Origin of the sequence: Pseudomonas capeferrum (genome assembly GCF_013523055.1) — a bacterium.
In the GTDB taxonomy this organism is placed as follows: domain Bacteria; phylum Pseudomonadota; class Gammaproteobacteria; order Pseudomonadales; family Pseudomonadaceae; genus Aquipseudomonas; species Aquipseudomonas capeferrum_A.
In genome coordinates this window covers 115,343-228,069 of record NZ_JAAMQM010000004.1, presented here as the reverse complement: position 1 = coordinate 228,069, position 112,727 = coordinate 115,343, and the positions used below count along the sequence as shown (strand labels likewise).

Sequence of the window (112,727 nt, the reverse complement as noted above, 5' to 3'; positions counted from 1 at the left end):
ATTGGGCAGCTCGATACCGAGCCGCGCCACCAGTTCGGTGCCGTCCTGCTGATCGAGGCGCCCGGGCGGAACCAGCTGATCACCCCGGAACAGCGCCCAGTGGGGAGTCATACGGCTCTCGAAGGCATCGCTGACGCGCGCTTTCTGGTCAAGCTGGACACGGTAGCTGAGGCTGGTCTTGCCAGGGCCTGGATGCCAGAGACCACGCGCGCCCCGTGCCTGCAATTGCCACTGGCCATCGGTCTGGAAGTCGCTGTAGAGACCTGCCTTGCCAAGGTCGAAATCCAGGCTGCGTACGACGCTGCCATCGGCCAGGCTCAGGCGTACTTCAGCCTGACCCGTGGCCGGTAGCAGACGCACCTGGTAGTCCAGGTCGACTTTTTTCGCCCAGGCCGGCGAGCTGGCCAGCAGCATCGTCAGCCAGAAAAGATGTAGACGCATGCACGAACTCCTTTCCCCTGAGCGAGCGGCCGAGGGACCGGGCTGGCTCAGCCGGCGCGAAATATAAGATGATCTTCCCAGTCTTCCTCGGCCACGGCCGTCTCACTGAGCATGCGTCCGGACCGGGAGATACGTTGCTTGTGCACCTGTTGGCGGTCCCCGCTGACCAAGGGGTGCCAGCTCGGCAGGTCGCTACCCTCGCTGACCAGACGATAGCCGCAGGTGGTGGGCAACCACCTGAACTGGTCGGCCTTGCCGGGAGTCAGCTGGATGCAATCGGGCACGTGCGTGAAACGGTTGGGATAATCGCTGCACTGGCAGGTGTCCATGTCCAGCAGCTTGCAGGCGATGCGCGTGTAGTAGACGCTGTTGTCGTCCTCATCCTCGAGCTTCTGCAGGCAGCACAGGCCACAGCCGTCACACAGCGATTCCCATTCCTGCGGGTCGAGTTGGTCGAGGGTCTTGCGCCGCCAGAACGGCATGGGATCGGCAATCATCAAACGGTCTTCCTGCGTATCATCGGGTCCGCTGGGCGCGGCGGCGCCAGTCTAGAGCCTGTCCTTCACCAATGCCAGACCGCTTGTCAGTCCCGGTGCAAAGCAGTAGCGTGATCCGCGACTTCCATTTTTCTCGATTGCAGGAGCAGCCATGAGCGCCAACCCACGCGTTGCCGAGTACGCCATCAACGAACAATTCATCAACCGCTGGTCGCCACGCGCCTTCAGTGCGGAGCCGATCAGCGAGCAGACCGTGTTGACCTTCCTCGAAGCGGCGCGCTGGGCGCCCTCGGCCTATAACTCCCAGCCTTGGCGATTTCTGTATGCCCGCCGCGACACGCCGAACTGGGAGCGTTACCTGGGCCTGCTCAACGAATTCAACCGCAGCTGGGTCCGGCAGGCATCAGCATTGGTGGTGATCCTCTCCAAGACCACCTTCACCGCTCCGGGTGCCAGTGAGGAGTCTCCCGCGCTGTGGCACACCTTCGATACCGGTTCGGCCTGGGGGCATCTGGCACTGCAGGCCAGCCTCAGCGGTTGGCATACCCATGGGATGGCGGGTTTCGACCAGGCCTTGGCACGCCGGGAGCTGAAGATTCCCGAGGGTTATGACCTGCATGCGATGATCGCGATTGGCAAGCTGGGCGACAAGGCGAGCCTGGCCGAGGGGCTGCAGGCGCGTGAGTTGCCTAGTTCGCGGCGGCCACTGAGCGAATTGGCGGCGGAGGGTGATTTCACGTTGTAAACCCTGAGCCGGGTCGGGAGGCGGTTGGGGGTTGCGATGTTTCGTGGAGTTCGAATTCTGCGTAGCCTCGAACCTGTGGATTGTTTGGTCGATTGTATTGCCAGGCGAGCCCTTCGGCCTCGATCGCGGGACGAGCCCGCTCGCCACCGGGGCCTGCGTTAGTCAGGCGAATCTGCGTAGGTCAGGCGAATCTGCGTAGGTCAGAGGCGTCACGGTTCGTTCACACTCGTGACTTGCAAAAGCCGGTGGCGAGCGGGCTCGTCCCGCGATCGAGGCCGAAGGACTCGCCTGGCAATGCAATGGTGCGATCAACGCGGTTGCAGCGGTTACCCGTCAGGAGCAGCGAAACCGCCGCTCCCTTGCCTCAATACCCCCGCAGAAAATCCACCAACCCCCGCAACGTCTCCCCTGCCCTATACGCCCGCAGGTTCTCGACGAACAGGCGCACCATCGCCGTCGGCGTGGTAGGAGCGGCACTATGGCCGGTGAGCAGTAGCCCCCGGGCCGTCCAGAACGGATGCTGCCGGGGCAGAGGCTCCTGCCGGCAGACATCGATCACGGCTCCGGCCAGATGCCCCTGCTTCAAGGCCTCCACCAGGTCAAGATCGACCACGGCCACGCCCCGCCCGGCATTGATGAACAATGCCTCGGGTTTGAAACGCTTGAACAGCGCCGCGTCGTAGAGATCATGAGTAGCCGGAGTATCGGGCAACAGGTTGAGCACATAGTCGGCCTGAGACACCAACCTTGGCAGATCTGCAAGCCCTGCCACTTCGACGAAAGGCGCCTGTTCACGCGGCTGGCTGGCGACGCCGTAGAGAACCACGCCAAACGGCAGGAGGAATTCGGCGACCCGCTGGCCGATATCGCCCGTGCCGACGATCAAGACTCGCCGCCCTTCCAGGCTGCGCCCCGGACGCTCATCCCAGCGACACTCCGTCTGACTGACCAGTCGCGTCAACACCTCCCGCTCGTGGCTCAGCATGTAGGTCAGCATGTACTCGGCCATCACCTGGCCGAAGATGCCCACGGCGCGTGTCAGGCGATAGTCGCGCGACAGGCCGTCGGCAAGCAGGGGGGTGATACCTGCCCAGGTAGACTGCATCCAATCGGGCCGATGTCCTTGCCGAAGCAGGCCGGCCAACAAATCGGGTTGCCCCAGCCACACCTCGCACTCCGGCGCATGACGGGCGAGCTCGGTGGTGTCGCCACTGGTCAGGATGGTCAGATCCGATGCAGCCTCACTCAACAGACGGCTATAGAGGGCATGATCCTTTTCGGCGAGCAACACACGCATGGCGATGACAACCTTGACGGGTGAAGACAGCCCGCGCGCGGGCTGCCGAGCTGTGGTGGGGTTCCGCGACGTCAGACCGGGTCGTTGCGGCGCAGCAATTCTTCCGGCAGGTGCTCGATGTATTCCTCGTCAGGCGGCGGCATCTGCAAGTGATAGCCCTGGGTGTCGAGGTTCTCCAGCACTTTGACGATGTCTTCGCGGGCCAGCTTGCGCTCGGGGCCAAGTACCAGGTCGAAGGCATGCACCGGCGTACCGAAGAACGGCAGGAGGCCTTCAGGCACGCGCTCCAGGCCATCGGCCTTGAGCACATACAGGTACATTTCGTTCTTGCGAGGGCTCTTGTAGATCGAACAGATACGTTTCATCAGGCTTCTCCGGCACCCGCCAGGTTATCGAGCAGGGCCTGCCCCATGCGCTCGCGGCGCCAGCCACGCAGCGAATCGGGCAATTGATAGGGACCATTGGGGTAGCCGCTCTTGAGCAGGGCTTCCAGGGTTTTCTTGCGCAGCATCAGCTCCGGGGCGATGCCCAGGCGTTCGCCCTCGGCCTGTCCGATGGTGCGCAACTGCTTGAGGATACCGGCAGCGTCTATCGGCAACGGCTCGGGCAGCGCCGGCGGCCATTGCTCGGCGGGCAAGCTGGCCGCGCGCTTGATCAGGTCGAGCAGGAACTCGCCGTCCTGGCGGATGGTGCGCGGATGCATGTCGTCGATCCTGGCCAGCGCCGACAGGTTGTCGGGCTGGGTCTTGGCCATGGGCCACAGGGCATGCTCGCGCAACACGCGGTTGCGGGGCAGATCCCGTGCCCGCGCTTCACGCTCGCGCCAGGCACAGAGCTCGCGCAGTACCGCCAGTTGCTGCCGGGACAGTTTCCAGGCCAGCTTCACTTCACGATACAACGACAGCGGATCGATCTCGCGGCGCAGCTGGGCGACCAGCTCGGCGCCGTCTTCGAGCACCCACGCATACTTCTCATCGGAGAGACGCTGGCGCAGGCTGCCGAACAACTCGGCCAGATGCACGGCATCCTCCGCGGCATAACTGACCTGGGTGTCCGACAGTGGACGCTGCAGCCAATCGGACCGAGTCTCGCCCTTGGGCAGTTCGATACCGAGCACGTCCTGGACCAGCCGCGAGTATCCCATGGAGAACCCGATATTGAGGTAGCCGGCGGCCAGTTGGGTGTCGAACAGCGGCTGCGGCAGCTTGCCGGTCAGGCGCGAGAGCACTTCAAGGTCTTCGCTGCAGGCATGCACCACCTTGACCACGGCGGTGTCTTCGAGCAAGGCGGCAAGTGGTTGCCAATCGGTGATCAGCAACGGATCGATCAAAAAGGCCCGGCTGCCGTCGCCGACCTGCACCAGGCCGGCTTTGGGATAGAAGGTGTCGACCCGCATGAATTCGGTGTCGAGCGCCACATAGGGCAGTGCACGCCAGTCCTGGCAATGTTCGGCCAGGCTCCGGTCGTCGCGGATCCAGTGTATTTCGATAGCCACAAGGCTCTCCCACAGACAATGGCGCGCAGTATATACGCCATGGGCCGGGGCCGGGAAACCATGCGTCCGTCACGAGCGCCCGCGCCCGCCCTGCTCAGCCTGGCAGGTGTTGCTTGGCATAGGACCCACGGTCCATGTCCTGCACTTCGACGCTGAGCTGGATATGCACACCGGCCTTGCTCGGTACGGCCTCGCGCAACACGGCCAACAGGCTGTTCGACAGTCGCTGCTTGACCTCCGGCGAGCGGCCGCTGAGCAGCGCCAGGCGGACATGGGCGAAACTGCGCTCGCCGGGAGCGGTGCCGACGCGGTACTGGCTGACGGGTTGGGCGCGGCTCTTGATATCGAGTTCATCGGCGAACTGCCCGCTGCCGACCAAGGCGTGGTTCAAGCGCATCAACAGCACATCCACGTTTACGTCAGGCAGGTTGTCGCTGTATTCAAGGTTCAGATGAGGCATGCCAGGTATCCAGGCCAGGTAAGAAGTCGTACAGCTTAGCGCAGGCGCGGAACCTGGCGCAGCGACTATCCTCAAAGTTCAGGACCGCTCACCAACTCACCGAGGTGAAGAAATGCCAGTCCCACACGATCTGCTCGCTGACCTGAAATTGCCAAGCGAGACCTACGAAGCGCTCCGCAAGGACGACCAGCAACTCAGCGATTTGCACAAGGAATACCTGGCCAAGGACAAGGAGGTACTCGTTGCCGAGAAAAATGGCACCAGCGACGACACCGTGAATCGGTTTCGAAAGGAGCGCGCTCTGATCAAGGAGAAGATCGTCCGCAAGATCGAGCAGCACAACAAGGACTGAGACGAATATACCGGCACCGGTAGCCTGCCAAGGGGTAGCGCCGGTGCCGATCAGCTGCGACCGCCTCCATCAGGTGTCAGCGGTCGCCGCCTCCAGAGCACTTTCGAGGTCCGCGATGAGGTCGCGGTGATCCTCGATCCCCACCGACAGACGCAACAGATTCTCGCCGATGCCCATGGCCTCCTTCTGCGCCGGGCTCAACGAGTTGTGCGACATGCTCCAGGAATGATTGATCATGCTTTCGACGCCGCCCAGCGAATCGGCCAGGACGAAGATCGACAATGCCTCGACCAACCGATTGACAGTGGCGCGGTCGCCTTTGACCCGCATCGACACCACTGCCCCGCCGCTACGCATCTGCCGCTGACACAAGGCATGTTGCGCATGGCTTTCAAGCCCTGGGTAGTAGACCCGCTCGACCTGGGGATGGCTTTCGAGAAAACGCGCGATGTGCATGGCATTGGCACATTGACGCTCCATGCGGATGTCCAGGGTCTTCAGCCCACGCAGGGCCAGGTAGCAGTCGAACGGCCCCTGAATCGCGCCCACGGCCATGCTGATCTTGCGCAAACGCTTGAACAGCGCTTCGGTGGCCGCGACGACCACGCCACCGATGAGGTCGGAGTGCCCGCCGATGTACTTGCTCGCCGAATGCATCACCAGATCCACACCCAGGGTGATCGGTCGCTGGTTCCAGGGCGAACAGAAGGTGTTGTCCAGGCAAGTGAGGATGCCGCGCTCACGGGCCAGTTCGCACAGCGCCTTGATATCGACCAGATGCAGCAGTGGATTGGTCGGGGTCTCGATCCAGATCAGCCGCGTTTCCGGGCGGATGGCGGCCGATACTGCCTGCAGGTCATTGAGATCGACATAGGTGGTGGTCAGCCCGGCGCTGTGGCTGCGGTAGTCCTCCAACAAGCGGAAAGTGCCGCCGTAGACGCCGCTCATGACCACGACATGGGCGTCCTTGGGCAACAGTTCCAGAACGGTCGCGGTAGCGCCTACGCCGGAAGCGCAGGCCACGGCGCCGACACCTTCCTCCAGGGCAGCGACGCAGCTTTCGTAAGCGTGTCGCGTAGGATTACTCACCCGGCTGTAAGCATACTCCGGATGATCATCCAAGCCGCGTTTGGTGAACGAACTGGCGGTCACGATGGCTGGGAAGATCGCATTGTCGGCCACGCCGAACTGCTCGCCTGCATGAATGGTTCGGGTAGCGAAGTGACGCGGTTTGTCGGACATGGTCGGGTCCAAGGTCAGAAATAGGCAAACACAATTATCAATGCCAGTCAGGTTAATGCTGGTCAGTTAAGGCAAAGCACTCGGTTCAAATGCTAGCGTTCAGCCTTCGGCTCCGGAATTTTCGAGTGACCGGCCTGGCCTATCGCGGGACAAGCCCGCTCGCCACTGGACATACGCACACCCGTGGCGAGCGGGCTTGTCCCGCGATGAGGCCAGCAGCATCACTGAAGTCCCGAAGCCGCAAGATACGATCTAGCATGGAAATCGAATTTCTCTCATTGACTGACTGGATTGAGCACAACTATGGCATATCCACGCCCGCCGGGTTGATCAGGGATGAAACTCGCCGTCTGGGCTTCCATTATTTCTTCAGGTTCGGGTCTTCGGATAATCTGGAGAAACTTTTTCTCCTCACGCAGTGTTTTCCCGCATGGACAGTTTCGACCAGCATATCCTCACCCTGCTTCAGCGCGACGCCTCGGTCTCCCTCAAGGACCTTGCCGAGGCGGTCAACCTCTCCACCACGCCATGCTGGAAGCGGGTCAAGCGCCTGGAGGAAGAAGGCTACATCCTGGGCCGGGTAGCACTGCTGGATCCGGAGCGTCTCGGCCTGGGACTGTCGGTATTCGTGCAGCTCAAGACCCAGCGTCATGACAGCGCCTGGCTCGAACATTTCGCCGAGACGGTGCGTGGCTTCGAGGAAGTCATGGAGTTCTACCGGATGTCCGGCGACTGGGACTACATGCTGCGCGTGGTAGTCAGTGACATCGGCGCCTATGATCGCTTCTACAAGAAGCTCATCACCAGCACCGATGGCCTGTCGAACATCACGTCCAGCTTTGCCATGGAACAGATCAAGTACACCACGGCGTTGCCGGTACGACGCTGAAAGGCGCGTGTAGTGAGGGTCTAGCCGAAGGAATGGCAATGCATGGCAGGGGCCGATAGACAGCGCTGATCGACCAGTCAGGCAAAGTGATTTGACGACTTGACCCGCAGGTTATAGTTTGAGCTTCACCGGCGATATTTCCCGCCCCGCCCCCAGACCCGAGCGCAAACGTGGACGTACAGCGGACCCTGACGGACAGCTTCAATCGGAAAGTCGACTACCTGCGGATGTCGGTCACAGACCGTTGCGATTTCCGTTGCGTCTACTGCATGGCCGAAGACATGCAATTCCTGCCCCGCCAACAGATCCTCTCTCTCGAGGAGCTCTATCAGGTGGCGGAGCGCTTCGTCTCCCTGGGCACCCGCAAGATCCGTCTGACCGGCGGCGAGCCGCTGGTGCGCCAGGGTATCGTCGATCTCTGTACACGGATCGCCACCCTGCCCGGCCTGCGCGAACTGTGCCTGACCAGCAACGGCTCACAGCTCGGCCGTCTGGCGCAGCCATTGTTCGATGCCGGCGTCTCGCGCCTCAATATCAGCCTGGACAGCCTCGATCCGGTGCTGTTCAAGGCGCTGACCCGTACCGGCGAGCTCGACCAGGTGATCGCTGGAATCGATGCCGCGCGTGCCGCGGGTTTTCGCCGCACCAAGCTCAACTGCGTGGTGCTCAAGGGCCGCAACGATAACGAAATCGTCGACCTCGTGCGTTTCGCGATCGATCGCGAACTGGATATCAGCTTCATCGAAGAGATGCCTCTCGGGCTGATCGACGAACACGAGCGCGGTGAATCCTATTGCTCCAGCGACGACGTCAAGGCACGCATCGCCGAGCACTTCACCCTGATCGATTCCGCCGAGTCATCCCAGGGCCCGGCGCGCTACTGGCGCCTTGCCGAAGCACCTCACACGCGGGTCGGTTTCATCTCCCCGCACAGCCACAATTTCTGCGCCACCTGCAACAGGGTTCGCCTGACCGTGGAGGGGCGTCTGCTGCTGTGCCTGGGCAACGAGCATTCGATGGACCTCAAGCAGGTCATGCGCGCCTATCCCGGCGACGCCGAGCGTCTGGAAACCGCCATCCGCGAGGCCATGCAGCTCAAGCCCTATCGTCACCATTTCGAGGTGGGCGGCGAGGTGCAGATCGTGCGATTCATGAACATGACCGGCGGCTGATCCGGCGCCTCCTGGATACCGATGATCGTCCATTCCCGTCCCGACGTGCTGCGCGTGCTCTTCACCCTCAAGGGCTCGATCGTCAAGCGCATCGCCCTGCGCTGCCTGATAGTCACCTTGCTGGCAGCGCTGATCGTATTGATCGAACACCGCTACCCGGCGTTCTTCTACCCGGTCAGCGCCACGCCTTTCACCTTGCTGGGCCTGTCGCTGTCGATCTTCATGAGCTTTCGCAACAACGCCTGCTACGACCGCTGGTGGGAGGGACGCAAGGCCTGGGGCAAACTGCTGATCGAAACACGTTCCTTCATCCGCGAGAGCGTGGCGATCGCCGATACGCAGGTACGCGCGGAGCTGCTGCGTGGCCTGTGTGGCTTCGCTCATGCGCTCAATGCGCGGTTGCGCAACGAAGATGACCTGCTTGCCGCCCGCCCCTGGCTGACCGATGCTCATGCCATCAGCCCGCACAATGTGTGCGATGGCATCCTGCGCGAGGTCGGCGCGCACTGCTCGCGGCTCGCCGAGCGTCAACGTATCAGCGAGTGGCATTACGCCACCCTGGAACAGCGCCTCGTTGGTTTGACGGAAGTCCAGGCGACTTGCGAACGGATAAAAGGCACCCCGCTGCCCTTCCCCTATACCCTGCTGCTGCATCGCACCATCTACATCTTCTGCCTGCTCCTGCCATTCGCCCTGGCCGAGCCGCTGGGCTGGCTAGCGCCGCTGTTCACCACCCTCGTCAGCTACACCTTCTTCGGCCTCGACGCCATCGGCAACGAACTGGAAGACCCGTTCGGCCGCGACGAGAACGACCTGCCGACCGATGCCCTGGTGCGCGCCGTGGAGCGCGACATCCTGGCGGCACTGGGGCACGAGCCGTTGCCGCCGGCGTTGGCGCCGGTGGATCACGTGCTCAGCTGAGCGCCGACAACGCGGTCGCTTGCGCCCCATGTCTGTTAATCAAGGAAACACCATTGACCTTTGGCTTCTGAATCTTCAGTGAAGCTGATGGCCTATCGCGGGACAAGCCCGCTCGCCACCCGTGCGCGGTGAGGCGAAGATGCGTTCCCTGTGGAGAGCAGGCTTGCCCCGCGATAGGCCATCAGCTTCACAGAAGATTCAGAAGCCGACGAAAAAGCCTCATCAAATGGTATTTCCTCGACTGACCGCCATTGCGTTCTGGCCCGTGCACGCCGCAGGGAACGCATCTTCGCCTCACCGCGCACGGGTGGCGAGCGGGCTCGTCCCGCGATAGGCCATCAGCTTCACAGAAGATTCAGAAGCCGACGAAAAGCCTCATCAAATGGTGTTTCCTCGACTGACCGCCATTGCGTTCTGGCCCGTGCACGCCGCAGGGAACGCATCTTCGCCTCACCGCGCACGGGTGGCGAGCGGGCTTGTCCCGCGATAGGCCATCAGCTTCACAGAAGATTCAGAAGCCGACGGAAAGGCCTCATCAAATGGTATTTCCTCGACTGACCGCCATTGCGTTCTGGCCCGTGCACGCCGCAGGAAACGCATCTTCGCCTCACCGCGCACGGGTGGCGAGCGGGCTCGTCCCGCGATAGGCCATCAGCTTCACAGAAGATTCAGAAGCCGACGGAAAAGCCTCATCAAATGGTGTTTCCTCGACTGACCGCCATTGCGTTCTGGCCCGTATACGCCGCAGGGAACGCATCTTCGCCTCACCGCGCACGGGTGGCGAGCGGGCTTGTCCCGCGATAGGCCATCAGCTTCACAGAAGATTCAGAAGCCGACGGAAAAGTCTCATCAAATGGTGTTTCCTCGACTGACCGCCATTGCGTTCTGGCCCGTGCACGCCGCAGGCCGACGCTGGAAACATTGGCCAGCCGGGGCAGACTTGGTTAAGGTCTGGGGACGCCCTTTCCCGCCAGGCCGCATCATGGATATCAAGCAGCTCAAGTTCCTTATCGCCCTCGACCAGACACGCCACTTCGGCCAGGCGGCGGAGCTGTGCCATATCACCCAGCCGACTCTGTCCATGCGCCTGCGCAACCTCGAGGAGGAGCTGGACCTGGTGCTGGTCAAGCGCGACCAACGCTTCGAAGGCTTCACCGAAGCGGGTGAACGGATCCTGGCCTGGGCTCGCACCCTGCTCGCCGCCCATGACGGCCTGCAGGCCGAGGCGGCCAGCTGTCGCGGCCAGGTGGTCGGCAGCCTGCGCCTGGGCACGGTGCCGCTGTCGAGCTTCAACCCCATGCGCCTGCTCATGCCTCTGCGCGAGCGCTACCCCGAGCTGGACTTCCAGCTCTCGTCGCTGAGCTCCGAACAGATCATCGACGGCCTGAGCCGCAACCAGCTCGACCTCGGCATCTGCTACCTGGACCAGGTCGATGCCAGCTTCTTCGATATCATCGAACTGGGCACCACGACCATGGGACTGCTCCATGACACCCGGCATTTTCGCTTCGAACAGCCCGAGTTGCGCTGGGAAGCCCTGGGCGACTTGCCGCTGGGGCTGTTGAGCAAAGGCATGCACTACCGCCAGGCGTTGGACCTGAGCTTCCGCAACCGCGGTCTCGAGCCGCTCGCGGTCCTGGAGAGCGACTCTACCTTCCAGCTGGTCCAGGCCATTACCGCCGGTATCTGCTGCGCCGTGATGCCTCTGCACTGCGGTCTTGAAGACCTGAGCGAGCATCTGCGCTTCATCCCGATCACCGACGCGAGCATTCGCAGCCCGGTTGGCTTGCTGCTGCGCCGCAGCGAGCCGCGCTCGGCGATTGCCGAGCAGTGTTTTGGCGAGGCGCGCGGGTTGTTCGCCAGTCAGTGACTAGATAACCGATACGTGCAGCAAGCGGCGAATCGTCCTCGCGCTTGGCATGAGCTGCGTGAAGCTCGTGCCGGTGATCGCGTCGAAGCTTGCGCGCATGGAGCGTGCGTGGATGCTGTATCGACAGTGGTAGAGGGGTACTCACCATTTCCGATATCGATTCCGACATCGGTGTTCAATGGTGGCTGTACGTGGGGCGCCTTCGGGTGCCTGACTTGCCGGTCTGCTAACCCACGTACAGCTGCCTCTCATTTAGCAGCGGGATCTGGTAGCTCAACTCTCGTCAGGACTCGCTACCATGCTCAAGATCGTTCCGGACCCACCGTTTCATACCTCACCGAAGTGGCTGCTTGCACATGTCTTACTTCTTGGCTTCCACGCCTGGCGTCTCGGACCGCTTCAGGAATGCCTGAGTGATCTCGGGAAGGTGTTCGAGCAGCCACTGCGCCATTGCCTTTTCTTGTGGAAGGATCTGCTCGCAAGCCGCCTTCGTCTGAGTATCGCCAGCCGCTTCGGCAGCGGCGATCAGAACGGTGTAGGTCGCGACCTCCACATTCTCGAAGACGTAACCAGCCATCGCGCCCTTGACCACTTCATCGCTCATCAGCGAGCCGCCAACGGCTTGTCCGAACGCCATGAGCTTGCCGGTCATGTCCTTGATGGTCGAGGAACTGCCGCCCAATCGCGTCAGGCATTCATGGATCAGTTTCTGCTGGCCGAGCGTCTCCTGGATATGCTGGTCGATGCGCGCCTTGAGGTCTGGATAGTGCTCGAGTCGCTCGGATTGCGCCTTCAGCATCTTCTCCGCCTGTTGCTCCATCGCATGAGCGTCACGAAGCCAGTCGAGCAGGTTTTCCTGTGAGGTTGCCATGTGCTTATCCTCTACGTTTACGTTAAAGGTAAGAAATAGGCGCCATCCACCCAGCCAAGTTCAGTACTAGTGACGACTGGTCATCCACGATCTGAGACCTTCGGTTTCAAAGAATCCGACCTCGATATCTGCCCAAGCCTTGAGCGACTTCGATCTCAGAAAGTCGTACCGTCTACCCCTATCCCACGAAGCAGCAGATCGGTGAGGAACTCACTGTAACGATTGGCCAGCTCATCCTCATCCTGCTCCAATTCGAACAATGCCTTGAACAACGGCTGTGCGGTTGCGAAGAACGTACAGGCACCGAGCAAGGCCACATGCAGAAAACGCGCGTCCACGCTTACCTCCTTCGCCGAGGTCGGCCGCGCCTGCAGCACCGCATTGCTGAGCGCTGCCCCGCGCCGAGCGGTGAGATCCAGCACATCCCACGTCGGATCGCCCGCTTCGCCACGCTCGCCCGCAGCATAGATCTCGCGCATCACCAGCTTGAGAAAGTGCGGATTCTCGCGGCCGGTATCGATGATCAACCTCACGCGGTTGCCGAGCATGGCGGCCACCGAGGGCTCGTCGGCCTGTTGCTCGGAAGCCTGCTGGACGCGCTCCATCAGGTTCAGGGTGGCCGCGCGCAGCAGTCCATCCTTGTTACCGAAGTAATAACGCACCAACGCCGGATCCACACCCACCGAATTCGCAATCTGCAGCAATGTCAGGGCTTCTGGTGGTGCATGCCGTAACAGCGCCAGGGTCGCCTCAATCAAGCCCTCGCGCCCGACGGCCTGGGTTTCCCGTGGGCGTCCGGCCTCACGCTTTTTCTTGATTCCCGCCATAAGTCCTCGCCGTTCATGCATCCGCATTGGTGGATATAAGTGCCACAAGAAGTGGCGAAAAGTAGCACAGGTTCCTCTTAAAGGTGCCCATTGGGACAATTGCCAGGCCAGTACACTTTTCACCCCTGAAACATCCATTCAAGTCATTAAATTTAAAGCAAAAATAAATTATTTCCTTATAAAAGGAATTAATGGCATTCGCCCTGCATGAATCGTCGCTCCACCCCACCAACAGAGATATGAATCATGAAAACGCTTTCCATCGGTATCCTCGGCGCCGGTATCGGCGGTCTGTGCGCCGCCATCGCATTGCAACGCGCTGGCCATCAGGTCACGTTATTCGAGCAGGCCAAAGCTTTCATGCGGGTCGGTGCCGATATCAATCTCACCCCGAACGCGGTGAAGGCACTGGATGGCCTGGGCGTTGGTGAAGGTATCCGCCGCTTCGCCGCCCGCCCTACCCATCGCATCAGCCGGATGTGGGACAGCGGCGAAGAAACTTCGCGCCTGGAAATGGCCGACGCTGCCGAGCGCCAGTACGGTGCACCTCAGTTGACCATTCACCGCGCCGACTTGCTCAGCGTGCTGGCCGCCGCCTTCCCGCTGGAAAGCGTGCAGTTTGGCAAACGTGCCGTAGCCGCCAGCAAGGAAGAGGATGGCGTAACGCTGCGATTCAGCGATGGCAGCCAGGCGAAAATGGACGTATTGATTGGCGCCGACGGCATTCATTCAGTGGTGCGCGCCGCGCTGTTTGGCCAGGAGCATCCGCGCTTTACCGGCGTCGTGGCGTTCCGCGCCGTGGTGCCCGCCAGCCGCGTCGCCCACGTCCCGAACATCCAGGCCTTTACTAAATGGTGGGGCCCTACGCCACAGAGCCAGATCGTGACCTTCCCACTCAACCGCGGGGAAGACATCTTTATCTTCGCCACCACCGCCCAGGACAGCTGGCATGAGGAAAGCTGGACCACGCCCGGCAGCGTCAGCGAGTTGCGCGACAGCTATGCCGACTTCCATCCGGACGCCCGCGCCCTGCTCGACGCCTGCGATGAGGTACTGAAGACCGCCCTCTATGAACGCGATCCACTGCCCTATTGGGCCCAGGACCACATGGTGCTGTTGGGCGATGCCTGCCATCCGATGATGCCATTCATGGCCCAAGGCGCTGGTCAGGCGATCGAGGACGCTGTGGTGCTGGCACGGGCGCTGGAACACGTGCAGACACTGGAAGAAGTGAACGAAGCGCTGCTGGGCTATCAGCACGCTCGACTGGAGCGCGCCAGCCAGATCCAGATCGGCTCGCGTGGCAACCAGTGGCTCAAGGCAGGTGGTAACGCCGATTGGGTATATGGATACGACGCCTGGAGAATCGAACCTACTTCAAGCGCGACATCCAAGCAGCATTAAAAAACACCGGCGCTGTTTCATATATAAAACGTTGTTTCAAAAAAGCACTTATTTTTTGCATGGCGCCGTAACAACGCCCAAGAAATGTGCAGCGCCGTATCACATAGAAAATATCGTTTCACATATAAAACAACCATGAATTCCGTTTAATAATATAAATAACTGATAAATAAGGTATTTATTAAATAAACAGCACGAAAGTCAAACTGGCATTGTTCATGCACTAACCGCTGTATCACTAGTAAAACAGACCAGAGACCTTTCCCAATGGCTGTGACAGAGATGTTTGCAATCGCCCCCCACAGGAACGAATCGCAGCGCAGGGCCAGCGAGCCGACCGAGATCGAGTTCCGTCACGTCGGCAAGTGCTTTCCGGCCAAAGGGAAAGCCGAGGCGCCCTTCGCTATTCGTGACGTCAACTTCAAGATCGCTCGTGGCGAAGTGGTGTCGATCATCGGCCCATCCGGCTGCGGCAAGAGCACCATTCTCAATATGGGCTCTGGCCTCTACCGCCCGAGCGAAGGCGAAGTCTTCGTCGGCGGTGAAGCGGTCAACGGTCCGGTGAAAAAGGTCGCGTTCATGTTGCAGAAGGATCTGCTGATGCCGTGGCGCAGCATCCGCCAGAACGTTGAGCTGGGCCTTGAAATCCAGGGCATGGCCGCCGCCGAACGCCGTGTGATCGCTGAAGATCTGCTCGATCGCTGCCACCTGCAAGGCTTTGCCGACCATTACCCATTCCAGCTGTCGGGCGGCATGCGCCAGCGCGCTGCGTTGGCGCGCACCCTGGCCATGGACCCGCAGGTCCTGTTCCTCGACGAACCGTTCTCGGCCCTCGATGCGCAGACCAAGATGATCCTGCAGCAAGACATGGCCCGCATGCTGTTCGAGGAAAAGAAGACGGCCTTGTTCATTACCCACGATCTGGTCGAGGCCATCGCCATGTCCGATCGCCTGCTGGTGATGAGCGCTCGCCCCGGCACGATCGTCGAAGAAATCATCGTTGACCTGCCCTACCGCGAAAACCCGCTGGAGCGTCGCAAGCTGCCCGAGATAGGCCCCTTGGCCGGCCGCCTGATGGAACTGCTCAAGGTCGGGGAAGACACCGAACTGCACTGATTCTGCCTCACCGGCCTTCAACGAATTCAGGAGTCACCATGTTCAAATCCGCACTCAAGACCGCTTCGGCCGTGCTCGGCCTGAGCGTGGCCATTGCTGCCCACGCCGCCACCGACGTGACCTACCTGCTACCGGCACCGCCCAATTCGCCGGCCTTCGCGCCGTGGATCATCGCCAAGGAAAAGGGCTATTACGCCAATAACGACTTGAATGTCACCTTTATCGCCGCCAAGGGCGGGGTCGACGTGGCCAAGCAGATTGGCGCCGGCAATGCCCTGATCGGCGGTGCCATCGGCGACACGCCGATCGTGGTCCGCGCCAATGGCATTCCAGTGCGCAACGTGGCGGTGCTGGGCGCTGGCGGAGTGACCATGATCGCCACCAACGCCGACGAGAACATCCATTCGGTGAAGGACCTCAAGGGCAAGACCCTGACGGTGATGTCCTATTCCGACACCACCTACTACGCCCTCCTCGCGACGCTGCGCAAGGCTGGCCTGGAGAAGACCGACGTCAACGTACAGGCCGCTGGCCCGGCGGGGGTATGGCAGCTGTTCGCGGCGAAGAAATCCGTGGCCATGGCGGGCGTCCCGGACTGGGTCACCGACTCCCAGGAAGCGGGCCTCGACGTCAAGCTGATCCCTCAGGACCAAGTCTTCGAAAGCATGGCGCAATCGATCATAGCCTCCGACGACGCCATCCAGAAGCATCCCGAGATCGTCCGCGGCGTGGTCCAGGCGACCTTGCAAGGCATGCGCGACATCGTCGCCGACCCCCATGCCGCCGCCGCTACGTTCGCCCAGGCGATTCCCAGTTATGCCGGCAAGGAAGCGCAGCTGGAAAAGACCTTCAAGCTCTACGTCGACCACGTCTACGCCCAGCAGGCAGTGCTTGGCAGCGTCGACCCGCAGCGCCTGGAGAAGGTCCGCCAGTTCTATGTGAGCGAAGGCATCGTCAGCAAGGAGCCGAAGCTTGAAGACCTCTATACCAACCAGTTCATCGGCACCACCACCGCTGCCAAGTAGCGGCCCGGGTCAGAAGCGCAAAGGTATGACTGTGATGAAAAGCCTCAATAACTCGATGTTCGGCAGCCTTGCCCTGCTGATCCTGTTTCTCGCCCTGTGGCAATGGGGTCCCGGCCTGCTCGGCATGCCCGAATTCGTCATGCCCAAGCTGAGCCGCGTGGCCCAGGAGGGCGTGCTGATGTGGAACAGCAGCGGCTTGTTGGAACACACCCTGATCACCGCCGTGGAGATCGTCGTCGGCTTTGCCCTCGGTGCCCTGCTGGGGATCGTGATCGGCACGTCCCTGGGCCTTTCGCCCAAGGCCGAGGCCATGCTCTCGCCCTACATCCTGGCCTTGCAGATCGCCCCGAAAGTAGCCTTCGCCCCGCTGTTCGTGATGTGGCTGGGCTACACCGTGTACCCGAAGATTCTGATCGCGGTGCTGATCGTGTTCTTCCCGGTGATGATCAACGTACTTTCGGCGATCCGCACCGTGGACCCGGACATGATCAACCTGGTGCGCACCATGAACGCCAGCCGCTGGCAGATCTTCCGCCTGGTGGAATTCCCCTCCGCCATGGCCGCGCTGTTCTCGGGCCTGCGCATCGCTTCCACCCTGGCGGTGATCGGCGTCACCGTCGGCGAACTGGTCGGCGGCAACCAAGGCCTGGGCTTCCTGCTCGTGGACGCTGAAGGCCAAGGCAATACCAGCGGGGTATTCGTCGCCATCGTGATGCTCACCTTGATCGGTGTGCTGGCTTACGGCGCGGTTGTCTGGGCCGAGAAGCGCGTCCTGCACTACATGCCTAAAGCCATGCTGAGTACTAATTGATGAATGCCTCTGCTCAACTCCTGCAAGGCCGTCGCGTGCTGGTCACCGGCGGTGCCCGCGGCCTGGGTTACGCCTTCGCGCAAGCGATTGCCGAAGCGGGCGGGCGCGTGGTCATCGCCGACATTCTCGACGAACGCGTGCAGCAATCGGCCTGCGACCTGCGGGCCATGGGCCTGGACGTCCATGGGCTGAGCGTCGATCTGGCCGATCCTGCATCGATCCAGCGCTGCGCCACCCAGACCGGCGAACTGCTGGGCGGCCTCGATGGCCTGGTCAACAACGCCTCGGTGACCAATTCCGGCGGCAAGACCTGCGAAGAACTAAGCATCGACACCTGGGACCAGGTCATGCAGGTCAACGTGCGTGGCACCTGGCTGATGACGACCGCCTGCCTGCCCGCCCTGCGCCTGAGCGGCCAGGGCGCGGTGGTCAACCTGGCGTCCGATACGCCGTTGTGGGGCGCGCCGAACCTGATGGCCTATGTCGCCAGCAAGGGCGCGATCATCGCCATGACTCGCAGCCTGGCCCGCGAACTGGGCAGTGACAACATTACCGTCAATGCCATCGCTCCCGGCCTAGTGCTGGTGGAAGCCACCGCCTACGTCCCCGAGGCCCGCCACCGCCTCTACACCGAACAGCGCGCCATTCAACGCGCGCAACTGCCCGAAGACGTCAGCGGGGCTGTGGTGTTCGCCTTGTCGAACCTGGCCCGTTTCATTACTGGACAAACCCTGCCGGTCAACGGCGGGTTTGTCATGCCCTGATCGATCGATGACCTTGAGAATGGAGACTGCCATGACCGACCTGTCCACCCCCAACGAAGCTCCGAAAAGCTGGGAACGGCCTGAAGGCGCCAGCCTGGAAGCCTGGATGCAGACCCGCGTGGCCCGCTACGAGACGCGCAAGTACGACTGGAACGCGCTCAAGTTCCAGGCCGACCACGACCCCAAGTTCCGCCGCGCGCAAATGCGCTACATCGGCACCGGCGGCACCGGCGTGAGCACCGACATGAACACCATCCCGTCGGAGCATTTCACCTTTTCCACCATGGTCATTCCGGCCGGCCATGAAGGCCCGCCGCACCTGCACACCGATGTCGAGGAAGTGTTCTTCGTGCTGCGCGGCAAACTCAAGGTGGTGATCGAGAAGGACGGCGAGCGCTACGAGACCATCCTCACCGACCGCGACGTGATTTCCGTGCCACCGGGCGTGTACCGCGAAGAGATCAACATCGGCGACGAAGACGCGCTGATGTGCGTGATGCTCGGTGCGAAGAAGCCCGTTACCCCAACCTATCCGCCAGAGCACCCTCTGGCGTCGATCAAGCGCGGATAAGTCCATGTTGCCAGCCACCCAATCGCCCAGCCCGATCGCTGAACTCGAGGCGCTGCTTGCCCAGCGCTTCGCCCAGCGCACCCTGATGCTCAACGACAGTCGTCAGGCCGTTCGCGAGATCGGCAGCGGCCCGGCCATCGTGCTCCTGCACGGTATCGGCTCGGGGGCTGGATCGTGGCTGGAAGTGGCATTGCAATTGGGCCGGCACGCACGCGTGGTGGCCTGGGACGCCCCCGGCTACGGCGATTCCACACCGCTGCGGCCGCTGGCCCCTCAGGCCGAGGATTATGCCGAGCGTCTGCTCAAGACCCTCGACGCACTCGACATTCATGACTGTGTACTGGTCGGCCACTCGCTGGGAGCCATCACTGCCGCCGCCTTTGCCCGCCTGCATCCGCAGCGTCTGCGCCGCCTGGTGCTGATCAGCCCGGCGCAGGGCTATGGCAACCCGGCCCGCGCGATCCAGTGCCAGCAAGTGCGCGGCAAGCGCCTGGCCGCGCTGGATCAACTGGGCATCGCTCGCATGGCCGACCAGCGCAGCGCCGCCATGCTCTCGGCGCACCCTAGCGCCAAGGCGCTGGAGTGGGTGCGCTGGAACATGTCGCGTCTCGACACCCACGGTTATCGCCAGGCCATCGAGCTGCTGTGCGGCGACGACCTACTACGCCATGCACCGCCGCCGGTGCCCTGCGAAGTGCATTGCGGCGAAGCCGATGGGATCACCACTCCCGAAGCCTGCCTGGCCCTGGCCAGGGCGCTGGGTGCGTCGTTCGCCCTGATCCCCGATGCCGGGCATGCCAGCCCCATCGAACAACCTCATCTGGTGGCGGGCCGCCTGGCTTTCGCCCTCAAGGAATCACTGACAGGTAGTGCTCAATGACTGACTCCGATCTGAAGGATTCGCAGGACAAGTACATCGTTCCCGGGCTGGAGCGCGGCCTGTTGCTGCTATGCGAGTTCACTCGCCAGAACCGCACCCTCACGGCCCCGGAACTGGCCAGGCGCCTGGAGCTGCCCCGCTCGACCATCTTTCGCCTGCTGACCACCCTGGAGACCATGGGCTTCGTGACCCGCAAGGGCAATGAATATCGCCTGGGCATGTCGGTGCTGCGCCTGGGCTTCGAGTACCTGGCTTCACTGGAGCTGACCGAGCTGGGCCAGCCGTTGCTGGCCCGCCTGTGCGACAAGCTCAACTACCCGAGCAACCTGGTGGTGCGCGACGGTCGCTCGATCGTCTACGTGGCCAAGGTGTCGCCGCCTTCGGTGTTCTCCAGCGCTGTCAACGTCGGTACCCGCCTGCCTGCCCATGCCACCGTGCTGGGGCGCATCCTGCTGGAAGACCTGTCGCTGGCCGAACTGCGCGAGTTGTACCCCGAAGAGCATCTGGAGCAGCACTCGCACTGCACGCCCAAGACCGTGCTGGAGCTGTTCGACCTGGTGCAGCACGACCGCGTGCGCGGCTTCGTCAGTGGCGAAGGCTTCTTCGAGTCGGCGATCTCCACCGTCGCCGCACCCGTGCGCGATCACTCCGGACGGATAGTCGCGGCGTTGGGCGTGACCATCCCGACTTCGCAGATCGGCCACGTCAATTTCGAAGAGCTGCTCGGCCAGGTGCGCCGTAGCGCCGACGAGCTCTCGCGCTTGCTCGACTACACCCCCAGCCATGGCAGCCGCGTCACCGCGCTGATGAGAGACTGAAATGAGCCTTTATCCACTCCAGGGCAGCACTGCCATCGTCACCGGCGGCTCGTCGGGCATAGGCCTGGCTTGCGTCGAACTGCTGCTCGAAGCGGGCGCCGCCGTGGCGTTCTGTGGCCGCAGCGAACACCGTCTGCGCGGCGCTGAACGCCACCTGCGCGAGCGCTTTCCCGAGGCTCGCCTGCTAGCGCAACCGTGCGATGTGCTCGACGCCGCCTCGGTCGAGGCCTTCGCCGCCGCCAGCCTGGAGGCCTTCGGCCCGGCCCAGGTACTGATCAACAATGCCGGACAAGGGCGCGTGTCGACCTTTGCCGATACCACCGACGAGGCTTGGAGCGAAGAGCTCAACCTCAAGTTCTTCTCGGTGATCTACCCCGTGCGCGCCTTCCTGCCGCAGCTTGAACAGTGTACGAATGCCGCGATCGTCTGCGTCAATTCGCTGCTGGCGAGCCAGCCGGAAGCGCACATGGTCGCCACTTCGGCAGCCCGCGCCGGGCTGAAGAACCTGGTGCGTTCGATGGCGTTCGAGTTCGCGCCGAAACAGATTCGCGTCAACGGCATCCTCATTGGCCTGGTGGAGTCCGGGCAATGGCGGCGGCGCTTCGAGGCCCGCGAAGAGCGCGAGTTGGACTGGGCGCAATGGACCGCACGGCTGGCCGCGCGCAAACAGATTCCCCTAGCCCGCCTGGGCCTACCGATCGAAGCGGCGCAGGCAATTCTTTTCCTGGCATCCCCCCTGTCGGCCTACACCACAGGCAGCCATATCGACGTTTCCGGAGGCCTGTCCCGCCATGCGTAATGACAACCAAGTGACTGTAGGCGCTGCCATCACCGCCTTTCTCGAACAATGCGACGTGAAGGCCGCATTCGGCGTGATCTCGATCCACAACATGCCGATCCTCGATGCCTTCGCGGTGCGCGGCAACATCCGTTTCGTCATGGCCCGCGGCGAAGCCGGCGCCACCAACATGGCCGACGCCTATGCCCGTACCAGCGGCGGCCTGGGTGTCTGCCTGACGTCCACCGGCACCGCAGCGGGCAATGCTGCCGGGGCCATGGTCGAAGCTTTGACGGCGGGGACGCCGCTGCTGCACATCACCGGGCAGATCGAAACCCCCTACCTGGATCAGGAGTTCGCCTACATCCATGAGGCGCGCGACCAACTGACCATGCTCAAGGCCGTGTCCAAGGCAGCGTTTCGCGTGCGCAGTGTCGAGACCGCTCTGAGCACCCTGAAACTTGCCGTGCAGACGGCGTTGACCGCACCTACCGGGCCAGTCAGCGTCGAGATTCCGATCGACATCCAGTCCACTTTCATCACCATGCCCACCGACCTCGCGCCGTTGCCGGTACCTGTTGCCGTGCCCGCTCCCGAGGCCCTCGACCAACTGGCCGAGCGCATGCTCCAGGCCAAGCGCCCGTTGTTGTGGCTGGGCGGCGGCGCACGCCACGCTGGCAAGGCGGTCAAGCGCCTGCTGGACATGGGCGTGGGCGTGATCACCTCGACCCAGGGCCGTGGCGTGGTCAACGAAGACGACGAGCGCTGCCTGGGTGCGTTCTCGCAGAACCGTCTGGTCGAAAGCTTCATGCAGAGCTGCGACGCACTGCTGATCGCCGGCTCTCGCCTGCGCAGCAACGAAACCTTCAAGTACGCCCTGAAACTGCCGGCCAACACCCTGCGTATCGATGCCAATCCGGCCATCGAAGGCCGCAGCTATTCCAGCGACCTGTTCGTGTGCGGTGACTCGGCACTGACCCTGGACGGTCTCGCCGATCGCTTGGAAGGCCGTCTGCAGGCAGACCCGCAGTTCTTGCTCGAACTCAAGAACGTGCGGGCCCAATCCCGCGCGGCGCTGGTCGCCGACCTGGGACCTTACGCGGCCATGGTCGAGCAGTTGCAAGGCATGACCGGACACAACTTCAGTTGGGTACGCGACGTCACCCTGTCCAACAGCATCTGGGGCAACCGCCTGCTCAATCTGTATCACCCCCAGGCCGGCGTGCACGCCCTGGGCGGCGGCATCGGCCAAGGCCTGGCCATGGGTATCGGTGCAGGTGTCGCAGCCGCCGAATACGACCCGCAACGCAAGGTCTTCGCGCTGGCGGGCGACGGCGGATTCATCCTCAACCTCGGTGAGCTGGCGACCCTGGTGCAGGAGAAGGTCAACGTGGTGATCCTGCTGATGAACGATCAGCGCTACGGCGTGATTCGCAACATCCAGGACGCCATCTACGGTGCCCGCCACGCCTACGTCGAACTGCACACGCCGGACTACAGCCAACTGGCCGAATCCATGGGTATTCGCCACGGCCTGGTCAGCGACCTCAAGGATTTCGGCGGCGTACTGGAGCGCGCGTTCAGCACCCCGGGACCGTTCCTGCTGGAAGTGGACATGCTCGCCGTCGGCAATTTCGCCACCCAGTTCGCCGGCCCGCCCAACAGCGAGACCAAGGCTCAGAAGGCCACTGCCTGAGGAACGCGTCATGCTTCATATCACCATGATCGGCTGTGGCGCCATCGGCGTCGGCGTGTTGGAACTGCTGGAGAAGGACCCGCAGCTGTGCGTCGACTACGTCATTGCCTCGGCGGGCTCCGAAGACCTGGTGCGCCAGCGCCTGGCCAGTTTCAAGCAGCCGCCACGCGTGCTGACCGCTCTGCCGGCTGACGCGCGCCCCGACCTGCTGGTCGAGTGCGCCGGCCACCGGGCCATCGAGGAGCATGTGTTGCCTGCCCTGGAGCGCGGTATCGCCTGCCTGATCGTCTCGGTGGGGGCCCTGTCGGAGGTCGGCCTGGTCGAGCGCCTGGAAGCCGCCGCGGAACGGGGCAACACCCGAATCGAACTGCTGCCAGGTGCCATCGGCGGTATCGATGCGCTGTCAGCGGCGAAAGTGGGCGGCCTCGACGCGGTCAGCTACACCGGCCGCAAGCCGGCCAAGGCCTGGAAGAACACCCCGGGTGAACTGGCCTGCGACCTGGACGCCATCACCGAAGCCACGGTGATCTTCCAGGGCAGCGCCCGTCAAGCCGCCCAGCTCTACCCGAAGAACGCCAACGTTGCCGCCACGCTGTCGCTGGCCGGGTTGGGCCTGGATCGCACCCAGGTAACGTTGATCGCCGATCCGCTGAGTGACGAGAACGTTCATCAGTTCGAAGCACGCGGCGCATTCGGTCGCTTCGAGCTGAGCCTGCGCGGCAAGCCGCTGCTGGCCAACCCGAAGACCTCGGCCCTGACCGTGTACAGCGTGGTGCGCGCCCTCGGCAACCACGCCCATGCGATTTCCATCTAAGGCGCCTCGCTTCAGGAGAATGCAATGACCACCGAACAAACTCTGCCCCTGTGCATCGCCGGTCAATGGCGCCTGGGTCGTGGCGAGCGTTATGCCAGCTACTACCCCGCCAACGGCGAGCCAGTGGCCTGGCTCAATGCCGCCAGCCTGGAGGACGTCGAAGAGGCCGTACAAGGCGCCCATCACGCATTTCTCCATAGCGGCTGGGCACAGCGCAAGCCTCACGAACGTGCCGCCGTGCTCTATCGCATCGCTCAACTGATCCGCGAACAAGGCGAAGAGCTCGCCCAGTTGCAGCGCCAGGACAACGGCAAGCCCATAGGCGAAACCCGCAACCTAGTGGCCAGCGCCGCCGCTACTTTCCAGTTCTTCGCGGCCGCCTGCGAAACCCTGGAAGAGACCATTACGCCGTCACGCGGTGATTTCGTCACCATGAGCGTCTACGAGCCGATGGGCGTGGTCGCGGCCATCACCCCATGGAACTCGCCGATCGCCAGCGAGGCGCAAAAGGTCGCGCCGGCACTGGCCGCCGGCAACGCGGTGGTGATCAAGCCCGCGGAAATAACTCCTCTGCTGGCGCTGCAACTGGCGCGCATCTGTGAAGAGGCCGGCCTGCCCAAGGGCTTGATCAGCGTACTGCCGGGCAAAGGCTCGGTGCTCGGCGATGCCCTGACTCGACATCCGCTGGTCAAGCGCGTGTCGTTCACCGGCGGCACGCGCACCGGCAAGCACATCGCCCATATCGCCGCCGACAAGATGATGCCGGTATCGCTGGAGCTGGGCGGCAAGTCGCCGACCATCGTGCTCGACGATGCCGATCTGGATCATGCGGTGGCCGGCGTGCTCTATGGCATCTTCAGCTCGTCGGGCGAGGCCTGCATCGCCGGCTCGCGGCTGTTTGTCGCGCGTGCCTTGTACGAACCCTTCATGCAGCGCCTGTGCGCGGCGGCGCGGCGAATCAAGGTGGGCAACCCGGCCGATGCAACCACGCAGATGGGCCCATTGATCAGCGCCGCCCACCGCGAATCCGTGGAGCGCTACGTGGCCTTGGGGCTGGCCGAAGGTGGCCGCCTGCGCTTGGGGGGCCAGCGCCTGAGCGGGGGAGATTTCGACAAAGGCTTCTTCTATCCGCCGACCATTCTCGAAGGCGTGAGCAACGATCAGCGCGTCTGTCAGGAAGAGATCTTCGGCCCGGTACTGGTGGCCCTGCCGTTCGATGACGAAGCCGATCTGATCGACCAGGCCAACGACAGCCTGTACGCCCTCGCTGCCGGGATCTGGAGCCGCGACTACAAACGCGCCTGGGCGCTAGGTCGAAAGATCCAGGCCGGGACAGTGTGGATCAACACCTACAAGCAGTTTTCCATTTCCACGCCCTTCGGTGGCTGGCGCGACAGTGGCTTGGGCCGCGAGAAAGGCCGCCTGGGCATCCTGCAATACATGGAACAGAAGAGCCTTTACTGGGGCATGAATGAACAGCCGCTGGTCTGGGCCAGCGAGCATCGTGAGGTAGCGCCATGAGCGTACTAGGCATTGATGAAATCACTTATGGCGTCGAAGACCTCGACACCTGCGTGCGCTTCTTCGCCGACTGGGGCCTGAACAAGGTCAGTGAAGCCAGCGACGAAGTGATCTTCGAAACCCTCAACGGCTGCCGTGTGGTGCTTGCCGCCCACGACAAGCCCGGCCTGCCGACGGCCATCGAAAGCGGCTCGACCCTTCGCGAAGTGGTCTGGGGCGTGGAAAGCGAAGCTGACCTGGCGCTGTACAGCCAGCGCATCGCCAAGGACCCAGGCTTCGTCGAAGGTAACGGGCGCATCGGCTGCACCGATCCCAATGGCTTGGCGATTCGCCTGCAAGTGACCTGCAAACGCGACCTGGACATCGAGTGCAGCGGCCACAACACCTGGCAGATCAAGGGCCGCATCAACAAGCCGGCACCGATATACGAGCGCGCCACGCCGATCGAGGTTGGCCACGTGGTGTTCTTCGTCACCGACGTCAATGCCTGCGAGGCGTTCTACCACGAACGCTTCGGTTTCCAGGCCTCGGACCGCTATCCCAACCGCGGCGCCTTCCTGCGCACCGCCGAGGAAGGCGGCCACCACGACCTGTTCATGCTGCAACTGCCCGCACCACGGGCCGGCCTCAACCATGTGGCCTTCACCGTACGCGACGTGCACGAAGTGTTCGGTGGCGGCATGCACATTGCCCGCAGTGGTTGGACCACGGAAATCGGCCCGGGTCGCCACCCGGTGTCTTCGGCCTTCTTCTGGTACTTCAAGAACCCTGCCGGGGCGCTTGTGGAGTATTACGCCGATGAAGACCAGTTGACCGGCGAATGGCAACCACGGACGTTCGAACCGGGACCGACCGTGTTCGCCGAATGGGCCATTGCCGGTGGCATCGACGGCAACACCCGCCGCCAGCAGCACGTTGAGGCGCCCCAGGGCAAGTTTCTCACGGACAAACCCAAGCCATGACCGACACGATGCTGTTGACCGTGCTGCTCAAGCATGACCAATCGAAGAACCTCGACGATATCCAGAGCCACATGAAGAAGGTCGACTGGTGGGAACGTTTTCCCGTCGAAGGCGTGGAGGTAGTGTCCTGGACCGTGGCCATGGGCCTGGGCCAGATCGTCACCCTGCGCCTGCCCCCGGCCCTGCTGCCCCGGCTCAACGTCGAACTGGAGCGCTCCGCCTGGGGCGTGTTCCGTACTGAATGCTACCCCACCTATGACTTTGTCCCAGTGCGCGAAACGATCCGCGAACGGGTCCGTAACGGAGGCCAATGAGATGAGCGAACCCTATAACGAAACTCACCAGACCCGCGCGCGCCCGAACACGCCGTTCGAGGATCTGCTGGGCGACTCCATCGAGCGCGCCTTCGGCGCCGGCAAGTACGACCTGCCCAGCCTGCTCGAACACCTGAACCTGGCCGGCCCGCCCTGCCCGCTCAACGAAGGCGAATGGACCGCCGACACTTACAGCACCCTGATGGCCAAGCTCGGCGCCTGAGCCTCGGAGGATAAGAAATGAACCCGCAACTGACCGTCGATCCTGTTGAAAACATTCTCGTCAAAGGCCTGAAGGACCTGTGGTTCCCGCTTCTGCCTTCGGCGCTGCTGGGCGACAAGCCCGTGTCGATTCGCCGCCTGGGCTACAAGATCGCCCTGTGGCGCGACAATGACGGCACCGCCCATGCCCTCGAAGACCACTGCCCGCACCGCGGCGCCCCGCTGTCCCAGGGTCCGGTGCTGGGTGATCGTCTGCAATGCCCTTACCACGGTGTCGAAGTACGCCAGGACGGTACCGTGACCAAGGTGCCCGGCAGCCCGGGATGCAAGCTCGAGGGCAGCCGTCCGACGCGCATGTTCCATACCCGCGAAGTGGCCGGCGCGATCTTCGTCTTCAACGCCACCGACCCACACCTGGCCGAGCCACCGGAACTGGTGCTGCCCGAGCAGTTGACGTCGCCCGAATGGAGTCACTTCCTGTGTTACACCGAATGGAAGGGTGACTACCGCTACGTCATCGACAACGTCATGGACCCGATGCATGGCACCTACCTGCACAAGATGTCGCACTCCATGAGCGAGGGTGAAGCCACCGCCAAGTTCGTCACCCGCGACACCGATCAGGGATTCTTCTTCGAGAAGGAAGGCCAGCGCGGCGTGAACTTCGACTGGACCGAATTCCTCGACAACGGTTGCCACTGGCTGCGTCTGGAAATCCCGTATCCGAAAACCGGCGGGCCAGGCGGAAACTTCACCATCATCGGCAGCTATACCCCCGGCAGCACTCAAATGTGTGGGGTATTCCACTGGCGCGCCCGGCCGTTGACCGGCTGGCAGCGTGACACCTGGCGATTCCTCTACAAGAACCGCCTGGAAGCCCGCCACTGGGCGGTGTTGGAACAGGATCGGGTACTGCTGGAAAACATGGAGTTCGACGCCAACCAGCGCGAAAACCTTTACCAGCATGACCTCGGCGTGGTGCGCATCCGTCGTTACCTCAAGAGCAAGGCCAAGGAGCAGATGGCGCTGATCGAGACGAAGGCTGTCTCATGAGCGACTTTTCCACGGCAACCGTGGCAGTGCAGCGCGTCCAGGCCACCCGCTTGAGCGAGCTGGCCACAGCCACCTGGTCCAATGCCCTGCTGATCGGCAACGACGTGGTGATGTCCGGCATGACCGCCCATCCCGCCACGCGCCAGGCCGTCGAAGCCGGCACGCCGCTTGGAGCCTACGAACAGACGCTGGTCGTCCTCGACAAAGCGAAGACACTGGTCGAGGCGGCCGGCGGCCACGTTGGCAACCTGTACCGGCTGACCGTCTACGTCACCGATATCGCCGACAAGGACGAGGTGGGCCGCGCCCGCAGGGATTTCTTTGCCGGCTTCGCGACCTACCCGACCTCGACCCTGGTGCAGGTCAGCGGCCTGGTGTTTCCCGAACTGGTGGTGGAAATCGAAGCCTGCGCGCGGCTCGACATCGATCTGCGCACGGTCGTTTCGCCAGCTGCAACCCCTATCGAGAAGGGCTGAACCATGTCCAATTCCTCTACCCTCACCGCCCTGGTCCACACCCTGCGCCATGAAGCCGAAGGCATCATGAGTGTCGAACTGCGCCCGTATGGCGACACCGTTTTCGCACCGTTCGAGGCCGGCTCGCACATCGACCTGCACCTGCCCAACGGCCTGGTGCGCAGCTACTCGTTGCTCAACTCGCCGGCCGATCAGGGCCGTTACGTGGTCGGCATCCTGCGTGATCGCAACAGTCGCGGCGGTTCGCACTGGATACACGGGCAACTGCGGGTCGGCACGACCTTGCAGATCTCTGGGCCGCGCAACAACTTCGAACTCGATACCCGCGCGTCCCATAGCGTGCTGGTGGCCGGCGGAATCGGCATTACGCCGATCTACTGCATGTTCCGCCAGTTGCTGGCGCTGGGCAGGTCCGCCGAGCTGATCTACTGTGCCCGCTCGCGCAAGGAGGCCGCGCTGGTCGAGGAGCTCAGCGGCATCGACGCCAAGGTGGTATTGCACTTCAATGACGAGAAGGACAGCGCGCCCGATCTGCGCCGTTATCTGGCGGGGCAACCGGCCGATACGCACTTCTACTGCTGCGGGCCGACGCCCATGCTGGATGCCTTCGAAAGCACCTGCGAAAGCCTTGGCTATCCCCATGCCCATATCGAGCGTTTCGCCGCCGCCGAACTGCCACCGTCCGAGGATGCCCAGGACAGCTATAGCGTCGAGCTCAAGAAGACCGGCAAGACGCTCTCCATCGAGCCAGGCCTGAACCTGCTCGATGTTCTGCTCGAAGCGGGATGCGATATCGACTACAGCTGCCGCGAAGGGGTCTGTGGTTCCTGTGAAACCAAGGTGCTGGAGGGCGATATCGACCACCGCGACGGTGTATTGAGCAAAGCCGAACGTGCGGCCAATGAATCGATGATGGTATGTGTATCCGGTTGCAAGAGCCGACGTCTGGTACTCGATATTTAGTTATTTGCGTTTGTGAAAACACTGGCCGACTTTCTGTCGGCTTTTTTTTGCCTTATATAAACAGACGCCTCGTGCTTTTCTCATCCGCGGAACCCTACAGCGCCCCAACAAGTTTCGATTCGCACCCCTCATGCGCCCTGAGTGTGCACATGGGTAACCGCGGCACAGACAAGTTTCGCCAGTGGCACACATTATTGCGTTCCACAGGTAATCCATTGAAAACAATGTAATTTATTAAAGCATCACACCATCAAGCAGATGGCACGCTTTCTGCTCTATTCCTCTCGAGCCCACCGGTAAGACGGTGTGCCACCCCTGAAACAACACTTAACTTCTAGTGCAACTTCTAGGCAGACTCATCCGTAGAGATGAGGGCCCTCCTGTTGCCAGTCAGATCATCCGCCGGATAATTGCAGGTGAGGTCGTAATGAACAAGTACATCATGGGAGTGGGGTTATTGCTGAGTGTGGGCTTATGTGCCGCCGAGCCAGGACCCGATGTCACCAATACGCAATCGGTGGCAGCACCGGTCGCGCCGAAACCTGCAGCGAATAAACCCTTTCCGCATATCTCCTGGCGCAGTGCCGATGGCGATGCCAGCTTCGACCTGGGTGGCGCGTTGCGTACCAACTGGCGCGATGAGCACTGGGATACCAGTGAAAACTCTACTCGCTGGTTGTTCGACACTTTGCGCTTCGATGCCAAGGGCACCTACAAGAAGGCTTTCTTCGATATCAACTATTGGTTCTACGATCTCAACAAGCGTTCCATCGACCGCGGCTATGTAGGCTACAACTTCACTGCGCAATCCAATCTGCAGGTGGGGCTGCCGTTCAAGCCGTTCGGCCTGGAACCTTATCCGCAGTTTGGCTGGAGCTACCATATTCCGTTCTTCATGGGCTACGGGGTAAGCGATGGCCTGGGCGCCAAGTACAGCTACAAGGACGCCGACTGGGACCTGCAACTGGGCTACTTCCCGCGCATGGCGCCCCACAGCACGCGTTATTCCGGCGAGATCTCCCGCTACGCCGACGTCAAGGACAACGCCATTGCCTTCACCCAGTCCCGCCAGGACAACGAGAAGCGCAACCAGGTCAACGCCCGCGTCGCCCGCACCTTCGCCAGCGGCAGCTGGAAGACCGAACTGGGCGTCTCGCTGGCAGCCTCGCAGCTGTACAACGATACGACTGACGACAACGGCAGCTATTGGGCCGGCGGCGTACACACCGTGATCAATAACGGTCCTTGGACAGCCACCGCTGAAGCCATCCGCTACGAGTACGACCCGAAAAATCCCAATGGTGTCAGCGAGGACTCGGTGCTGATGGGCGGCAACGGCCTCACCCCGGCATACCTGATCGCTTCCAAGGCTACCGTGGCAGCGCTGAACATCGGCTATGACATCGACACACCCCGCCTGGGCCAGCTGAAGAAGATCAAGATCTACAACGACTACAGCCGGATGATGAAAGACGAGAGTGGCTGGGACGACTCGCAGATGTACACCGTCGGCGTACAGTTGTTCGCCCTGCCGGTGATGGCCTGGATCGACCTGACCTGGGCGAAGAACGCCAACCCCTACGGCGGCTCGGAGAACGGTACTGGTTGGACCGATACCTCGTCGGTGGGCAGCAACGAGTGGTATTACCGCACCAATATCAACATCGGATATTACTTCTGATGTTCTCGGCCCACTTTGGTGGGTCGTTTGTCGTGCGAGACGGCATGAGCGTGGAGCCTGGAGTGCACCTCGAATGAGTACTGTACCGACATGGTCAACGTCATGGTCGGTAATCGATCATCCAAGAGGCTTTTTCCTCCTGGAGAGCCTTCAGATTTTCCTTATTCCCTGTAGTCCATTTCCCAAACATAATTCTTCGACTGTTAAGCCATTGCGGCGGTATTCCTTCACGTCTAGCCTCGCCCCGTCGTTGCTCACTAACGATCGGTTTTGACAGACCGCACTGGATACAGCCGCACCGCTTTCATGGCAGATGTGCGTGGGGCACGTTCGCGTGCGCCGGTTTCCTGTATCCACCGGTCTGTCAACCCGCGTACAGCTGCCACCCTTCTGTTTGACAGCGGGGAGGTGACAGCTCCATATGGATACAGGAGCTACTTATGTTGAAAATCGTCCCCGACCCTCCGCTTCATACTGAATACGCCCAGCCTCTTAAAGACTTGCTCGCTCAAGCTTCCGCGTACTTGGACTGTACCATGGCCGTTATCCGGCAAACGGCGCCGCATCATCCGTGCCTCACTAGCCAACGGCTGACCCGCGCCGCAACGCATGAAATCCACTGCGTCCGCCATCTGATTGGACTGGCCTTGGGCAAGGTGCGATCACTGCACTGAGCGAACGACTTGCTTGGAATCCATGGCGGGATACCCTGCCCGCAGGGTCTCTGCATGCGCTGTGTTCTGTTGGTTGGTGTCGGCGCCAGGCCCAGCGCGTGCCTGGGAGGTTGGGCATGAGAAGTGATGTACCTGGCAAACACACGAAGCAGCTGAAGACCTGTGGCGTCGGGACCTTTGGCGAGGAGGTGGGCGGATATGTGGACGAGCGCCTGTTCAAGGTCGTCGCGGGGCATGATGCCGAATACGCCCTGGAGCAGGCATCGATGCTGCTGAACTGCGTCTACCGGATCACTTCGCAAGGCGGGGCCGAGCAGGACACTACGCTGGTATGGGCAGCCCACTACCTGAGTGGCATGGCCAAAGCGCTGGTTGAAGACGTGACGCACGGGATGTTGACGGGGCCGGTGCGCTAGCAGATCTTCTACACACCTGCTGCCCTTGCTGACACAACACCGGTATTTCTGGATTACGCTGCCCGGAGTAGGAGCTGGCTTGCCTGCGATCGAGGCCGCAGGACTCGCCTGACAATAAACACCTTGAGTCCCCCGCCATGGTAGTGGAGACCTAGCATTCCCACAGCCACCGCATGGGCTGGATCATTTGCATTGCCAGGCGAGTCCTGCGGCCTCGATCGAAGGCGGTCCGGCATCCCGGCAAGCCAGCGCCTACCTGGCCTGCGTAAGCCAGGGAATGCTTGGGTGAACTCGGGGAAATATTCGAGCAATCACTGTGCCTTGCCTTTTCCTGTGGAAGGATCTGCTCACGGGCCGCCTTCGTCTGCTCATCGCCAACCACCCAATCGCGTCAGGTACTCATCGATCAACTTCTGCTGGCCGAGCGTCTCCTGGAGTGGGGCTGGCAACCGGTGAAACTGCAGCGACCGCCTCGATCTCGATCTGCATCCCAACCAGCGCAAGCCGCGGGACAGGAATCAGCGTACAGACCGGCTTCATTGCCCCGCGCCACGCCTGATCGAGTTCGTCGACCCAGATTCGCAATTTAACTTCGTCATGATCCACGATCAGCAGCGTCAGTTTGACGACATGCTGGACGTCCGTTCCCTTCGATTGCAACGCTGTACGCAGGTTGGCAAGTGCTTGCCTGGCCTGCGCTGCAAACGCCGAGGAGAGCCGACCCTCGGTGTCTTCACCCCCCTGCCCCGCTATGAACAGGAGTCGAGCTCCCGGTTCAAGCTCTGCGACATGGGAATAACCATTGACGCTTGGATCGTACAAACCCGGTGGATTGGATAATTGAAACGCAGGGGCAGGATGAGACTGGGGCATGGGTCTACTCCGAACGATGGAGCTGATAGTCTCCTGCCTCAACTTAGGTTCAGGTCAAGGATGCCCATGAGTACAGAACGACGATTGTTGAGCCCGGCGGAGATCGTGAGCGCAACCGGGGTAAGCGTCTCCGCGCTGCATTTCTATGAGCGCAAGGGGCTGATCGTGGCGCAGCGCAACGCCGGCAATCAGCGACGCTACTCCAGGAACGTGCTGCGCCGCATCGCCATCATCAAGATTGCCCAGCGGGTGGGCATTCCACTCAAGGTCATCCAGGAACGATTGAGCGAGCTGCCGTCGGACCGCGCGCCCAGCGCAGCGGATTGGGCACGGCTATCAAGCGATTGGCAGAGCGAGCTGGATAGCCGTATTGCGTCACTGGTCTTGTTGAGAGATCAGCTTGATGGCTGCATCGACTGCGGGTGCCTTTCGTTGGCAGCGTGTCCGCTGCGTCAATTGCCTGGTAACAGCGCTGGAAGCCCGTCGTAGCTCAGCCACGCGTTATGCGCTTCTGGGACACCAGTTATCTGTTGACAGGAAAGTTCAAGCGCAGCCGTACGTACGGAACCGAAAAGAAAAAGCCCCTGGCTCATCGAGCCAAGGGCTTTTCTATATATGGCGGAGAGATAGGGATTTGAACCCTAGGTACTGTCGCCAGTACAACGGATTTCGAATCCGTCCCGTTCGGCCACTCCGGCATCTCTCCAGTGGCGCGCATGATACCAGCAGTTTCCTCAAAGGCAAAGCCCTGGCGGAAAAAAATTCGCGTGGTATCAGGCGCTTGCGTGAACGCGGGCCTTTACAGCTCCACGCCCAGGCGCTTGGCGACTTCTTCGTAAGCTTCGATCACGTCACCCAGACCCTGGCGGAAGCGGTCCTTGTCCATCTTCTTGCGGGTTTCCTTGTCCCACAGGCGGCAGCCGTCCGGGCTGAATTCGTCGCCGAGGACGATCTGGCCGTGAAAGACGCCGAACTCGAGCTTGAAGTCGACCAGCAGCAGGCCCGCGTCGTCGAACAGCTTGGTCAGGACTTCGTTGACCTTCAGCGACAGGGTCTTCATGGTCGCGAGCTGGTCGGCGGTGCCCCAGCCGAAGGCGACGACGTGGGATTCATTGATGAAGGGGTCGCCCTTCTCGTCGTTCTTGAGGAACAGCTCGAATGTCGAAGGCTCGAGCTTGATGCCTTCCTCGACGCCCAGGCGCTTGACCAGGCTGCCGGCGGCATAGTTGCGCACCACGCACTCGACCGGGATCATGTCCAGCTTCTTGACCAGGCACTCGTTGTCGCCCAACAGGGCGTCGAACTGGGTCGGGACGCCGGCTTCTTCGAGTTTCTGCATGATGAAGGCGTTGAACTTGTTGTTCACCATGCCTTTGCGGTCCAGCTGCTCGATACGCTTGCCGTCGAACGCCGAGGTGTCGTTGCGGAACAGCAGGATCAAGCGGTCGGCGTCGTCGGTCTTGTAAACCGATTTGGCCTTGCCGCGGTAAAGTTCTTCGCGTTTTTCCATGATGGGCTCCGCTTGCTGGTATAGGTGGGCTAGGCGATTTCGCGCCAGTCGAGCCCATGGTCCTGATTCGCCACCTGAAGCCAGTCCGGGTCGCACCCCAAGGTATCGACGAAGCACTGGCGGGCCAGATGTGGCAGGTTGTTCTTGCTGCTGAGGTGGGCCAGCACCAGGTGCTGCAGGTTCTGCCAGCCCAACTCGGACACCAGGCGCGCGGCCTGATGGTTGTTCAGATGTCCTTGGTCCCCGCCGACCCGCTGCTTGAGAAAGTACGGGTAATGCCCGCGTGCCAGCAGATCGCGGCAATGGTTGGCTTCGATCACCAGCGCATCCAGGCCTTGATAACTGTCGAGCAGGTGCGTGTCATAGCAACCAAGGTCGGTGAGCATGCCGAAGCGCCGTTGGCCATCGCTGATCACGTATTGCAGCGGTTCGAGCGCATCGTGCTCGACCCGCGCCGCGCTGACCTCCAGGTCGCCGATACGCAGGCTGCCCCTGGCGGCGAGAAAACCGGTCGCCTCCACGGGTTTGCGCATGCCGCGCAAGGTCCCCTGGCTGAGATAGACGGGTACATTGTAGCGCCGCGCCAGCAACCCGACGCCATGCACGTGGTCGGCATGCTCGTGGGTGACCAGCACGGCGCTCAGCTGAGTGGGCGACACACCGAGCAGCGCAAGGCGTCGCTCGGTCTCGCGCAGGGAAAAGCCGCAGTCGACCAGGATGTAGGTATCACCACTGGCGATCAGCGTGCCATTTCCCTGGCTACCGCTTCCTAATACCGCGAAGCGCACTTAACCCAGACGATCCTGGATGGCGCTCAGCACGCGGCGGGAAATATCGGCGGGGGCCACTGTGTTGATGTCCTTCTCGACCGTGACCTGCACGTTCTCGCCGACCTTGCTCAGGCGAACCTGATAGCGCTCGGCGCGGGCTTCACGCTCTTCCTCGCTCGGCGCGCTGCCGAACAGGCGGCTGAAGAAGCCCGGCTCGTCCTGCTTGTCCTCGGGCTTCTCGGACAGGTTGATGTAGTACAGGCCGACGCTGCGGTTGATGTCCTCGACGCGCCACTCGCCCTGCTCCAGGGCGCGGCCCACGCTGGACCAGGCGCGGTCCAGATCGGCGCCCAGATACAGTACAGGATTGCCGCTGCCGTCCTCGGTAAGGCTGACACGGCTGGGCGCGTCGAAATCGCGCGCGGCCAGCAGCGATACCGAACCGCCCTTTTCGGCGCTACGATTCATGCTCGCGAGCATTTCATCGACCAGCAGGGCATCGGCACCGGTATTGTTGGAGCTGGACGGGAAGTTCACCTCGGCGGTGCTGCCGGCCGGGCGCTCGACGCTGACGATGTAGATTTCACTGGTGTTGCGCTGCACGCCAGGCTCCATGCGCACGCGTACACGCACTTCGCTGTCGGCGCTGCTGGCGGTGGTAGACAGACGCTGGCCCAGCGAGGCGGACAGTTCGTCGAAGCGCTGCCAGGTGGTATTGAATTCGCCGGTCTGCGGACGCTCTTCGGCAATACGGAAACCATTGTCCTCGAAGAACTGGCGAGCTACCGGCCATACTTCAGCAGGCGCGCGCTGAGCCAGGATCCAGCGGCTGCCGCCACTGCGCTGCAGGCTGAAATCGCTGATATCGGCGGTTGCCGACAGTGGCTGCGGACGCGGCACTTCGTACTCGCCCGTGGCGTTGTCCTCGGCCACGTTGCGCGGGATCGGCAGGAGCGGATCCATGCGCTTGACGTTACCGGCGTCCGGCGGCAGCTGCATGGGCGCAGTCTGGTGTGCCTGCAGGTAGTCGCTGCCACGGTCGCGGAAATAACCCTCTTCGCCCCACAGCCAGCCGCAGCCGCTGGTGCTGGAAATGATCAGGGCAAGGGCGGAAAGACCAGCCAGTCGCTTCATGCGGTGTACGTCCTCAATTAAGCCTTCAGGCCGCACTGGCGCAAGGCCTGGCGTACCGTATCGTGACAGGAGTCGCTCAGCCAGGTCAGCGGCAAGCGGATGCCTTGCTGCATCAGGCCCATTTCCACCAGCGCCCACTTCACCGGGATCGGGTTGGCTTCGATGAACAGGTGCTTGTGCAGCGGCATGAGTTTTTCGTTGATCGCGCGGGCCTTTTCGGCCTCGCCCTTCAGTGCGGCTTCGCACAGGTCGGCCATGTCGCGTGGGGCGACGTTGGCAGTGACCGAGATGTTGCCCTTGCCACCCAGCAGGATCAGCTCGACGGCGGTCGGATCGTCGCCGGACATGACGATGAAGTCCTCGCTCACGCCGTCGAGGATCGCCTTGGCGCGTTGCAGGTCGCCGGTGGCTTCCTTGATGCCGATGATGTTGGGCACGGTCGACAGACGGATCACGGTCTCGGCCTGCATGTCGCAGGAGGTGCGGCCGGGTACGTTGTAGAGGATCTGCGGAATGTCGACGGATTCGGCGATGTGCTTGAAGTGCTGGTACAGGCCTTCCTGGGTCGGCTTGTTGTAATACGGCACCACCAGCAGGCAGGCGTCGGCACCGGCTGCCTTGGCGTTGCGGGTCAGCTCGACGGCTTCGCGGGTGGAGTTGGCGCCCGTGCCGGCGATGACCGGGATACGCCCGGCGACCTGCTTGACGACGAATTCGATGACCTTGATGTGCTCTTCGACATCGAGGGTCGCCGACTCGCCGGTGGTGCCGACCGCGACAATTGCGTGGGTGCCGTTTTCCAGGTGGAAGTCTACAAGTTTGCTGAGGCTGTCCCAGTCAAGACGCCCTTGTGCATCCATGGGAGTGACCAGTGCCACCATACTGCCCGCAATCATGTAACTGCTCCTGCCGGAAAAAGAGAGCGGTAATGGTACTGGCGCCATCGGCCTTGTACAAGCGAAGCTGGTAGGCGGAGCATTCCCCTCGGCGCCGGTTTTCGCTACCCTTCCCTCTTTGATCGTGACAACGTGGCCCGCCGGGCCGCCGACGAGGCTTCCTGCCAGCGTCCTGGCCCTGTTTTCGGGCATGGATCCTGCCACGTAGCGGCTTGCCCGCCGTCCCGTACCGACCGCTCATCGCTTTAGGAATGTTGCATGTCCACCCCCACCGTTCGCGAACAATTCCTTGTCATCAGTGCCCTGGGCGCCGACCCCATGGAGCTGGCCAATGTCCTCAGCCGTGCCGCCTTCGAGAACCGCTGCGCGGTCGTCACCTCGCGCCTGACCCGCCATGGCGAGACCAGCGCCCTGGTGTTGCAGGTCGGTGGCAGCTGGGACGCACTGGCTCGCCTGGAGGCCGGCCTGCCGGGCCTGGGCAAGAAACACGCCTTTACCCTCAACGTGGTGCGCAGCGCGGACCTCGAGGTTCGCCCCCAGTCGCTGCCTTATGTAGCCTACGTCAGCGCCGCCTATCGGCCGGACATCGTCAACGAGCTGTGCCAGTTCTTCCAGGACAACCACATCGAGCTCGAGGCCATGACCTGCGATACCTACCTCGCACCGCAGACCGGCAGCAGCATGCTCAACGCCCAGTTCACCGTGATCCTGCCGGCCGGCACCCAGATCAGCTGGCTGCGCGATCAGTTCCTGGACTTCGCCGATGCCCTCAACCTGGACGCCCTGATCGAACCCTGGCGCCCACAGAATCCCATGTAAGGAAGCCCCATGGCCGTAGAGCTAGACCAACCCGTAGCCGATTTCCAGGCTCAGGCCACCAGCGGCCAGACCGTCGCCCTGGCCGACCTCAAGGGTCGCCAGGTGGTGCTGTATTTCTACCCCAAGGACAACACTCCGGGCTGTACCACCCAGGGCCAAGGCTTCCGTGACCAGCTGGCTGCCTTCCAGGCGGCCAATACCGTGGTGTACGGCGTGTCACGCGATGGCCTCAAGTCCCATGAAAACTTCAAGGCCAAGCAGGGCTTCGGCTTCGAGCTGATCAGCGACAAGGACGAAAGCCTCTGCCAGCTGTTCGATGTGATCAAGCTGAAGAAGCTCTACGGCAAGGAATACCTGGGCGTCGACCGCAGCACCTTCCTGATCGACAAGGATGGCGTCCTGCGCCAGCAGTGGCGTGGCCTCAAGGTACCCGGTCACGTGGATGCCGTGCTGGCGGCGGCGCAGGCCTTGAACAAGGGCTGACGCCGGACGCGTGGCAGCGGGTCGGCCTCATTCGGCAACGAAGGTCCGGCCCGGGGGCCTCAGAGCAGCGGCGCGACCGACGGTTCCTGCCGCGGCCAGGCGTCGAGGACCGCCTTGCACAGCGTTGCCAACGGAATCGCGAAGAAAATCCCCCAGAACCCCCACAGCCCGCCGAACAGCAGCACCGCGCAGATGATCGCCACCGGATGCAGGCTCACCGCTTCGGAGAACAGCAACGGCACCAGCACGTTGCCATCCAGGGCCTGAATGATCGCGTAGACCGCCATCAGGTAGATAAACTGGTCGCCCCAGCCCCACTGGAACAGGGCAATCAGCGTCACCGGCACCGTCACCACCACCGCGCCGACGTACGGCACCACCACTGACAATCCGACCAGTAGCGCCAGCAGGGCCGCGTAGTTGAGGCCCAGGCTGATGAACGCGATATAGGTCGCGATGCCGCAGATCAGGATCTCGATCCCCTTGCCGCGAATATAGTTGGCGATCTGGCGGTTCATTTCGTCGCCCACCCGGTTCAGCAAGGTGCGTTGCCGAGGCAGATAGCCACTGACCCAGCGACCGATCAGCTCGCGATCCTTGAGGAAGAAGAACACCAGGATCGGCACGAGCACCAGATAGATCATGATATTCATCAGCAGCGGCAGGCTCGACAGCGAAAACGTCAATGCCCACTGGCCAAACTTGCCGACCTCGCCGCGTACCGCTTCGATGGCTTGCAGCACCTGGTCGTCGGAGACCAGGTGCGGATAGCGCTCGGGCAGCAGCAACAGCAGCGACTGCCACTTGGCGAGCATGCCAGGCAGCTCGTTCAACAGGGTGATCAACTGATGCCAGAGCAGGGGCACCAAGACCAGCAGGAAGACCCCGAGCGCCCCCATGAACAGGGTGAAAACGACGCCGACAGCCACCCCGGAAGGGACGCGCAGACGTTCCAAGGCATTGACCAACCCTTGCATCAGGAACGCCAGGACCATGCCTGCCAGCACCGGCGCCAACATGCCACCCAAGGTGAGAACGAAGGCGAAGGCCAGGAACAGCAAAACCGCCAGCACCACCGCTTCTTCATCGGAGAAGTAGCGTTGCATCCAGTCACGAAGCACTTTGAACATTGACGATCCTTGGGAAGAAGACTCAGGCCTTGCGCAGCCAGTAGGTATAGATCCCGGACTCGGCCATCTCGCGAAGCAGCGTGTGACCGGCCAATTGGGCGAAAGTGCGGAAGTCGCGCTGAGACCCTGCGTCGGTGGCAATCACTTTCAGCACCGCGCCACTGGCCAGGCGATTGAGTTCCATCTTGGCCTTGAGCAATGGTAGCGGGCAGCTCAGGCCACTGGCATCGAGTTCGGCATCGCAGGTCAGGGCATCGCTCATGGTCACTCCGGTATGTCAGACAGGTCCGCTAGGATAGCGCCACTGGTCGCAGACGTGCGAGCCCGCTACAGTAAGGCTCTTTGCCCGACGCGAGCTTCATGCATGAATCTACTGCGCCCTGCCCTGCTGACGCTGGCCTGCCTGATGGCCGTCCCTGGCCATGCCGACGACCTGCCGTCGCTGGGTGATGCCAGTTCCGCGATCGTCTCGCCGCAGCAGGAGCATCAGCTCGGTCGTGCCTGGCTCAGCATGCTGCGCGGCAACGTCAATCAATTGAACGACCCGCAGCTCAAGGACTATGTGGAAACCAGCGTCTATCGCCTGGCCGAAACCAGCCAGCTGCAGGATCGGCGCCTGGAGTTCATCCTCATCGACAGCCGCGAGCTCAATGCCTTCGCCGCGCCCGGTGGGATCGTCGGGGTGAATGGCGGACTTTTCCTCAACGCACAGACCGAAGGCGAGTACGCTTCGGTGCTTGCCCACGAGCTGGCGCACTTGTCCCAGCGCCACTTCGCCCGTGGCGTCGAGGCCCAGCAGCGCATGCAGCTGCCGATGATGGCCGCGCTGCTGGCCGGTATCGTCTTGGCTGCCTCGGGGGGCGGTGACGCCGGTATTGCCGCGATCGCAGGCACTCAGGCGGCAGCGATCCAGGAGCAGCGGCGCTTCTCCCGGCAGAACGAGCAGGAAGCCGACCGCATCGGTATCCAGAACCTGGAAAAGGCCGGCTTCGATCCACGCAACATGCCGACCATGTTCGAACGCCTGATGCGCCAGTACCGCTACGACGCCAAGCCTCCCGAGTTCCTGTTGACTCACCCGGTCACCGAGTCGCGTATCGCCGACACCCGTAACCGCGCCGAGCAGGTTCCCAAGGGAGGCGTGGAAGACAGCCTTCGCTACCAACTGATCCGTGCCCGTGTAGCACTGACCTATGAAGGCACACCGGGTTTGGCCGGCAAACGCTTTCGCGCCCAGCTCGACGAAAACCCGAAACTGGACGCCGCCCGCTATGGCCTTGCGCTCGCCCAGATCAAGGGTGGCCAGCTCAACGACGCTCGGGAAAGCCTCAAGCCATTGCTGGCCAAGGCGCCCAACGACCTTACCTATAACCTGGCGCAGATCGACCTGGACATCACCAACAACCGTCTGGCCGATGCTCAACAACGCGTCGAGCGCATGCGCGGATCGTACCCGAGCAGTTACCCCCTGCGCCAGGTGCGCGCGGACCTGCTGATCAAGCAGAACCAGCCCGCCGAGGCGGAAAAGGCGCTGGACGAACTGTTGAAGAGTCGGCCGTACGATCCGGATGTGTGGTACGACATCGCCGAAGTACGCGGACTGTCCGGCAACACCATCGGCCTGCACCAGGCACGTGCCGAGTACTTTGCCCTGGTAGGCGATTACGACCAGGCCATTCAGCAGTTGGACTACGCCAAGCGCCGTGCCGGCGGCAACTTCCAGCTGGCCTCGCGTATCGATGCCCGGCAGCGGGACATCATGGAGCAGCAGCGGATGGTCAAGGAGATGATGCGCTGACGCAGAGCATCCGTGGCGTGCGTGTTACTCGATCCGCAAGCGTTGAGACTTGGATTCTGGCCTTTGAATCTTCTTCGATGCGGGCGGCCTATCGCGGGGCAAGCCCGCTCACCACCGGGATTGCAGCGCCTCAGTACTTGGTGGTGAGCGGGCTTGTCCCGCGATAGGCCACTCGCATCAAAGAAAATTCGAATGCCGAACGATAAGCTTCAGCATCGAAACTCGAATGCTTTTCCTGTTTGATCGCACCAAGACAGCCGTGCACGCCTGTCGCGATCAGGCGTTGCCCGACAGCTTCATGCGCGCCGCCTGGGTGAAGTCGAGCATCCGTTTCAGCGGCTTGATGGCCCGCGGGATCAGCGCTGGCTCGACGAAGATCTCGTTGCTGCCCTTGCGCAGGCAATCCAGGGTACGCTCGAGCGTGTTCATGGCCATCCATGGGCAATGCGCGCAGCTGCGGCATGCCGCGCCGTTACCGGCGGTAGGCGCTTCGACGAAGACCTTGTCCGGGCACAGCTGCTGCATCTTGTAGAAGATGCCGCGGTCGGTCGCAACGATGAAGGTCTTGTTCGGCATGGTCTGCGCAGCGGCGATCAACTGGCTGGTGGAGCCCACCGCATCGGCCAGCTCGATGACCGACTCGGGGGACTCGGGATGGACCAGGATCGCCGCGTCAGGGTACAACGCCTTCATGTCGGCCAACTGCCGCGACTTGAATTCTTCGTGAACGATACAGGCACCGTCCCACATCAGCATGTCGGCACCGGTACGCTTCTGGATGTAGCGTCCCAGATGCTGGTCCGGTCCCCAGATGATGGTCTCGCCGTTGTCCATCAGGCTCTCGACGATCTCGAGGGCGCAGCTGGAGGTCACGACCCAATCGGCGCGCGCCTTGACCGCAGCGGAGGTGTTGGCATACACCACCACGGTCCGCTCGGGGTGCTTGTCGCAGAACGCCGAGAACTCCTCGACCGGGCAGCCCAGGTCGAGCGAGCAGGTCGCCTCCAGGGTCGGCATCAGGATGCGTTTTTCAGGAGTGAGAATCTTCGCCGTCTCGCCCATGAAGCGCACACCGGCCACCAGCACCGTGCTGGCCGGATGGTTCTTGCCGAAGCGGGCCATCTCGAGGGAGTCGGATACGCAACCGCCCGTCTCCTCGGCCAGGGCCTGGATGACCGGATCACAATAGAAATGGGCGACCAGAACAGCGTTCTGGGCCTTGAGCTCCGCAGCGATGGCCGCACAGTATTCGGCCTCCTGCTCGACTGTCAGCGGATTGGGCTGCTTGGCGTCAAGGTGTGCTTGAACCAACAGGCGTTCGGAAATCTGGGTCATGATCGCTGGACCTGCGGGCGCGCATGCGCGTCGAATCGAGTGTATCACCGAACCCTGGCAAATCGGCTAGAGGCACCGGATGGCAAGGGCTGAACGGGCACCAGCCTTGCAATCGCGGTCCCATTGCGGGCACGGATTATTGTCGGACGCCGAAGGCTACAGACAATCGCTTCAATTCAAAAGCGTTTTTTGCGCCGCAGGGCCCGCGCCGACTGGGTATCGGCCGGGCCTGCGAAAGGTATCAGCCGCGCGGAACCACGCCAGCCATCTGGGTGTTGAGGAACAGTGCGAATTCTTCGACCGACATCTTTTTGCCGTTGAAGTCGACCTGGCCGTCGGCATAGTGCAGATCGGCCTTCACATCATCGCCCTCTACTCTCGCCATTCCGCTCTGCACGGCCATCATGCCGACCATCTCGCCCGCCTGGCCGGATTGCCGGGCGATCGCCTGGGCGTCGGTTTGGCCTTGCAGGAAAGCCTGCAAAGTGGCGAGATCGCCGATCATGGGCTTGGACAACGAAAGCTTCGCCTGCAATCGAGCGATGATCTGGCGGGTCAATTGATCGGCTGGCAGATCCAGGGAAGCCGGGTTGCCGAGGTCGACGATCAGGTTGAAACGGCTGGTGCCCTTGGCCGTCTTGAACGAGAGATCCTCAAGAGCGACCTGTGGCTTGGCCGCGAGCATTTTCTGCAGGTCGGCCTGGACCTTGGCCCTTTCCTCGGGACCCATGTCGATGTTCGGCAACACCTGGCCCGCAGCGGCGGCTTCGCGGAACTCAGGCAGGCGCGTCTGGTACCAGTCGTTGAGCGACTGCAGGGCCGTCATGTCCACGTCCTTGAAGGTGAAGAGCATGTGGCCGGAACCGACCGGGCGGTTGTCGTAGGTGATGTCGCCAATCTTGTATTCCAGGCGGCCATGCATCTTGTCGCCGTCGGCACCGTAAAGATTGTTTTGTTCCAGGCCCTTGATCAGCAGCAGCTTCTGCTGGTGGCCCTGCGTGATCCGAGCTTCGGCCAGGCCCAGGTCGAGCGAGCCCACATAGAGACTGTCATGGTCGGTGCGTGACAGGTCGCCACCGATAGTCAGGCCGTTGAACTGCAGCGTCACAGGCAGCTGCATCTGATCGATCAGGGTCAAGTCCAGCCTTCCGGCTTCGCCCTCGATCTTCACCGCCTTGCCGTCGCGGTCACCGTTCACTCGCAGACGTAGACCGGTGAAATCCACCTTGTTGCCATTAGCCTCGTCCACTTTCAATGGCAGCAGCTCGAGTTCGCTCGTCACCCCACCGTCATACCCTAGACTCGAATGCACCCGCAGCGGCGACTGTTCGTTGGCGGCGGCGAACCAGGAAGCGGTCGCCTCTGTCCTCTCTAACCGGGCATTGCCGGCTGCCATGACCGGCATCAGCTTGAGCGACTTGACCCGGGACCATGGAAACGGGCCGTGCTCGATCTTGTCGACCGCAGCCAACTCGAAACTCACCGGCAACTCACCCGCCTGCACATCCTTGACCTTGATGCGGTAGTGGGCGGTGCTGGTGAACAGGTGCCGATCAAGGGAGGTCAGTTCGATCGTTGCGCTGCCGCCCACGCCTGCCAGGGCCTTGACGAGTTCCTGGTTGGCCCGGGCGATCGAATTGTCGAGTTCGCGAGGCAACTGCTTGCCGGTGTACCAGGCACCCGCGGTGGTAACCACGGCGATGGCGATGGCCAGGCCGCAGAGAATGCCGACTGATTTCTTCATGAATAAACCGATTGCTGTCCATAGAAGGTGAAGCGCAGCCGCCACAGCGAATCCGCGCGGGACGTCAAGGGTACCACTGTCGGGCGCTACCTGCGCGTCTTGAGGTAGGCGACGAAACCTTTCAGGTCGCAACTGCACAGCTGCCTGGAAACCGCTTTGACCTCCTCGATCAACCAGTCCCACCAAGCGGCCTCGAGCAGCAGTTCGCGCACCTCCTCTTCGAAGCGCCAGCGAATGAACTTGCAGGGGTTGCCGCGGTAACGCGTCACGCACACCGGCAACTCGTGGATCTGGTAGCCCTGGTTGGCGATACGCAGCGTCATCGGAAAATCCTGCACCTTGATTGCAGGATCGTACAAGCCGGCCGCGCGCAGGGCTTCCTGCGGTACAGTGCGCCTGGCGCACCGATCACTACACCGCCGGCAAGAATCTCATCGAAGGTGTGAGTGTGGATTTCACTGCGCCGCTGCGTCTTGACATCGCGGCCTCGTAATCCATGTAGGTGATCAGGCGCCGACACAACCCACTCGCGGGTGCTCATCAAGGTAACGCGCCCTGACACTGATGGAGTGGGGCAGCATGATGTCGTCCAGATCGTGCGTCGCCACGTAAACACCCTTGGCATATTACAGTCCAGTATTGAGCGCAGCGCTGACACCTTGATTCGCCTGGGTCAGCAGCTGTAAATCGTGGGTTTTCTGCAGCGCCCCGAGCATTTCCACGCTGCGGTCGGTCGAGCCGTCATCGACGATGATGACCTCATAATTCGGGTAGTCCTGGGCAAAAATACTTTGCAAGGCAGCTCCGAGATATTTCTCGGCGTTGTAGCAAGGCGCGATTATTGACACCAAGAGTGACAGTTCGGCTAGCGTGGGCTGCGGCTGAATGGCTCCTTTAGTCATCGCGACTGGATGCCTTTCTCTGTGCTTTGAAGCAGGAGCCTGCATCGGAATGGTCAGTGATTGCTGCAGGAAAACGGCTTAAATTTACGCGAAAATTCGGATTTAAAAATGCTTTTCATAGCAACGAAGCACAGGTGTAGGCCTTACCCCGGTGATTCAGAAAAACTACGAGACCAAGCCCAAAGCCCTGCACCAGTGACTACCTGAGTACTACCTAACTCCTTGTCGGGTGAATTTAACAACGAAATTTGGGGATGATTGCAGACACAGGTTTGTTTGCACTGCCTTTGATCATCGTCGCCCGGGAATGGTCAGGTCCGTGGGAGGCGCTGACGAGGGCAACAACGGTGTTCTGTCGTTGGCACGCATCGAGACTCATATCTACGTGGTTACGTCGTCATAGCGCTCTGTGGAGTACCTGCAGTAAACGTGAGCTTCGACACCCTCCAACTCGACCAGACCAAGGCACAGCAGTGCCCGTACCAATTGCCGGCGCCGGCCGACACAGAGGGGAATACTTCATTCACATCCCTGGCTGGCAAAAGTGCCCAGATGCCTGTGTGGTGGTCCTTCCAACTTTCGAGACATCTTGAAGTCTGCGACCTGATCAGGCTGGCCATTCAGAACCGCACATCGAGGATGCCTTGAGCGCGAGCCACAGGACGGACACATCCTCGGTATCACTTAGCGAGCGCCCTGTCAGTTCTTCTATTTTCTTGATTCGGTACACCAGTGTCTGCTTATGAATATGCAGCAACTTGGCGGATTTGAGCCAGGACCGGTTGTTGCTCAGGAATACGTTCAAGGTGTGTAACAACACCCGTCCTTGCTGTTCATCGTACGCGCAGACCTTGCCCAGTACCTGCTGATAGGTCCTGGTAGCGCTTTCCACGCTCTGAGGCAACCATGGCGAGCCGCCTGAGATCAGTCCGTAGCTGACGATGGGGCGCTCGCCATCGGTGTGTGCAAGCGCCAATCTTGACTCCCTTAACGCTTCTGCTGCCCTGCCTGGCGTATGAATGATGCCGCTTACACCGAGCGCAGAGCCGAGGCAGGTCTGAATTTTACAGGCGTGGTCGAGGTTCAAGAGCAGTAACAGCTCCTCGCCTATGGTGACACTTGCGACAGGCACAACCTGCCGTCGCACCGTAGAGTGGAACAGGGCCAGCGATGCATGCTCAAGTCGAGTCACCGCCAACACTGCGTTGTCGAGCCGCATCGCCAGTGCTTCAAGCGCCTCTTCGAGTCGGGACGCCGTCAGCTCCTGTCGGAGCAAGCCTTCGAGCAACTCCCTGCCAACCTTCATCCTTCGCTCATGAGCGACGTGCAGCCTTGATATTTCGAGCCCGAGCACCGCAACGATATGCTGCAGTACGAGGTAGTCGCACGGCGAAGAGGTGCGGCAGACCAGTATGCAGTCGTCATGCTCAGGGATACCTGCGACCCAGAAGGTATCGTCAACCACTCGCACTTTGTGGACAGTGTCCGTACCGCAGTGGGGCCTGGGCGGCAATCTCGCCACGGAAGGTTGGCAGGAGAGCGGCAGAGACGGCAACCCTTTGACCCACGGCTCAACCGTCATGGAGTCGACCACCCATAAAGAGGCATCCACGTCTTGCTCCAGGCGCTCGAGCAACTGAGGCAGAGCGAGCCCCAGCAGGTTGGCCCGAGCGCTCTCGTAGATCCTGGCCATGCGTTGACGACGCTCGAAATCGCGATGCTGGCCCTCTTGCGCTATCGCCTTGGCAATCGCTGTAAAGGGCACTCCATACGCAGTCATCAAGACCGGGAAGCCGAATCGCTCCGAACTATCGAAGACACCACTCAGTTCCGTCGGCGCATGCGGGTTTTCGCCAATCACGATTCCGGCCAAACCCGCATCTGAAAGGCGCTGCACGTATTCAAACTGTGCTTGGTAGTCCAAAGGGATGCCGATCCCGATGGTCATCAACAGATCCCTTGCGCTTAACCACTTTGCCGGGTCCGCGAGTTCGCAGACGTGCGCCCAGCCGATGACGTTATCGCAGCCTGCCCCGCCACTCACCAATCGAGTGCACAGCTGTGGAGCACGCAGAAGATCATTGATGCGCAAGGACATTGGCGCGCTACTCCAGGAAGTCTGGTGGAAGAACCAAAGGCATTGTCATGCCTGAAAATAGCCATAAGCGCTCATCTTACGATCAAACACTTGCCCAATCGATTCGGACACCTACGGCGGTAAAACCGCGGCTGCAGCGGCGTTTGTACCATCGTCCAATGCTCATGATCCAATTATTACGATCACCGAATTGTTCAAGGTGCCGTGAGTGGTGAACATCCCCTCAGCGTCAACCTGCGCAGGCTGCTGGACGCTTTGAAGGAGGACCGAAGGGTGTTGACCACCTTGCACAACGACACTGACCAACAAGAGGAACATATGAAAATTCTCGTCATAGGTGGCGCCGGCCAAGTCGGACAGTGGGTATCAAGAGGTCTGGCTGTGGCGAAGGATGTCGAACAACTACTGATTGCCGACCTCAACGAGCAACGGGCATGTGACCTAGTAGCGGCCATCAGCCGGCCAGGGCTGTCACAGGTCCCGAACGCCGCAGACCCGGCTGCACTGGCCCAGGCTGCCCGAGGGGCGGACCTGGTCATGGACTGCACCAGCTTCGGTAGCCAGGCTGTATTCGACCTGGCCATGCAGGCCAACGCACGCTACGCCAACCTGATCTCTGCTCATGATGATGGCAGCAATGATCACCGCGCCAGGCAAAACGGCGTGATCGCAGTGGCCGGCCTGGGTTTGTCACCCGGATTGGCAAATATTCTGGCGCAGCATGCGTCAAGGGCCTTCGGCGAGCTGCACGAATATCATATCTACTGGGTGTCTTTCCGCAGCCCTGCACCTACGCGCGGAGGACTAGACACCATCACATGGGAATTGGCCAACCACTGCCCTGAGCGAGGTTACTTCCTCAACGGGCGGTGGCGCCCCGCTGGCTTCATGGAAGGTTCACGATTGGTCGATTTCGGTGGAGCTATTGGCGAGCAGCGGGTGTATTTCGTTCCTCACCCGGAAGTGACCGATCTGCCCCGAAGTTTTCCTTCGCTTCGCTATTGCTCCGTGCGTGGCACCTGGCAGCGCGAATTGATGGAAGAGTTTCGCATCCTCAACAGCTACGGCCTGCTCGAAGCCGACACCATTGAACAGACCAAAGCACAAATATGGGCTCAACAGGGCGGACGGCATCAGTTTGGATGGCCAGAGCACTCAGCGGCGGTCTTTGAAGCCAGCGGGCCGCTCAACGGCAATACCGTCGTGCGCCGCTATACGATCCGCGGCCCACAAAGCTGGGGTGAGGAAGCCATGAGCCGGATGACCGGCCTATGCGCTGCGGTCCAGGCGCAGATGCTCGCGGGCCTGACGAGTCCTCTCAGCGGCGTGGTGCCTTCAGAGTTGTTGTTCGACCCGAATCACATGCTTGAGCTGATCAAGACCTACGGCGAACTGCAGATCGACTGGACCGACACCGTCGTCGACTGACCTGCGCCGACGCCGGTCGCTAGAACCGGCAGCTTCCGTATACCGCCCCCTTTTCCCGCGCGCTGCTCGGGCGCGCGGATATACAACACCAGCAGGAGCGTCATGATGCACACTATTGGCAAGGCTTTGACAGTCGCATTGGCCGCATTGGCCGTTCCGAGTACGTGGGCAGACGATGGTTTGACAGTCATCTCGTTTGGCGGGACCAACAAGGTAGCGCAAGCTCAGGCGTTCTATAAGCCCTGGGAGGCGCAAGGGGGCGGCAAGATCATTGCCGGCGAATACAACGGCGAAATGGCCAAGCTCAAGGTCATGGTCGACACCCACAGCGTCAACTGGGACGTAGTAGAGGTCGAACTGCCGGAGCTGTCACGCGGCTGTGAAGAGGGCCTGTTCGAACCTCTACCGCCGGATCTGCTTGGCGCGCCGGAACAGTATCTCAAAGGCGCTATCCACCCCTGCGGGGTGGGTTTCTTCATCTGGTCGACGATCCTGGCCTACAACGCCGACAAGCTCGCCACCGCGCCAACCGGGTGGGTGGACTTCTGGGATCTGAAGAAATATCCGGGCAAGCGTGGCCTGCGTAAGTCGGCCAAGTTCAGCCTCGAATTTGCCCTTATGGCCGACGGCGTAGCGCCAGCGGACGTGTACAAGGTACTTGCCTCCCAGGCCGGACAAGACCGCGCGTTCGCCAAGCTTGATCAGATCAAGCCATCGATCCAGTGGTGGGAAGCCGGCGCGCAGCCAGCGCAGTATCTGGCCTCCGGTGATGTGGTCATGAGTGCGGGTTACAGCGGGCGAATCATCGCCGCGCAGAAAGACAGCAACTTGCGTGTGGTCTGGAACGGTGGCATCTATGACTTCGATGCCTGGGCCATCCCCAAGGGCTCCAAGCATCTGGACCAAGCCCACAAATTCATCCAGTTCACCCTCGCCACAGCGCAACAACAGCACTTTGCCCAAGCAATCGCCTACGGGCCGGCGACGCTCGCGGCAATCCCGCTACTGGATCCTTCGATCGCGGCCAACCTGCCCAATACCCCAGCGCGAATCGCCCAGCAGGTGCAGAACGACACGGTCTTCTGGGCCGACTATGGCGAGGCGCTGGAACAACGCTTCATTGCCTGGGCGGCGCAGTAGCCTCGCGCCATCGTACCAACGCCCGTATCCATACCTGCAGCCTGCTGGCCTGCCTTGGGCGGCAGGCCAACACCCGATACAGATAAAATAAAAATTACCCTGCGAAAGCGTAGCTCTCGCAGGCTGCCGGGGTGATGTCTTGCTCTGCTCAGCATCCAATTTCCAGGCCGATAACGGCACATCACCCAGAAATATCATCCGATCCCGGTGTTGCTTTTCTCTTGATGTCACTCCGCCTTTAGCGGAAAAGCCCGCTCCATGACCAATTCGTGGAGCAACCCATGCTTTCATGGCTCATAAGAAAGCGTCCGACCAAGGAACAACTGTCTTCGACGGGCTATGTTGCCCCGGCACGCAGCCAAGACCTGCTAAATACGTCCCGTCGCCAGCAGCTCCTGGAAAACATATGGCACAGGGCTTCCATGTCCAGACAGCAGTTCAAGCTTCTGTATCAGGGGCCATTAGAGCGCTAAGCCAGCGGGAAAGACCTCTCGTAACACCTTGATGGTACGGCCATGTTTGCTGAGGATGAGCAGCAGGATGCCCCCGAACCCGGCCGTCAGAATGGGATCCAAGAGATGAAAAAGCCCGCCTTCTGCAACAGAAGGCGGGCTTTTTCATATTGACATCATGGCAAACGGATCTAATGTTCGCCACAAACGGCTGCAAACCCAGTACGAAGGCACTATCAAAAATACCCGTTCTAGACTCACACTCCGATCATATTTGGTGGGTCGTGTAGGATTCGAACCTACGACCAATTGGTTAAAAGCCAACTGCTCTACCAACTGAGCTAACGACCCGTTGGATGCGCGTATAATACTGATTTCTAACGGGAAATCAACACCCTACTGCAAAAAAATCAAAAATACCGTGTCGGGTCCTCTACACCGGCCGCCTTGAAGCCTTCCGCGCGCAGGCGGCAGCTGTCGCACTTGCCACAAGCGCGACCTTGATCATCGGCCTGGTAGCAAGAGACAGTCAGGCCGTAATCCACACCGCGGGCGATACCGGCCTGGATGATCTGCGCCTTGCTCATGTTCTGCAATGGCGCCTGGATCTGGAAGCCCTGCCCCTCCACGCCGGCCTTGGTCGCAAGGTTGGCCATGCGCTCGAACGCTTCGACGAACTCGGGCCTGCAGTCGGGATAACCGGAGTAGTCCACCGCATTCACGCCAATGAAGATGTCACGAGCCTCGAGCACTTCGGCCCAGCCAAGCGCCAAGGACAGGAACACGGTATTGCGCGCCGGCACGTAGGTCACCGGGATACCTTCTCCTGGCGTCTCTGGCACATCGATGCTGCTATCGGTCAGCGCCGAGCCACCGATGCCATCGAGATTGAGACCGATGACCTTGTGCTCGACCACGCCCAGGTCTCGCGCCACGCGCGCGGCGGCATCCAGTTCGGCACGATGACGCTGACCGTAGTCGAAACTCATGGTATGGCAGCTGTAGCCTTCGGCCTTGGCCATGGCAACGACCGTTGCCGAGTCAAGCCCGCCCGACAGCAGGATTACCGCACGTTTTTCACTCATGTTCATACTCCTCGATCAGCGCCCTGGTTCGTCATTCCACAGCAGCTTGTGCAGCTGCAGCTGGAAACGCACGGGAAGATTGTCGGCAACGATCCAATCGGCCAGCTCACTGGCATTGACTTGATGGTGGCTCGGGGAAAACAGCACTTCGCCCGCACGCTCGGCAAGGTTGTACTGAATCAGCTTGGAAACTGCCCAGTCGTAATCCTCACGGGAACAAATGACGAACTTCACCTGATCATTACGCGTCAGGTGCTCGATGTTTTCATAGCGGTTGCGGTGCACTTCCGCGGAACCCGGAGTCTTGAGGTCGACCACGCGACTGACGCGCGTGTCCGTCGCGGAGATATCCAAGGCACCGCTGGTTTCCAGCGAGACCTCGAAACCTGCGTCGCACAACCGCTGCAGCAATGGAAGCGCATTGGGCTGCGCCAAGGGCTCGCCACCGGTGACGCATACATAGCGCGGGCGAAAACCGACCACCTGCTCGATGATGGAATCGAGGGTACGGACTGTGCCGCCACTGAAGGCATAGGCACTGTCGCAATATTGGCAGCGCAGGGGGCAGCCGGTCAGGCGCACGAATACCGTAGGCAGCCCGGCTGTTCGTGTCTCACCCTGCAAGGAGTAAAAGACTTCTGTGATGCGTAATGTATCTTGCATAGAGTCGCCACGGGCGTAACGGCTGAACAGGCCGTCCGCCTCCGTCAGGCACTGGCGCGAACTCGACAAAGCGTTATCCGCGACAGCGTTCGTGAAAAAGGGCAAGGATTCTAACGAAAAAACCCGCGGCAAGCGCGGGTTTATTTCTTTGGACCAGACTAGAGCCTTTGCAGGTCGCGCTGAGCCAGCTGTGCGGCGGAGGTACCCGGATATTGGGTCACAACCTGTTGCAGTATGCCCTTGACCCGGTCCGAGTGGCCGAGACGGCGCTCTACATCGGCCAGCTTGTACAAGGAGTCAGGCACCTTGTTGTGCTTCGGATAGACCTGGCTGACCTTGGCGAAGGCCTGACCCGCACCTTGCAGGTCACCCTTGGCCAGGTTGACTTCACCCAACCAGTACTGGGCATTGCCGGCGTACTGACTGTTGGGGTACTTGCGCAGGAAAGCATTGAACGCTTGGCTGGCCTTGTCGAAGTCCTTGGCCTTGATCAAGTCGAAAGCTGCATCGTAATAGAGCTTTTCTTTCGCTGGATCACCCGGTTCGCTGCTGGCTGCAGCCTGTTGGGCAGCAGCGCCTGCAGCAGCACCGGTGGCGGCATCGGGCGCGCCACCGGCAGGAGAATTCTGTGGTGCCGCGGCAGGGGCGACACCGGTTCCGATACGCCGATCCAGGTCCTGGTAACGCTCCAGGTTCTCCTGTTTCATGCGGGCTACATCATTCTGCAGCTCTTCGATGATGCCTTGTTGCCGGGAAATCTGATCTTGCATCTGTTGCAGTTGCATGAACAACTGACCCTGTGCCGAGGCAGGGGTCGAAACCCCTCCCCCGGCATAGGCGCCGTTCGTGCCATAACCCGCGGGCGGATAGCTGCTCGCGCCACTATTGCCTGCGTTGTCATCAACTACGGGAATCTCGGCCCAGGCCGCGAGCGGCAGGGAGAGCGCAAGGACGGTTAAAGCACGACGGCATATACGCATATCGAATTACTTGCGCAGTTCGACGCGGCGGTTCTGAGCCCAGGATTGCTCGTCGTTGCCAGTGGCAACAGGACGCTCTTCACCGTAGGAGACCAGTTCCAGCTGAGCAGGGGAAACACCCTGCAGGACCAGGTAACGCTGTACAGCCTTGGCACGACGCTCACCCAGAGCCATGTTGTACTCGCGGGTGCCGCGCTCGTCGGTGTTGCCTTCCAGGACAACACGGCTGCCGTTGGCTTTCAGGTCCTTGGCGTGAACGTCCAGGGCGCGCATGGCTTCTGGCTTCAGGTCCGAGCTGTCGTATTCGAAGTAGAAGGTAGTGATTGCGCGCAGGGCGGCTTCTTCGCTCAGGCTGCCGTCGACAGCGCCAGTGTTGGCACCGTAGCCAGCGTTAGGATCTACAGCGGCACCGCCAGTTTCGCCAGCGTTGTCACCGCCCTTGGACGAGCAACCTACAGCTACGGCCATGGCCAAAGCCAGCGCAGCGAATTTACCAAACTTCAGCATTTCCATCATGAAACTCCTTGTGAACCCCAGTGTGTTAAGTAAAACGTAAAGCTTATACGCCGCATCAGTTCAGGTAAGGGGACCAGGACGGTTCTCTGACTTCGCCTTGAGCGGTAGGAAGCGGGAGCCTCACGCGTCCATTGAGAGAGACGAGCATCAAGACTCCCCGGCCCTGCTGGCGGGTGGCGTAGATTAGCATGGTGCCGTTTGGCGCAACAGTAGGCGACTCATCAAGACTGGTCTCCGAAAGAATCTTTACACTTCCGCGCTGAAGATCCTGGGCTGCCACTTTGAAGTTGGTGAAACCTTGCTGACGATGGATCATCACCAGGGTCTTTTCGTCTGCCGAAAGTTTAGGGTTGGCGTTGTAGTTACCCACGAAGGTTACCCGCTCGGCGCTGCCGCCACCGACCGACGTCTTGTAGATCTGCGGCTTGCCGCCACGGTCGGACGTGAAGTAGATGGTGCTGCCATCCTTGCCCCAGAAGGGCTCGGTATTGATGCCAGGGCCTGCGGTGACACGAGTGATCTGGCGCGAACCCATGTTCATCACGTAGATGTCAGGGTTGCCATCCTTGGACAGCACGAATGCCAGGCGCGAGCCATCGGGCGACCAGGCCGGCGCGCCATTGAGGCCTTCGAAGTTGGTGACCTGCTCGCGGCGACCGGTATCGATGTGCTGGACAAAGATACGTGGACGCTTCTGCTCGAACGAGACATAGGCGATACGCTTGCCATCCGGGGCGAAGCGTGGCGACAGGATCGGCTCGCGCGACTGCAGCAGGGTGACCGCACGGGCGCCGTCATAGTCGGAGCGCTGCAAGGTGTAGCGGGTATTGTTGGTCGAGAAACGCTCGGCCGTCACGTACAGCATGCGGGTAGAGAACGCGCCCTTGATGCCGGTGAGTTTTTCGAACGACTGGTCGGCGATGTAGTGCGACATGTCACGCAGCTGGTCGACGCCACCGGATACGCTACCGGTCAGCACCTGTTGCTCGGTGGCAACGTTGAACAATGCGTACTGCACCTGCAGGCGACCACCGGACGGCACGATGCTACCGACCATCACGTACTGGGCGCCGAGGGCTTTCCAGTCACGGAAGATGACTTCGCTGGCCTGGCTCGGCTGGCTGATCATGTTCTGCCGCGGGATCGGCGCGTAGTAGCCGGAGTTGCGCAGGTCGTTGCCGATGATATCGGCCATGTCTTCCGGCAGGACGCTACCGCCCTGCAGGCCGAAAGGCACCACCGCGATCGGCGTGGCCCGGTCGCTACCACTGGTGACCAGGATGTTCTTTTCCTCTGCCACGGCCAGACCCGCCACGCAGCAGAGCATGATCAGCAGCCCTTGAAGGAGTTTAATCACAACGCAAGATCCTCAGGTGTAAATGTCATCTTGAATGAACGGTAGGAGTTGAAATCGCTTGGCTTCAGACCCTGCATCTCGGTCAATCGACCAATGTTCTTCACGGCCGCGACCGCCGAACTGTCGAACGGTCCGTCGCCGCTCGAGCGCGATACGCTCACATTGGTAATGGTGCCATCCGGCAACATGTTGATCTGCAGCACTACCGCCATGCCCTTGCGCGCGGACGGTGGGCGAGCCCAGCCTTCGGATGCGCGCATGCGGATCAGGTCGTCGAAATCACCGGCTACCTGATCGCCCTGCTCATCGGCCAACGCCTGCTGCCGCTCGGTGGTGTCGGACAGGAGCTCGGCCAGGGCCTGGGCTTTCTTGTCTTCCGCCGCCTTGCGGGCTGCATCCGCCGCCTTCTTCTTGGCCGCATCGGCTGCCGCTTTCTTCTTGGCCTCTTCCGCGGCCTTCTTCTTGGCATCCTCGGCCGCCGCCTTCTTCTTGGCGTCCTCGGCTGCCTTTTTCTTGGCGTCTTCTACAGTTTTCTTCTTGGCGTCTTCCGCGGCTTTCTTCGCGTCTTCGGCGGCTTTCTTCTTGGCCTCTTCGGCAGCCTGTTTCTTGGCCTCCGCGTCAGTTTTCTTCTTGGCCTCTTCCTCGGCCTTCTTCTTGGCGATATCGGCCTGTTGCTTCTCGGCGGCCTTCTTCGCCTCATCGGCCTTCTTGGCTTCGGCTGCTTTCTTGGTCTCGGTAGCCTTCGCTTCTTCAGCCTTCTTCGCCTGCTCGGCTTTCTCGGCCTGTTCGGCCTTCTTGGCTTCAGCGGCCTCGCGTGCGGCCTCGGCCTTTTGAGCGGCTTCCTCTTTCTTTTGTTCCGCGGCCTTCACAGCTTGCTGCTCGACCTTCTTCTGCTCCATCTGCTCGACTTCGGTCTGACGCGAAGCGGTCTTCTTGGCTTCCCCGGCAATCTTCTGATTGGTCTGGGTCGTCGCCTGACTCTTGGACTTGAGCTGATAGAGCGTAGCCTGAACGATCGGCTTGGACGGCGGCAGTTCGGGCGTCATGGCGAAACTGACGAACAGCATGCCGAACACCAGCACGTGCAGGCCAATGGCCCAGACACTGGGCCAGAAGTAGCTTTCCGAGGCGGAGGGCTCTCGCTGTTGCATCAGGGCGCCTCGGTAATCAGACCAACGTTACCGACACCGGCCTGCTGCAACCCGCCCATGGCGCCCATTACCGCACCGTAGTCGACGCTCTTGTCGCCACGAATGAAGACCTGGGTCTGCTTGCCCTGATCACGCCCGGCGGCAATGATCTTGGTGACGGCGCTGGTCATTTCCGGCAAGGCCATGGCCTTGTCCATCTGCTTTTCGGTGTCCACTTCACTGCCAAGGTTCCAGTAGTAGGTCTTGTCAGCCTTGATCGAGATGGTGAGGATCTGGACATTGTTGTCCTGCGGCAAGGCTTCGCTGGAAACCTTGGGCAGGTCGACCTTCACGCCCTGATTGAGCATGGGGGCGGTCACCATGAAGATGACCAGCAGCACCAGCATCACGTCGATGTAGGGCACTACGTTCATCTCGGCGACCGGCTTGCGTTTGTGGCGAACTCGGGCCATGGTTTTTTACCTGATCACTCTTCGCTGGTGTGCACCTTGCGGTGCAGGATTGCCTGGAACTCATCGGCAAAGGTGTAGTAACGGCCAATCAGCGTTTCGCTGCGGGCGGCGAAACGGTTGTAGGCGATAACGGCCGGGATCGCCGCGAACAGGCCGATCGCGGTGGCGATCAGTGCCTCGGCGATGCCGGGCGCAACGGTGGCCAGGGTCGCCTGCTGGGCGGAAGCGAGGCCACGGAAGGAGTTCATGATCCCCCAGACGGTACCGAACAGACCGATGTACGGACTGGTCGAGCCGACTGTCGCGAGGAACGGCAGGCCTTGCTCGAGCTTTTCTTCTTCACGCGAGATAGCCACGCGCATCGCGCGGCCTACGCCTTCCATGACCGCGTCAGGGTCGACGCCCGCCTGCTGACGCAGACGCGAGAACTCCTTGAAACCTGCACGAAACACCTGCTCCACACCCGAATCCGGATCTGGATTGCTGCCTGCCTGACGGTACAGCTTGGACAGGTCGATACCCGACCAGAAGCGCTCCTCGAAGGCATCCAGCGCACGACGACCGGCGCGCAGCATGTTGCTGCGCTGGAAAATCATGACCCACGAGGTCACCGATGCAGCAACCAGAATCAGCATCACCAGCTGCACCACGATGCTGGCATTGCTGACCAAGCTCCACATGGAGGTATGGTCGACGACGTTAGCTTCCACGCTTAATCTCCTGCGTTCGATTGAGTACCCGTGCCATCCCGCCTGAAAGCATCTCTGAGCTCAGGGGGCATGGCCCGGGGTTTGAATGTGTCGGCGCGCACCGCGGCCACCAGGAACTGCCCTTCGCAGAGCAGCGTTTCATCTTTCTCGCGCCAGACCTGCTGCACGAAGCGCAGGCTGGCGCGATTCAATTCAAGTACTTGTGCGGTCACCCGCAGTTCATCGTCCAGACGTGCCGGCGCGTGGTAGCGCGCCTCACTGGAGTGCACCACGAACAGCAGATTCTGCCCCGCGAGTTCAGACTGGGAAAAGCCAAGATCGCGCAACCGCTCGGTGCGCGCACGCTCCATGAATTTCAGGTAGTTGACGTAATACACCACGCCGCCCGCATCGGTGTCCTCGTAATAGACTCGACAACGATGTGCGAACGATTCCGCTCCATTTTGCGCGCGCATACTCTAGTGCTTACTCCTCAGCTTGCCAATCCGCCCCGGCAACTGTTTTTCATCGATAATGTCGGATTGCCAGCGCTCGGACGGGGTGCCTGCGGTAGGACCACGAAAACCCCGTTTCGATCTGTCATTCATCGCCAGAGACGGAAAAATTCGCATCCTCGCCCAAGCGGCCCGGAATGTTCAGCCCGAAGTGCAGATAGGCATGCCGCGTGACCACACGTCCGCGTGGCGTACGCATGATGTAGCCCTGCTGGATCAGATAGGGCTCGAGCACATCTTCGATGGTATGCCGCTCCTCGCTGATCGCCGCGGCCAGGTTGTCGACCCCCACCGGCCCGCCGTCGAACTTCTCGATCATCGTCAGCAGCAGGCGCCGATCCTGATGATCGAAACCACGCTCATCGACATCCAGGAGATTGAGCGCCATGTCGGCCACGGCCTTGGTGATCTGGCCCTTGCCACGCACTTCGGCATAGTCGCGCACGCGCCGCAGCAGGCGGTTGGCGATCCTCGGGGTGCCTCGGGCACGCCGCGCTATCTCGAAAGCGCCCTGCTCTTCGATCACCAGGCCGAGGATACCCGCGGAACGGATGACGATCGTCGCCAGGTCCTTGTTGCTGTAGAACTCCAGGCGCTGAACGATACCGAAGCGGTCGCGCAGGGGATTGGTCAGCATGCCCGCGCGGGTGGTGGCCCCCACCAGGGTGAACGGCGGCAGATCGAGCTTGATCGAGCGGGCTGCCGGCCCCTCGCCGATCATGATGTCCAGCTGGAAGTCCTCCATCGCGGGATAGAGCACTTCCTCGACGACAGGCGACAGGCGATGGATCTCGTCGATGAACAGCACATCATGGGGTTCGAGGTTGGTCAGCATGGCCGCCAGGTCCCCGGGACGCTCGAGGATGGGGCCAGAGGTGCTCTTCACCGAGACGCCCATTTCCTGGGCGATGATATTGGCCAAGGTCGTCTTGCCAAGGCCGGGTGGTCCGAAGATCAGCGTATGGTCCAGGGATTCGTTACGCCCACGGGCGGCTTGGATGAACAATGCCATCTGCTCGCGAACCACCGGCTGACCGATGTATTCGTCAAGACGCAGGGGTCGTATCGCTCGGTCCTGGACTTCCTCGCGATCGCGTCCTGTGGCGGCTATCAGTCGGTCGGCTTCGATCACTTGGTAATCATCCCCTTGAGGCTGCGACGTATCAGGTCTTCACTGCTAAGGCCGCTCTTGCCTTCGATGGCCGCCACGGCCTTGCTGGCTTCCTGCGGCTTGTAGCCCAGGGAGACCAGCGCGCTGACCGCGTCGGCCTCGGCGCTGGCGGTACCGCCGATCGGCACGGGACCGTCGGAGACCAGGGTGAACATCGCGGGCGACGTCTCCCAGGCCTTGAAGCGATCCTTCAACTCGACCAGCAGGCGCTCGGCTGTCTTCTTGCCGACCCCCGGCACACGTACCAGTGCCGAGGTATCCTGGGCCTGGACACAACGCACGAGCTCATCGACCTCGAGGCCGGACATCAATGCCAAGGCCAGCTTCGGCCCGACGCCGTTGAGGCGGATGAGCTCGCGGAACAACTCGCGCTCGCGCTTTTCATGAAAGCCATAAAGCAGGTGGGCGTCCTCGCGAACGACCAGGTGAGTGTGCAACGTGACCGGCTCGCCTACCTTCGGCAAGCGGTACAGCGTAGTCATGGGCACTTCGAGCTCGTAGCCCAGGCCATTGACGTCGACAATCAGGTGCGGCGGCTGTTTCTCCGCCAGGGTCCCGCGCAAGCGTCCAATCACGTTCCGATCCTTCCTCTCGGGGCCGGTCAATGACCGGACAACCCTATCAGCAAATACGACAGGTGAACGTTTCACCCGGACAAAATATGTATCAGCGCATGAAGCGCCTACAGGCGCAAGCGCCCGCCGCGACGTCGCGCCGTCGCCAGGCCATGAGGCACCAGGCTGGACTGCGTATGGGCATGGCACATGGCGATGGCCAGGGCATCGGAGGCATCGATCTGCGGCTTCTGAGTAAGCTTCAGCAGATGCATGACCATCATCTGCACCTGCTCCTTGTTCGCCCCACCCGTGCCCGCGATAGCTTGCTTGACCTGAGTCGCGCTGTATTCGGCCACCTCCAGGCCCTCCTCCACCGCCGCGACGATGGCGGCACCGCGGGCTTGCCCGAGCTTGAGCGCCGAGTCGGCGTTACGGGCCATGAACACGCGTTCGATGCCCATGGTCACCGGACCATACTGCCGGATGACTTCGCGCACACCGCGAAAAACGATCTGCAAGCGTTCGGGCAGTTCACCCGCGCCGGTGCGGATACAGCCGGACGCCACGTATTCACACCCGCGCGGCGTATGGCGCACCACGCCGTAGCCGGTAATGCGCGAACCGGGGTCGATACCAAGAATCAGAGTCATAACGCCTGCATGCAAAGGGCGCATCATTTGATGCGCCGGAAATACAGAAGCCGGAACCGCCCGTGGCGCATGGCGCACAGGCAGCTCCGGCCTCTAGATAGCCCTGGAGTCAACCTTAGCCGAGTTTTTCCAGGACTTCGTCGGGGATCTCGGCATTGGAGTAGACGTTCTGCACGTCATCGAGATCCTCGAGCATGTCGATGAGCTTGAGCACCTTCTCCGCACCCTCCAGATCCAATTCCGCGCTGGTCGTCGGCTGCATGACGATTTCGGCGTCGGCGGCCTTGAAGCCGGCCTCTTCCAAAGCACTGCGCACCGCATAGAAACCGCTGAACGAGGTGAACACGTCGAAGGAGCCGTCCTCGTGACTGACGACATCGTCCGCATCCGCCTCCATGGCGGCTTCCATCAGCGCGTCCTCGTCCAGACCAGCGGCGAAGCTGATCTGACCCTTGCGCTCGAACAGATAGGCAACCGAACCGTCGGTACCGAGGTTGCCTCCGCACTTGGTGAAGGCATGACGGACGGCGGCGGCGGTCCGGTTGCGGTTGTCGGTCATGGTCTCGACCAGGATCGCCACACCACCAGGACCATAGCCCTCGTAGGTAAGCTCTTCGACGTTGTCGCTTTCAGCGGTCCCGGCGCCACGAGCGATGGCGCGATCGATGATATCGCGGCTCATGTTGGCGCCGAGCGCCTTGTCCAGGGCAAGACGCAAGCGCGGGTTGGCCGCGGGATCGCCGCCCCCTTGCTTGGCGGCCACGGTCAGCTCACGGATCCACTTGGTGAAGATCTTGCCTCTCTTGGCATCCTGGCGCTCTTTGCGGTGCTTGATGTTCGCCCACTTGGAATGACCAGCCATAACGACTCCAAATCCTCTGAAACAAAAATCTGGTCCCGCCCACGGGGCGAGACGACAAAATCCTGTGCCTGAACGCAAGAGCGCATCCCGAAGGATGCGCCCTGGGCCCGCTTACTCGACCTTGGTCTGCTCGCGCAGGCGAATGTGCAACTCTCGCAAGGCCTTGGCGTCGACCAGGCCAGGCGCCTGGGTCATGACGCACGCGGCGCTCTGGGTTTTCGGGAAGGCGATCACTTCACGGATCGACTGGGCGCCGGTCATCAGCATTACCAAGCGGTCGAGGCCGAAGGCCAGGCCACCGTGCGGCGGCGCACCGAACTTCAGGGCGTCCAGCAGGAAGCCGAACTTCTCTTCCTGCTCCGCTGGCTCGATGCCCAGCAGGCGGAACACGGCCTGCTGCATTTCCTTGCGGTGAATACGGATCGAGCCGCCACCCAGTTCGGTACCGTTCAGGACCATGTCGTAGGCACGGGACAAGGCGGTAGCCGGGTTGGCCTCCAACTCCGCCGGGGTGCACTTCGGCGCGGTGAACGGATGGTGCAGCGCGGTGAAGCTGCCGTCTTCGTTCTCTTCGAACATCGGGAAGTCGACGACCCACATCGGTGCCCACTCGCAGGTGTGCAAGTTGAAGTCGTTACCGACCTTGATCCGCAGCGCGCCCAGGGCCTCGCTGACGATCTTGGCCTTGTCGGCACCGAAGAACACGATGTCGCCGTCGACCGCGCCGACGCGATCGAGGATCACGTTGAGGTTGGCTTCAGGGATGTTCTTGACGATCGGCGACTGCAGGCCTTCGACACCTTTGGCGCGCTCGTTGACCTTGATGTACGCCAGGCCGCGGGCACCATAGATGCCGACGAACTTGGTGTACTCGTCGATACGGCTGCGCGGCATGCTCGCACCGCCCGGCACGCGCAATGCGGCGACGCGGCATTTCGGATCGTTGGCCGGACCGCTGAAGACCTTGAACTCGACTTCCTTGAGCTGATCGGCAACGTCCACCAGCTCGAGCGGGTTACGCAGGTCTGGCTTGTCGGAACCGTAACGGCGCATGGCTTCTTCGAAGGTCATGTGCGGGAACTCGCCGAACTCCAGGTCGAGCACTTCCTTGAACAGCTTGCGGATCATGCTTTCGGTCAGGCCCATGATCTCGGACTCGTCCAGGAAGCTGGTTTCGATGTCGATCTGGGTGAATTCAGGCTGGCGGTCAGCGCGCAGGTCTTCGTCGCGGAAGCACTTGGCGATCTGGTAATAGCGATCGAAGCCGGCGACCATCAGCAACTGTTTGAACAGTTGAGGCGATTGCGGCAGCGCGAAGAAGCTACCGGCGTGCGTGCGGCTTGGCACCAGGTAGTCGCGAGCGCCTTCCGGGGTGGCGCGCGTCAGGATTGGCGTCTCGACGTCGAGGAAACCGTTCTCGTCCAGGAAGCGGCGAATGCTGGTGGTGATGCGCGAACGCAGGCGCAGCTTTTCGGCCATCTCCGGGCGACGCAGATCGATGAAGCGGTAGCGCAGGCGGGTTTCCTCGCCGACGTCGGAGTATTCATTGAGCGGGAATGGAGGGGTTTCCGCCTCGTTGAGCACGGTCAGCTCGTAACCAAGCACTTCGATGGCGCCGGACGCCATGTTCGCGTTCACAGCACCCGCCGGACGTGGACGCACCTTGCCGGTGATCTGCACCACGTATTCGCTGCGCACGCGGTCGGCGGCAGCGAAGCTTTCAGCGCGGTCCGGGTCGAAGACGACCTGGGCCATGCCTTCGCGATCACGGATATCGAGGAAGATCACCCCGCCGTGGTCGCGGCGACGATGTACCCAGCCGCAAAGGGTGATTTCCTGGCCGTCCAGGCTCTCGTTCAACTGGCCGCAATAATGGCTGCGCATCATGATGGTGGTTTCGCTTCTCGTGATTCGTGTATTCGGTGGAGGTCTTGGCCGCCCAAGAGGCTAATAGTGCAAGACCCAGGCAATGCAATTCAACTCAGTCGGCCTTGTCGCCGCCTGCGAGATTCTTCTTGGCGCCGGTCTTGAAGTCGGTTTCGTACCAGCCCGTACCGCTCAGGCGAAAGCCTGGCACGGACAGCAGCTTCTTCAGCGCTGGCGCCTGGCAGGCGGGGCAGTCGGTCAATGGCGCGGCGCTGATCTTCTGCAGCACTTCCATCTGGTGATCGCAGGATGCACATTGATAGTCATAAAGGGGCATGGAGGTCTCTCGTCAACCACTACGCTGGCCGCCGGGGGCAGCAAAAGGCGTGATTATATATGGTTAAGGAGGGCTGTGCAGCCCGCCTGCCGATCAGTGCGCCGCCGGCGGATCGAGAAGCCAGTTGACGCAGATCACCCGAATGAGGCCGCTGAAGTTTCTCACGCCACCGTAACGCAGATGCACCTCTCGGTCGACGTAGGACAGGACTGCACTGACCGAGCAGTGATTGGCCTCGGCAATGCGTTCGAGAATCCGCCAGTAGACCGCTTCCAGACGCAGGCAGGTGGCAAAGCCATTGAGGCGCACCGAACGCGCGACGGGACATGCCTGTGCCATGTCGAAATCCGCTTCGAACGGGTCGATACACTGCTTGCCGGGCCACCGCCCTTGGCAAATACCTTGGATGTTCCTGCTCGGCACCGCTTCCATTGCTTGGCTCCTTCGACGGATGAAAGGCGTGCCTCACGGCACGCTTATCCCCAATGAAGCGCTGCGGTCGATACCGAAGACAGCGGCAAAATCTTCCGCCCTGAATGAAGATGCCCGGCTCCATCGACTGGAACCGGGCATCTTTGCACCTGGACGTGCGGATCAAGCAGGAATCATTGCTCGACTTGCAGCGAGCGCAGCATCCACGCGGTTTTCTCGTGGACCTGCATGCGCTGGGTGAGCAGGTCGGCAGTTGGCTCGTCGCTGACCTTTTCGACCGCGGGGAAGATGCTGCGCGCAGTGCGCACCACCGCCTCCTGGCCTTGGACCAGTTGGCGAATCATTTCATCGGAGCTTGGCACCCCCTCTTCCTCCTTGATCGAGGAGTGGCGGGCGTAGAAGGCATAGGAACCTGGCGCCGGGAAGCCGAGGGCGCGAATACGCTCGGCGATCGAATCGACGGCCAGGGCGAGCTCGGTGTACTGTTCCTCGAACATCAGATGCAGGGTGCGGAATGAAGGACCGGTGACGTTCCAGTGGAAGTTGTGGGTTTTCAGATACAGCACGTACGTATCCGACAGCAGCCGGGACAGCCCATCGGCGATGGACTTGCGATCTTCTTCATTGATACCGATATCGATTGCCATGAAGTACCCCTTTGCACAAGGCGTGGTGATCAAACAAACAGGAAACACTGTACCAAGACTTTCGACGAGCTGCATGCGACCTGTGGCAGTCCAATGCCATTGGTGCCCCTAATTTGAGATACCTCCGCCTTTGCTGTTAAATAGGCAGCGTGCCACCCGTGCGGATTGTCATTGCCGGGTGCATAGGCTGGCGTGCCACTTTTTCGCGCTTCATACCTCACGCGCACCGTGCTGCCAGCTCTTCCCGTGATCGGCCTTATCGAATGCGAGCCAAATCTCATGTACAAGATCGTCCACCTGGTGACGGGCGTAGCAGCCTTGCTGCTGTCGTTCATACCCAGCCTCAGAACCGATGCAATTCCTTTCGCACTCCAACCCGAAGCCATCTACCTGGGCCTGCTGGGCCTGCTCAACCTGTTGCTGGCCCCGGCGCTGCCACGGTATGCCCCCGGTCTGCGGCAGACACTGCAACAACTGGCCAGCGCTCTGCTGGTACTGGCGGTGATCCTGCAGACCGTCACCTTGCTCGCCCGTCCGGAACTGGGCGATCTGCCCGCCCTGGGCTGCGCCGCGCTGGCCGTGGTCCTGCATCTCGTTGCCGGCTTCATTCCCACAACGAGACAGGCGCACAGCGTGCAAGCCCCTCAGTACGACAACGGCAACCGGGATACCGGTACCGTCAAGTGGTTCAACACTTCCAAGGGGTTCGGCTTCATATCCCGTGATTCCGGCGACGATATCTTCGTGCACTTCCGCGCCATCCGTGGCGAGGGTCATCGGGTGCTGGTCGAAGGTCAACGTGTCGAGTTTTCGGTGATGCACCGCGACAAAGGCCTGCAGGCCGAAGATGTCATTGCCGTGACGCGTCGCTGACACCCCCTCCCGTGGGAGCCTTTGCTCCCCACGGCAGCCATCGTCGACTCAGTAATGCGGCGGCGGTGGCTCATCTTCACCAGCCTCGTACTGGCCGACCATCTCCTCATACCGCTTGAGCAATTCAGCCATCTGCGACTGCAGGCGGTCGACGACTCGAGCCTGTTCGACCAGCACATCGTTGAGTGCCTGCAGGGTATCGTCCTGGAATGCCATACGGCTCTCCAGCTCCATCACACGTGCTTCCAGAGTCATCTCAAACCTCCGTGAAGATGAAATCATTGCCCAACACCGGACGCAGGCGCTGACGAATGCCTTCGACCTGCTCTTGCGTATAGTGTCCCGCTGGCTGCCTGCCCCATACCGGTGCCGGCCAGGCGGCGTCGTCTCGGTAACGAACGATCACATGCATGTGCAATTGACTGACCACATTACCCAAGGTAGCCACGTTCATCTTGTCGGCGCTGAAGGCGATCTTGAGCTGCTCGGCCAGGTAAGTGGTTTCCTCCCACAACTGTCGCTGCTGCTGTTCATCGAGCTCGAACAGCTCGCTGATATCGGGCAGACGAGGCACCAGGATGAACCAGGGATAGTGTGCATCCTTGCTCAACAACAAGCGGCACAACGGAAAATCCCCCAGGACCAGGGAATCCTCTTTCAGTCTTGAATCCAGGGTGAACACGGCGTACCTCCTTCTGAACATCGAATCCGACCGCCAGGTACGGCCAGGCGCCGAAGGATACCTTGCTTCAGGGCTTTTCACAGTCGGTACCACCTTCTCGCCGCATTGATGCACCGTTGTGGTTCAGGTGCAGGGCCCTGTCGGTCAAGGTCAGGTAACGCAGCGCTACTTTTCGCACCAAAACAAGGCTGAGAGCGTCAACGTCGCCACACTTGCGTGGCACAAACTACCCAACTCAGGTCGACGACGGTAACGCTTTGACTTCCAAAGCGGCTTCGAACGTCAGGGAAAAGCCGTCTTCTGGCACACCATCAGACAGGGTTCGCCTAGGGTTTATAGGGGTTTTGCCACTGCCGTCTTATAAATGTGAAAATTTCATCAACACTGAGCCTCAGTTGTGCACGCTTGTTGCATTTCCATCGATCAGAGTCGGCACGACACCTGCATCAGCGAAACCGCCCAGACAGGCGATGCGCCGCAGGTCGGACCGCAGGCTTGGACCGAACGAACCGTAACAAACGTTTCAAGAAGATGAATGACGTTGACTGTTCGTACCTTTTATGGGGACGAGAGTTGCGACATGGAGTTTATTTAAAGCGGCATTACATGAAGTTCCAAAGAGCATAACTTCACGATGTCGCCATGACCCGTCAGCGTGATATACATCTTCGCCGACATAACAAGAAAGAGCTGGCCCAGATAACTAGAACAGTTGGGCACAGCAGTACTCTTCCTAAAACCAAAGGAGCAAGTCACGATGCGCGTGATGAAGTGGAGCATGATCGCCCTGGCCGTTGCCGCAGGGACCTCGCAACTGGCAATTGCCTCTTCGCAGGATGAAGCCAAGGGCTTCGTCGAAGACAGCAAACTCAACGTCAACACCCGCATGCTGTATTTCAGCCGCGACTTCCGCAATGTGCCTAGCGGCGCGCAGAGCCGTGCCGAAGAGACGGGCCTGGGCTTCCTCGGCACCTTCGAATCGGGCTTCACCCAAGGCACGGTCGGCGTCGGTGTGGACGTCATCGGCATGCTCGGCCTCAAGCTCGACAGCGGTCGCGGCCGCGCCGGTACCGGCGTGCTGCCGGTCGGTTCCGATGGCCGAGCGGAGGATGACTATTCCGAAGCCGGCGCTGCCGTCAAGTTCCGCGTCTCCGACACGGTGCTCAAGTTCGGTCACCAGCTTACCGCGCTGCCGGTATTCGCTACAGACGACAGCCGCCTGCTGCCGGAAGTCGCCGAAGGCGCGCTGATCACCAGCAACGAAATCGAAGGCCTGACCCTGAACGCGGGTCGCTTCACCGCGCTCAACGCCCAGGCACAGACCTTCCGTGACAGCCTGCACCTGAAAGAAGCCAACGTTGTAGGCGGTACCTACTCCTTCAACGACAGCCTCAGCGCCAGCCTCTACTATTCCAAGGTCGAAGACTACTGGCGCAAGTACTACGCCAACGTCAACTGGGCGCTGCCGATCGACGACAAGCAGGGCCTGGTGTTCGACTTCAACATCTATGACACCAAGAGCGATGGCGCCGGCTTGCAACGCTCGTCGGACGACGACACCACCAAGCTGGACAACCGCGCGTTCAGCCTGTCCGGCGCCTATAACTTCGGCGCCCATACCTTCACCCTGGCCTACCAGCGCGTGACTGGCGACGGTGACTACGGCTATGGCGTGGATGGCGGCGGTACCGTCTTCCTGGCCAACTCCGTGGCCCGCTCCGACTTCAACGCCGAAGACGAGAAGTCCTGGCAGGCTCGCTATGACCTGAACTTCGCCGAGTTCGGCGTACCCGGCCTGACCTTCATGACCCGTTATATCCGCGGTACCGGCGCCAATACCGCCACTACCGACAGCGGCAAGGAATGGGAACGCGACATCGACATCAAGTATGTGCTCCAGGAAGGTCCCGCCAAGGACCTCAGCCTGCGTGTGCGCCAAGCCACCTACCGTTCCAACGATGGCGTCTACTACGGATCCCCATCGATCGACGAACTGCGCCTGATCGTCGAGTACCCGCTGAGCATCCTGTAAGCCCTCGGCTCGCAGCGTCGCTCTTGAAACAGCCCGGCAGCGATGCCGGGCTTTTTCTTGGCTGACAAGCGCCACACCCTGGGGCATCCTGTACGCCTTCATCTCGCCCCCGTACAATGCGGGGTCTTTTCAACGTCTCAGGCAATCGACACGGCCCACCATGCGCACCAGTCAATATTTGCTCGCCACCCAGAAAGAAACCCCTGCCGATGCAGTGGTCATCAGCCACCAGCTCATGCTGCGTGCCGGCATGATCCGCAAACTGGCCTCCGGCCTGTACACCTGGCTGCCGATGGGCTTGCGGGTGATGCGCAAGGTCGAGGCCGTGGTGCGTGAAGAAATGAACGCCGCCGGTGCCCTGGAGGTGCTCATGCCGAGCATCCAGCCTGCCGAACTGTGGCAGGAATCCGGCCGCTGGGAGCAGTATGGCCCCGAGCTGCTGCGCTTGAAAGACCGGCACGGCCGCGATTTCTGCGTGGGTCCGACCCATGAAGAGGTCATTACCGACCTGGCGCGCAACGAGCTCTCCAGCTATAAGCAGCTGCCGCTTAACATGTATCAGATCCAGACCAAGTTCCGTGACGAGATCCGTCCTCGCTTCGGCCTGATGCGCGGCCGCGAGTTCATCATGAAGGACGCCTACTCCTTCCATGCCGACCAGGCTTCCCTGCAGGAAACCTACGACCGCATGCACCAGGCCTACAGCAACATCTTTACCCGCCTGGGTCTGGATTTCCGTCCTGTGCAGGCCGATACCGGCTCCATTGGCGGCAGCTATTCCCACGAATTCCACGTCCTGGCCGAGTCCGGTGAAGACGATGTGATCTTCAGTGACACTTCCGATTACGCAGCCAACATCGAGAAAGCCGAGGCCGTACCACGCGAGACCGTGCGCCCTGCGCCTACGGAAGAGCTGCGCCTTGTGGATACGCCCCTGGCCAAGACCATCGCGCAATTGGTCGAACACCACGATCTGCCGATCGAGAAGACGGTCAAGACGCTCATCGTCCGAGGCGCCGAGGAAGGCAAGCTGATCGCCCTGGTGGTGCGCGGTGATCACGAGCTGAACGAAATCAAGGCGACCAAGCTGTCCCAGGTCGCCGATCCATTGGTAATGGCCACCGAAGCCGACCTGCACGCCGCCATCGGCGCCGGCGCCGGTTCGCTCGGCCCATTGAACCTGCCGCTGGAATGCATCATCGACCGCTCCGTAGCCCTGATGAGCGACTTCGCCGTCGGCGCCAACATCGACGACAGGCACTACTTCGGCGTCAACTGGGAGCGTGACCTGCCGGTTCCCGAAGTCGCCGACCTGCGCAATGTCGTGGCAGGCGATCCTAGCCCGGATGGCCAGGGCACCCTGGTGATCAAGCGCGGCATCGAAGTCGGCCACATCTTCCAGCTTGGCACCAAGTACAGCGAGGCGCTCAAGTGCCAGGTGCTGGGCGAGAACGGCAAACCGGTGGTACTGTCCATGGGCTGCTATGGCATCGGCGTGTCCCGCGTGGTGGCCGCTGCCATCGAGCAGAACTACGACGACAAAGGCATTATCTGGAGCGATGGCCTGGCGCCCTTCCAGATTGCCCTGGTGCCTCTGCGCTACGAAACCGACGCTGTTCGTGAAGCCACCGACAAGCTTTATGCCGAACTGACGGCGGCCGGCTTCGAAGTACTGCTGGACGACCGCGACAAGAAGACCAGCCCAGGCATCAAGTTCGCCGACATGGAGCTGATCGGTATTCCTCACCGCATCGTGGTCAGTGACCGCGGCCTGGCCGAGGGCAACCTGGAGTACAAGCACCGCACCGAGCAGGATGCCCAGCCATTGCCAGTGGCCGAAGTATTAACCTTCCTGCAAGCGCGTATCCGTCGCTGATAGCCAACCCAGGCACGAGTGATCATGTCCAAGCGAAGTACCTTTACCCTGGGGAGCGCTGTCCTGTGCGGCGCTCTGCTGGTCAGCGGCTGCGCCAACCAGATGTCCCAGCGCAGCGAGCAGGAGGACCGTGTCGAGCGCAAGTTGCTCGAACACAGCCTGCAGATCGATGTGGGCGAGCCGAACGTCATGGAGCTTCCCCAGCGGCGCGTACGTATCAGCGAGCAGAAGCGTTTCGAGGTCACCGAATTCGAGGTGACACGTCGCTATGACCGCTATACGCCGTTCCAGCCATGGCGGGAGGTCTACGAGATCCCTCTTGGCGCAGTCGCGGTGATTGCCGGCCTGGGAGCCAACGTGGTGAACGTGTTCGCCCTGGGCAACCTGCCGGACAGCGTGACGCGCGACTGGCTGGACTACGGCGTGGCCGGGCTCAACCCGTTCATGAACGTACAGTCCAACGGCCGTGCCCAGCAGAACCTGGCCGGCATCAGCGAACTGCAGAAGGACAAACGCGAGGAATACACCAGCCTGCCGTGGAGCGAGCGGCTGGTGGAGGTCAAGGCGGGTGCGCTGACTCATGAGCTGACCACCGACAGAATGGGCATATTGCGCCTCAACCTGCTCGATGCGCCGTTTTCGGAACAGAACATCAGCCGCGTCGGCACCCTGCATCTGCAAGTGCATGACGAAGATAACGGTGTTCGCGCCGATGCCAGCCTGCTGGTCAGCGGTAATCTGCGCAGCAAGCTGCTCGAAGCTCACGACCTGATCTTCGATGACCTGGAAGACGATGAGGTGTCCCAGTGGGTACATCGAGTCAAACGCCTGTCGGAGCTCGGATTGGAAGAGGAAGCCAGCGAACTGGAGCAGAGCCTGATCGAGTTGACCCGCAACGATCCGGAACTGCAACAGGAGTTTCTGCAATCGCTGACCAAGGCTACCGGGCGCCTGGTTGCGGACCCGGGCACGCAATGACCCAGGTCGGCGCTGGTCGGGACACTGTCACTCGAGCATCGGGGTCTTGCGCCGATCCCATCGCGGGTTTGCCGGGTCTCCGGTACGCCGCGTGATGAGATCAGCGCAAGCGTTACCAGACCCGACAAATCGATACAGGCTTGTTGCCAGCTTTTCTAGTCCGGCGTGAACAGCTCCAACTGTTCATGGGCGCCCCGCAGATCCAGCAACCTCACCCCCACCCCTAACAAGCGCACGGGCTTGCCGCCACGGGCAAAGGCCTGGCTGAGCAGTTGCCGATAACTGTCGAGGTCATGCCCCGCCCCCGCCTGTTCCAGGGTGGTCTGACTGAAATCATGGAACTTGACCTTCACGAACGGTTTGCCTGGCCTGTAGCTGCTATCCATGCGCGCCATCCGCTCATTCAAACTGAGCAGCAGATCAGGGAGCTTTTCCAGGCAGGCAGCCAGATCCGGTAGGTCATTGTCGTAGGTGCTTTCGACACTGACCGACTGTCGGCGGCTGTCGTTCTGCACTGCCCGATCATCGATACCCCGTGCCAACCCCCACAACCGTTCGCCAAAACTACCGAACTCGCGCGCCAGGGCATGTCGCGTCCAGCCAAGCAGGTCGAGACAGGTGACGACGCCCAGCCGCGCAAGCTTGTCGGCGGTCACCTTGCCCACGCCGTGCAGTCGGTTGACCGGTAGCTCGGCGACAAAAGCTTCCACTTGCGGCGGCGTGATCACGAACAGACCATTGGGTTTGCGCCAATCGCTGGCGATCTTGGCCAGGAACTTGTTCGGCGCGACTCCTGCCGACACGGTGATATGCAGCTTGCGCGCCACCCGTTGACGAATATCCTCTGCAATGCGTGTGGCGCTGCCGGAAAACCACTGACTGTCGGTTACATCCAGATAGGCCTCATCCAGCGACAAGGGTTCGATCAGCTCGGTGTAGTCGCGCAAGATGGCATGAATTTCCCGAGAGGCTTCGCGATAGGCCTCGAAACGCGGCTTGACGATCAACAAGTCCGGGCACAGCTTCATCGCGTGGCGTGACGACAGGGCAGACCTCACACCGTAGGCACGCGCCTCATAATTGCAGGTGGCGATAACCCCACGCCGCTCCGCGGAACCGCCCACCGCCATGGGCCGACCGGCCAGGCGCGGGTCGTCACGCATCTCGATAGCCGCATAGAAGCAATCGCAGTCGATGTGGATAATCTTGCGCAGAGACATGGATGACCAACAGTACTGTAAATTCATACAGATCGCATGGTATCTGCCCGCGACGAAGGCTGCCAGTACCGGCACATCTGTGGCGATCGAGCTACAACCCCCGTTATTGCTGCCTTGCGCGGTAAATCAGAAGCGTAAGAGGTTGACGCCAAAAGATTTTTCCAGGAAGAAGCTTGACATGGGGAATAAAATCCGTAGAATTCGGAATCACAGACGCGGGATGGAGCAGTCTGGTAGCTCGTCGGGCTCATAACCCGAAGGTCGTCGGTTCAAATCCGGCTCCCGCAACCAAATTAAAAAGGCCACTGCACATGCAGTGGCCTTTTTTGTTGCTATCAATAAATATTCAAGCACATCCATCATCAGCGCTTGACGGCAAAGCGAAAGGCTGTAGAATGCGCAACCTCAGACGCGGGATGGAGCAGTCTGGTAGCTCGTCGGGCTCATAACCCGAAGGTCGTCGGTTCAAATCCGGCTCCCGCAACCAAATTGAAAAGGCCACTGTACATACAGTGGCCTTTTTTATTGCCGGTGATAAAACCTTAAGAAAATCAACGATCAAGGCTTGACGGCCAAGCGCAAGGCTGTAGAATGCGCACCTCTGACGCGGGATGGAGCAGTCTGGTAGCTCGTCGGGCTCATAACCCGAAGGTCGTCGGTTCAAATCCGGCTCCCGCAACCATATTCGTCAGAACAAACCCCGCCTGTTTCGAACAGCGCGGGGTTTGTTGTTTCCGGATCCTGGAAACTTACCAAGCCCTCCTCTCATCGCCCCTGCGCTCATCAATCAAGCATGCCCGCATCCCCAAGGTCGCATCGGGAAGCATGAACTTTCTTTAACCCTCTCGATCCGGTGAAACCGCTCCGAGCCGGAGTAATATCTGGATACGTTTCCCAGAGGGCTCTCAACTTGGCCACACTCCACTCTCGCCTGGCGCCGATCGCTCGGGGTTATCGATGACTCTTGCACTGCCTGAACCCCAAGTGTCGATAACCGACACGTTGCCCGCCGCAGCACAGCGGCTGCCGTGGCTGGAGCGCATCAGCCGCTACCGTCAACCCATCGGCCTGGCACTGATGCTGCTGCTGTTCACCCTGGCTTTGATTGCATGCCGTCACTTGCTCGATGAGCTGGACATGACTGCCCTGCACGATGCCATGCTCGACATCCCCGCACGTACGTTGATCGAAGCACTGGCGGCGACCGTGGTGGGGTTCGTGGTACTGCTCGGCTATGAATGGTCGGCAAGCCGCTTCGCTGGCGTGCAGCTTCCTCGTCGCACTTTGGTGCTGGGCGGCTTCAGCGCTTTCGCGATCGGCAATGCGGTGGGCCTGTCGATGCTGTCCGGTGGCTCGGTACGCTATCGTCTGTATGCCCGTCACGGGCTGGGTGCCGCGGAAGTAGCACGCATGACGGTGTTCGCCAGCCTCTCGCTGGGTTGCGCCCTGCCCGTCCTGGCAGCGATCGCTACGCTGGCCGACCTGCCGGCCGCAACCGGCGCGTTGCGCTTGCCGCCATTGCCGCTCGGCGTGATCGCCGTCAGCGTGCTGCTGGTATCGGGCGCGGTCATCTTCGGCCTGTATCGTCGACGCTTGGCCGAGCAGCCAGTGGCTGACAACCTTCTCGTACAACTGGGCCGTCGCACGCTTCGCCTGCCCAACGCGCGCCTGGCCGCCCTGCAACTGCTGATCACCGCTCTGGACGTTGCCGTCGCCGCCACCGTCCTCTACCTGTTGTTGCCGCAGGCACCGCCCTTTGGCGCCTTCATGCTGGTTTACCTACTGGCCCTCGCGGCCGGCGTCCTGAGCCATGTACCGGGCGGGGTCGGCGTCTTCGAGGCGGTTCTGCTGGCAGCGTTCGCCAATCAGTTGGGTGCCGCTCCTTTGGCCGCCGCCCTGCTGCTTTATCGTCTGATCTATGTGGTACTGCCGCTGTTGCTGGCCTGTGTGTTGCTGCTAGTCAGCGAAGCGCGTCGCTTGCTGTTTGCCAAGCAAGCCATCAAGGCAGCGTCAGGCCTGGCAGCGCCTGTCCTGGCGATCCTGGTGTTCCTGTCTGGCGTAGTGCTGCTGTTTTCCGGCGCTACCCCGGAAATCGATACACGCCTTGAACACATGGGTTTTCTCATCCCTCATCGACTCATCGACGCCTCGCACTTCGGCGCCAGCCTGATCGGCGTGCTGTGCCTGTTGCTGGCCCAGGGCTTGCGGCGCCGTCTGTCAGCTGCCTGGCTACTGACCACCGTCCTGCTCCTGCTCGGTGTCGTCCTGTCGCTGCTCAAGGGCTTCGACTGGGAGGAAGCGTCCATCCTGGCCTTTACCGCCTCGCTGCTCGCACTGTTCCGCCGCTCGTTCTACCGGCCCAGCCGATTGCTGGAACTGCCTTTCTCACCGGTGTATCTGGTGGCCAGCGCGTGCGTGGTAGGCGCCTCGGTATGGCTGCTGCTGTTTGCCTATCAGGATGTACCCTACAGCCACGAACTGTGGTGGCAGTTCACCCTCGATGCCGACGCGCCTCGTGGATTGCGAGGGATCCTGGGCAGCGCGGTGCTGCTGGTGATCGTCACCTTGACCTGGCTGCTGCGCACCGCTCGCCCGGTCATTCACCTACCGGACGAAGCGCAACTGCAGCGCGCTCAGCGCATCCTGCTGGCTTCGGACCAGCCCGACGGCGGGCTGGCCCTTACGGGTGACAAGGCACTGCTGTTCCATCCTTCGGGCAATGCCTTCCTCATGTACGCCCGTCGTGGCCGAAGCTTGGTAGCGCTTTACGACCCTATCGGCCCCACCCAGGCGCGCGCCGAAATGATCTGGCAATTCCGCGACCTGTGCGACATCCACCACGCTCGCCCTGTGTTCTATCAAGTGCGCGCGGAAAACCTGCCGTTCTATATGGACATCGGCCTGACCGCGATCAAGCTTGGCGAAGAGGCGCGCGTCGACTTGCGGCGATTCGACCTCGAAGCCAAGGGCAAAGAGATGAAGGACCTGCGCTACACCTGGAACCGCGGAAGCAGGGATGGCTTGAGCCTGGAAATCCATGAGCCCGGCCTGGCACCCATGGAGGCGCTCAAGGAAATCTCCGACGCCTGGCTGGGCAACAAGAATGTACGCGAGAAAGGCTTCTCCCTGGGGCGATTCAGCCATGACTACCTGCAACATTTCCGCATCGCCGTGATCCGTTTCCAGGGCCGGCCGGTGGCCTTTGCCAACCTCCTGGAAACCCACAGCAACGAGTTGGCCAGCCTCGACCTGATGCGCGCCCACCCACAGGCGCCCAGGCTCACCATGGAGTTCATGATGGTCGGCCTGATCCTGCATTACAAAAGCCGGGATTGCGCGCGTTTCAGCCTGGGCATGGTGCCTCTTTCGGGCCTGCAACCACGCCGTGGCGCGCCCCTGACCCAGCGCCTGGGCTCGTTGGTATTCCGGCGCGCAGAGCAACTGTACAACTTCCAGGGCCTGCGCCGCTTCAAGGACAAGTTCCAGCCGGACTGGGAGCCCCGTTACATGGCCGTGCCTGCCGGACTGGACCCGCTGGTGGCCTTGGCCGATACCGCTGCCCTGATTGCCGGCGGCCTGACTGGACTGGTGAAACGCTGATGATCCGACGTTATTGGTTGCACATTCTCTGCGCCCTGCTGGTGGCCTTGCTGGCGGCCATTATCGGCTTTTGGGCGTGGACGCGCCCGACGCCGGCCGCACACCTTGAGCACCTGACGCTTGCCGACGGCAGCAGCCTGACGCGCGCCACCCCGGGCGCGCATGCCAAGTCCTGGGTCGCCATTGCCGTACCGCAGGATCAGGCACTGAACGACAGGCAACTGCTCGATCTGAGCCAGATGGGCAATGCGCAACTGGTGCAGGTCATCCTGCCCCAGGGCAGCTGTGACGCGCAGCGGCAAGCAGTCGCGCAGGCCCTCGATAAGCTGTCCGACAAGCCGAGCCTGGTGGCCGGCATTGGTCCTGGCGCGAGCCAGGCGTGGCGCTGGCTCGCCGGGCAGACGGATGACCGAGCCCAAGCCATCTCGGTCGGCTTCAGCCTGGAGCAGGACCAATGCACGCAATTGCCACACTCGGCCGCCCATGGTCACTGGAGCGTCGCCTGGAACGATAATCCCGATGATGCCAGTGCTGCCTTCGTGCGCGAACAGGCCAATGCCCAGACCAGCATCAGCGACTACGACATCCACCTGCCGCAGGTCCTCAAGGCGCAACTGACACAAGCGCTGGTTGGTCGGGACGGCAACGCCCTGAACATTCCGGTGGTGGAAGTGCCGGCCGGACAGACGACCGATACCGTGACGCTGTTTCTGTCCGGCGATGGAGGCTGGCGCGATCTGGACCGCAACGTGGCGGGCGAAATGGCCAAGCTCGGCTATCCCGTGGTGGGCATCGATACCCTGCGCTATTACTGGCAGCACAAGAGCCCGGAACAGAGCGCCGAGGACCTGTCCGAACTCATCCAGCACTATCGGCAGAAATGGGGCACCAAGCGCTTCGTACTGGCTGGATACTCCTTTGGCGCGGACGTCCTGCCCGCGATCTACAATCGCTTGGCAGCCAAGGACCAGCAGCGGGTAGACGCCGTGATCCTGCTGGCGTTCGCCCGTAGCGGCAGCTTCGAGATCGAAGTCGAGGGCTGGCTTGGCAAGGATGGCAATGAAGCGCCTACCGGCCCGGAGATGGCCAGGTTGCCCGCGGCCAAGGTGGTCTGCATCTACGGCGTCGAGGAAAGCGACGAGAGCGGCTGCACCGCCCCTACCGCCGTCGGCGAACGCCTGCAACTACCAGGCGGTCACCACTTCGACGAGGATTACCCTGCCCTGGCCAAGCGTCTGATCGAGCAGATCCAGGCCCGACAGAGCGCGGCGAAGGTCGCCATCCAGGAATAATTCCGACAGCGGGCGCGCATACCCTGCGCGCGTTCCGCTTCTGGATTCCAATGACCTCATAGCTCCACCTGGGTGCCGAGCTCGATCACCCGATTGAGCGGCAGGTTGAAGAACCTCAGGTTTCCATTGGCGTTCTTTAACAGGAAATCGAACAACGCGCCGCGCCAACGCGCCATGCCGACGAGACGAGAAGCGATGACGGTTTCACGACTGAGGAAGTAGGTCGTGCGCATCGGGCTGAAGTCCAGACCCTCCAGATGACAGAGCGCCAGCGCCGCAGGCACGTCGGGCTCGTCCATGAAGCCGAAGTGCAAGAGCACGCGGACGAAACCTTGACCATACGCCTGGACCTCGAAATGTTCTTCGAGCGGTACACGTGGGCGGTCTTCGCTCACCATCGTCAGCAGCACCACCTGGCGATGCAATATGAAGATCACGTACTTGATCGACACGACCCCTAGCAGCGACCAGAAGATCAGCGCGAGAATGCCCGGCACGCCGTCATGGTTCACCGGCACGCCTTAGCCCCCCGGCAAAGACTTCCTTGAGGGTATACAAGGGACTGGTACCGATATCGCCATAGCCGACTCCGACCGCGGCCACCAGCAGACTCAGCGGTCGTTCCGGCTGTCGCGCGGACTCGGTGTAACTGCTTGCCTGAACCATCGATAATTCCCTGCACATGACCCATGGGTCGATCGACAGCATTGCAAGCTTCGCCTCAGGCCATGCACCTGCCCTCTACCACGCTGATCGACGCCGGTGCGCAACGGCGCGAAGCATAGCGCAGCGTTCGTCGCTTTTCTGCTGGTCAAGAACCTTTACGGTCGCTAGAATTGCGCACTTTTTGATCAGAGGCGCCGAAAGCGCCCGTCAGGACTGCCTCGCCAATGGCCGGGTAGCCTTATTCAATACCGAGGTTAGTCATGTCCACCACTCCAACGCCCACCTCGCCCAAGGTCGGTTTCGTCTCCCTGGGTTGCCCGAAGGCCCTGGTCGATTCCGAGCGCATTCTGACCCAGCTGCGCATGGAAGGTTACGAAGTCGTGCCCACCTACGAGGATGCCGACGTGGTGGTGGTCAACACCTGCGGTTTCATCGACAGCGCCAAGGCGGAGTCGCTCGAGGTGATCGGCGAAGCAATCAAGGAGAACGGCAAGGTCATCGTGACCGGCTGCATGGGTGTCGAGGAAGGCAATATCCGTGACGTGCACCCAAGCGTGTTGTCGGTCAGCGGCCCGCAGCAGTACGAGCAGGTGGTCAACGCAGTGCACGAAGTCGTGCCGCCACGCCAGGATCACAATCCGCTGATCGACCTGGTACCGCCTCAGGGGGTCAAGCTCACGCCGCGCCATTATGCCTACCTGAAGATTTCCGAGGGCTGCAACCACAGCTGCAGCTTCTGCATCATTCCGTCCATGCGCGGCAAGCTGGTCAGTCGTCCGGTCGGTGAAGTACTGAGCGAGGCCGAACGCCTGGTCAAGGCTGGCGTGAAGGAGATCCTGGTGATTTCCCAGGACACCAGCGCCTACGGCGTCGACGTCAAGTACAAGACCGATTTCTGGAACGGTCGCCCGGTCAAGACCCGCATGCTCGAACTGTGCGAAGCTCTCGGCAGCCTGGGTGCCTGGGTGCGCCTGCATTATGTCTATCCGTACCCGAACGTGGACGATGTCATCCCGCTCATGGCAGCCGGCAAGATCCTGCCGTACCTGGATATCCCCTTCCAACACGCCAGCCCGAAAGTGCTCAAGTCGATGAAACGCCCTGCTTTCGAAGACCGCACCCTGGCGCGTATCAAGAACTGGCGCGAGCAATGCCCGGAGCTGGTCATTCGTTCGACCTTCATCGTCGGCTTCCCTGGCGAGACCGAGGAAGATTTCCAGTACCTGCTAGATTGGCTCACCGAAGCCCAGCTCGATCGAGTCGGCTGCTTCCAGTATTCGCCTGTCGAGGGCGCGCCCGCCAATGACCTGGGCCTGGAAGAAGTCCCGGACGAGATCAAGCAGGACCGTTGGGATCGCTTCATGGCGCATCAGCAGGCAATCAGCGCGGCCCGCCTGCAACTGCGCATCGGCAAGGAAATCGAGGTATTGATCGACGAAGTCGAGGAACAGGGCTCGGTCGGTCGCAGCTTCTTCGATGCGCCTGAAATCGACGGCAGTGTGTTCATCGACGGCGACCATGGCTTCAAGCCGGGTGACAAGGTCCGTTGCCGTGTCGTCGACGCCGACGAATATGACATGTGGGCCGAGCCCGTCTGAAGGTCATCGAGCGCCAGTCGCGTGGTTCTGGCGCCCTTGAGATCGAACGCCGCCCTGCTATCCATGGCGCGACGGCGCTCGATCCTGGAGACACCAAAAGCTACAGCGTGCATACAGCGCCATCACGCTGATCCGACGAGAAACAGTCATGTCACTCACTTTGCAGGTGCCTCAGCGCGCCGACTATCCGCGATTGCTCCAGATATGGGAGCAATCGGTGCGTGCCACCCATGATTTCCTTCCGGAAACCTACCTCGTGATTCTGCGCGATCACGTGCTAGGCAAGTACCTCGATGCGGTGGAGCTGATCTGCTGCAAGGACAGCGCCCAGCGAATTCTCGGCTTTGCCGGTGCTTCCAATGGTCAGGTGGACATGCTGTTCGTGGCCCCTGAATGCCATGGCCAGGGTGTCGGCAAGCGCTTGCTGCGTCATGCCATCGATGAGTTGGGTGCCTGGCAGCTCGATGTCAACGAGCAGAACCCCAAGGCCCTCGGCTTCTATCTGCATCAGGGTTTCAAGGTCATCGGGCGTTCCGAGAAGGATGGTCTCGGGCAGCCTTATCCTTTGCTTCACATGGCGCTCGCCGATCCCGCCACGATGGCTGAAAACTGAAGTCATCTGTCTGCAGGACGGGGTTTGGATAGAGATTGCAGGCACCGGGCCGCCTGGGACAGGTACAATGGGCCACTTTTCTTTGCCGTGCGAATACGCCCCATGTCCGAACCCGTCCGCCTGTCCAAACGTCTTGTCGAACAACTCGACTGCTCGCGCCGCGAGGCCGAGCTGTATATCGAGGGTGGCTGGGTCACCGTGGATGGCGTGGTCATCGAGCAGCCTCAGTTCAAGGTCGAGAACCAGCGCGTGGAGTTGCTTCCCGGAGCCAAGGCGCAGGCGCTCGAGCCGGTCACTCTGCTGCTCAATCAGCCACGTGGACAGGACATCGAAGCCGCCCGCACCAGCATGACCCTGGACAGCCTGAGCGAGGCTCACCGCAATCAAGTGCGTCCGCTTCACGGGCACTTCGCTCGCCTGACTTGCGTCGCTCCCCTGCAATCTGGCGCAAGCGGCCTGCAGGTGTTCACCCAGGACTGGAAGGTCAGCCGCAAGATCGAGACAGACCTGCGGCGCCTGGAGCAGGAGTACATCATCGAAGTACGCGGTGAAACCACTCCCGTGGCCTTGGAACGCCTTGCCCGCGGAGTGACCCGCGATGGCCGCGAGCTGCCCAAGGCCAAGGCCAGCTGGCAGAACGAAACGCACCTGCGCATGGCCTTGAAGAACCCGCAACCCGGTCAGGTCGCCGAACTCTGTGCCGCCCTGCGTCTTGAAGTGCTGGGCATGCGACGTATCCGTCTGGGCGGGGTATCGATGGGCAAGCTGACGCTGGGGCAATGGCGCTACCTGGATGGCAGCGAAAGATTTTAAGTACTACGGCTGCCTGCCATCGCAGGCAACCCTCGACAGGATGTGTCCCAATGAACCACAACGATGTACTGCGCAGCTTGCGCTACATGCTCAAAGTGAACGATGCGCAGATGGCCGAGATCATCGGCCTGTCGGGCCTGAAGATCGCCGCGACGGAAGTCGCCCATTACGTCAAGAAAGAGGAAGAAGCAGGCTTCGTGCGCTGCCCGGATCGGGTCATGGCGCACTTCCTCGATGGCCTGGTGATCTATCGACGTGGCCGTGACGACAGCCGCCCGCCTCAGCCGATCGAAGTGCCGGTAAGCAACAACACCATTCTCAAGAAATTGCGGGTGGCCTTCGAACTCAAGGAAGAGGACTTGCATACGATCCTGAAGGCCGCTGACTTCCCGGTCTCCAAGCCCGAGCTCAGTGCATTGTTCCGCAAGGTCGGACATGAGAACTACCGCCCCTGCGGCGATCAGCTGCTGCGTAACTTCCTCAAGGGCCTGGCCCAGCGCGTACGTGGCTGAGCACGGCATGGAACACCGTGTTTCGCCCGTCGGTATCGTGCGCTCCTGCTTCAAGGAGAAATTCGCCATCCCGCGTCAGCCGCGGCTGGCTCCGGCCGCCCGCGGCGTATTGGAGCTATTGCCGCCATTCGACCAAGGTGATGCAGTAGCGGGACTGGAACAGGTCAGCCATGTCTGGTTGCTGTTCTTGTTCCATCAGGCACTGGAAGACAAGCCACGCCTGAAGGTGCGCCCGCCTCGGCTGGGCGGCAACAGGAGCATGGGCGTATTCGCGACCAGAGCTACCCATCGCCCGAACGGCATCGGCCAGTCGGTCGTGCGCCTGGAGGGCGTCGAACCTGGGCGCTTGCTGCTGTCCGGCATCGATCTGCTCGATGGCACGCCGGTCCTGGATATCAAACCTTACGTACCCTATGCCGACAGCATCGCCGACGCTTGCAACCAGATGGCCAGCGACGCGCCGGAGCCTATTGCCGTGCAATGGAGCGATGTCGCCCTGCCCCAGGCCCGCGAGCATGCCTTGCGTTTGGCACAGCCACTGGTGGAGCTGATCGAGCAGTGTCTGGCGCAGGATCCGCGCCCTGCCTATCAGGTCCCGCCTGTCGAGCGGGTATATGGCGTGAAGTTCTGGGACGTGCAGGTACGCTGGCACTACCCCCAGCCTGACAGAATCAAGGTGCTTGAGGTCGTCCACGACCGTTGAGCGCAGGCGACACATTGGCCTGCTTGCCTGGCTGACGTGTGCCAAAGCATAAAAAACGCAGGCCTGAGCCTAATGTTGATCAGTCAAGCCCACAGTCTGCAGTTGGGCTGCTTCGCACCCCTTCGCGGGCAAGCCCGCTCCCACAGAACTCAGGGCCACGCACTCCCTTGTGGGAGCGGGCTTGCCCGCGAAGGGGTGCGAAGCAGCCCATCGGTCTTAACTGACCAGCATTGGACCTGAGCCCGCGTTTTTCATGAAGCGTTCGCCTTACTTCTCGACGAAGGCACGCTCGATCAGGTAGTCGCCCGGCTCGCGCATGCGCGCGGAGATCTTCAGACCGAAGCTGTCGAGGACTTCACTGGTTTCGTCGAGCATGCTCGGGCTACCGCAGATCATGGCACGGTCGTCCTGCGGATTGATCGGCGGCAGGCCGATGTCGCTGAACAGTTTGCCGCTGCGCATCAGGTCGGTCAGACGCCCTTGATTCTCGAAAGGTTCGCGAGTCACGGTCGGGTAGTAGATCAACTTGTCGCGCAGCTGCTCGCCGAAGAACTCGTTCTGCGGCAGGTGCTCGGTGATGAATTCGCGATAAGCCACTTCGTTGACGTAGCGCACACCGTGAACCAGGATCACTTTCTCGAAGCGCTCATAGGTTTCCGGATCCTGAATGACGCTCATGAAAGGTGCCAGACCAGTACCGGTGCTCAGCAGGTACAGGTGCTTGCCTGGGTTGAGATCGTCCAGCACCAGCGTACCGGTAGGCTTCTTGCTGATGATGATCTCGTCACCTTCCTTCAGGTGCTGCAGCTGGGACGTCAGCGGGCCATCCGGCACCTTGATGCTGAAGAACTCCAGATGTTCTTCCCAGTTGGGCGAGGCGATGGAATAGGCGCGCATGAGCGGGCGGCCGCCAGGCTGTTGCAGGCCGATCATCACGAACTGACCGTTCTCGAAGCGCAGCCCCGGGTCACGGGTGCACTTGAAGCTGAACAGGGTGTCGTTCCAGTGGTGAACACTGAGGACACGTTCGTGGTTCATGTTGCTCATGTACAGGCTCCTGAAGAAAAACGCTGCGCTGACCAAGAGCGCGATTGCGCGATAGTTTAGAGGTAGCGACAATATCTGTTAAATGGATTATAAAGATATGCCTTATCGGTTATATAGATATGCGATTTACTCTTCGTCAACTGCAGGTCTTCGTCGCGGTAGCCCAGCATCAAAGCGTCTCTCGAGCCGCCAGCGTGCTGGCATTGTCGCAATCTGCCGCCAGCACCTCGATCACCGAGCTCGAGCGTCAGTCCAGCTGCCAACTGTTCGATCGCGCGGGCAAGCGACTGAGCCTCAACGCGCTTGGACATCAGCTATTACCTCAGGCCGTGGCCCTGCTCGACCAGGCCAAGGAGATCGAAGACCTGCTCAATGGCAAGTCGGGGTTCGGCTCGTTGTCGGTCGGCGCTACCCTGACCATCGGCAACTACCTGGCAACGCTGCTGATCGGCAGCTTCATGCAGGGTCACCCCGAGAGCCAGGTCAAGTTGCACGTTCAGAACACCGCGCACATCGTGCAACAGGTCGCGCACTATGAAATTGACCTGGGTCTGATCGAGGGCGACTGCAGCCATCCCGACCTCGAAGTCAGGCCATGGGTGGAGGACGAGCTGGTCGTATTTTGCGCGCCCCAGCATCCGCTGGCCAAGGTAGGCAGCGCGAGCATCGAGGCTTTGACCCAGGAGGCCTGGATCCTCCGTGAACAGGGTTCAGGAACGCGCCTTACCTTTGATCAGGCCATGCGTCACCACCGCGCCAACCTCAATATCCGGCTGGAGCTCGAGCACACTGAAGCGATCAAGCGTGCCGTGGAATCCGGGCTCGGGATCGGCTGCATATCGCGATTGGCGCTACGCGATGCCTTCCGCCGAGGCAGCCTGGTCGCGATCGAAACGCCCGAGCTGGATCTGTCCCGACAGTTCTACTTCATCTGGCACAAGCAGAAATACCAGACGTCGGCCATGCGTGAGTTCCTTGACCTGTGCCGCAGCTTTACCGCTGGCGTCAGGCGCAGCGACGAGATCGTTCTGCCACCCATTGCCTGACGCTCACCACAGGACCACACCCCATACCAGGGCGATCATGGTCAAGGCTACCAACTGCGCGGCGCTGCCCATGTCCTTGGCGTTTTTCGACAAGGGGTGACGATCCAGAGAGATACGATCGATGGCCGCCTCGACCGCCGAATTGAACAGTTCGACGATCAGGCCGAGCATGCACACCGCGATCAGCACTGCCCGCTCGGCACGACTCACCGGCAGCCAGAAGGCCACTGGTACCAGAATGACGTTGAGCAGTACCAACTGACGGAACGCCGCCTCGCCCCTGAATGCGGCGCGCAGGCCATCCAGTGAATAACCGGCTGCGTTGAAGATGCGCTTGAGGCCCGTCTGGCCCTTGAATGGTGACATGGAGGGATACTTTACCTGTGGAGGGCCGCAGACTAGTGCGGGCCAAGTCAAAAAAGCGTGAAGCCGGGAGCACTCAGCTGCCGGCAACTGATTCAAGTTGTTGCAGCAACAAGGCGGCCTGGGTACGGGTACGTACCCCCAGCTTGCGGAAGATAGCCGTCACATGGGCTTTGATGGTGGCCTCCGAAACGCTGAGTTCATAGGCAATCTGTTTGTTCAGCAAACCTTCGCAGACCATCGTGAGGACTCTGAACTGCTGTGGCGTCAGGCTGGCGAGACCTTCACTGGCGGCCTTGGCCTCGGCGGAGACGTCCACTTTCTCGAATGCCTGGGGCGGCCACCAGACCTCACCGTCGAGGACTTTCTGTACCGCTTCCTGGATCGTTTCCAACGGGCTGGACTTGGGAATGAAACCACTGGCGCCGAATTCGCGCGACTTGACCACCACCGCCGCTTCCTCCTGGGCGGAGACCATCACGACCGGTATCTGCGGATACTGCCCACGCAGCAGTACCAGACCGGAAAAACCGTAAGCGCCCGGCATGTTCAGATCCAGCAGCACCAGATCCCAATCGGCTTTTTCGGTCAGGCGGGTTTCCAGCTCGGCAATACTCGCCACTTCCACCAGGCGTACCTGCGGACCGAGGCCCAGGGTCACGGCCTGACGCAGGGCGCTACGAAACAGCGGGTGGTCATCGGCTATCAGGATTTCGTATGTGGCCATCGATCTATGGATCCTGTTCTGTGCCTGACCCTAGGCAGGTTGGGGGCCAGGCGGGCAACTCAGGGCGCAAACGGCTGGGCCGCCGGCCAGAAAGGTAAGGCGAGGCCCAGGTAACGGCCTCTTCATCGTGCCCGAAGCGGCGCCAAGGATGCCGAGCACGGTTCGGGCGGTCAAGCCAATCGCCCTGGCGTGTTCGCCCACCCTGGCTGCCAGCGCGGACATTATGAAGCATTCCGCGATGTCTGCCCCTTGTACTATAGGAAGGTATGCAGACGCTGATGGACGCTGTCCTGCTCATCCAGCGGCCAATGTCGCTTGGCGCTGAGGTAATGCGTGCTGAATACATCGAGATAGGCGTCCAGTGCCTGTGACGCCTGCTGATCCCCAGCCAGTTCCAGGCACATGGCGGCCACTTCGGCGGTGCAGAAGTGATCGTCTCGCTTGGATCGGCGCAAGCAATAGCGGGACAGTTGTTCAGGCTGCAGACTCAGTACCGGGAAACGATCCAGGTACGGGCTTTTACGAAACATCTTGCGAGCTTCGGTCCAGGTGGCATCCAGCAGGATGAACAGCGGCCGCTTGCCAGGCTGGCGAACCACCTCATCAACCACCCGCTCCTGGGCCACGAATTCACCAGGAAACACGATATAGGGTTGCCATACCGGGCTATCGAGCAGCGCCAGCAGTCGTGCGTCCACATCAGTACGCAGCCAGCCGAATGCCGAGGTGTCTTCGATCAGATCAGCGATGAGCCAACCGGTATTGGAGGGCTTCAACGGCTCGGTGTCATGCATCAGCAGACACATGCCCGAGTCCGCCTGCACCTTGGGTTTCCAGGCACACAGGCAATGACTGAAGATCACCCGGCAATCGGGGCAGCGAGGGGCGCGTGAACCGCGAGCGATGAACGGCTTGACGCTCCGCGCCAGGCGTTCGGCGCGCAAGCGCGCTACGGCATGGCTCATGGTCGCGGGCATCCTTGGAAAAGGGAACAGGGCACAGCAGGGACTCGACTGGATACAGGCGCCCAGTCTACCAGAGCGGAAGGTTTAGCCGTGCAGCGTTCAGGACGACAGCTTTATACTTAGTACAAAGTCGTCATTCAAACGGCCCTTGGCCTGCGCCCTACGGAACACTACTCCCCAGCGCAGGTCCAAGCGCCAGTCATTGAACCAGGAGAGTTACATGCTGCGTCTTATCGTCCCGACCCTGAGCCTGATGCTCGCCCTGCCCCTGGCTGCCAATGCAGCTTCAAAGCAGGACTATGAGCTCAACCAAATGCTGCAGAAGGTTGCCCGGGAAAGCAGCGTCGGGACACCGCGTGCGATCAATGAAGACATGCTCGATCAGGGCTATACCGTCGAAGGCAAATTCCTGATCAACCATTTGAGCGTTCGCGAGAGTCAGGCTCAGCAGATGCGCGCCAATCCGGAAATAGTGCGCGACCAGTTGGGCGCAAGCGTTTGCAACAATCGCGGGTTCCGTCAGTTGCTGGCGCGTGGTGCGGTATTGCGCTACGAGTTTACCGAATACAAGACCAACCGCCCGGTCGGCCAGCAGCTGTTCAACGCCGACAGCTGTGGCCTGGATGGCAAGAAGAACTGACTGACAGGGACTGGTTGTCATGGTCGCTGCGCCGCTGCTCTTCATCGGCGCGCAGCGCGGCAATCAGCCTTCGGAAATAGCGAGACCGGCGCTCCTGCCCTTCCGGTCGTCCGCGACATCGCCTTGATATCCCTACCTGTGTGCCCTTCCCTTCCGTCCATCAGCCTTGACGCATTGCTGGACCCTGCCTGAGGCGCGGCGGCTACCGGTAGCTCGGCATGATCGGCTGCCAGCGTCTAGATTGATAACGATACCACCTTATTTTCACGGCAAACGAAGGAGCCTGCCGCTGAAGCTGATCAGCCGACATCACGACAATATCAACAAGATGGATACTGTCACTGCAACAGACCCGAAGACCTACTGCGCCACTTGACGCTCATGTTCGAGTTACAGCAGCCGGCGGCACGCGTGTGTCGTGGCCGGGAACCACCATCGTCCCGGTGAAAGGCTCTGCTGCAGAAGGAGACGTTGAATGCCTTACCAACCCAACGAACTGCTATTCAATCATTTCAGGGACAATGGCATCGACCTGAGCAAGATCGATGAACAACTGCAACTGGTGGCGCCTTCCAGCGCCAACCTGCCGCTGTACCGCGACATGATGCTGACGGTCCTGCGCATGGCCCATGACGACACCAATCGGTGGCATGCCAAGATCACCTTGCAGGCCATGCGTGAACTGGATCACGCCTTTCGCGCCCTTGCGCGTTATAAAGGCCGACGCAAGGTCACGGTCTTTGGCTCGGCTCGCACTCCTGTGGAACACCCTATGTATGCGCTGGCACGCGAGCTGGGCGCCGCACTGGCGCGGTCGAACCTCATGGTCATCACCGGTGCCGGAGGGGGGATCATGGCGGCGGCCCACGAAGGCGCGGGGACAGACCACAGCCTTGGTTTCAATATCACCCTGCCCTTTGAACAGCACGCCAACCCTACCGTGGATGGGACCGACAAACTGTTGCCCTTCCATTTCTTCTTTATCCGCAAACTGTTCTTCGTCAAAGAAGCAGATGCACTGGTGCTATGCCCCGGAGGGTTCGGTACGCTGGATGAAGCGCTCGAAGTGCTGACCCTGATACAGACAGGCAAGAGCCCGCTAGTCCCTGTAGTGCTGCTGGATTCACCAGGCGGCACTTTCTGGCAGGACGCGTTGAATTTCATCAGCCACCAGCTCGAAGGGAACCGCTACATTCTTCCCAGTGACATGAAACTGCTGCACCTGGTGCACAGCGCCGAAGACGCCGTGGAAGAGATCAATCAGTTCTATCGCAACTACCACTCAAGCCGCTGGTTGAAAAACCAGTTCGTCATTCGCATGCATCACCCGCTCAGCGATGCCGCGTTACTCGATCTGCAAGATGGGTTTGCCGACCTGCGCTTGACGGGTAAATACCAGCAACAGGCAGATAGCAATGTCGAGAGGGAAGAAGGCAACTTCAGCCACCTGACGCGCCTGACCTTTGCCTTCAATGGGCGCGATCAAGGGCGCCTGCGCGAACTGGTGGACTTCATCAATCTGCCGGAAAACTGGGCAAAACCTCGCCCCATGCATACTACACCCCATGCCCGCGAGGCATTAAGGACGACCTGATACAACTCAGTCGTCCAGGTCTCGGCCGCTCAACAGGCGGCCGATCATTTCCATGGAGAAACCACGATAAGCCAGGAAACGCGTCTGCTGTGCTCTACTACGTGGATCTTGCGGACGTTGGCCGGAGAATTTGCGTTGCCAGACTTCCTGCAAGCGAGCCGCCCATTCCACACCACTATCGCGCAGCGCCTGATCGATATCGCCGCGGGCAAGACCCCGCTGGCCCAGCTCTTCGCGTATCCGCGCGGGACCGTAGCCAGCGTTGGAGCGGTAGGATATGAAACTTTCCAAATAGCGAGCTTCGCTGAGCAGCCCCTCCTCGGCCAGTCGATCGAGCGCAGGCTCGATCAACTCCTCGGGAGCACCGCGCTGACGCAACTTGCGCGTCAGCTCGACTCGACCATGCTCACGTCGCGCAAGCAGGTCCATGGCTGTCCGCCGCACCGCGACGGGGGTGTCGAGTATGGCGGACATAGGATCAATCAATAACCGGCGTTAGCGTCGGCGTCGGCTACATCACTGGCATCCGCAGTCACTGCTGCAGCTTTGCCTTCCGCGGCGACAGTGCTTGGGTTAAGCAGCTTGTCGCGGATCATCTTCTCGACCTCGGCCCCAATGGCAGGGTTTTCCTGCAGGAACTTCGCCGAGTTCGCCTTGCCCTGACCGATCTTGTTGCCTTGATAGCTGTACCAGGCACCGGATTTCTCCAGGAAGCCGTGAGTCACACCCAGATCGATGATCTCACCGTTGCGGTAGATGCCCTTACCGTAGAGGATCTGGAACTCAGCCTGACGGAAAGGAGGCGCAACCTTGTTCTTGACGATCTTGACGCGGGTTTCGCTACCGACCACCTCGTCACCGTCCTTGACCGCACCCGTCCGGCGGATATCCAGACGCACCGATGCATAGAACTTCAGGGCGTTACCACCGGTGGTGGTTTCAGGGCTGCCGAACATGACGCCGATCTTCATGCGGATCTGGTTGATGAAGATGACCAGGCAGTTGGCGTTCTTGATGTTACCAGTGATCTTGCGCAGCGCCTGGGACATCAGGCGGGCTTGCAAGCCCACGTGCATGTCGCCCATCTCGCCCTCGATCTCGGCCTTTGGAACCAAGGCTGCCACGGAGTCGACGATGATCACGTCGACCGCATTGGAACGCACCAGCATGTCGGTGATTTCCAGCGCCTGCTCGCCGGTGTCCGGCTGCGAGACCAGCAGATCGTCGACGTTGACACCCAGCTTGCCGGCATACTCCGGGTCGAGTGCGTGCTCGGCGTCGACGAAGGCGCAGGTGGCACCGTTCTTCTGGGCCTCTGCGATGACGGACAGCGTCAAGGTCGTCTTACCGGACGATTCCGGGCCGTAGATCTCGACAATACGGCCTTTCGGCAGGCCGCCAATGCCCAATGCGATGTCCAGCCCCAGGGAGCCGGTGGAGATGGCAGGAATGGCCTGCCGCTCATGGTCGCCCATGCGCATGACCGCGCCCTTGCCGAACTGGCGTTCGATTTGACCCAGGGCCGCAGCCAAGGCGCGCTTCTTGTTGTCGTCCATTGAAATCCTCACGTGATCGACTGGCCCTGATGGCCATACACTGTATAAGTAGCCAGTATTATTCCACAGGGATGCGTTTCCGCAAAGCCCTCCCGCTCATTTACTCTGCACCAAGGTGTAACAGGCCCTCCAACGCGGCGATCACGGTTTGTCTCCGTACGGCTTCGCGGTCGCCGTCGAACCAACGCCTTTCGCTTTTCACCTGCTCACCGTCGGCCCAAGCCAGCCAGACCGTGCCGACAGGCTTGGCCGTCGATCCACCATCGGGTCCCGCCACCCCGCTGACCGCAACCGCGAAACGCGCGCCGCTGGTCGCCCGGGCGCCGCGGGCCATGGCCTCGACCACCTCCCGACTGACAGCACCTACCTCGCTGAACAGCGTTTCGGCCACACCCAGCTGGCGCATCTTCTGGGCGTTGGAATAGGTCACGTAACCAGCCTCGAACCACGCCGAACTACCTGGCACTCGAGTAATCGCCTCGGCGATACCGCCACCGGTGCAGGATTCAGCCGTACTGACTTGGGCATTCAAATGGCGCAAGTGTTCACCCAGGCGGACGGAAAGTACGGTAATGGCATCCATTGAAGGGCTCCTGTCAAGACTGACTCCTACCCTATCACCACGCCGGCATCGAACAAATGGCCGCGTGCGCCACTGACGTTGGCATGCCCAACGCTGCGCAGCCACTCGAAAGCCTGTAGTATTAGCCGTTTCGCATTTGCCCCCAGATCATCCGCTGTAAGGCCCCGAATGTCCGACCTCTCCGCACACACTCCGATGATGCAGCAGTACTGGAAGCTGAAGAACCAGCATCTGGACCAGCTGATGTTCTACCGCATGGGCGACTTCTACGAGATCTTCTATGAAGACGCGAAGAAGGCGGCCAAATTGCTGGATATCACCCTGACGGCCCGTGGCCAGTCGGCCGGGCAGTCGATTCCCATGTGCGGGATCCCGTATCACTCGGCCGAGGGTTACCTGGCCAAGCTGGTGAAGCTGGGCGAGTCGGTGGTGATCTGCGAACAGATCGGCGATCCGGCCACCAGCAAGGGGCCGGTGGAGCGCCAGGTCGTGCGAATCATCACGCCGGGCACGGTCAGCGACGAGGCGCTGCTCGACGAACGCCGGGACAATCTGATCGCCGCGTTGCTGGGTGACGAGCGCCTGTTCGGGCTGGCGGTGCTGGACATCACCAGTGGCAACTTCATGGTCCAGGAGATCAAGGGGTGGGAGAACCTGCTGGCCGAGCTGGAGCGGGTGAACCCGGTGGAGCTGTTGATCCCCGATGACTGGCCCCAGGGCTTGCCCGCCGAAAAGCGTCGAGGCTGCCGACGCCGGGCGCCGTGGGACTTCGATCGCGACACGGCGCGCAAGAGCCTGTGCCAGCAGTTCGCTACCCAGGACCTCAAGGGCTTCGGTTGCGACAAGCTGACCCTGGCCATTGGTGCCGCCGGCTGCCTGCTGGCGTACGCCAAGGAGACCCAGCGTACCGCCCTGCCCCATCTGCGCAGCTTGCGTCATGAACGCATCGACGACACGGTCGTGCTCGATGGGGCCAGCCGGCGCAATCTCGAGCTGGACATCAACCTTGCCGGCGGTCGCGACAATACCCTGCAGTCGGTCATCGATCGTTGCCAGACTGCCATGGGAAGCCGTCTGCTGACCCGCTGGTTGAATCGTCCGCTGCGCGACCTCAAGGTATTGCAAGCGCGTCAAGGTTCGATCCGTTGCCTGCTCGATGGTTATCGTTTCGAAAAGCTGCAACCGCAGCTCAAGGAAATCGGCGATATCGAGCGAATTCTGGCGCGTATCGGCCTGCGCAACGCGCGGCCACGCGACCTGGCGCGCCTGCGTGACGCGCTGGGTGCGCTGCCCGAACTGCAGAACGGCCTGGCCGAACTGGAGGCTCCGCACCTGGCGCGCCTGGCTGCCATTGCCGGGACCTACCCGGAGCTGGCCGGGCTGCTGGAAAAAGCCATCATCGACAACCCGCCCGCGGTGATCCGCGACGGCGGTGTGCTCAAGACCGGCTATGACAGCGAACTGGACGAGTTGCTGGCCATGAGCGAGAACGCCGGCCAGTTCCTGATCGACCTGGAGGCGCGCGAAAAGGCCCGTACCGGCCTTGCCAACCTCAAGGTCGGCTACAACCGCGTGCATGGCTACTTCATCGAATTGCCGACACGGCAGGCTGAACAGGCACCGGCCGACTACATACGGCGGCAGACCTTGAAGGGTGCGGAACGCTTCATCACGCCAGAGCTCAAGACGTTCGAAGACAAGGCATTGTCGGCCAAGAGTCGCGCCCTGACCCGCGAGAAGATGCTCTATGACGCCTTGCTGGAAAACCTGATCGGCCACCTGGCTCCGCTTCAGGACACCGCCGCCGCGCTGGCCGAGCTGGACGTGTTGAGCAACCTGGCCGAGCGTGCGCTGAATCTGGACCTGAACTGCCCCACCTTCGTCAGCGAGCCATGCCTACGGATCGAGCAAGGTCGCCATCCGGTAGTCGAGCAAGTCCTGACCACGCCGTTCGTGGCCAACGACTTGGGGCTGGACAGCAATACACGCATGCTCATCATCACCGGCCCCAACATGGGCGGTAAGTCGACGTACATGCGTCAAACCGCGCTGATCGTTCTGATGGCGCACATCGGCAGCTTCGTACCGGCCGTGAGTTGCGAGCTGTCGTTGGTGGATCGGATCTTCACGCGCATCGGCTCGAGTGACGACCTGGCCGGTGGACGCTCGACCTTCATGGTCGAGATGAGCGAAACCGCGAACATTCTGCATAATGCCACCGACCGCAGCCTGGTACTGATGGACGAAGTCGGCCGAGGCACCAGCACCTTCGATGGCCTTTCCCTGGCATGGGCAGCCGCCGAGCGGCTGGCACAGCTGCGTGCGTACACCTTGTTCGCTACCCACTATTTCGAACTGACGGTACTGCCGGAAAGCGAACCCTTGGTGGCAAACGTGCATCTCAGCGCTACCGAACACAAGGAGCGCATCGTGTTCCTGCACCATGTGCTGCCAGGTCCCGCCAGCCAGAGTTACGGGCTTGCGGTCGCCCAGCTGGCCGGCGTGCCGGCGGCAGTCATCCAGCGGGCTAGGGAGCATCTGGACCACTTGGAGGCTTCCAGCCTGCCGCATGAGAAGCCGTCAACCCAAAAAAGTCGTTCCGAAATCCCGCACCAGAGCGACTTGTTTGCCAGCCTGCCCCATCCGGTCATCGACAAACTCGGCAAGCTGGATCTGGACAACATGACACCGCGACAAGCTATCGAAATGCTATATCAACTGCGAACTCTGTTATAACGCGCTCGCGCGCAAGCTGATAGAATCCCGCGCGGTTTGCCGGAGCTGCGGGCTACTAGCCTGGCCTGCAGCCACACCTGTAAACCGCGCCGCCCCGATCAAGGAGGGCGCGCTGCCGTTGCCTGAGGAGAAAACTAGAAATGACCTTCGTCGTCACCGACAACTGCATCAAGTGCAAGTACACCGACTGTGTGGAAGTCTGTCCGGTGGACTGCTTCTACGAGGGCCCGAACTTCCTGGTGATTCACCCGGATGAATGCATCGACTGCGCCCTGTGCGAGCCGGAATGCCCTGCCCAAGCGATCTTCTCGGAGGACGAGGTCCCTGAGGACATGCAGGAGTTCATCGACCTGAACGCCGAACTGGCAGAAGTCTGGCCGAACATCACCGAGAAGAAGGACGCGCTGCCTGAGGCCGAGGAATTCGACGGTGTGAAAGGCAAGATCAAGGATCTGGAACGCTAGACGCGCTTCAATTCCGAAAAAGGCCCGCGAGGGCCTTTTTTATTTTCTGTAGACGAAAAAAGGGGCGGTATGACCCGCCCACATTTTTTCCGTAGTCCCTGTACTCCAATCATCGTCCTGATGAATCGCGTCTTGCGATGTCCCTGACTCTCGTCCTTGAAAGTCTGTGTCAGTCCGTAGACACAGTTGAGATACTAGCGATTCCAGTGATGGGAGCAAGCCGGAAATCAGTCAAAACGCTACAGGAAACACATTCCAAAATATCTAAAAAAATCTTTTAAATCATCTGCTTATAAAAAATCAGAGGATAGAAAAGGCAATTGTTTACTGCTCCCCATTACAATGACTTACGTCACAGATAAGCAATCTCCTACAAGAAGAGCAGCTATTTTGAGTCGGTGTTATTTCCAACAGATACAAAGACGCCCCGACCAAGCGGGGCGTCCTGTCATGAGCGCCGGGAATTACTGGAACAATGACTCGCTGGACAGGCCATTCTTTTCCAATATCTCACGCAGGCGCTTGAGACCCTCCACCTGGATCTGACGTACCCGCTCCCGTGTCAGGCCTATCTCCAGCCCGACGTCCTCCAAAGTACTGCTTTCATGTCCACGCAACCCGAAGCGGCGAATCACCACCTCACGTTGCTTGTCTGTCAATTCGCCAAGCCACTCGTCGATGCTCTGGGACAGGTCGTCGTCCTGCAGCAGTTCGCAGGGATCGGTTGGACGATCATCTGTAAGGGTATCGAGGAGTGTCTTGTCGGAGTCCGGTCCCAACGATACATCCACCGAAGACACTCGTTCATTCAGGCCCAGCATGCGCTTGACCTCGGCAACCGGCTTTTCGAGCAGGTTGGCGATTTCTTCGGGAGAAGGTTCGTGATCGAGTTTCTGGGTCAGTTCCCGCGCGGCACGCAGGTAGACGTTGAGCTCCTTGACCACATGGATCGGCAGGCGAATGGTGCGGGTCTGGTTCATGATCGCCCGCTCAATGGTCTGACGGATCCACCAGGTTGCATAGGTAGAAAACCGGAAACCACGCTCGGGGTCGAACTTCTCTACCGCCCGAATCAGGCCAAGGTTGCCTTCTTCGATCAGGTCGAGCAGCGAAAGACCTCGATTCACGTAACGCCGAGCGATCTTCACCACCAGACGCAGGTTACTTTCGATCATGCGTTTACGCCCGGCGGCGTCGCCTTTCTGCGACAACCGTGCGTAATGCACTTCCTCTTCTGGTGAAAGCAGAGGCGAAAATCCAATCTCATTGAGATACAGCTGAGTGGCATCGAGTGCACGGGTGTAATCGATGTACTTGTGCTGCTTGAGCGAGGAGCCTTTGTTGGCTCTGGTCCGAACCGGAGATACAGCAGGTTCGTCTGACACCACATCCGTTTCCAAGACGATGCCCGTTTCCATCAGGAGAACGTCATCGTCGATGTCAAACTCCGGCACTTCTTTACTGAGAGCCATTGTTATAGTCCTTTGCTGAGTTCGAACTCAGACTCGAGCGGCACCTGTTCCCTGGTATCGCTGGAGCCTGTCCCCCCACGTCAGGACAGGCCGGGTACAACAATCAACGCCGCGGCAGGAATTGCAAGGGATCGACTGGCTTGCCCTGGCGGCGAATCTCGAAATGCAATTTCACCCGATCAGTGCCCGTGGACCCCATTTCAGCGATAGCCTGCCCTGCCTTGACTTGCTGCCCCTCCCGAACCAAAAGCCTGCGGTTATGACCGTAGGCACTGACATAGGTATCGCTGTGCTTGATGATGATCAGTTCGCCGTAGCCCCTCAAACCACTCCCGGCGTACACCACTGATCCCTTAGCAGCAGCAAAAACAGGCTGTCCCAAATCACCCGCGATATCAATGCCTTTATTCAAACTACCGTTTGAAGCAAATTTTCCAATCAGCACACCGTTGGCGGGCCATGTCCAACCACCTGCGGAAATCTCCGCGGCAGGCACTGGCGTGCCTACGGCAGTCCCGACAGCCGGCGTGTTCGGTACCGGCTTGGCGGGGGTACTGGTACTCGGGGCAGTCGCTACGACAGGGCGTCTGGTGACCGTGGTCCGGCTTGAGGACGAAGGGCTGGAAACCACGGTGGTAGTGCCCGCCGAACCGCTACTGAAACGAATGGGCTGGCCCGGACGGATGGTGTAGGGAGGACCGATGTTATTGCGGGCAGCGAGCTCCTTGTAGTCCCAGCCATAACGGAAAGCGATGGAAAACAAGGTATCGCCAGGTTTGACGATGTATTGCCCAGACGTCACGGTCGGCCGCTTGGGCGCCGCGTTATTGCGGTCGACGACGCGTGCACTGTTGCTACCGCTGCTGGAGCAACCCGCCAGGAAGGTCCCCATGGCCAGCGCGATCACCAGAAGCCTGAAGCATGATAGATCCTTGCGCTGCCGAATGATTGTGTGACCCACCCGCCGCTTCCTCTCATGGTGACGATAAGACATGCAATATTGTTTCAATTGTAACCGAGCCCATCCACGTTGGTTGCATCGGCACAGCCCACGGCCGCCAACGCTTGCCAGGGGCCCCGCCAGATAGACAGGGCAACGCCGTGAGAATTCGTCGCCGATGCAAATATTCCGCGCTGTTTCAGGCCACGGGGCCATTGAGCAGCGGCACGAAACGCACGTTGCCGAGGACCCGACGCGAGAAACCCTGTTCCTCACGAACGATCAGCATCAGTTGCTGCAGCTCTCCCGCAGCCCCGACCGGGATCACCATGCGCCCGCCAGGCGCCAGTTGGTCGAGCAGCGCCTGTGGCACATGCGGCGCCACGGCAGTGACGATGATGCCGTTATAGGGGGCCAGGGCCGGCCAGCCTTCGCAGCCATCCCCCCAGCGGAACACCACGTTGCGCAGGTTCAGCTCCAGCAAGCGCTCCTTGGCACGATCCTGCAGCACCTTGATGCGCTCCACGGAAAATACACGCTCAACCAGTTGCGCCAAAATGGCGGTCTGGTATCCGGAGCCGGTACCGATCTCCAACACCTTGTCCAGCGGGCCGTCCTCCAACAGCAACTCGCTCATGTGCGCGACCATGTACGGCTGGGAGATCGTCTGGTTATGTCCGATCGGCAGAGCGGTATCTTCATAGGCGCGGTGAGCCAGGGCCTCGTCGACGAACAGATGACGCGGTGTGCGTCTGATCGCATCGAGCACCTGCTGGTTGGATATTCCCTCTTCGTATAGGCGCTGGATCAGCCGCTCCCGGGTCCGCTGGGACGTCATGCCGATGCCGTGGCGCATCATGTTGTCCTGTTCGCGCATCAGAGCAGGCCCTCCAGCCAGCCCTCGATACGCTCGAAGGCATCGTTGAAGGTCCGGTCGAGCTGCAGGGGAGTGATGGAAACGTAGCCCTGCATCACCGCGTGAAAATCGGTACCTGGCCCGCCGTCCTCGGCGTCCCCGGCCACGGCGATCCAGTAGCCTTCCTTGCCGCGCGGATTGACCACCTTGGTCGGAGCGGCCGCGCGCGCGCGATGGCCAAGGCGAGTCAATTGAATGCCACGGATGTGCTCCAGAGGCAGGTTGGGGATGTTGACGTTCAGTACGGTACGCGGCGGCAACGTCAGGCGTGATTGCGCCTCGACCAGGCGTCGAGCGATATGCGCGGCGGCCGGCAGGTTGTCGGGCTGGCGCGAGACCAGCGAGAAGGCCAACGAGGTGCCGCCGAGGAAGCGCCCCTCCAGGGCCGCGGCGACGGTGCCCGAGTACAGCACGTCATCGCCAAGGTTCGCGCCCAGGTTGATGCCTGAGACGACCATGTCCGGTGTCTGCGCCAGCAGGCCATTCAGGCCCAGGTGAACACAGTCCGTGGGCGTACCGTTGAGGCTGATGAAGCCATTGGCCAGGGTCTGTGGACACAGGGGCCGATCAAGCGTCAGCGAACTGCCGGCGCCGCTCTTGTCTTGATCAGGGGCAATTACCACGCACTCCGCGTAGTCCGCCAGCGCGGCATGCAGCGCGGCGAGTCCGGGTGCGGTAACACCGTCGTCATTCGAAATCAGAATACGCATGGGCTGTCCGTCTGCCCTGCCGGCACCAGATCGACAAGCTCGCGCACTACGACGGTGGCGAAGCATCCGGCCGGAAGGACGAATTGCAGTTGCAGGATATCAGGCTCGGGATAATGCCATGTCAGCTCGCCAATAGGGAGCCGCAGGATACGCCGTTCCTGGGCCATGCCGGCAAGTGCCAGCCACTCGCACAAGGTCGCGTGTCGATTGCCGATATCGGCTTCGGCTCGCGCCGTAGCGCCTGTGGCGGGCGTCTCGCCTTCTCCCCAGAGTGGACCGGTGGGGTGCAAGTCGAGGATTTCCAGCCGTGGATCGGAACATTCCGACTCGCCAGCCGGAAAAAAGCTACGACTATTTGTGAACGCCAACAGGTCGCCCACTTGCGCCAGCCGCCAGCTGCCATCCTCCACACGCTTCGCCAGTACCTGGTTGAACAGGAAACTGCGCGCTGCCGACAACAGCCTCGATCGCACATTGCGTTGCTCGGGCAGGGCCCTGCGAGCTGCCCAGTCGATGGCGTCATGGACGTTACCGCCTTCGTAGCCGAAGCGTTGGCTACCAAAGTAGTTCGGCACGCCCTGCTGCTTCATCAGCGCAAGACGCGCGTCCAGGGCCCGGCGATCGGCGGCCAGGGCCGTCAGGCGCAGGGTGAAGCCGTTGGCCGAATGGGCGCCACGCTGCAGCTTGCGCTGGTGGCGCACCTGCTTGAGGATGCGCAGACTGTCATCCTCCGCGCGCGACAGGTCAGGATCGGCCTTGCCCGGCAAATGCAGGCTGAACCACTGACGGGTCAGGGCCTGGCGGTCCTTGAGGCCGGCATAGCTGATGGCGCGCGCGGGCACACCGGCGGCGCGAGCCAGGCGGCGGGCCGCGTCCTCGGTGTTGAGCTCACGCTTCTCGACCCATAGCCAAAGGTGCTCGCCCTGACCGGAGAGCGGGATGTCCAGCACTTCATCAACCTGAAAGTCCTCGGCAACCGCCTTGAGCACCGCACTGCCAAGCGCTTCGCCCCAGGCCCGCGGCCCGAGCAGTTCGAACTCGGTCATATGGCCAGCAACAGGGCGACCGCATGCACGGCAATCCCCTCCTCGCGGCCGACGAAGCCCAGTTTCTCGGTGGTGGTCGCCTTGACGTTGACCTGGTCCAGTTCGACTTGCAGGTCCTCGGCGATCAACTGGCGCATGGCCTCGATGTGCGGGGCCATCTTCGGTGCCTGGGCCTCGATGGTGGCGTCGACGTTGCCCACCTTCCAGCCTTTGGCCTGGACGATACCCACTACATGACGCAACAGCACGCGGCTATCGGCGCCCTTGAATCGCGGATCGGTATCCGGAAAGTGCTTGCCGATGTCACCCAGCGCCGCGGCACCGAGCAAGGCATCGCTCAATGCATGCAGGAGCACGTCACCGTCGGAGTGGGCCAGCAGGCCATGCTTGTGCGCGATGCGCACTCCACCCAAGGTAATGAAATCACCGTCGCCAAAACGGTGCACATCGTAGCCGTGGCCAATACGCATAGAAAAACGCCCTGATTGATTCAGGGCGTGATTCTACCTGCTTTGCCCCTGGCTTGGGCGGGCTTTGTCGGGTTACAGCCGACCCAGCGCCATGGCGTGATGCCGCAGGTGTTCCTCGATGAAGGTAGCAATGAAGAAGTAGCTATGGTCATACCCCGGCTGCAGGCGCAACTTCAGGTCATGCCCACCCCTCCTGGCGGCCTGCTCCAGCGCTTCGGGCTTGAGCTGCTTCTCCAGGAAGTCGTCGCGATCACCCTGGTCCACCAACAACCCGGGGCACTGCCCCGCGGGTGTCTCGGCGAGCAGGACACTGGCATCCCATTCGCGCCAGCGCGCGCGGTCCTCGCCCAGAAAACGCGAGAACGCCTTCTCGCCCCACGGGCAATCCATGGGGTTGCTGATCGGCGAAAAGGCCGACACCGAGCGATAGCGGCCAGGGTTACGCAATGCGCAGACCAGCGCGCCATGCCCACCCATCGAGTGGCCACTGATGCTGCGCTGGTCGGACGCAGGAAAGTGCGCTTCGATCAGCGCTGGCAGTTCCTGAACCACATAGTCATGCATCTGGTAATGCCTGGCCCATGGTTGCTGGGTCGCGTTGAGATAGAACCCCGCCCCCAAGCCGAAATCCCACGCGCCGTCCGGATCCGCGGGCACCTGTTCCCCACGCGGGCTGGTATCGGGCGCGACGATGATCAGACCCAGTTCGGCGGCCAGGCGCTGGGCGCCGGCCTTCTGCATGAAGTTCTCATCGGTGCAGGTCAGCCCGCTGAGCCAGTACAGCACCGGCAGCTTGTCGCCCTGCTCGGCCTGCGGCGGCAGATAGACAGCGAAGACCATGTCGCACCCCAGCACCTGGGAATGATGCCGGTAACGCTTGTGCCAGCCGCCGAAGCTCTTCTGGCAGGAAATGTTTTCCAGGCTCATGGCGGACCTCAGAAGTGGATGACGCTACGGATGCTCTTGCCTTCATGCATCAGGTCGAAGGCCTTGTTGATGTCTTCCAGGCCCATGGTATGGGTGATGAAGGTATCCAGTGGAATCTCGCCCTTCTCGGCCATGTCCACATAGCTCGGCAGTTCGCTGCGGCCGCGGACGCCACCAAAGGCGGAACCGCGCCAGACGCGCCCGGTGACCAGCTGGAATGGACGGGTGGCGATTTCCTGGCCGGCTCCGGCCACGCCGATGATCACCGATTCACCCCAACCCTTGTGGCAGCACTCCAACGCCGCACGCATCAACTGCACGTTACCGACGCATTCGAACGAGAAGTCCACGCCGCCGTCGGTCAGGTCGACGATCACTTCCTGGATCGGGCGATCGTAGTCCTTCGGATTGACGCAGTCGGTTGCGCCCAACTGACGGGCGATCTCGAACTTCTCCGGATTGATGTCGACGGCAATGATCCGCGAAGCCTTGGCCTTGACCGCGCCGATGATAGCCGACAGGCCGATGCCACCCAGGCCGAAGACCGCCACGGTGTCACCTGGCTTGACCTTGGCGGTATTGAGGACCGCGCCGATACCGGTGGTGACGCCGCAACCGAGCAGGCAGACCTTTTCCAGGGGCGCCTCCTTCTGAATCTTGGCGACCGAGATTTCCGGCAGCACGGTGTACTCGGAGAAGGTCGAGGTCCCCATGTAGTGGAACAGCTGCTGACCTTTGTAGGAAAAGCGGGTAGTGCCATCGGGCATCAGGCCCTTGCCCTGGGTGGCACGAATGGCCTGGCACAGGTTGGTCTTGCCGGAGCGACAGAACTTGCACTGGCCGCACTCGGGGGTATACAGCGGGATGACATGGTCGCCAACAGCCACCGAGGTCACGCCCTCGCCTACCGCCTCGACGATCGCTCCGCCTTCGTGGCCAAGAATCGAAGGAAAGATGCCTTCAGGATCCGCGCCGGACAATGTGTAGGCATCGGTATGGCAAACGCCGGAAGCGACGACGCGCAGCAGGACTTCACCCGCCTTGGGCATGGCGACGTCGACTTCGACGATTTCCAAGGGTTTATTCGCCTCGAAGGCAACGGCGGCGCGGGACTTGATCATCGTAGGTCTCCAATTAGGACGGTGGCTCAATGGCGCAGTGTAATTGATGTTTTTTTGATGAATAATCGGGCCATGGTCAAAACATTATTGCTGTACAGGGATAATCCATGAGTAACCGCTGGGAAGGCATCGACGAGTTCGTCGCGGTCGCTGAAGCAGGTCAATTCACGGCGGCGGCGGAGCGTCTGGGTGTGTCTTCTTCACATATAAGCCGGCAGATCGCGCGCTTGGAAGAACGACTGCAAACCCGCCTGCTCTATCGCAGCACGCGCCGTGTCACCCTGAGCGAAGCCGGACAGACGTTTCTTCATCATTGCCAGCGTTTGCAGGACGGCCGGGAAGAAGCCTTGCGCGCCATGGGTGACCTGGCCAGCGAACCCAAAGGGTTGTTGCGCATGACCTGCGCGGTCGCTTATGGCGAGCGCTTCATCGTGCCGCTGGCAACACGCTTCATGGCGCTTTACCCACAACTGCGCATCGACGTGGAATTGACCAATCGGCCACTCGATCTGCTGCACGAGGGTATGGACCTGGCCATCCGCCTTGGCCGCCTCCAGGACTCGCGCCTGGTGGCGGCCCGCCTGGCACCGCGGCGCATGTACGTGTGCGCCTCCCCGGGGTACCTGGAACGTTATGGCCGCCCGCACAGCCTGTCGGAACTGGCGCGTCACAACTGCCTGGTCGGCAGTTCCGATATCTGGTCGTTGCAGGACAATGGGCGCGAGATCAGCCAGCGGGTGCAGGGCAACTGGCGCTGCAACAGCGGCCAGGCGGTACTCGATGCAGCCTTGCAGGGCATCGGTCTGTGCCAGTTGCCGGACTATTACGTACGCGAGCACCTGCAAGGCGGCGCGTTGATTTCATTGCTGACGGCGCATCAGCCGCCCAATACCGCCGTGTGGGCGCTGTATCCACAACAGCGCCACCTGTCACCCAAGGTACGGCGGCTGGTCGACTTTCTCAAGGAAGGCCTGGCGCGATTGCCAGAGTACAGCGCGAGTTAAAGAACCTTGTCAGCGTGGACGAATGGCCCAGCGCAGACGCAGCCATTCGAGATCTTCCGGCCGCGTCACCTTGATGTTGTCGCTGCGACCCTCGATCAGGCGCGGCGCTTGTCCGGCCCACTCCATTGCCGAGGCTTCATCGGTAATGGTCACACCCGCCACCAAGCTGTCGGCCAAGGCCCTGTGCAAGGCACCGAGCCGGAACATCTGCGGGGTGAAGGCCTGCCAGATGGTGCTGCGATCAACCGTTGCACTGACCCGACCGTCTTTATCGGCTCGCTTGAGAGTATCCCGCGCCGGTACCGCCAACAGGCCACCGACCGGATCGTCTGCCAGCTCCGCCAGCAACCGGTCAAGGTCGCTGCGCGCCAGGTTGGGTCGCGCCGCATCGTGCACCAGCACCCAGTCATTTTGCGCAGCGCCTTGAGCATGCAACAGCAATAGCGCATTGAGTACCGAATCGGCACGTTCGCGACCACCGGTTGCACATAGAACATGCGAATTGCTGGCGCAGCGCAGGCCTGGCCAGTAAGGATCATCCGCGGCAATGCTGACCACGACGCCCTTGAGAGCCGGGTGATCGAGAAAACAGTCGAGGCTATGCTCGATAAGGGTCTGGCTCCCCAGCTGCAAATACTGCTTGGGACGATCGGCAGCCATCCGGGCGCCGACTCCCGCGGCAGGAATCACGGCCCAGAAAGCCGGCAGGGGCCGGGTCATTGTGGCAACTGGTAGAGGGTCTCGCCCTCCTTGACCATCCCCAGTTCGTGACGAGCCCGCTCTTCCACGGTCTCCATGCCCTTTTTCAGTTCCAACACTTCGGCATCGAGCACGCGATTGCGCTCAAGCAGCCGCTCGTTCTCTGTATGCTGATCCGCGATCTGCTGCTGCAGCTCGGCGACCTGGGCCAAACTGCCGTTACCCACCCATAGGCGATACTGCAGGCCACCCAGCAACAAGAGCAGGACAAGAAACAACCAATAGGGACTGCGCATCGAGGTATCCAGGATTAAAAAGACCGCCGCACCGAAGTCTTCAGGAACAGGCTTCCGATAGCACGAAGCCTGGCCGAGACCAGGCTTCGCTGACAGAACCTGCGTGAAGCGTCCGAACTTTCAGTACGAAGGTTCAGACAGCCTTGGCTGCTGCCTTTTTACCATCTCTTGCTCAGGCGCGAAACTCGCCGCGACCACGGTACTCCGCCTTGGCGCCCAGTTGCTCTTCGATACGCAGCAGCTGGTTGTACTTGGAGACGCGGTCGGAGCGGCACAGCGAACCGGTCTTGATCTGACCTGCGGCGGTACCCACTGCCAGATCGGCGATGGTCGAATCTTCGGTTTCACCGGAACGGTGCGAGATCACTGCGGTATAACCCGCGGCCTTGGCCATCTGGATGGCTTCGAGGGTCTCGGTCAGCGTACCGATCTGGTTGAACTTGATCAGGATCGAGTTACCGATGCCTTTCTCGATACCTTCCTTGAGGATCTTGGTGTTGGTCACGAACAGGTCGTCGCCGACCAGCTGGACCTTCTCGCCGATCTTGTCGGTCAGGATCTTCCAGCCAGCCCAGTCGGACTCGTCCAGGCCATCTTCGATCGAAATGATCGGGAAGCGTTCGGTGAGACCTTTCAGGTACTCGGCGAAACCTTCGGCATCGAACGACTTGCCTTCACCGGACAGGTTGTACTTGCCGTCTTCGTAGAATTCGCTGGCTGCACAGTCGAGGGCCAGGGTCACGTCGGTGCCCAGCTTGTAGCCGGCTTTCTCGACAGCCTCGGCGATGGCGCCCAGCGCGTCTTCGTTGGACGCCAGGTTCGGAGCGAAGCCGCCTTCGTCACCGACGGCGGTGTTCAGACCACGAGCCTTGAGAACCGCCTTGAGGTGATGGAAGATCTCGGTGCCCATGCGCAGACCGTCGGAGAAGGTCTTGGCGCCGACCGGCTGGACCATGAACTCCTGGATGTCGACGTTGTTGTCGGCATGCTCGCCGCCATTGATGATGTTCATCATCGGGACCGGCATGGAGTACTGGCCAGGCGTGCCGTTCAGGTTGGCGATGTGGGCGTACAACGGCAGGTCCAGGTCCTGGGCGGCAGCCTTGGCGGCAGCCAGGGACACGGCGAGGATGGCGTTGGCGCCCAGCTTGCCCTTGTTCTCGGTACCGTCCAGATCGATCATTGCATGGTCCAGAGCTTTCTGGTCGGCAGGGTCCTTGCCCAGCAGCAGATCGCGGATCGGGCCATTGATGTTGGCAACGGCCTTCAGCACACCCTTGCCCAGGTAACGGCTCTTGTCGCCATCACGCAGCTCCAGCGCTTCGCGCGAGCCGGTGGAAGCACCAGACGGCGCACAGGCGCTGCCGATGATGCCGTTGTCGAGCAGGACATCGGCCTCCACGGTGGGGTTGCCACGCGAATCGAGAACTTCACGACCTTTGATGTCGACGATTTTTGCCATTGTTATAAGCACTCCGAGATTGACGAAAACAACGCAATTAAGGAAATCCGGCCCTCGCCTGGCGTTCTTGGACGGGCAGGCCAGGCGAGGCCATTGTCCCTGACCAGTTGGTCAGGGAACGATCGAGCGGTACTTTACCGGAGAAAAGTGCTTCAGGTGGTCGCTGCCCACCTGAAACTTTTCATCGATCGTCCGCACGGGGACGATCGGCCAAGCCCAGAATCAGGCCTTGTTCTTCTGCACCAGCGCCGCCTTGACGAAGCCACTGAACAGCGGATGACCGTCACGCGGGGTCGAAGTGAATTCCGGGTGGAACTGGCAGGCGACGAACCATGGGTGATCCTTGGATTCGACCACCTCGACCAACGCACCGTCACCGGAGCGGCCCGATACCACCATGCCAGCATCCATCAGTTGCGGCAGGAGGGTATTGTTGACTTCGTAGCGGTGACGATGACGCTCGACGATCACGTCCTTGCCATAGCAATCGTGAACCTTGGAATTGCCGGCGATCTGGCACTCCTGGGCACCCAGGCGCATGGTGCCACCCAGGTCGGATGCTTCGGTACGGGTCTCGACGGCACCGGTGGCATCGGACCATTCGGTGATCAGACCGACAACCGGATGCCCGCTGTTACGGTCGAACTCGGTGGAGTTGGCGTCTTTCCAGCCCACCACGTTACGCGCGAATTCGATCACGGCGACCTGCATGCCCAGGCAGATACCCAGGTAAGGTACCTTGTTCTCGCGAGCGTATTGCACCGCGGTGATCTTGCCTTCGACGCCACGCAGGCCGAAACCGCCGGGAACCAGGATGGCATCGGCCCCTTCCAGCAGGCTGGTGCCCTGGTTCTCGATGTCTTCGGAATCGATGTAGCGCAGGTTGACCTTGGTGCGGTTCTGTATACCGGCATGGCTCATCGCTTCGATCAGCGACTTGTAGGCATCCAGCAGTTCCATGTACTTGCCGACCATGGCGATGGTGACTTCCTGCTCGGGGTTGAGCTTGGCATCCACCACCTTGTCCCATTCGGACAGGTCGGCGCCGCCGCACTGCAGGCCGAAACGCTCGACGACGAAATCATCCAGGCCCTGGGCATGCAGCACGCCCGGGATCTTGTAGATGGTGTCGACGTCTTCCAGGGAAATCACCGCACGCTCTTCGACGTTGGTGAACAGGGCGATCTTGCGGCGCGAGGAGGCATCGACCGGGTGGTCGGAGCGGCAGATCAGTACGTCGGGCTGCAAGCCGATCGAGCGCAGCTCCTTGACCGAGTGCTGGGTCGGCTTGGTCTTGGTTTCACCGGCGGTGGCGATATATGGCACCAAGGTGAGGTGCATGAGCATGGCGCGCTTGGAACCGACCTCGACACGCAGCTGGCGGATCGCTTCAAGGAACGGTTGCGACTCGATGTCACCCACGGTGCCGCCGATCTCGACCAGGGCGACATCGGCATCGCCCGCGCCCTTGATGATGCGACGCTTGATCTCGTCGGTGATGTGCGGGATGACCTGGATGGTCGCGCCCAGGTAATCACCGCGACGTTCCTTGCGCAGCACGTGCTCGTAGACACGGCCGGTGGTGAAGTTGTTGTTCTGGGTCATGGTCGTGCGGATGAACCGCTCGTAATGGCCCAGGTCAAGGTCGGTCTCGGCACCGTCGTGGGTGACGAACACTTCACCGTGCTGGAACGGGCTCATGGTGCCCGGGTCGACGTTGATGTACGGGTCCAGTTTGAGCATGGTGACCTTGAGTCCCCGCGCTTCCAGGATGGCCGCCAGGGAAGCCGAGGCAATGCCTTTCCCCAATGAAGAAACAACACCGCCCGTGACGAATATGTAGCGCGTCATGAAAAACCCTAGAAGTCTGCGTTAAAGCGGCCAGCGCCGCCGGAGAAAGCGAAGGAAGGCCGAAGCCCCCGATCACCCGCGTCAATCACAGTGCACCTTGAAAAACTGTCGCGTCTGGACAAACCGGGGGTATGAAACCCGGAAGGGAGCTCGCTCAACATTTCTGGAATCGCCCAGCAAAGAACTGCCTGGTAATCGGCAACTCCTGTGTTTTCGAAGAACGCACAGAAGCTGTATCAAGAAGGGAGGGTAGTCTACCGGAATGTACCTTTCAGCTCAAACCTTGCGCGCTGGTCGGAGGCTGCCAGTGCAACCGACAATCGTCTTTCCCCAGGTTTGGCAGGTTGGCCACCGCCAGCAGGCAATCTTCCCGGTATAGCAATGGCAGGCGCGAACGCACGAAGTGCGGCACCTCGAGTTCGTTGAGCAAGCGCTTGAGATCGCGACGCCCACGCCCTGGAATGTCGAGCACCTCACCACCTCGCCGGTAGCGGATATACAATGCGCCCTGCGGCATGTCGCCACCGATACGGACATGGCCGTTGCCCGGCAATGCCAAGGGTTGGCCAGGCTGCTCCCAGGCCTGCTCGCCCACTGGCGCGGTCAGCCACTCGCCCGATAGCCACCAGATGCGCCCCTGACTACGTTGCAGCAGACCATCGGTCAGGCGCCAGAGCGGCTGGGCATCGTCCACGGCATCGCGCAGATTCTCCCAACCGACCCAATGTCGGGTGTCGGGCAAACGAGTGCGACACGCCAACCAGTATTGCAAGGCGTTGCGCTGGCGTGCCGGAGACAGCCGTAACAGGCTGGCAAGGTCCAGCGACTCGAGCCCAAGCCACGTCATGGCCCAACCAGCGCGCGCGGCGGCCAGGTCGCTGATCGCCAGCTCATCCAGCAGCCCCTGCGCCTCGTTCAGGTGAGCCACCGTGCGCGTCAGACTCCGCTCCGCCTGTGGCCAACGCTGGCGCATCATCGGCAAGACCGCATGCCGGAGGAAATTGCGAGCGAACTCGGTATCGGTATTGCTGGGGTCCTCGATCCATTGCATTCCATGCTCATGGGCATGGCGCAGCAACTGCTCGCGTGGCACAGGCAGCAAAGGCCTGACCAGATGGCCCGGGCCCAACGACCGGACCGCAGGTATCCCCGTCAGACCGCGCAGACCGGCACCGCGCAACAAGCGAAACAGCAGTGTTTCGGCCTGATCGTCACGGTGTTGGCCGGTAAAGAGCACCTCCCCCGCTTCCATGACCTGGGCCAATGCTGCATAACGTGCCTCACGGGCAGCCTGTTCGAGGCTGGCGCTAGAGGCCACCTGGACCTGGATCACGACGAGTTCGACGCCCAGCGCATCGCATTGCCGCTGACAATGGGCGGGCCACGCGTCGCCGGCCGCTTGCAGACCGTGATGGACGTGCAAGGCACGCAACGGGGGGGCGGCGTGATCGCGAGCAAAGCGCGCAAGCAGATGCAGGAGGACGGTGGAATCGAGGCCGCCAGAATAGGCGATGGACCAGACAGGAGCGTCAAGCCAAGAGGTCAAAGCGGGGGTGAGGTCGATCATGGGGCCCTCACGCAAAGGAGTCGCCCCCTGCCCTCACTGGACGCGGACCTGTCGCGCGACGGCGTCAGCCGTTGGTGCCTGGCACGACGCCATCGCGGACAAGCCCCGCCCTGAGCGGACGGGGACAATCAATGAATCAAAGGCCGTAGCTCATCAGACGCTCGTAACGGCGCACCAGCAGCGCATCGTTATCGAAGCCGGCGAGCATGTCGAGCTGCTCGACCAGGTCGTTGCGAATATTGGCAGCCATCTTCACCGGGTCACGGTGCGCGCCGCCCAGCGGCTCATCGATGACCTTGTCGACGATGCCGAGGCCTTTCAGACGCTCGGCGGTAATACCCATGGCTTCGGCCGCATCAGGCGCCTTCTCGGCGGTCTTCCACAGGATCGAGGCGCAACCTTCCGGCGAAATGACCGAATAGGTGGAGTATTGCAGCATGTTCAACTGGTCGCAGACACCGATCGCCAGCGCGCCACCGGAACCGCCTTCACCGATGACGGTGGCGATGATCGGGGTTTTCAGGCGAGCCATGACACGCAGGTTCCAGGCGATCGCTTCGCTCTGGTTGCGCTCCTCGGCGTCGATACCCGGGTAGGCACCCGGGGTATCGATGAAGGTGAGGATCGGCATCTTGAAGCGCTCGGCCATTTCCATCAGGCGGCAGGCCTTGCGGTAGCCTTCGGGGCGCGGCATGCCGAAGTTGCGGCGGACCTTCTCGCGCACTTCGCGGCCTTTCTGATGGCCGATGACCATGACCGGCTTGCCGTCCAGGCGCGCGGTACCTCCGACGATCGCGGCGTCATCGGAGAAATGGCGATCACCGTGCAACTCCTCGAATTCGGAGAACAGGTGCTGGATGTAGTCCAGGGTGTAGGGACGACGCGGGTGACGCGCCAGACGCGCGATCTGCCAACTGGTCAAGTTGCCGAAGATGCTTTCGGTCAGCGTGCTGCTCTTGTCTTGCAGACGGGCAATTTCATCGCCGATGTTCAGCGAATTGTCGTTGCCGACCAGGCGCAGCTCTTCGATCTTGGCTTGCAGGTCGGCAATCGGCTGTTCGAAATCCAGGAAATTCGGGTTCATAGTCATCCGTCTTGGGTCTACGGCCAGGCGGCCGGCCGGTTGATCCGTTTGGCGCCATACCTTAAGGGATCAGGCGCGTTCAGGTCGAGATTAAAAGTTCATCTGTTCAACGATATTGCAAAAAGACGTTCTCACGTCCGAACTGGTCACGCAGGGCCTGAATGAGACCGTCGGCCGGGTCAATGCTCCAACCGTCGCCGAACTGCAGCAGGGCCTTGGCATCGCTGCCGGTATATTCCAAGGTGATCGGGCAGGCGCCGCGGTGCCGCGTGATCAGCTCGCCCAACCAACTCAGACGATCGCCCTTGAGCGCGTCACGGTCGATCTTCAACCTCAGGCTTTCGGCGAGCTTGGTACGCGCATCTTCCATGGTCATCACTTGCTTGACTCGCAGGCGCAGCCCACCGGAGAAATCGTCGTTGCTGACTTCGCCTTCGACCACCACCATGGCGTCGGTCTGCAGCAGGGCCTGGGCCGCCATGAAGGAATCGGCGAACAGCGAAGCCTCGATGCGCCCGGAGCGATCGTCAAGGGTCACGAAGCCCATCTTGTCGCCTTTCTTGTTCTTCATCACGCGCAGGGCGATGATCATGCCGGCTACGGTCTGGGATTCACGCGACGGCTTCAGATCGATGATGCGTTGACGAGCGAAGCGGCGGATCTCGCCTTCGTATTCGTCGATCGGATGCCCGGTCAGGTAGAGACCGAGGGTGTCCTTTTCCCCACGCAGGCGCTCCTTGAGAGTCAGCTCACGGGTATCGCGATGGGCGTCGTAGACATCGCCATCCTCTTCGACCACCAGCCCGCCGAACAGGTCCACATGCCCACTGTCGGCAGTGCGAGCAGTCTGCTCGGCGGACTTGATCGCCCCTTCCATGGCCGCGAGCAATACGGCGCGGTTGCGGTCGATGTTGGCCTGGTAGGCCTTGATCTCATCATGGAAGTACGGGCCGAGGCGATCCAGCGCGCCGCTGCGGATCAGGGCGTCCAGGGTGCGCTTGTTGATGCGCTTGAGATCGACGCGCTCGCAGAAGTCGTACAGGTCCTTGAACCGGCCGTGGGCGCGGGCCTCGACGATGGCTTCCACCGGCCCCTCGCCCACGCCCTTGATGGCGCCCAGCCCGTAGACGATCCGCCCCTCTTCATTGACGGTGAACTTGAACTCGGAGTTGTTCACATCCGGCGCATCGAGGCGCAGCTTCATGCTGCGCACTTCCTCGATCAGCACCACCACCTTGTCGGTGTTGTGCATGTCCGCGGACAACACCGCGGCCATGAAGGGCGCCGGGTGATGGGTCTTGAGCCAGGCGGTCTGGTAGGAAACCAGGCCATAGGCGGCCGAGTGCGACTTGTTGAAACCGTAACCCGCGAACTTTTCTACCAGGTCGAAGATATTGCCCGCCAGATCGCCGTCGATACCGTTGTTTGCACAGCCTTCGATGAAGCCGCCGCGCTGCTTGGCCATCTCCTCGGGTTTCTTCTTGCCCATCGCCCGGCGCAGCATGTCGGCGCCACCGAGGGTGTAGCCGGCCATGACCTGGGCAATCTGCATTACCTGTTCCTGGTACAGGATGATGCCGTAGGTCGGTGCCAGTACCGGCTTCAGGCCGTCGTACTGGTAGTCGGAATGCGGATAGGCAAGCTCCGCGCGCCCGTGCTTGCGGTTGATGAAGTCGTCGACCATGCCCGATTGCAGTGGGCCTGGACGGAACAATGCCACCAATGCGATGAGGTCTTCCAGGCAGTCGGGCTTGAGCTTCTTGATCAGCTCCTTCATGCCCCGCGATTCAAGCTGGAAGACCGCGGTTGTCTCGGCCTTCTGCAGAAGCTCGTAGGTCTTCTTGTCATCCAGTGGGATGAAGTCGATATTCAGATCAGGCAGGCTCTGCTTGGCCTGCTCGCGGTTGATGGTTTCCATCGCCCACTTGATGATCGTCAGGGTACGCAATCCCAGGAAGTCGAACTTGACCAGGCCGGCGGCCTCGACGTCATCCTTGTCGAACTGGGTGACCAGCCCGCCACCCTCTTCATCGCAGGCGATCGGCGAGAAGTCGGTGAGCTTGGTCGGCGCGATCACGACGCCACCGGCGTGCTTGCCGGTACCACGGGTAACGCCCTCGAGCTTGAGCGCCATGTCCCAGATCTCGCGGCCGTCCTCGTCGCTCTTGAGGAAATCGCGCAGGATCTCTTCCTGCTCGTAGGCTTTTTCCAGCGTCATGCCGACTTCGAAGGGGATCATCTTCGACAGGCGATCGGCCAGACCGTAGGACTTGCCTTGCACTCGCGCTACGTCACGCACCACGGCCTTGGCCGCCATGGTACCGAACGTGATGATCTGGCTGACCGCATTGCGTCCGTACGCCTGGGCAACGTAATCGATGACCCGGTCACGGCCATCCATGCAGAAGTCGACGTCGAAGTCGGGCATGGAAACCCGTTCAGGGTTGAGGAAGCGCTCGAACAGCAAGTCGTAGGCCAGCGGGTCGAGGTCGGTGATCTTCAGGACATAGGCCACCAGCGAACCGGCACCCGACCCTCGGCCCGGGCCTACCGGCACACCGTTGTTCTTGGCCCACTTGATGAAGTCCATGACGATCAGGAAGTAGCCGGGGAAACCCATCTGGATAATGATATCCAGCTCGAATTTCAGGCGATCCAGGTAGACCTGGCGCTTTTCCTCGTAGTCGGGCGTGGTCTCCTTCGGCCAAAGCACCGCCAGGCGTTCCTCCAGGCCTTCATGGGAAACATGGCGCAGATAGTCGTCGATGCCCATGCCATTGGGCGTCGGAAAGTCCGGCAGGAAGTGCTTGCCCAGCTGGACCTGGATATTGCAGCGCTTGGCGATCTCGACGGTGTTGGCCAAGGCGTCGGGCAGGTCGCTGAACAGCTCGGCCATTTCCTCGGGACTCTTGAGGTATTGCTGGTCGCTGTAAAGGCGCGGACGCCTCGGATCGTCCAGCGTCCAGCCCTCGCCGATGCAGACCCGGGTCTCATGCGCGTCGAAGTCGGTCTGCTTGAGAAAACGCACATCGTTGGTGGCTACCAGGGGCGCGCCCAGCTTGTCGGCCAAGGCCACGGCGGCATGCAGGTAGTCCTCGTCGCCCGGCCGATTGGTGCGCTGGACCTCGACATAGAAGCGGTCCGGGAACATCGCCATCCAGTCGTGCAACAGGGCCTGCGCCTCATCGGGATTGCCATTGCGCAGCGCCAGGCCGATGTCGCCTTCCCGAGCCGCCGACAACGCGATCAGGCCTTGGCTGGCCGGCGCGATCCACTCGCGCTGGATGATCACCAGACCGTTGCGCTGCCCTTCGACCCAGCCCCGCGACAGCAGCTCGGTGAGGTTGCGGTAGCCCTCGGGGTCCATGGCCAGGAAGCAGATACGCGACAGCGGCGCGTCCGCATCGGGACCGGCGAGCCACAGGTCGGCGCCACAGATGGGCTTGATACCTGCCCCCATGGCCGACTTGTAGAACTTCACCAGCGAGCACATGTTGCTCTGG

Annotated in this window: 112 protein-coding genes, 5 tRNA genes and 4 pseudogenes (2 of these 121 running past the window's edge); 54 read left to right on the top strand and 67 right to left on the bottom strand. The window is 61.3% G+C overall.

The window, feature by feature from the left end:
• Positions 1 to 441, bottom strand: partial view of a hypothetical protein gene (locus G7009_RS06690; RefSeq protein ID WP_181129125.1) — the 5' portion only. It extends 777 nt beyond the left edge of the window; only the first 441 of its 1,218 coding nucleotides appear in the window; its start codon is at positions 439 to 441; its stop codon lies off the left edge, out of view.
• Between the two features lie 47 nt (positions 442 to 488).
• The gene (locus G7009_RS06685) at positions 489 to 938 is read right to left on the bottom strand and encodes a YcgN family cysteine cluster protein (RefSeq protein WP_181129124.1); all 450 of its coding nucleotides are present in this window, start codon (positions 936 to 938) and stop codon (positions 489 to 491) included.
• Between the two features lie 151 nt (positions 939 to 1,089).
• Here G7009_RS06685 and G7009_RS06680 point away from each other — a divergent pair, with 151 nt between their 5' ends.
• Positions 1,090 to 1,683: a nitroreductase family protein gene (locus G7009_RS06680; protein WP_181129123.1), complete on the top strand. Its 594-nt coding sequence runs from the start codon at positions 1,090 to 1,092 to the stop codon at positions 1,681 to 1,683.
• 364 nt (positions 1,684 to 2,047) lie between these two features.
• Here the strand turns inward: G7009_RS06680 and G7009_RS06675 are convergent, their stop codons facing one another.
• From G7009_RS06675 to G7009_RS06660, 4 genes are all read right to left on the bottom strand, one after another.
• Positions 2,048 to 2,980: a D-2-hydroxyacid dehydrogenase gene (locus tag G7009_RS06675; RefSeq protein ID WP_181129122.1), complete on the bottom strand. Its 933-nt coding sequence runs from the start codon at positions 2,978 to 2,980 to the stop codon at positions 2,048 to 2,050.
• Positions 2,981 to 3,051: 71 nt separating this feature from the next.
• The gene (locus G7009_RS06670; protein WP_181129121.1) at positions 3,052 to 3,345 is read right to left on the bottom strand and encodes a YcgL domain-containing protein; all 294 of its coding nucleotides are present in this window, start codon (positions 3,343 to 3,345) and stop codon (positions 3,052 to 3,054) included.
• Positions 3,345 to 4,475: a ribonuclease D gene (gene rnd, locus G7009_RS06665; RefSeq protein WP_181129120.1), complete on the bottom strand. Its 1,131-nt coding sequence runs from the start codon at positions 4,473 to 4,475 to the stop codon at positions 3,345 to 3,347. Before rnd ends, G7009_RS06670 begins: the two co-directional genes overlap by 1 nt.
• Before the next feature lie 94 nt (positions 4,476 to 4,569).
• Entirely contained in the window at positions 4,570 to 4,935 is a 366-nt protein-coding gene (locus tag G7009_RS06660; RefSeq protein WP_181129119.1) for a 5-carboxymethyl-2-hydroxymuconate Delta-isomerase, read from the bottom strand.
• A gap of 112 nt (positions 4,936 to 5,047) precedes the next feature.
• On the opposite strand from G7009_RS06660, the gene G7009_RS06655 reads away from it, so the two are divergent.
• The gene (locus G7009_RS06655; RefSeq protein ID WP_181129118.1) at positions 5,048 to 5,287 is read left to right on the top strand and encodes a hypothetical protein; all 240 of its coding nucleotides are present in this window, start codon (positions 5,048 to 5,050) and stop codon (positions 5,285 to 5,287) included.
• Positions 5,288 to 5,356: 69 nt separating this feature from the next.
• On the opposite strand, the gene G7009_RS06650 is transcribed toward G7009_RS06655, so the two are convergent.
• Positions 5,357 to 6,529: a trans-sulfuration enzyme family protein gene (locus G7009_RS06650; protein WP_375139539.1), complete on the bottom strand. Its 1,173-nt coding sequence runs from the start codon at positions 6,527 to 6,529 to the stop codon at positions 5,357 to 5,359.
• Positions 6,530 to 6,959: 430 nt separating this feature from the next.
• Here G7009_RS06650 and G7009_RS06645 point away from each other — a divergent pair, with 430 nt between their 5' ends.
• The 4 genes from G7009_RS06645 (at position 6,960) to G7009_RS06630 (ending at position 11,381) form a co-directional block, all read left to right on the top strand.
• The gene (locus G7009_RS06645) at positions 6,960 to 7,418 is read left to right on the top strand and encodes an Lrp/AsnC family transcriptional regulator (RefSeq protein WP_181129116.1); all 459 of its coding nucleotides are present in this window, start codon (positions 6,960 to 6,962) and stop codon (positions 7,416 to 7,418) included.
• Between the two features lie 170 nt (positions 7,419 to 7,588).
• On the top strand, positions 7,589 to 8,590 hold the full coding sequence (gene moaA, locus G7009_RS06640; protein WP_181129115.1) for a GTP 3',8-cyclase MoaA: 1,002 nt from the start codon (positions 7,589 to 7,591) through the stop codon (positions 8,588 to 8,590).
• 21 nt (positions 8,591 to 8,611) lie between these two features.
• Positions 8,612 to 9,511 carry a bestrophin family protein gene (locus G7009_RS06635; protein WP_181129114.1) on the top strand — a complete coding sequence of 300 codons (900 nt, stop codon included), beginning with the start codon at positions 8,612 to 8,614 and terminating at the stop codon, positions 9,509 to 9,511.
• Positions 9,512 to 10,493: 982 nt separating this feature from the next.
• Complete coding sequence (locus G7009_RS06630; protein ID WP_181129113.1) at positions 10,494 to 11,381, top strand: LysR family transcriptional regulator; 888 nt, start codon at positions 10,494 to 10,496, stop codon at positions 11,379 to 11,381.
• A 361-nt stretch (positions 11,382 to 11,742) separates the two neighbouring features.
• Here the strand turns inward: G7009_RS06630 and G7009_RS06625 are convergent, their stop codons facing one another.
• Positions 11,743 to 12,252 (bottom strand): ferritin-like domain-containing protein, encoded by a 510-nt coding sequence (locus G7009_RS06625; protein WP_181129112.1) that lies wholly within the window; start codon positions 12,250 to 12,252, stop codon positions 11,743 to 11,745.
• 155 nt (positions 12,253 to 12,407) lie between these two features.
• Complete coding sequence (locus tag G7009_RS06620) at positions 12,408 to 13,079, bottom strand: TetR/AcrR family transcriptional regulator (protein ID WP_181129111.1); 672 nt, start codon at positions 13,077 to 13,079, stop codon at positions 12,408 to 12,410.
• 246 nt (positions 13,080 to 13,325) lie between these two features.
• Between G7009_RS06620 and G7009_RS06615 the strand changes: the two genes are divergently transcribed.
• From G7009_RS06615 to G7009_RS06520, 20 genes are all read left to right on the top strand, one after another.
• Positions 13,326 to 14,483, top strand: a complete 1,158-nt coding sequence (locus G7009_RS06615; RefSeq protein WP_181129110.1) for an FAD-dependent monooxygenase — start codon at positions 13,326 to 13,328, stop codon at positions 14,481 to 14,483.
• Positions 14,484 to 14,750: 267 nt separating this feature from the next.
• Positions 14,751 to 15,599: an ABC transporter ATP-binding protein gene (locus tag G7009_RS06610; protein ID WP_181129109.1), complete on the top strand. Its 849-nt coding sequence runs from the start codon at positions 14,751 to 14,753 to the stop codon at positions 15,597 to 15,599.
• A gap of 38 nt (positions 15,600 to 15,637) precedes the next feature.
• Entirely contained in the window at positions 15,638 to 16,624 is a 987-nt protein-coding gene (locus G7009_RS06605) for an ABC transporter substrate-binding protein (protein WP_181129108.1), read from the top strand.
• 34 nt (positions 16,625 to 16,658) lie between these two features.
• The gene (locus G7009_RS06600; protein WP_181129107.1) at positions 16,659 to 17,435 is read left to right on the top strand and encodes an ABC transporter permease; all 777 of its coding nucleotides are present in this window, start codon (positions 16,659 to 16,661) and stop codon (positions 17,433 to 17,435) included.
• On the top strand, positions 17,435 to 18,199 hold the full coding sequence (locus tag G7009_RS06595) for an SDR family oxidoreductase (RefSeq protein WP_181129106.1): 765 nt from the start codon (positions 17,435 to 17,437) through the stop codon (positions 18,197 to 18,199). The genes G7009_RS06600 and G7009_RS06595 overlap by 1 nt, the downstream gene beginning before the upstream one ends.
• Positions 18,200 to 18,230: 31 nt before the next feature.
• Positions 18,231 to 18,770 (top strand): cupin domain-containing protein, encoded by a 540-nt coding sequence (locus G7009_RS06590; RefSeq protein ID WP_181129105.1) that lies wholly within the window; start codon positions 18,231 to 18,233, stop codon positions 18,768 to 18,770.
• Between the two features lie 4 nt (positions 18,771 to 18,774).
• Complete coding sequence (locus tag G7009_RS06585; protein ID WP_181129104.1) at positions 18,775 to 19,650, top strand: alpha/beta fold hydrolase; 876 nt, start codon at positions 18,775 to 18,777, stop codon at positions 19,648 to 19,650.
• Positions 19,647 to 20,468, top strand: coding sequence for an IclR family transcriptional regulator (locus G7009_RS06580; RefSeq protein WP_181129103.1), 822 nt, complete (start codon positions 19,647 to 19,649; stop codon positions 20,466 to 20,468). Before G7009_RS06585 ends, G7009_RS06580 begins: the two co-directional genes overlap by 4 nt.
• A 1-nt stretch (position 20,469) precedes the next feature.
• Positions 20,470 to 21,267 carry an SDR family oxidoreductase gene (locus G7009_RS06575; protein ID WP_181129102.1) on the top strand — a complete coding sequence of 266 codons (798 nt, stop codon included), beginning with the start codon at positions 20,470 to 20,472 and terminating at the stop codon, positions 21,265 to 21,267.
• The gene (locus G7009_RS06570) at positions 21,260 to 22,942 is read left to right on the top strand and encodes a thiamine pyrophosphate-binding protein (protein ID WP_181129101.1); all 1,683 of its coding nucleotides are present in this window, start codon (positions 21,260 to 21,262) and stop codon (positions 22,940 to 22,942) included. Before G7009_RS06575 ends, G7009_RS06570 begins: the two co-directional genes overlap by 8 nt.
• 10 nt (positions 22,943 to 22,952) lie before the next feature.
• Positions 22,953 to 23,756 carry an aspartate dehydrogenase gene (locus tag G7009_RS06565; RefSeq protein ID WP_181129100.1) on the top strand — a complete coding sequence of 268 codons (804 nt, stop codon included), beginning with the start codon at positions 22,953 to 22,955 and terminating at the stop codon, positions 23,754 to 23,756.
• Positions 23,757 to 23,780: 24 nt separating this feature from the next.
• Positions 23,781 to 25,277: an aldehyde dehydrogenase gene (locus tag G7009_RS06560; protein WP_181129099.1), complete on the top strand. Its 1,497-nt coding sequence runs from the start codon at positions 23,781 to 23,783 to the stop codon at positions 25,275 to 25,277.
• Positions 25,274 to 26,239 (top strand): VOC family protein, encoded by a 966-nt coding sequence (locus G7009_RS06555; RefSeq protein WP_181129098.1) that lies wholly within the window; start codon positions 25,274 to 25,276, stop codon positions 26,237 to 26,239. Before G7009_RS06560 ends, G7009_RS06555 begins: the two co-directional genes overlap by 4 nt.
• On the top strand, positions 26,236 to 26,553 hold the full coding sequence (locus G7009_RS06550; protein ID WP_181129097.1) for a hypothetical protein: 318 nt from the start codon (positions 26,236 to 26,238) through the stop codon (positions 26,551 to 26,553). The genes G7009_RS06555 and G7009_RS06550 overlap by 4 nt, the downstream gene beginning before the upstream one ends.
• 1 nt (position 26,554) lies before the next feature.
• Positions 26,555 to 26,776 (top strand): recombinase-like helix-turn-helix domain-containing protein, encoded by a 222-nt coding sequence (locus G7009_RS06545; RefSeq protein WP_181129096.1) that lies wholly within the window; start codon positions 26,555 to 26,557, stop codon positions 26,774 to 26,776.
• 17 nt (positions 26,777 to 26,793) lie between these two features.
• Positions 26,794 to 27,828, top strand: coding sequence for an aromatic ring-hydroxylating oxygenase subunit alpha (locus G7009_RS06540; RefSeq protein WP_181129095.1), 1,035 nt, complete (start codon positions 26,794 to 26,796; stop codon positions 27,826 to 27,828).
• A complete protein-coding gene (locus tag G7009_RS06535) occupies positions 27,825 to 28,304 on the top strand; it encodes a Rid family hydrolase (protein ID WP_181129094.1) in 480 nt (159 codons plus the stop codon). Before G7009_RS06540 ends, G7009_RS06535 begins: the two co-directional genes overlap by 4 nt.
• A 3-nt stretch (positions 28,305 to 28,307) precedes the next feature.
• The gene (locus G7009_RS06530) at positions 28,308 to 29,267 is read left to right on the top strand and encodes a PDR/VanB family oxidoreductase (RefSeq protein WP_181129093.1); all 960 of its coding nucleotides are present in this window, start codon (positions 28,308 to 28,310) and stop codon (positions 29,265 to 29,267) included.
• A gap of 427 nt (positions 29,268 to 29,694) precedes the next feature.
• The gene (locus G7009_RS06525; protein WP_181129092.1) at positions 29,695 to 30,948 is read left to right on the top strand and encodes a hypothetical protein; all 1,254 of its coding nucleotides are present in this window, start codon (positions 29,695 to 29,697) and stop codon (positions 30,946 to 30,948) included.
• 790 nt (positions 30,949 to 31,738) lie between these two features.
• Entirely contained in the window at positions 31,739 to 32,038 is a 300-nt protein-coding gene (locus G7009_RS06520) for a DUF3077 domain-containing protein (protein WP_181129091.1), read from the top strand.
• Between the two features lie 399 nt (positions 32,039 to 32,437).
• On the opposite strand, the gene G7009_RS06515 is transcribed toward G7009_RS06520, so the two are convergent.
• Positions 32,438 to 32,911 (bottom strand): RidA family protein, encoded by a 474-nt coding sequence (locus G7009_RS06515; protein ID WP_181129090.1) that lies wholly within the window; start codon positions 32,909 to 32,911, stop codon positions 32,438 to 32,440.
• Positions 32,912 to 32,971: 60 nt separating this feature from the next.
• On the opposite strand from G7009_RS06515, the gene soxR reads away from it, so the two are divergent.
• Positions 32,972 to 33,400: a redox-sensitive transcriptional activator SoxR gene (soxR, locus tag G7009_RS06510; RefSeq protein ID WP_181129089.1), complete on the top strand. Its 429-nt coding sequence runs from the start codon at positions 32,972 to 32,974 to the stop codon at positions 33,398 to 33,400.
• Positions 33,401 to 33,527: 127 nt separating this feature from the next.
• Here soxR and G7009_RS06505 read toward each other — a convergent pair.
• The 5 genes from G7009_RS06505 to dapA form a co-directional block, all read right to left on the bottom strand.
• A tRNA-Ser gene (locus G7009_RS06505) sits at positions 33,528 to 33,617 on the bottom strand.
• A 93-nt stretch (positions 33,618 to 33,710) separates the two neighbouring features.
• Positions 33,711 to 34,421 (bottom strand): phosphoribosylaminoimidazolesuccinocarboxamide synthase, encoded by a 711-nt coding sequence (purC, locus tag G7009_RS06500; protein ID WP_181129088.1) that lies wholly within the window; start codon positions 34,419 to 34,421, stop codon positions 33,711 to 33,713.
• A 29-nt stretch (positions 34,422 to 34,450) separates the two neighbouring features.
• Entirely contained in the window at positions 34,451 to 35,209 is a 759-nt protein-coding gene (locus G7009_RS06495; protein WP_181129087.1) for an MBL fold metallo-hydrolase, read from the bottom strand.
• Positions 35,210 to 36,325, bottom strand: coding sequence for an outer membrane protein assembly factor BamC (gene bamC / locus G7009_RS06490; RefSeq protein WP_181129086.1), 1,116 nt, complete (start codon positions 36,323 to 36,325; stop codon positions 35,210 to 35,212).
• A gap of 17 nt (positions 36,326 to 36,342) precedes the next feature.
• Entirely contained in the window at positions 36,343 to 37,221 is an 879-nt protein-coding gene (gene dapA, locus G7009_RS06485) for a 4-hydroxy-tetrahydrodipicolinate synthase (RefSeq protein ID WP_181129085.1), read from the bottom strand.
• A 258-nt stretch (positions 37,222 to 37,479) separates the two neighbouring features.
• Here dapA and G7009_RS06480 point away from each other — a divergent pair, with 258 nt between their 5' ends.
• Both G7009_RS06480 and G7009_RS06475 read left to right on the top strand, forming a co-directional pair.
• Complete coding sequence (locus tag G7009_RS06480) at positions 37,480 to 38,040, top strand: glycine cleavage system protein R (RefSeq protein WP_181129084.1); 561 nt, start codon at positions 37,480 to 37,482, stop codon at positions 38,038 to 38,040.
• Between the two features lie 9 nt (positions 38,041 to 38,049).
• The gene (locus G7009_RS06475; protein ID WP_181129083.1) at positions 38,050 to 38,523 is read left to right on the top strand and encodes a peroxiredoxin; all 474 of its coding nucleotides are present in this window, start codon (positions 38,050 to 38,052) and stop codon (positions 38,521 to 38,523) included.
• Positions 38,524 to 38,582: 59 nt separating this feature from the next.
• Here G7009_RS06475 and G7009_RS06470 read toward each other — a convergent pair whose 3' ends face one another.
• The gene (locus G7009_RS06470; protein ID WP_181129082.1) at positions 38,583 to 39,653 is read right to left on the bottom strand and encodes an AI-2E family transporter; all 1,071 of its coding nucleotides are present in this window, start codon (positions 39,651 to 39,653) and stop codon (positions 38,583 to 38,585) included.
• Positions 39,654 to 39,675: 22 nt separating this feature from the next.
• Complete coding sequence (locus tag G7009_RS06465; protein WP_219856458.1) at positions 39,676 to 39,915, bottom strand: sulfurtransferase TusA family protein; 240 nt, start codon at positions 39,913 to 39,915, stop codon at positions 39,676 to 39,678.
• 102 nt (positions 39,916 to 40,017) lie between these two features.
• Here G7009_RS06465 and G7009_RS06460 point away from each other — a divergent pair, with 102 nt between their 5' ends.
• Positions 40,018 to 41,451 (top strand): M48 family metalloprotease, encoded by a 1,434-nt coding sequence (locus G7009_RS06460; RefSeq protein ID WP_181129080.1) that lies wholly within the window; start codon positions 40,018 to 40,020, stop codon positions 41,449 to 41,451.
• A 276-nt stretch (positions 41,452 to 41,727) separates the two neighbouring features.
• Here G7009_RS06460 and nadA read toward each other — a convergent pair whose 3' ends face one another.
• The 4 genes and pseudogenes from nadA to G7009_RS06445 all read right to left on the bottom strand — a co-directional run.
• Positions 41,728 to 42,786 (bottom strand): quinolinate synthase NadA, encoded by a 1,059-nt coding sequence (nadA, locus tag G7009_RS06455; protein WP_181129079.1) that lies wholly within the window; start codon positions 42,784 to 42,786, stop codon positions 41,728 to 41,730.
• A 241-nt stretch (positions 42,787 to 43,027) separates the two neighbouring features.
• Positions 43,028 to 44,530, bottom strand: coding sequence for a YdgA family protein (locus tag G7009_RS06450; RefSeq protein ID WP_181129078.1), 1,503 nt, complete (start codon positions 44,528 to 44,530; stop codon positions 43,028 to 43,030).
• Between the two features lie 86 nt (positions 44,531 to 44,616).
• Positions 44,617 to 44,784, bottom strand: a pseudogene (locus G7009_RS28165) (antibiotic acetyltransferase); the annotation flags it as partial.
• A pseudogene (locus tag G7009_RS06445) lies at positions 44,776 to 45,432 on the bottom strand (glycosyltransferase family 2 protein); the annotation flags it as partial. The pseudogenes G7009_RS06445 and G7009_RS28165, both read right to left, overlap by 9 nt.
• A gap of 205 nt (positions 45,433 to 45,637) precedes the next feature.
• Between G7009_RS06445 and G7009_RS27695 the strand changes: the two are divergent.
• Positions 45,638 to 46,002 (top strand): annotated as a pseudogene (locus G7009_RS27695) (conjugal transfer protein TraG N-terminal domain-containing protein); the annotation flags it as partial.
• A gap of 37 nt (positions 46,003 to 46,039) precedes the next feature.
• Here the strand turns inward: G7009_RS27695 and G7009_RS06440 are convergent.
• A complete protein-coding gene (locus G7009_RS06440; RefSeq protein ID WP_181129077.1) occupies positions 46,040 to 47,530 on the bottom strand; it encodes a PucR family transcriptional regulator in 1,491 nt (496 codons plus the stop codon).
• A gap of 318 nt (positions 47,531 to 47,848) precedes the next feature.
• Here G7009_RS06440 and G7009_RS06435 point away from each other — a divergent pair, with 318 nt between their 5' ends.
• From G7009_RS06435 to G7009_RS06425, 3 genes are all read left to right on the top strand, one after another.
• Complete coding sequence (locus G7009_RS06435) at positions 47,849 to 48,958, top strand: saccharopine dehydrogenase NADP-binding domain-containing protein (protein WP_181129076.1); 1,110 nt, start codon at positions 47,849 to 47,851, stop codon at positions 48,956 to 48,958.
• Positions 48,959 to 49,063: 105 nt separating this feature from the next.
• A complete protein-coding gene (locus G7009_RS06430; protein WP_375139541.1) occupies positions 49,064 to 50,098 on the top strand; it encodes a polyamine ABC transporter substrate-binding protein in 1,035 nt (344 codons plus the stop codon).
• Positions 50,099 to 50,379: 281 nt separating this feature from the next.
• Positions 50,380 to 50,571 (top strand): TraI domain-containing protein, encoded by a 192-nt coding sequence (locus G7009_RS06425; protein ID WP_219856457.1) that lies wholly within the window; start codon positions 50,380 to 50,382, stop codon positions 50,569 to 50,571.
• A gap of 254 nt (positions 50,572 to 50,825) precedes the next feature.
• On the opposite strand, the gene G7009_RS06420 is transcribed toward G7009_RS06425, so the two are convergent.
• The 18 genes from G7009_RS06420 to G7009_RS06335 form a co-directional block, all read right to left on the bottom strand.
• Positions 50,826 to 50,901 (bottom strand) — tRNA-Lys (locus tag G7009_RS06420).
• Between the two features lie 59 nt (positions 50,902 to 50,960).
• Complete coding sequence (queC, locus tag G7009_RS06415; RefSeq protein WP_181129073.1) at positions 50,961 to 51,635, bottom strand: 7-cyano-7-deazaguanine synthase QueC; 675 nt, start codon at positions 51,633 to 51,635, stop codon at positions 50,961 to 50,963.
• A 15-nt stretch (positions 51,636 to 51,650) separates the two neighbouring features.
• Positions 51,651 to 52,298, bottom strand: a complete 648-nt coding sequence (gene queE, locus G7009_RS06410) for a 7-carboxy-7-deazaguanine synthase QueE (protein WP_181129179.1) — start codon at positions 52,296 to 52,298, stop codon at positions 51,651 to 51,653.
• A 158-nt stretch (positions 52,299 to 52,456) separates the two neighbouring features.
• A complete protein-coding gene (ybgF, locus tag G7009_RS06405) occupies positions 52,457 to 53,278 on the bottom strand; it encodes a tol-pal system protein YbgF (protein WP_181129072.1) in 822 nt (273 codons plus the stop codon).
• A 6-nt stretch (positions 53,279 to 53,284) separates the two neighbouring features.
• A complete protein-coding gene (gene pal / locus G7009_RS06400) occupies positions 53,285 to 53,791 on the bottom strand; it encodes a peptidoglycan-associated lipoprotein Pal (protein WP_181129071.1) in 507 nt (168 codons plus the stop codon).
• A 58-nt stretch (positions 53,792 to 53,849) separates the two neighbouring features.
• Positions 53,850 to 55,121 (bottom strand): Tol-Pal system beta propeller repeat protein TolB, encoded by a 1,272-nt coding sequence (gene tolB, locus G7009_RS06395; RefSeq protein WP_219856471.1) that lies wholly within the window; start codon positions 55,119 to 55,121, stop codon positions 53,850 to 53,852.
• A gap of 26 nt (positions 55,122 to 55,147) precedes the next feature.
• Complete coding sequence (gene tolA / locus G7009_RS06390) at positions 55,148 to 56,302, bottom strand: cell envelope integrity protein TolA (RefSeq protein ID WP_181129069.1); 1,155 nt, start codon at positions 56,300 to 56,302, stop codon at positions 55,148 to 55,150.
• Positions 56,302 to 56,754, bottom strand: a complete 453-nt coding sequence (gene tolR / locus G7009_RS06385) for a protein TolR (protein ID WP_181129068.1) — start codon at positions 56,752 to 56,754, stop codon at positions 56,302 to 56,304. Before tolR ends, tolA begins: the two co-directional genes overlap by 1 nt.
• Before the next feature lie 14 nt (positions 56,755 to 56,768).
• A complete protein-coding gene (gene tolQ / locus G7009_RS06380; protein ID WP_181129067.1) occupies positions 56,769 to 57,464 on the bottom strand; it encodes a protein TolQ in 696 nt (231 codons plus the stop codon).
• 2 nt (positions 57,465 to 57,466) lie between these two features.
• Positions 57,467 to 57,919, bottom strand: a complete 453-nt coding sequence (ybgC, locus tag G7009_RS06375; RefSeq protein ID WP_181129066.1) for a tol-pal system-associated acyl-CoA thioesterase — start codon at positions 57,917 to 57,919, stop codon at positions 57,467 to 57,469.
• 124 nt (positions 57,920 to 58,043) lie between these two features.
• Positions 58,044 to 59,090, bottom strand: coding sequence for a Holliday junction branch migration DNA helicase RuvB (gene ruvB / locus G7009_RS06370; protein WP_181129065.1), 1,047 nt, complete (start codon positions 59,088 to 59,090; stop codon positions 58,044 to 58,046).
• Positions 59,087 to 59,704, bottom strand: coding sequence for a Holliday junction branch migration protein RuvA (ruvA, locus tag G7009_RS06365; protein WP_181129064.1), 618 nt, complete (start codon positions 59,702 to 59,704; stop codon positions 59,087 to 59,089). The genes ruvB and ruvA overlap by 4 nt, the downstream gene beginning before the upstream one ends.
• 107 nt (positions 59,705 to 59,811) lie before the next feature.
• Complete coding sequence (ruvC, locus tag G7009_RS06360; RefSeq protein ID WP_181129063.1) at positions 59,812 to 60,336, bottom strand: crossover junction endodeoxyribonuclease RuvC; 525 nt, start codon at positions 60,334 to 60,336, stop codon at positions 59,812 to 59,814.
• 115 nt (positions 60,337 to 60,451) lie between these two features.
• Complete coding sequence (locus G7009_RS06355) at positions 60,452 to 61,198, bottom strand: YebC/PmpR family DNA-binding transcriptional regulator (RefSeq protein WP_181129062.1); 747 nt, start codon at positions 61,196 to 61,198, stop codon at positions 60,452 to 60,454.
• Between the two features lie 111 nt (positions 61,199 to 61,309).
• Complete coding sequence (aspS, locus tag G7009_RS06350) at positions 61,310 to 63,085, bottom strand: aspartate--tRNA ligase (RefSeq protein ID WP_181129061.1); 1,776 nt, start codon at positions 63,083 to 63,085, stop codon at positions 61,310 to 61,312.
• A gap of 94 nt (positions 63,086 to 63,179) precedes the next feature.
• On the bottom strand, positions 63,180 to 63,401 hold the full coding sequence (locus G7009_RS06345; RefSeq protein WP_181129060.1) for an FmdB family zinc ribbon protein: 222 nt from the start codon (positions 63,399 to 63,401) through the stop codon (positions 63,180 to 63,182).
• Positions 63,402 to 63,494: 93 nt separating this feature from the next.
• On the bottom strand, positions 63,495 to 63,833 hold the full coding sequence (locus G7009_RS06340; protein ID WP_181129059.1) for a ribbon-helix-helix domain-containing protein: 339 nt from the start codon (positions 63,831 to 63,833) through the stop codon (positions 63,495 to 63,497).
• 173 nt (positions 63,834 to 64,006) lie between these two features.
• Positions 64,007 to 64,480, bottom strand: coding sequence for a Dps family protein (locus G7009_RS06335; RefSeq protein ID WP_181129058.1), 474 nt, complete (start codon positions 64,478 to 64,480; stop codon positions 64,007 to 64,009).
• Positions 64,481 to 64,759: 279 nt separating this feature from the next.
• Between G7009_RS06335 and G7009_RS28015 the strand changes: the two genes are divergently transcribed.
• Complete coding sequence (locus tag G7009_RS28015; RefSeq protein WP_181129057.1) at positions 64,760 to 65,353, top strand: cold-shock protein; 594 nt, start codon at positions 64,760 to 64,762, stop codon at positions 65,351 to 65,353.
• A gap of 48 nt (positions 65,354 to 65,401) precedes the next feature.
• On the opposite strand, the gene G7009_RS06325 is transcribed toward G7009_RS28015, so the two are convergent.
• Complete coding sequence (locus G7009_RS06325; RefSeq protein WP_181129056.1) at positions 65,402 to 65,608, bottom strand: SlyX family protein; 207 nt, start codon at positions 65,606 to 65,608, stop codon at positions 65,402 to 65,404.
• Between the two features lies 1 nt (position 65,609).
• Positions 65,610 to 66,035, bottom strand: a complete 426-nt coding sequence (locus tag G7009_RS06320; protein WP_181129055.1) for an HIT family protein — start codon at positions 66,033 to 66,035, stop codon at positions 65,610 to 65,612.
• A 757-nt stretch (positions 66,036 to 66,792) separates the two neighbouring features.
• Between G7009_RS06320 and G7009_RS06315 the strand changes: the two genes are divergently transcribed.
• From G7009_RS06315 to G7009_RS06305, 3 genes are all read left to right on the top strand, one after another.
• Entirely contained in the window at positions 66,793 to 68,067 is a 1,275-nt protein-coding gene (locus tag G7009_RS06315; protein WP_181129054.1) for an OprD family porin, read from the top strand.
• Positions 68,068 to 68,227: 160 nt separating this feature from the next.
• A complete protein-coding gene (locus G7009_RS06310; RefSeq protein ID WP_181129053.1) occupies positions 68,228 to 69,943 on the top strand; it encodes a proline--tRNA ligase in 1,716 nt (571 codons plus the stop codon).
• 24 nt (positions 69,944 to 69,967) lie between these two features.
• Positions 69,968 to 70,921: a hypothetical protein gene (locus G7009_RS06305; RefSeq protein WP_181129052.1), complete on the top strand. Its 954-nt coding sequence runs from the start codon at positions 69,968 to 69,970 to the stop codon at positions 70,919 to 70,921.
• Positions 70,922 to 71,076: 155 nt separating this feature from the next.
• Here the strand turns inward: G7009_RS06305 and dinB are convergent, their stop codons facing one another.
• Positions 71,077 to 72,135, bottom strand: a complete 1,059-nt coding sequence (dinB, locus tag G7009_RS06300; RefSeq protein ID WP_181129178.1) for a DNA polymerase IV — start codon at positions 72,133 to 72,135, stop codon at positions 71,077 to 71,079.
• Positions 72,136 to 72,355: 220 nt separating this feature from the next.
• Between dinB and G7009_RS06295 the strand changes: the two genes are divergently transcribed.
• The 5 genes from G7009_RS06295 (at position 72,356) to G7009_RS06275 (ending at position 77,033) form a co-directional block, all read left to right on the top strand.
• Positions 72,356 to 72,432: transfer RNA gene (locus tag G7009_RS06295), tRNA-Met, on the top strand.
• Positions 72,433 to 72,551: 119 nt separating this feature from the next.
• Positions 72,552 to 72,628, top strand: a tRNA-Met gene (locus tag G7009_RS06290).
• 118 nt (positions 72,629 to 72,746) lie between these two features.
• Positions 72,747 to 72,823 (top strand) — tRNA-Met (locus G7009_RS06285).
• Positions 72,824 to 73,098: 275 nt separating this feature from the next.
• Positions 73,099 to 75,741: a bifunctional lysylphosphatidylglycerol flippase/synthetase MprF gene (gene mprF, locus G7009_RS06280; protein ID WP_181129051.1), complete on the top strand. Its 2,643-nt coding sequence runs from the start codon at positions 73,099 to 73,101 to the stop codon at positions 75,739 to 75,741.
• Entirely contained in the window at positions 75,741 to 77,033 is a 1,293-nt protein-coding gene (locus G7009_RS06275) for a virulence factor family protein (RefSeq protein ID WP_181129050.1), read from the top strand. Before mprF ends, G7009_RS06275 begins: the two co-directional genes overlap by 1 nt.
• 56 nt (positions 77,034 to 77,089) lie before the next feature.
• Here G7009_RS06275 and G7009_RS06270 read toward each other — a convergent pair.
• Both G7009_RS06270 and G7009_RS06265 read right to left on the bottom strand, forming a co-directional pair.
• A pseudogene (locus G7009_RS06270) lies at positions 77,090 to 77,461 on the bottom strand (KUP/HAK/KT family potassium transporter); the annotation flags it as partial.
• 73 nt (positions 77,462 to 77,534) lie between these two features.
• Entirely contained in the window at positions 77,535 to 77,699 is a 165-nt protein-coding gene (locus tag G7009_RS06265) for a KUP/HAK/KT family potassium transporter (protein ID WP_181129049.1), read from the bottom strand.
• Positions 77,700 to 77,959: 260 nt separating this feature from the next.
• Here G7009_RS06265 and rimO point away from each other — a divergent pair, with 260 nt between their 5' ends.
• From rimO to tsaA, 5 genes are all read left to right on the top strand, one after another.
• The gene (rimO, locus tag G7009_RS06260) at positions 77,960 to 79,297 is read left to right on the top strand and encodes a 30S ribosomal protein S12 methylthiotransferase RimO (protein ID WP_181129048.1); all 1,338 of its coding nucleotides are present in this window, start codon (positions 77,960 to 77,962) and stop codon (positions 79,295 to 79,297) included.
• A 148-nt stretch (positions 79,298 to 79,445) separates the two neighbouring features.
• Positions 79,446 to 79,910, top strand: a complete 465-nt coding sequence (locus G7009_RS06255) for a GNAT family N-acetyltransferase (protein ID WP_181129047.1) — start codon at positions 79,446 to 79,448, stop codon at positions 79,908 to 79,910.
• Between the two features lie 102 nt (positions 79,911 to 80,012).
• On the top strand, positions 80,013 to 80,723 hold the full coding sequence (locus G7009_RS06250) for an rRNA pseudouridine synthase (RefSeq protein ID WP_181129046.1): 711 nt from the start codon (positions 80,013 to 80,015) through the stop codon (positions 80,721 to 80,723).
• Positions 80,724 to 80,773: 50 nt separating this feature from the next.
• Positions 80,774 to 81,235: a YehS family protein gene (locus G7009_RS06245; protein ID WP_181129045.1), complete on the top strand. Its 462-nt coding sequence runs from the start codon at positions 80,774 to 80,776 to the stop codon at positions 81,233 to 81,235.
• Between the two features lie 7 nt (positions 81,236 to 81,242).
• A complete protein-coding gene (gene tsaA / locus G7009_RS06240) occupies positions 81,243 to 81,938 on the top strand; it encodes a tRNA (N6-threonylcarbamoyladenosine(37)-N6)-methyltransferase TrmO (RefSeq protein ID WP_181129044.1) in 696 nt (231 codons plus the stop codon).
• Between the two features lie 267 nt (positions 81,939 to 82,205).
• Here the strand turns inward: tsaA and fpr are convergent, their stop codons facing one another.
• Positions 82,206 to 82,985, bottom strand: coding sequence for a ferredoxin-NADP reductase (gene fpr / locus G7009_RS06235; RefSeq protein ID WP_181129043.1), 780 nt, complete (start codon positions 82,983 to 82,985; stop codon positions 82,206 to 82,208).
• Between the two features lie 119 nt (positions 82,986 to 83,104).
• On the opposite strand from fpr, the gene G7009_RS06230 reads away from it, so the two are divergent.
• Positions 83,105 to 84,031: a LysR family transcriptional regulator gene (locus tag G7009_RS06230; RefSeq protein WP_181129042.1), complete on the top strand. Its 927-nt coding sequence runs from the start codon at positions 83,105 to 83,107 to the stop codon at positions 84,029 to 84,031.
• A gap of 3 nt (positions 84,032 to 84,034) precedes the next feature.
• Here G7009_RS06230 and G7009_RS06225 read toward each other — a convergent pair whose 3' ends face one another.
• From G7009_RS06225 to G7009_RS06215, 3 genes are all read right to left on the bottom strand, one after another.
• The gene (locus G7009_RS06225) at positions 84,035 to 84,397 is read right to left on the bottom strand and encodes a diacylglycerol kinase (protein ID WP_181129041.1); all 363 of its coding nucleotides are present in this window, start codon (positions 84,395 to 84,397) and stop codon (positions 84,035 to 84,037) included.
• Positions 84,398 to 84,470: 73 nt separating this feature from the next.
• Entirely contained in the window at positions 84,471 to 85,121 is a 651-nt protein-coding gene (gene erdR, locus G7009_RS06220) for a response regulator transcription factor ErdR (RefSeq protein ID WP_181129040.1), read from the bottom strand.
• Positions 85,122 to 85,375: 254 nt separating this feature from the next.
• Positions 85,376 to 86,086, bottom strand: coding sequence for a tRNA-uridine aminocarboxypropyltransferase (locus G7009_RS06215; protein ID WP_181129039.1), 711 nt, complete (start codon positions 86,084 to 86,086; stop codon positions 85,376 to 85,378).
• A gap of 220 nt (positions 86,087 to 86,306) precedes the next feature.
• On the opposite strand from G7009_RS06215, the gene G7009_RS06210 reads away from it, so the two are divergent.
• Both G7009_RS06210 and G7009_RS06205 read left to right on the top strand, forming a co-directional pair.
• Positions 86,307 to 86,726, top strand: a complete 420-nt coding sequence (locus G7009_RS06210; protein WP_181129038.1) for a quorum-sensing-regulated virulence factor family protein — start codon at positions 86,307 to 86,309, stop codon at positions 86,724 to 86,726.
• A gap of 475 nt (positions 86,727 to 87,201) precedes the next feature.
• Entirely contained in the window at positions 87,202 to 88,320 is a 1,119-nt protein-coding gene (locus G7009_RS06205; protein ID WP_181129037.1) for an LOG family protein, read from the top strand.
• A 6-nt stretch (positions 88,321 to 88,326) separates the two neighbouring features.
• Here G7009_RS06205 and recX read toward each other — a convergent pair whose 3' ends face one another.
• From recX to G7009_RS06190, 3 genes are all read right to left on the bottom strand, one after another.
• Positions 88,327 to 88,794 (bottom strand): recombination regulator RecX, encoded by a 468-nt coding sequence (recX, locus tag G7009_RS06200; RefSeq protein WP_181129036.1) that lies wholly within the window; start codon positions 88,792 to 88,794, stop codon positions 88,327 to 88,329.
• 8 nt (positions 88,795 to 88,802) lie between these two features.
• Positions 88,803 to 89,876, bottom strand: a complete 1,074-nt coding sequence (gene recA, locus G7009_RS06195; protein WP_181129035.1) for a recombinase RecA — start codon at positions 89,874 to 89,876, stop codon at positions 88,803 to 88,805.
• Positions 89,877 to 89,976: 100 nt separating this feature from the next.
• Entirely contained in the window at positions 89,977 to 90,459 is a 483-nt protein-coding gene (locus G7009_RS06190; protein WP_181129034.1) for a CinA family protein, read from the bottom strand.
• Positions 90,460 to 90,627: 168 nt separating this feature from the next.
• On the opposite strand from G7009_RS06190, the gene mutS reads away from it, so the two are divergent.
• The gene (gene mutS, locus G7009_RS06185) at positions 90,628 to 93,195 is read left to right on the top strand and encodes a DNA mismatch repair protein MutS (protein ID WP_181129033.1); all 2,568 of its coding nucleotides are present in this window, start codon (positions 90,628 to 90,630) and stop codon (positions 93,193 to 93,195) included.
• A gap of 140 nt (positions 93,196 to 93,335) precedes the next feature.
• Positions 93,336 to 93,659 carry a ferredoxin FdxA gene (gene fdxA, locus G7009_RS06180; protein ID WP_181129032.1) on the top strand — a complete coding sequence of 108 codons (324 nt, stop codon included), beginning with the start codon at positions 93,336 to 93,338 and terminating at the stop codon, positions 93,657 to 93,659.
• 464 nt (positions 93,660 to 94,123) lie between these two features.
• Here fdxA and rpoS read toward each other — a convergent pair whose 3' ends face one another.
• From rpoS to G7009_RS06140, 8 genes are all read right to left on the bottom strand, one after another.
• On the bottom strand, positions 94,124 to 95,131 hold the full coding sequence (gene rpoS / locus G7009_RS06175) for an RNA polymerase sigma factor RpoS (RefSeq protein ID WP_181129031.1): 1,008 nt from the start codon (positions 95,129 to 95,131) through the stop codon (positions 94,124 to 94,126).
• A gap of 103 nt (positions 95,132 to 95,234) precedes the next feature.
• Positions 95,235 to 96,092, bottom strand: a complete 858-nt coding sequence (locus G7009_RS06170; protein ID WP_181129030.1) for a peptidoglycan DD-metalloendopeptidase family protein — start codon at positions 96,090 to 96,092, stop codon at positions 95,235 to 95,237.
• Between the two features lie 178 nt (positions 96,093 to 96,270).
• A complete protein-coding gene (locus tag G7009_RS06165) occupies positions 96,271 to 96,909 on the bottom strand; it encodes a protein-L-isoaspartate(D-aspartate) O-methyltransferase (protein ID WP_181129177.1) in 639 nt (212 codons plus the stop codon).
• Positions 96,910 to 96,947: 38 nt separating this feature from the next.
• On the bottom strand, positions 96,948 to 97,697 hold the full coding sequence (gene surE / locus G7009_RS06160) for a 5'/3'-nucleotidase SurE (RefSeq protein ID WP_181129029.1): 750 nt from the start codon (positions 97,695 to 97,697) through the stop codon (positions 96,948 to 96,950).
• Complete coding sequence (gene truD, locus G7009_RS06155; protein WP_181129028.1) at positions 97,685 to 98,743, bottom strand: tRNA pseudouridine(13) synthase TruD; 1,059 nt, start codon at positions 98,741 to 98,743, stop codon at positions 97,685 to 97,687. Before truD ends, surE begins: the two co-directional genes overlap by 13 nt.
• Positions 98,740 to 99,213, bottom strand: a complete 474-nt coding sequence (ispF, locus tag G7009_RS06150; RefSeq protein ID WP_181129027.1) for a 2-C-methyl-D-erythritol 2,4-cyclodiphosphate synthase — start codon at positions 99,211 to 99,213, stop codon at positions 98,740 to 98,742. Before ispF ends, truD begins: the two co-directional genes overlap by 4 nt.
• A 72-nt stretch (positions 99,214 to 99,285) precedes the next feature.
• Positions 99,286 to 100,140, bottom strand: a complete 855-nt coding sequence (gene fghA / locus G7009_RS06145; RefSeq protein ID WP_181129026.1) for an S-formylglutathione hydrolase — start codon at positions 100,138 to 100,140, stop codon at positions 99,286 to 99,288.
• Positions 100,141 to 100,148: 8 nt separating this feature from the next.
• Positions 100,149 to 101,261, bottom strand: a complete 1,113-nt coding sequence (locus G7009_RS06140) for an S-(hydroxymethyl)glutathione dehydrogenase/class III alcohol dehydrogenase (RefSeq protein WP_181129025.1) — start codon at positions 101,259 to 101,261, stop codon at positions 100,149 to 100,151.
• A gap of 107 nt (positions 101,262 to 101,368) precedes the next feature.
• Between G7009_RS06140 and G7009_RS06135 the strand changes: the two genes are divergently transcribed.
• Positions 101,369 to 102,265: a LysR family transcriptional regulator gene (locus tag G7009_RS06135; RefSeq protein ID WP_181129024.1), complete on the top strand. Its 897-nt coding sequence runs from the start codon at positions 101,369 to 101,371 to the stop codon at positions 102,263 to 102,265.
• 9 nt (positions 102,266 to 102,274) lie between these two features.
• On the opposite strand, the gene ispD is transcribed toward G7009_RS06135, so the two are convergent.
• The 7 genes from ispD to dnaE all read right to left on the bottom strand — a co-directional run.
• Positions 102,275 to 102,985, bottom strand: a complete 711-nt coding sequence (gene ispD, locus G7009_RS06130; protein WP_181129023.1) for a 2-C-methyl-D-erythritol 4-phosphate cytidylyltransferase — start codon at positions 102,983 to 102,985, stop codon at positions 102,275 to 102,277.
• Positions 102,982 to 103,260, bottom strand: a complete 279-nt coding sequence (gene ftsB / locus G7009_RS06125; protein ID WP_181129022.1) for a cell division protein FtsB — start codon at positions 103,258 to 103,260, stop codon at positions 102,982 to 102,984. Before ftsB ends, ispD begins: the two co-directional genes overlap by 4 nt.
• A 172-nt stretch (positions 103,261 to 103,432) precedes the next feature.
• Entirely contained in the window at positions 103,433 to 104,722 is a 1,290-nt protein-coding gene (gene eno, locus G7009_RS06120; protein ID WP_181129021.1) for a phosphopyruvate hydratase, read from the bottom strand.
• A gap of 222 nt (positions 104,723 to 104,944) precedes the next feature.
• A complete protein-coding gene (locus G7009_RS06115; protein WP_181129020.1) occupies positions 104,945 to 106,573 on the bottom strand; it encodes a CTP synthase in 1,629 nt (542 codons plus the stop codon).
• A 271-nt stretch (positions 106,574 to 106,844) separates the two neighbouring features.
• Complete coding sequence (gene tilS, locus G7009_RS06110; protein WP_181129019.1) at positions 106,845 to 108,140, bottom strand: tRNA lysidine(34) synthetase TilS; 1,296 nt, start codon at positions 108,138 to 108,140, stop codon at positions 106,845 to 106,847.
• A 136-nt stretch (positions 108,141 to 108,276) separates the two neighbouring features.
• A complete protein-coding gene (locus G7009_RS06105) occupies positions 108,277 to 109,224 on the bottom strand; it encodes an acetyl-CoA carboxylase carboxyltransferase subunit alpha (protein WP_181129018.1) in 948 nt (315 codons plus the stop codon).
• Between the two features lie 106 nt (positions 109,225 to 109,330).
• On the bottom strand, positions 109,331 to 112,727 hold the 3' portion of the coding sequence (dnaE, locus tag G7009_RS06100) for a DNA polymerase III subunit alpha (RefSeq protein WP_181129017.1). The gene runs 125 nt beyond the window's last position; 3,397 of the gene's 3,522 nt are visible here — the last part of the coding sequence; its start codon lies beyond the right edge, outside the window — the gene reads right to left on this strand; its stop codon occupies positions 109,331 to 109,333.

Coding starts and splice junctions, on each gene's coding strand:
- G7009_RS06685 (WP_181129124.1), bottom strand. CDS start 938: ATGATTGCCGATCCCATGCCGTTCTGGCGGCGCAAGACCCTCGACCAA.
- G7009_RS06680 (WP_181129123.1), top strand. CDS start 1,090: ATGAGCGCCAACCCACGCGTTGCCGAGTACGCCATCAACGAACAATTC.
- G7009_RS06675 (WP_181129122.1), bottom strand. CDS start 2,980: ATGCGTGTGTTGCTCGCCGAAAAGGATCATGCCCTCTATAGCCGTCTG.
- G7009_RS06670 (WP_181129121.1), bottom strand. CDS start 3,345: ATGAAACGTATCTGTTCGATCTACAAGAGCCCTCGCAAGAACGAAATG.
- G7009_RS06660 (WP_181129119.1), bottom strand. CDS start 4,935: ATGCCTCATCTGAACCTTGAATACAGCGACAACCTGCCTGACGTAAAC.
- G7009_RS06655 (WP_181129118.1), top strand. CDS start 5,048: ATGCCAGTCCCACACGATCTGCTCGCTGACCTGAAATTGCCAAGCGAG.
- G7009_RS06650 (WP_375139539.1), bottom strand. CDS start 6,529: ATGTCCGACAAACCGCGTCACTTCGCTACCCGAACCATTCATGCAGGC.
- G7009_RS06645 (WP_181129116.1), top strand. CDS start 6,960: ATGGACAGTTTCGACCAGCATATCCTCACCCTGCTTCAGCGCGACGCC.
- G7009_RS06635 (WP_181129114.1), top strand. CDS start 8,612: ATGATCGTCCATTCCCGTCCCGACGTGCTGCGCGTGCTCTTCACCCTC.
- G7009_RS06630 (WP_181129113.1), top strand. CDS start 10,494: ATGGATATCAAGCAGCTCAAGTTCCTTATCGCCCTCGACCAGACACGC.
- G7009_RS06625 (WP_181129112.1), bottom strand. CDS start 12,252: ATGGCAACCTCACAGGAAAACCTGCTCGACTGGCTTCGTGACGCTCAT.
- G7009_RS06620 (WP_181129111.1), bottom strand. CDS start 13,079: ATGGCGGGAATCAAGAAAAAGCGTGAGGCCGGACGCCCACGGGAAACC.
- G7009_RS06615 (WP_181129110.1), top strand. CDS start 13,326: ATGAAAACGCTTTCCATCGGTATCCTCGGCGCCGGTATCGGCGGTCTG.
- G7009_RS06610 (WP_181129109.1), top strand. CDS start 14,751: ATGGCTGTGACAGAGATGTTTGCAATCGCCCCCCACAGGAACGAATCG.
- G7009_RS06605 (WP_181129108.1), top strand. CDS start 15,638: ATGTTCAAATCCGCACTCAAGACCGCTTCGGCCGTGCTCGGCCTGAGC.
- G7009_RS06600 (WP_181129107.1), top strand. CDS start 16,659: ATGAAAAGCCTCAATAACTCGATGTTCGGCAGCCTTGCCCTGCTGATC.
- G7009_RS06595 (WP_181129106.1), top strand. CDS start 17,435: ATGAATGCCTCTGCTCAACTCCTGCAAGGCCGTCGCGTGCTGGTCACC.
- G7009_RS06590 (WP_181129105.1), top strand. CDS start 18,231: ATGACCGACCTGTCCACCCCCAACGAAGCTCCGAAAAGCTGGGAACGG.
- G7009_RS06585 (WP_181129104.1), top strand. CDS start 18,775: ATGTTGCCAGCCACCCAATCGCCCAGCCCGATCGCTGAACTCGAGGCG.
- G7009_RS06580 (WP_181129103.1), top strand. CDS start 19,647: ATGACTGACTCCGATCTGAAGGATTCGCAGGACAAGTACATCGTTCCC.
- G7009_RS06575 (WP_181129102.1), top strand. CDS start 20,470: ATGAGCCTTTATCCACTCCAGGGCAGCACTGCCATCGTCACCGGCGGC.
- G7009_RS06570 (WP_181129101.1), top strand. CDS start 21,260: ATGCGTAATGACAACCAAGTGACTGTAGGCGCTGCCATCACCGCCTTT.
- G7009_RS06565 (WP_181129100.1), top strand. CDS start 22,953: ATGCTTCATATCACCATGATCGGCTGTGGCGCCATCGGCGTCGGCGTG.
- G7009_RS06560 (WP_181129099.1), top strand. CDS start 23,781: ATGACCACCGAACAAACTCTGCCCCTGTGCATCGCCGGTCAATGGCGC.
- G7009_RS06555 (WP_181129098.1), top strand. CDS start 25,274: ATGAGCGTACTAGGCATTGATGAAATCACTTATGGCGTCGAAGACCTC.
- G7009_RS06550 (WP_181129097.1), top strand. CDS start 26,236: ATGACCGACACGATGCTGTTGACCGTGCTGCTCAAGCATGACCAATCG.
- G7009_RS06545 (WP_181129096.1), top strand. CDS start 26,555: ATGAGCGAACCCTATAACGAAACTCACCAGACCCGCGCGCGCCCGAAC.
- G7009_RS06540 (WP_181129095.1), top strand. CDS start 26,794: ATGAACCCGCAACTGACCGTCGATCCTGTTGAAAACATTCTCGTCAAA.
- G7009_RS06535 (WP_181129094.1), top strand. CDS start 27,825: ATGAGCGACTTTTCCACGGCAACCGTGGCAGTGCAGCGCGTCCAGGCC.
- G7009_RS06530 (WP_181129093.1), top strand. CDS start 28,308: ATGTCCAATTCCTCTACCCTCACCGCCCTGGTCCACACCCTGCGCCAT.
- G7009_RS06525 (WP_181129092.1), top strand. CDS start 29,695: ATGAACAAGTACATCATGGGAGTGGGGTTATTGCTGAGTGTGGGCTTA.
- G7009_RS06520 (WP_181129091.1), top strand. CDS start 31,739: ATGAGAAGTGATGTACCTGGCAAACACACGAAGCAGCTGAAGACCTGT.
- G7009_RS06515 (WP_181129090.1), bottom strand. CDS start 32,911: ATGCCCCAGTCTCATCCTGCCCCTGCGTTTCAATTATCCAATCCACCG.
- soxR (WP_181129089.1), top strand. CDS start 32,972: ATGCCCATGAGTACAGAACGACGATTGTTGAGCCCGGCGGAGATCGTG.
- purC (WP_181129088.1), bottom strand. CDS start 34,421: ATGGAAAAACGCGAAGAACTTTACCGCGGCAAGGCCAAATCGGTTTAC.
- bamC (WP_181129086.1), bottom strand. CDS start 36,325: ATGAAGCGACTGGCTGGTCTTTCCGCCCTTGCCCTGATCATTTCCAGC.
- dapA (WP_181129085.1), bottom strand. CDS start 37,221: ATGATTGCGGGCAGTATGGTGGCACTGGTCACTCCCATGGATGCACAA.
- G7009_RS06480 (WP_181129084.1), top strand. CDS start 37,480: ATGTCCACCCCCACCGTTCGCGAACAATTCCTTGTCATCAGTGCCCTG.
- G7009_RS06475 (WP_181129083.1), top strand. CDS start 38,050: ATGGCCGTAGAGCTAGACCAACCCGTAGCCGATTTCCAGGCTCAGGCC.
- G7009_RS06470 (WP_181129082.1), bottom strand. CDS start 39,653: ATGTTCAAAGTGCTTCGTGACTGGATGCAACGCTACTTCTCCGATGAA.
- G7009_RS06465 (WP_219856458.1), bottom strand. CDS start 39,915: ATGAGCGATGCCCTGACCTGCGATGCCGAACTCGATGCCAGTGGCCTG.
- G7009_RS06460 (WP_181129080.1), top strand. CDS start 40,018: ATGAATCTACTGCGCCCTGCCCTGCTGACGCTGGCCTGCCTGATGGCC.
- nadA (WP_181129079.1), bottom strand. CDS start 42,786: ATGACCCAGATTTCCGAACGCCTGTTGGTTCAAGCACACCTTGACGCC.
- G7009_RS06450 (WP_181129078.1), bottom strand. CDS start 44,530: ATGAAGAAATCAGTCGGCATTCTCTGCGGCCTGGCCATCGCCATCGCC.
- G7009_RS06440 (WP_181129077.1), bottom strand. CDS start 47,530: ATGTCCTTGCGCATCAATGATCTTCTGCGTGCTCCACAGCTGTGCACT.
- G7009_RS06435 (WP_181129076.1), top strand. CDS start 47,849: ATGAAAATTCTCGTCATAGGTGGCGCCGGCCAAGTCGGACAGTGGGTA.
- G7009_RS06430 (WP_375139541.1), top strand. CDS start 49,064: ATGCACACTATTGGCAAGGCTTTGACAGTCGCATTGGCCGCATTGGCC.
- G7009_RS06425 (WP_219856457.1), top strand. CDS start 50,380: ATGCTTTCATGGCTCATAAGAAAGCGTCCGACCAAGGAACAACTGTCT.
- queC (WP_181129073.1), bottom strand. CDS start 51,635: ATGAGTGAAAAACGTGCGGTAATCCTGCTGTCGGGCGGGCTTGACTCG.
- queE (WP_181129179.1), bottom strand. CDS start 52,298: ATGCAAGATACATTACGCATCACAGAAGTCTTTTACTCCTTGCAGGGT.
- ybgF (WP_181129072.1), bottom strand. CDS start 53,278: ATGCGTATATGCCGTCGTGCTTTAACCGTCCTTGCGCTCTCCCTGCCG.
- pal (WP_181129071.1), bottom strand. CDS start 53,791: ATGGAAATGCTGAAGTTTGGTAAATTCGCTGCGCTGGCTTTGGCCATG.
- tolB (WP_219856471.1), bottom strand. CDS start 55,121: ATGCTCTGCTGCGTGGCGGGTCTGGCCGTGGCAGAGGAAAAGAACATC.
- tolA (WP_181129069.1), bottom strand. CDS start 56,302: ATGCAACAGCGAGAGCCCTCCGCCTCGGAAAGCTACTTCTGGCCCAGT.
- tolR (WP_181129068.1), bottom strand. CDS start 56,754: ATGGCCCGAGTTCGCCACAAACGCAAGCCGGTCGCCGAGATGAACGTA.
- ybgC (WP_181129066.1), bottom strand. CDS start 57,919: ATGCGCGCGCAAAATGGAGCGGAATCGTTCGCACATCGTTGTCGAGTC.
- ruvC (WP_181129063.1), bottom strand. CDS start 60,336: ATGACTCTGATTCTTGGTATCGACCCCGGTTCGCGCATTACCGGCTAC.
- G7009_RS06355 (WP_181129062.1), bottom strand. CDS start 61,198: ATGGCTGGTCATTCCAAGTGGGCGAACATCAAGCACCGCAAAGAGCGC.
- aspS (WP_181129061.1), bottom strand. CDS start 63,085: ATGATGCGCAGCCATTATTGCGGCCAGTTGAACGAGAGCCTGGACGGC.
- G7009_RS06345 (WP_181129060.1), bottom strand. CDS start 63,401: ATGCCCCTTTATGACTATCAATGTGCATCCTGCGATCACCAGATGGAA.
- G7009_RS06340 (WP_181129059.1), bottom strand. CDS start 63,833: ATGGAAGCGGTGCCGAGCAGGAACATCCAAGGTATTTGCCAAGGGCGG.
- G7009_RS06335 (WP_181129058.1), bottom strand. CDS start 64,480: ATGGCAATCGATATCGGTATCAATGAAGAAGATCGCAAGTCCATCGCC.
- G7009_RS28015 (WP_181129057.1), top strand. CDS start 64,760: ATGTACAAGATCGTCCACCTGGTGACGGGCGTAGCAGCCTTGCTGCTG.
- G7009_RS06325 (WP_181129056.1), bottom strand. CDS start 65,608: ATGACTCTGGAAGCACGTGTGATGGAGCTGGAGAGCCGTATGGCATTC.
- G7009_RS06315 (WP_181129054.1), top strand. CDS start 66,793: ATGCGCGTGATGAAGTGGAGCATGATCGCCCTGGCCGTTGCCGCAGGG.
- G7009_RS06310 (WP_181129053.1), top strand. CDS start 68,228: ATGCGCACCAGTCAATATTTGCTCGCCACCCAGAAAGAAACCCCTGCC.
- G7009_RS06305 (WP_181129052.1), top strand. CDS start 69,968: ATGTCCAAGCGAAGTACCTTTACCCTGGGGAGCGCTGTCCTGTGCGGC.
- mprF (WP_181129051.1), top strand. CDS start 73,099: ATGACTCTTGCACTGCCTGAACCCCAAGTGTCGATAACCGACACGTTG.
- G7009_RS06275 (WP_181129050.1), top strand. CDS start 75,741: ATGATCCGACGTTATTGGTTGCACATTCTCTGCGCCCTGCTGGTGGCC.
- G7009_RS06265 (WP_181129049.1), bottom strand. CDS start 77,699: ATGGTTCAGGCAAGCAGTTACACCGAGTCCGCGCGACAGCCGGAACGA.
- rimO (WP_181129048.1), top strand. CDS start 77,960: ATGTCCACCACTCCAACGCCCACCTCGCCCAAGGTCGGTTTCGTCTCC.
- G7009_RS06255 (WP_181129047.1), top strand. CDS start 79,446: ATGTCACTCACTTTGCAGGTGCCTCAGCGCGCCGACTATCCGCGATTG.
- G7009_RS06250 (WP_181129046.1), top strand. CDS start 80,013: ATGTCCGAACCCGTCCGCCTGTCCAAACGTCTTGTCGAACAACTCGAC.
- G7009_RS06245 (WP_181129045.1), top strand. CDS start 80,774: ATGAACCACAACGATGTACTGCGCAGCTTGCGCTACATGCTCAAAGTG.
- tsaA (WP_181129044.1), top strand. CDS start 81,243: ATGGAACACCGTGTTTCGCCCGTCGGTATCGTGCGCTCCTGCTTCAAG.
- fpr (WP_181129043.1), bottom strand. CDS start 82,985: ATGAGCAACATGAACCACGAACGTGTCCTCAGTGTTCACCACTGGAAC.
- G7009_RS06230 (WP_181129042.1), top strand. CDS start 83,105: ATGCGATTTACTCTTCGTCAACTGCAGGTCTTCGTCGCGGTAGCCCAG.
- G7009_RS06225 (WP_181129041.1), bottom strand. CDS start 84,397: ATGTCACCATTCAAGGGCCAGACGGGCCTCAAGCGCATCTTCAACGCA.
- erdR (WP_181129040.1), bottom strand. CDS start 85,121: ATGGCCACATACGAAATCCTGATAGCCGATGACCACCCGCTGTTTCGT.
- G7009_RS06215 (WP_181129039.1), bottom strand. CDS start 86,086: ATGAGCCATGCCGTAGCGCGCTTGCGCGCCGAACGCCTGGCGCGGAGC.
- G7009_RS06210 (WP_181129038.1), top strand. CDS start 86,307: ATGCTGCGTCTTATCGTCCCGACCCTGAGCCTGATGCTCGCCCTGCCC.
- G7009_RS06205 (WP_181129037.1), top strand. CDS start 87,202: ATGCCTTACCAACCCAACGAACTGCTATTCAATCATTTCAGGGACAAT.
- recX (WP_181129036.1), bottom strand. CDS start 88,794: ATGTCCGCCATACTCGACACCCCCGTCGCGGTGCGGCGGACAGCCATG.
- recA (WP_181129035.1), bottom strand. CDS start 89,876: ATGGACGACAACAAGAAGCGCGCCTTGGCTGCGGCCCTGGGTCAAATC.
- G7009_RS06190 (WP_181129034.1), bottom strand. CDS start 90,459: ATGGATGCCATTACCGTACTTTCCGTCCGCCTGGGTGAACACTTGCGC.
- mutS (WP_181129033.1), top strand. CDS start 90,628: ATGTCCGACCTCTCCGCACACACTCCGATGATGCAGCAGTACTGGAAG.
- fdxA (WP_181129032.1), top strand. CDS start 93,336: ATGACCTTCGTCGTCACCGACAACTGCATCAAGTGCAAGTACACCGAC.
- rpoS (WP_181129031.1), bottom strand. CDS start 95,131: ATGGCTCTCAGTAAAGAAGTGCCGGAGTTTGACATCGACGATGACGTT.
- G7009_RS06165 (WP_181129177.1), bottom strand. CDS start 96,909: ATGACGTCCCAGCGGACCCGGGAGCGGCTGATCCAGCGCCTATACGAA.
- surE (WP_181129029.1), bottom strand. CDS start 97,697: ATGCGTATTCTGATTTCGAATGACGACGGTGTTACCGCACCCGGACTC.
- truD (WP_181129028.1), bottom strand. CDS start 98,743: ATGACCGAGTTCGAACTGCTCGGGCCGCGGGCCTGGGGCGAAGCGCTT.
- ispF (WP_181129027.1), bottom strand. CDS start 99,213: ATGCGTATTGGCCACGGCTACGATGTGCACCGTTTTGGCGACGGTGAT.
- fghA (WP_181129026.1), bottom strand. CDS start 100,140: ATGAGCCTGGAAAACATTTCCTGCCAGAAGAGCTTCGGCGGCTGGCAC.
- G7009_RS06140 (WP_181129025.1), bottom strand. CDS start 101,261: ATGATCAAGTCCCGCGCCGCCGTTGCCTTCGAGGCGAATAAACCCTTG.
- G7009_RS06135 (WP_181129024.1), top strand. CDS start 101,369: ATGAGTAACCGCTGGGAAGGCATCGACGAGTTCGTCGCGGTCGCTGAA.
- ispD (WP_181129023.1), bottom strand. CDS start 102,985: ATGACCCGGCCCCTGCCGGCTTTCTGGGCCGTGATTCCTGCCGCGGGA.
- ftsB (WP_181129022.1), bottom strand. CDS start 103,260: ATGCGCAGTCCCTATTGGTTGTTTCTTGTCCTGCTCTTGTTGCTGGGT.
- eno (WP_181129021.1), bottom strand. CDS start 104,722: ATGGCAAAAATCGTCGACATCAAAGGTCGTGAAGTTCTCGATTCGCGT.
- G7009_RS06115 (WP_181129020.1), bottom strand. CDS start 106,573: ATGACGCGCTACATATTCGTCACGGGCGGTGTTGTTTCTTCATTGGGG.
- tilS (WP_181129019.1), bottom strand. CDS start 108,140: ATGATCGACCTCACCCCCGCTTTGACCTCTTGGCTTGACGCTCCTGTC.
- G7009_RS06105 (WP_181129018.1), bottom strand. CDS start 109,224: ATGAACCCGAATTTCCTGGATTTCGAACAGCCGATTGCCGACCTGCAA.